107 protein-coding genes, 1 pseudogene and 1 riboswitch (1 of these 109 running past the window's edge) are annotated in these 115,343 nt (G+C 42.3%); of the genes and pseudogenes, 32 read left to right on the top strand and 76 right to left on the bottom strand.

Features of this window, described 5'->3' with window-relative positions; genetic code table 11:
• The 3 genes from aceE to nadC form a co-directional block, all read right to left on the bottom strand.
• On the bottom strand, nucleotides 1-502 hold the beginning of the coding sequence (gene aceE / locus PR795_RS08195; RefSeq protein ID WP_006660778.1) for a pyruvate dehydrogenase (acetyl-transferring), homodimeric type. 2,165 nt of this gene lie to the left of the window's left edge; only the first 502 of its 2,667 coding nucleotides appear in the window; the start codon lies at nucleotides 500-502; its stop codon lies beyond the left edge, outside the window.
• A gap of 193 nt (nucleotides 503-695) precedes the next feature.
• The gene (gene pdhR, locus PR795_RS08190; RefSeq protein ID WP_006661169.1) at nucleotides 696-1,472 is read right to left on the bottom strand and encodes a pyruvate dehydrogenase complex transcriptional repressor PdhR; all 777 of its coding nucleotides are present in this window, start codon (nucleotides 1,470-1,472) and stop codon (nucleotides 696-698) included.
• 595 nt (nucleotides 1,473-2,067) lie between these two features.
• Entirely contained in the window at nucleotides 2,068-2,973 is a 906-nt protein-coding gene (gene nadC, locus PR795_RS08185) for a carboxylating nicotinate-nucleotide diphosphorylase (RefSeq protein ID WP_006660776.1), read from the bottom strand.
• Between the two features lie 101 nt (nucleotides 2,974-3,074).
• Here nadC and ampD point away from each other — a divergent pair.
• The 7 genes and pseudogenes from ampD (at nucleotide 3,075) to yacG (ending at nucleotide 8,653) form a co-directional block, all read left to right on the top strand.
• A pseudogene (gene ampD, locus PR795_RS08180) lies at nucleotides 3,075-3,610 on the top strand (1,6-anhydro-N-acetylmuramyl-L-alanine amidase AmpD).
• 281 nt (nucleotides 3,611-3,891) lie between these two features.
• The gene (ppdD, locus tag PR795_RS08175; RefSeq protein ID WP_006661167.1) at nucleotides 3,892-4,317 is read left to right on the top strand and encodes a prepilin peptidase-dependent pilin; all 426 of its coding nucleotides are present in this window, start codon (nucleotides 3,892-3,894) and stop codon (nucleotides 4,315-4,317) included.
• A gap of 12 nt (nucleotides 4,318-4,329) precedes the next feature.
• The gene (locus PR795_RS08170) at nucleotides 4,330-5,724 is read left to right on the top strand and encodes a GspE/PulE family protein (RefSeq protein WP_181480116.1); all 1,395 of its coding nucleotides are present in this window, start codon (nucleotides 4,330-4,332) and stop codon (nucleotides 5,722-5,724) included.
• Nucleotides 5,725-5,729: 5 nt separating this feature from the next.
• Nucleotides 5,730-6,914 (top strand): type II secretion system F family protein, encoded by a 1,185-nt coding sequence (locus PR795_RS08165; RefSeq protein ID WP_181480117.1) that lies wholly within the window; start codon nucleotides 5,730-5,732, stop codon nucleotides 6,912-6,914.
• A gap of 153 nt (nucleotides 6,915-7,067) precedes the next feature.
• Nucleotides 7,068-7,673 carry a dephospho-CoA kinase gene (coaE, locus tag PR795_RS08160; protein WP_006660771.1) on the top strand — a complete coding sequence of 202 codons (606 nt, stop codon included), beginning with the start codon at nucleotides 7,068-7,070 and terminating at the stop codon, nucleotides 7,671-7,673.
• Between the two features lie 8 nt (nucleotides 7,674-7,681).
• The gene (gene zapD, locus PR795_RS08155; protein ID WP_006661164.1) at nucleotides 7,682-8,440 is read left to right on the top strand and encodes a cell division protein ZapD; all 759 of its coding nucleotides are present in this window, start codon (nucleotides 7,682-7,684) and stop codon (nucleotides 8,438-8,440) included.
• A gap of 15 nt (nucleotides 8,441-8,455) precedes the next feature.
• The gene (gene yacG, locus PR795_RS08150; RefSeq protein WP_006660769.1) at nucleotides 8,456-8,653 is read left to right on the top strand and encodes a DNA gyrase inhibitor YacG; all 198 of its coding nucleotides are present in this window, start codon (nucleotides 8,456-8,458) and stop codon (nucleotides 8,651-8,653) included.
• A gap of 96 nt (nucleotides 8,654-8,749) precedes the next feature.
• On the opposite strand, the gene mutT is transcribed toward yacG, so the two are convergent.
• The 3 genes from mutT to secM form a co-directional block, all read right to left on the bottom strand.
• Nucleotides 8,750-9,148 carry an 8-oxo-dGTP diphosphatase MutT gene (mutT, locus tag PR795_RS08145; protein ID WP_036968221.1) on the bottom strand — a complete coding sequence of 133 codons (399 nt, stop codon included), beginning with the start codon at nucleotides 9,146-9,148 and terminating at the stop codon, nucleotides 8,750-8,752.
• A 60-nt stretch (nucleotides 9,149-9,208) separates the two neighbouring features.
• A complete protein-coding gene (secA, locus tag PR795_RS08140) occupies nucleotides 9,209-11,920 on the bottom strand; it encodes a preprotein translocase subunit SecA (RefSeq protein ID WP_006660767.1) in 2,712 nt (903 codons plus the stop codon).
• Nucleotides 11,921-12,015: 95 nt separating this feature from the next.
• Complete coding sequence (gene secM / locus PR795_RS08135; protein WP_006660766.1) at nucleotides 12,016-12,543, bottom strand: secA translation cis-regulator SecM; 528 nt, start codon at nucleotides 12,541-12,543, stop codon at nucleotides 12,016-12,018.
• 86 nt (nucleotides 12,544-12,629) lie between these two features.
• On the opposite strand from secM, the gene PR795_RS08130 reads away from it, so the two are divergent.
• Entirely contained in the window at nucleotides 12,630-13,151 is a 522-nt protein-coding gene (locus PR795_RS08130; RefSeq protein WP_006661161.1) for a DUF721 domain-containing protein, read from the top strand.
• A 36-nt stretch (nucleotides 13,152-13,187) separates the two neighbouring features.
• Here PR795_RS08130 and lpxC read toward each other — a convergent pair whose 3' ends face one another.
• From lpxC to leuO, 21 genes are all read right to left on the bottom strand, one after another.
• Nucleotides 13,188-14,105 carry a UDP-3-O-acyl-N-acetylglucosamine deacetylase gene (gene lpxC, locus PR795_RS08125; protein WP_006660764.1) on the bottom strand — a complete coding sequence of 306 codons (918 nt, stop codon included), beginning with the start codon at nucleotides 14,103-14,105 and terminating at the stop codon, nucleotides 13,188-13,190.
• A gap of 99 nt (nucleotides 14,106-14,204) precedes the next feature.
• On the bottom strand, nucleotides 14,205-15,362 hold the full coding sequence (ftsZ, locus tag PR795_RS08120) for a cell division protein FtsZ (protein ID WP_006660763.1): 1,158 nt from the start codon (nucleotides 15,360-15,362) through the stop codon (nucleotides 14,205-14,207).
• Nucleotides 15,363-15,419: 57 nt separating this feature from the next.
• Complete coding sequence (ftsA, locus tag PR795_RS08115) at nucleotides 15,420-16,676, bottom strand: cell division protein FtsA (RefSeq protein WP_006660762.1); 1,257 nt, start codon at nucleotides 16,674-16,676, stop codon at nucleotides 15,420-15,422.
• Between the two features lie 44 nt (nucleotides 16,677-16,720).
• Nucleotides 16,721-17,536, bottom strand: a complete 816-nt coding sequence (gene ftsQ, locus PR795_RS08110; RefSeq protein WP_006660761.1) for a cell division protein FtsQ — start codon at nucleotides 17,534-17,536, stop codon at nucleotides 16,721-16,723.
• A gap of 1 nt (nucleotide 17,537) precedes the next feature.
• The gene (locus PR795_RS08105) at nucleotides 17,538-18,458 is read right to left on the bottom strand and encodes a D-alanine--D-alanine ligase (protein ID WP_036968218.1); all 921 of its coding nucleotides are present in this window, start codon (nucleotides 18,456-18,458) and stop codon (nucleotides 17,538-17,540) included.
• Nucleotides 18,459-18,460: 2 nt separating this feature from the next.
• Nucleotides 18,461-19,924: a UDP-N-acetylmuramate--L-alanine ligase gene (gene murC / locus PR795_RS08100; RefSeq protein WP_006661159.1), complete on the bottom strand. Its 1,464-nt coding sequence runs from the start codon at nucleotides 19,922-19,924 to the stop codon at nucleotides 18,461-18,463.
• A 73-nt stretch (nucleotides 19,925-19,997) separates the two neighbouring features.
• Nucleotides 19,998-21,074, bottom strand: coding sequence for an undecaprenyldiphospho-muramoylpentapeptide beta-N-acetylglucosaminyltransferase (gene murG / locus PR795_RS08095; RefSeq protein WP_006661158.1), 1,077 nt, complete (start codon nucleotides 21,072-21,074; stop codon nucleotides 19,998-20,000).
• Entirely contained in the window at nucleotides 21,071-22,264 is a 1,194-nt protein-coding gene (ftsW, locus tag PR795_RS08090; RefSeq protein WP_006661157.1) for a cell division protein FtsW, read from the bottom strand. Before ftsW ends, murG begins: the two co-directional genes overlap by 4 nt.
• Nucleotides 22,264-23,589, bottom strand: a complete 1,326-nt coding sequence (murD, locus tag PR795_RS08085; RefSeq protein ID WP_181480119.1) for a UDP-N-acetylmuramoyl-L-alanine--D-glutamate ligase — start codon at nucleotides 23,587-23,589, stop codon at nucleotides 22,264-22,266. The genes ftsW and murD overlap by 1 nt, the downstream gene beginning before the upstream one ends.
• 1 nt (nucleotide 23,590) lies before the next feature.
• Nucleotides 23,591-24,673: a phospho-N-acetylmuramoyl-pentapeptide-transferase gene (mraY, locus tag PR795_RS08080; RefSeq protein ID WP_006660755.1), complete on the bottom strand. Its 1,083-nt coding sequence runs from the start codon at nucleotides 24,671-24,673 to the stop codon at nucleotides 23,591-23,593.
• Nucleotides 24,667-26,025: a UDP-N-acetylmuramoyl-tripeptide--D-alanyl-D-alanine ligase gene (murF, locus tag PR795_RS08075; protein ID WP_181480120.1), complete on the bottom strand. Its 1,359-nt coding sequence runs from the start codon at nucleotides 26,023-26,025 to the stop codon at nucleotides 24,667-24,669. Before murF ends, mraY begins: the two co-directional genes overlap by 7 nt.
• Nucleotides 26,022-27,509, bottom strand: a complete 1,488-nt coding sequence (gene murE, locus PR795_RS08070) for a UDP-N-acetylmuramoyl-L-alanyl-D-glutamate--2,6-diaminopimelate ligase (RefSeq protein ID WP_006661154.1) — start codon at nucleotides 27,507-27,509, stop codon at nucleotides 26,022-26,024. Before murE ends, murF begins: the two co-directional genes overlap by 4 nt.
• Nucleotides 27,496-29,262 (bottom strand): peptidoglycan glycosyltransferase FtsI, encoded by a 1,767-nt coding sequence (gene ftsI, locus PR795_RS08065; protein ID WP_006660752.1) that lies wholly within the window; start codon nucleotides 29,260-29,262, stop codon nucleotides 27,496-27,498. Before ftsI ends, murE begins: the two co-directional genes overlap by 14 nt.
• A 12-nt stretch (nucleotides 29,263-29,274) precedes the next feature.
• Nucleotides 29,275-29,595: a cell division protein FtsL gene (ftsL, locus tag PR795_RS08060; RefSeq protein WP_006660751.1), complete on the bottom strand. Its 321-nt coding sequence runs from the start codon at nucleotides 29,593-29,595 to the stop codon at nucleotides 29,275-29,277.
• Nucleotides 29,596-30,549 (bottom strand): 16S rRNA (cytosine(1402)-N(4))-methyltransferase RsmH, encoded by a 954-nt coding sequence (gene rsmH / locus PR795_RS08055; RefSeq protein ID WP_036964135.1) that lies wholly within the window; start codon nucleotides 30,547-30,549, stop codon nucleotides 29,596-29,598.
• Between the two features lie 2 nt (nucleotides 30,550-30,551).
• The gene (gene mraZ, locus PR795_RS08050) at nucleotides 30,552-31,010 is read right to left on the bottom strand and encodes a division/cell wall cluster transcriptional repressor MraZ (protein WP_006661153.1); all 459 of its coding nucleotides are present in this window, start codon (nucleotides 31,008-31,010) and stop codon (nucleotides 30,552-30,554) included.
• Nucleotides 31,011-31,732: 722 nt separating this feature from the next.
• A complete protein-coding gene (gene cra, locus PR795_RS08045; RefSeq protein WP_006661152.1) occupies nucleotides 31,733-32,743 on the bottom strand; it encodes a catabolite repressor/activator in 1,011 nt (336 codons plus the stop codon).
• An 84-nt stretch (nucleotides 32,744-32,827) separates the two neighbouring features.
• Complete coding sequence (ilvN, locus tag PR795_RS08040) at nucleotides 32,828-33,319, bottom strand: acetolactate synthase small subunit (protein WP_006660747.1); 492 nt, start codon at nucleotides 33,317-33,319, stop codon at nucleotides 32,828-32,830.
• A 2-nt stretch (nucleotides 33,320-33,321) separates the two neighbouring features.
• The gene (gene ilvI / locus PR795_RS08035; protein WP_006661151.1) at nucleotides 33,322-35,049 is read right to left on the bottom strand and encodes an acetolactate synthase 3 large subunit; all 1,728 of its coding nucleotides are present in this window, start codon (nucleotides 35,047-35,049) and stop codon (nucleotides 33,322-33,324) included.
• Nucleotides 35,050-35,378: 329 nt separating this feature from the next.
• Nucleotides 35,379-37,136: an AMP-dependent synthetase/ligase gene (locus PR795_RS08030; RefSeq protein WP_080684824.1), complete on the bottom strand. Its 1,758-nt coding sequence runs from the start codon at nucleotides 37,134-37,136 to the stop codon at nucleotides 35,379-35,381.
• Between the two features lie 301 nt (nucleotides 37,137-37,437).
• The gene (gene leuO, locus PR795_RS08025) at nucleotides 37,438-38,385 is read right to left on the bottom strand and encodes a transcriptional regulator LeuO (protein ID WP_006661149.1); all 948 of its coding nucleotides are present in this window, start codon (nucleotides 38,383-38,385) and stop codon (nucleotides 37,438-37,440) included.
• 905 nt (nucleotides 38,386-39,290) lie between these two features.
• Here leuO and leuA point away from each other — a divergent pair.
• From leuA to PR795_RS07990, 7 genes are all read left to right on the top strand, one after another.
• Entirely contained in the window at nucleotides 39,291-40,871 is a 1,581-nt protein-coding gene (gene leuA, locus PR795_RS08020) for a 2-isopropylmalate synthase (protein WP_036978488.1), read from the top strand.
• Nucleotides 40,872-40,873: 2 nt separating this feature from the next.
• Nucleotides 40,874-41,965 (top strand): 3-isopropylmalate dehydrogenase, encoded by a 1,092-nt coding sequence (leuB, locus tag PR795_RS08015; protein ID WP_036978490.1) that lies wholly within the window; start codon nucleotides 40,874-40,876, stop codon nucleotides 41,963-41,965.
• A gap of 1 nt (nucleotide 41,966) precedes the next feature.
• Nucleotides 41,967-43,370, top strand: a complete 1,404-nt coding sequence (leuC, locus tag PR795_RS08010; RefSeq protein WP_006661148.1) for a 3-isopropylmalate dehydratase large subunit — start codon at nucleotides 41,967-41,969, stop codon at nucleotides 43,368-43,370.
• Between the two features lie 11 nt (nucleotides 43,371-43,381).
• Nucleotides 43,382-43,984: a 3-isopropylmalate dehydratase small subunit gene (leuD, locus tag PR795_RS08005; RefSeq protein ID WP_006660740.1), complete on the top strand. Its 603-nt coding sequence runs from the start codon at nucleotides 43,382-43,384 to the stop codon at nucleotides 43,982-43,984.
• A 610-nt stretch (nucleotides 43,985-44,594) separates the two neighbouring features.
• Nucleotides 44,595-46,271 carry an HTH-type transcriptional regulator SgrR gene (gene sgrR / locus PR795_RS08000; protein WP_181480123.1) on the top strand — a complete coding sequence of 559 codons (1,677 nt, stop codon included), beginning with the start codon at nucleotides 44,595-44,597 and terminating at the stop codon, nucleotides 46,269-46,271.
• 569 nt (nucleotides 46,272-46,840) lie between these two features.
• The gene (mutH, locus tag PR795_RS07995; RefSeq protein ID WP_006660737.1) at nucleotides 46,841-47,524 is read left to right on the top strand and encodes a DNA mismatch repair endonuclease MutH; all 684 of its coding nucleotides are present in this window, start codon (nucleotides 46,841-46,843) and stop codon (nucleotides 47,522-47,524) included.
• A 62-nt stretch (nucleotides 47,525-47,586) separates the two neighbouring features.
• Complete coding sequence (locus PR795_RS07990) at nucleotides 47,587-48,315, top strand: TerC family protein (protein ID WP_036961763.1); 729 nt, start codon at nucleotides 47,587-47,589, stop codon at nucleotides 48,313-48,315.
• An 8-nt stretch (nucleotides 48,316-48,323) separates the two neighbouring features.
• Here the strand turns inward: PR795_RS07990 and PR795_RS07985 are convergent, their stop codons facing one another.
• Entirely contained in the window at nucleotides 48,324-48,563 is a 240-nt protein-coding gene (locus PR795_RS07985; RefSeq protein ID WP_006661145.1) for a hypothetical protein, read from the bottom strand.
• 218 nt (nucleotides 48,564-48,781) lie between these two features.
• Here PR795_RS07985 and PR795_RS07980 point away from each other — a divergent pair, with 218 nt between their 5' ends.
• Nucleotides 48,782-49,657 (top strand): alpha/beta hydrolase, encoded by an 876-nt coding sequence (locus PR795_RS07980; protein ID WP_036961757.1) that lies wholly within the window; start codon nucleotides 48,782-48,784, stop codon nucleotides 49,655-49,657.
• Nucleotides 49,658-49,715: 58 nt separating this feature from the next.
• Here the strand turns inward: PR795_RS07980 and speB are convergent, their stop codons facing one another.
• Nucleotides 49,716-50,636 (bottom strand): agmatinase, encoded by a 921-nt coding sequence (speB, locus tag PR795_RS07975; protein WP_006661143.1) that lies wholly within the window; start codon nucleotides 50,634-50,636, stop codon nucleotides 49,716-49,718.
• A 13-nt stretch (nucleotides 50,637-50,649) separates the two neighbouring features.
• Entirely contained in the window at nucleotides 50,650-52,554 is a 1,905-nt protein-coding gene (gene speA, locus PR795_RS07970; RefSeq protein WP_006660732.1) for a biosynthetic arginine decarboxylase, read from the bottom strand.
• 675 nt (nucleotides 52,555-53,229) lie between these two features.
• Between speA and metK the strand changes: the two genes are divergently transcribed.
• Nucleotides 53,230-54,381, top strand: coding sequence for a methionine adenosyltransferase (gene metK / locus PR795_RS07965; RefSeq protein ID WP_006661136.1), 1,152 nt, complete (start codon nucleotides 53,230-53,232; stop codon nucleotides 54,379-54,381).
• Between the two features lie 155 nt (nucleotides 54,382-54,536).
• Here the strand turns inward: metK and PR795_RS07960 are convergent, their stop codons facing one another.
• Genes PR795_RS07960 through PR795_RS07950 form a run of 3 tightly spaced genes read right to left on the bottom strand, consistent with a single transcriptional unit; the run spans nucleotide 54,537 to nucleotide 55,732 of the window.
• Nucleotides 54,537-54,953, bottom strand: a complete 417-nt coding sequence (locus PR795_RS07960) for a DUF6691 family protein (protein ID WP_006661135.1) — start codon at nucleotides 54,951-54,953, stop codon at nucleotides 54,537-54,539.
• Between the two features lie 4 nt (nucleotides 54,954-54,957).
• Complete coding sequence (locus PR795_RS07955) at nucleotides 54,958-55,395, bottom strand: YeeE/YedE family protein (protein WP_036968197.1); 438 nt, start codon at nucleotides 55,393-55,395, stop codon at nucleotides 54,958-54,960.
• 1 nt (nucleotide 55,396) lies between these two features.
• Nucleotides 55,397-55,732 carry an ArsR/SmtB family transcription factor gene (locus PR795_RS07950; RefSeq protein ID WP_006660728.1) on the bottom strand — a complete coding sequence of 112 codons (336 nt, stop codon included), beginning with the start codon at nucleotides 55,730-55,732 and terminating at the stop codon, nucleotides 55,397-55,399.
• Between the two features lie 120 nt (nucleotides 55,733-55,852).
• Between PR795_RS07950 and PR795_RS07945 the strand changes: the two genes are divergently transcribed.
• Nucleotides 55,853-56,380, top strand: a complete 528-nt coding sequence (locus PR795_RS07945; RefSeq protein ID WP_154632655.1) for a SprT family zinc-dependent metalloprotease — start codon at nucleotides 55,853-55,855, stop codon at nucleotides 56,378-56,380.
• A 31-nt stretch (nucleotides 56,381-56,411) separates the two neighbouring features.
• Here PR795_RS07945 and PR795_RS07940 read toward each other — a convergent pair whose 3' ends face one another.
• The 3 genes from PR795_RS07940 to hcp all read right to left on the bottom strand — a co-directional run bounded on the left by PR795_RS07940 (nucleotide 56,412) and on the right by hcp (nucleotide 60,764).
• On the bottom strand, nucleotides 56,412-57,482 hold the full coding sequence (locus PR795_RS07940) for a magnesium transporter (protein WP_181480126.1): 1,071 nt from the start codon (nucleotides 57,480-57,482) through the stop codon (nucleotides 56,412-56,414).
• A gap of 73 nt (nucleotides 57,483-57,555) precedes the next feature.
• A riboswitch (M-box (ykoK) riboswitch) is annotated at nucleotides 57,556-57,728 on the bottom strand.
• A 327-nt stretch (nucleotides 57,729-58,055) separates the two neighbouring features.
• Nucleotides 58,056-59,060 (bottom strand): NADH oxidoreductase, encoded by a 1,005-nt coding sequence (gene hcr, locus PR795_RS07935; protein ID WP_154601959.1) that lies wholly within the window; start codon nucleotides 59,058-59,060, stop codon nucleotides 58,056-58,058.
• Between the two features lie 51 nt (nucleotides 59,061-59,111).
• On the bottom strand, nucleotides 59,112-60,764 hold the full coding sequence (gene hcp, locus PR795_RS07930; RefSeq protein ID WP_181480127.1) for a hydroxylamine reductase: 1,653 nt from the start codon (nucleotides 60,762-60,764) through the stop codon (nucleotides 59,112-59,114).
• A 285-nt stretch (nucleotides 60,765-61,049) separates the two neighbouring features.
• Here hcp and clcA point away from each other — a divergent pair, with 285 nt between their 5' ends.
• On the top strand, nucleotides 61,050-62,438 hold the full coding sequence (gene clcA, locus PR795_RS07925) for a H(+)/Cl(-) exchange transporter ClcA (protein ID WP_181480128.1): 1,389 nt from the start codon (nucleotides 61,050-61,052) through the stop codon (nucleotides 62,436-62,438).
• Nucleotides 62,439-62,491: 53 nt separating this feature from the next.
• On the opposite strand, the gene tehB is transcribed toward clcA, so the two are convergent.
• The 5 genes from tehB to PR795_RS07900 all read right to left on the bottom strand — a co-directional run bounded on the left by tehB (nucleotide 62,492) and on the right by PR795_RS07900 (nucleotide 66,998).
• Complete coding sequence (tehB, locus tag PR795_RS07920) at nucleotides 62,492-63,379, bottom strand: SAM-dependent methyltransferase TehB (RefSeq protein WP_036975179.1); 888 nt, start codon at nucleotides 63,377-63,379, stop codon at nucleotides 62,492-62,494.
• Nucleotides 63,380-63,491: 112 nt separating this feature from the next.
• Complete coding sequence (locus PR795_RS07915; protein WP_006661130.1) at nucleotides 63,492-64,571, bottom strand: linear amide C-N hydrolase; 1,080 nt, start codon at nucleotides 64,569-64,571, stop codon at nucleotides 63,492-63,494.
• Nucleotides 64,572-64,796: 225 nt separating this feature from the next.
• Nucleotides 64,797-65,570 carry a hypothetical protein gene (locus tag PR795_RS07910; RefSeq protein WP_036961790.1) on the bottom strand — a complete coding sequence of 258 codons (774 nt, stop codon included), beginning with the start codon at nucleotides 65,568-65,570 and terminating at the stop codon, nucleotides 64,797-64,799.
• 278 nt (nucleotides 65,571-65,848) lie between these two features.
• Complete coding sequence (locus PR795_RS07905) at nucleotides 65,849-66,427, bottom strand: YceI family protein (RefSeq protein ID WP_006660719.1); 579 nt, start codon at nucleotides 66,425-66,427, stop codon at nucleotides 65,849-65,851.
• 13 nt (nucleotides 66,428-66,440) lie between these two features.
• Entirely contained in the window at nucleotides 66,441-66,998 is a 558-nt protein-coding gene (locus PR795_RS07900) for a cytochrome b (protein ID WP_006661126.1), read from the bottom strand.
• A 432-nt stretch (nucleotides 66,999-67,430) separates the two neighbouring features.
• Here PR795_RS07900 and PR795_RS07895 point away from each other — a divergent pair, with 432 nt between their 5' ends.
• On the top strand, nucleotides 67,431-68,060 hold the full coding sequence (locus tag PR795_RS07895; protein ID WP_181480130.1) for a glutathione S-transferase family protein: 630 nt from the start codon (nucleotides 67,431-67,433) through the stop codon (nucleotides 68,058-68,060).
• A 155-nt stretch (nucleotides 68,061-68,215) separates the two neighbouring features.
• Here the strand turns inward: PR795_RS07895 and PR795_RS07890 are convergent, their stop codons facing one another.
• Nucleotides 68,216-68,836, bottom strand: coding sequence for a malonate decarboxylase holo-ACP synthase (locus tag PR795_RS07890; protein WP_006660716.1), 621 nt, complete (start codon nucleotides 68,834-68,836; stop codon nucleotides 68,216-68,218).
• A gap of 223 nt (nucleotides 68,837-69,059) precedes the next feature.
• Here PR795_RS07890 and PR795_RS07885 point away from each other — a divergent pair, with 223 nt between their 5' ends.
• Nucleotides 69,060-70,037 (top strand): FUSC family protein, encoded by a 978-nt coding sequence (locus tag PR795_RS07885; RefSeq protein WP_006660715.1) that lies wholly within the window; start codon nucleotides 69,060-69,062, stop codon nucleotides 70,035-70,037.
• 56 nt (nucleotides 70,038-70,093) lie between these two features.
• On the opposite strand, the gene PR795_RS07880 is transcribed toward PR795_RS07885, so the two are convergent.
• On the bottom strand, nucleotides 70,094-70,786 hold the full coding sequence (locus PR795_RS07880; RefSeq protein ID WP_272516792.1) for a DAPG hydrolase family protein: 693 nt from the start codon (nucleotides 70,784-70,786) through the stop codon (nucleotides 70,094-70,096).
• Between the two features lie 104 nt (nucleotides 70,787-70,890).
• On the opposite strand from PR795_RS07880, the gene PR795_RS07875 reads away from it, so the two are divergent.
• Complete coding sequence (locus tag PR795_RS07875; RefSeq protein WP_036975185.1) at nucleotides 70,891-71,526, top strand: TetR/AcrR family transcriptional regulator; 636 nt, start codon at nucleotides 70,891-70,893, stop codon at nucleotides 71,524-71,526.
• An 88-nt stretch (nucleotides 71,527-71,614) separates the two neighbouring features.
• A complete protein-coding gene (locus tag PR795_RS07870; protein WP_181480131.1) occupies nucleotides 71,615-72,256 on the top strand; it encodes an NAD(P)-dependent oxidoreductase in 642 nt (213 codons plus the stop codon).
• Between the two features lie 469 nt (nucleotides 72,257-72,725).
• On the opposite strand, the gene PR795_RS07865 is transcribed toward PR795_RS07870, so the two are convergent.
• Nucleotides 72,726-72,980 carry a helix-turn-helix domain-containing protein gene (locus tag PR795_RS07865; RefSeq protein ID WP_006660711.1) on the bottom strand — a complete coding sequence of 85 codons (255 nt, stop codon included), beginning with the start codon at nucleotides 72,978-72,980 and terminating at the stop codon, nucleotides 72,726-72,728.
• 961 nt (nucleotides 72,981-73,941) lie between these two features.
• On the opposite strand from PR795_RS07865, the gene PR795_RS07860 reads away from it, so the two are divergent.
• Nucleotides 73,942-74,826 carry a helix-turn-helix domain-containing protein gene (locus PR795_RS07860; RefSeq protein ID WP_006661122.1) on the top strand — a complete coding sequence of 295 codons (885 nt, stop codon included), beginning with the start codon at nucleotides 73,942-73,944 and terminating at the stop codon, nucleotides 74,824-74,826.
• 73 nt (nucleotides 74,827-74,899) lie between these two features.
• Here the strand turns inward: PR795_RS07860 and PR795_RS07855 are convergent, their stop codons facing one another.
• From PR795_RS07855 to napF, 15 genes are all read right to left on the bottom strand, one after another.
• A complete protein-coding gene (locus PR795_RS07855) occupies nucleotides 74,900-76,945 on the bottom strand; it encodes a TonB-dependent copper receptor (protein WP_181480132.1) in 2,046 nt (681 codons plus the stop codon).
• A 181-nt stretch (nucleotides 76,946-77,126) separates the two neighbouring features.
• The gene (locus tag PR795_RS07850) at nucleotides 77,127-77,555 is read right to left on the bottom strand and encodes a DUF2946 domain-containing protein (protein WP_036968177.1); all 429 of its coding nucleotides are present in this window, start codon (nucleotides 77,553-77,555) and stop codon (nucleotides 77,127-77,129) included.
• A gap of 399 nt (nucleotides 77,556-77,954) precedes the next feature.
• The gene (locus tag PR795_RS07845; protein WP_181480133.1) at nucleotides 77,955-79,031 is read right to left on the bottom strand and encodes a cytochrome c-type biogenesis protein CcmH; all 1,077 of its coding nucleotides are present in this window, start codon (nucleotides 79,029-79,031) and stop codon (nucleotides 77,955-77,957) included.
• Nucleotides 79,028-79,585, bottom strand: a complete 558-nt coding sequence (gene dsbE, locus PR795_RS07840) for a thiol:disulfide interchange protein DsbE (protein WP_006660706.1) — start codon at nucleotides 79,583-79,585, stop codon at nucleotides 79,028-79,030. The genes PR795_RS07845 and dsbE overlap by 4 nt, the downstream gene beginning before the upstream one ends.
• The gene (locus PR795_RS07835) at nucleotides 79,582-81,513 is read right to left on the bottom strand and encodes a heme lyase CcmF/NrfE family subunit (RefSeq protein ID WP_006660705.1); all 1,932 of its coding nucleotides are present in this window, start codon (nucleotides 81,511-81,513) and stop codon (nucleotides 79,582-79,584) included. Before PR795_RS07835 ends, dsbE begins: the two co-directional genes overlap by 4 nt.
• On the bottom strand, nucleotides 81,510-81,989 hold the full coding sequence (gene ccmE, locus PR795_RS07830) for a cytochrome c maturation protein CcmE (protein ID WP_006661119.1): 480 nt from the start codon (nucleotides 81,987-81,989) through the stop codon (nucleotides 81,510-81,512). The genes PR795_RS07835 and ccmE overlap by 4 nt, the downstream gene beginning before the upstream one ends.
• Complete coding sequence (gene ccmD, locus PR795_RS07825; RefSeq protein ID WP_006661118.1) at nucleotides 81,986-82,198, bottom strand: heme exporter protein CcmD; 213 nt, start codon at nucleotides 82,196-82,198, stop codon at nucleotides 81,986-81,988. The genes ccmE and ccmD overlap by 4 nt, the downstream gene beginning before the upstream one ends.
• The gene (locus tag PR795_RS07820) at nucleotides 82,191-82,934 is read right to left on the bottom strand and encodes a heme ABC transporter permease (RefSeq protein WP_006660701.1); all 744 of its coding nucleotides are present in this window, start codon (nucleotides 82,932-82,934) and stop codon (nucleotides 82,191-82,193) included. Before PR795_RS07820 ends, ccmD begins: the two co-directional genes overlap by 8 nt.
• A 137-nt stretch (nucleotides 82,935-83,071) precedes the next feature.
• A complete protein-coding gene (gene napC, locus PR795_RS07815; RefSeq protein ID WP_006660700.1) occupies nucleotides 83,072-83,674 on the bottom strand; it encodes a cytochrome c-type protein NapC in 603 nt (200 codons plus the stop codon).
• 9 nt (nucleotides 83,675-83,683) lie between these two features.
• Nucleotides 83,684-84,133: a nitrate reductase cytochrome c-type subunit gene (napB, locus tag PR795_RS07810; protein ID WP_006661117.1), complete on the bottom strand. Its 450-nt coding sequence runs from the start codon at nucleotides 84,131-84,133 to the stop codon at nucleotides 83,684-83,686.
• Nucleotides 84,130-84,993, bottom strand: a complete 864-nt coding sequence (napH, locus tag PR795_RS07805) for a quinol dehydrogenase ferredoxin subunit NapH (RefSeq protein WP_181480135.1) — start codon at nucleotides 84,991-84,993, stop codon at nucleotides 84,130-84,132. Before napH ends, napB begins: the two co-directional genes overlap by 4 nt.
• Entirely contained in the window at nucleotides 84,980-85,675 is a 696-nt protein-coding gene (gene napG / locus PR795_RS07800) for a ferredoxin-type protein NapG (RefSeq protein ID WP_006661116.1), read from the bottom strand. The genes napH and napG overlap by 14 nt, the downstream gene beginning before the upstream one ends.
• A 6-nt stretch (nucleotides 85,676-85,681) precedes the next feature.
• Entirely contained in the window at nucleotides 85,682-88,168 is a 2,487-nt protein-coding gene (napA, locus tag PR795_RS07795) for a nitrate reductase catalytic subunit NapA (RefSeq protein ID WP_272516791.1), read from the bottom strand.
• Complete coding sequence (napD, locus tag PR795_RS07790; RefSeq protein WP_036952105.1) at nucleotides 88,165-88,428, bottom strand: chaperone NapD; 264 nt, start codon at nucleotides 88,426-88,428, stop codon at nucleotides 88,165-88,167. Before napD ends, napA begins: the two co-directional genes overlap by 4 nt.
• The gene (gene napF / locus PR795_RS07785) at nucleotides 88,418-88,909 is read right to left on the bottom strand and encodes a ferredoxin-type protein NapF (protein WP_181480136.1); all 492 of its coding nucleotides are present in this window, start codon (nucleotides 88,907-88,909) and stop codon (nucleotides 88,418-88,420) included. The genes napD and napF overlap by 11 nt, the downstream gene beginning before the upstream one ends.
• 757 nt (nucleotides 88,910-89,666) lie before the next feature.
• Between napF and nrfA the strand changes: the two genes are divergently transcribed.
• The 7 genes from nrfA (at nucleotide 89,667) to PR795_RS07750 (ending at nucleotide 96,711) form a co-directional block, all read left to right on the top strand.
• Entirely contained in the window at nucleotides 89,667-91,100 is a 1,434-nt protein-coding gene (gene nrfA / locus PR795_RS07780) for an ammonia-forming nitrite reductase cytochrome c552 subunit (RefSeq protein ID WP_006661113.1), read from the top strand.
• A gap of 45 nt (nucleotides 91,101-91,145) precedes the next feature.
• A complete protein-coding gene (gene nrfB / locus PR795_RS07775; protein ID WP_006660692.1) occupies nucleotides 91,146-91,718 on the top strand; it encodes a cytochrome c nitrite reductase pentaheme subunit in 573 nt (190 codons plus the stop codon).
• On the top strand, nucleotides 91,715-92,386 hold the full coding sequence (gene nrfC / locus PR795_RS07770) for a cytochrome c nitrite reductase Fe-S protein (RefSeq protein ID WP_006660691.1): 672 nt from the start codon (nucleotides 91,715-91,717) through the stop codon (nucleotides 92,384-92,386). Before nrfB ends, nrfC begins: the two co-directional genes overlap by 4 nt.
• Nucleotides 92,383-93,339, top strand: a complete 957-nt coding sequence (nrfD, locus tag PR795_RS07765; RefSeq protein WP_181480137.1) for a cytochrome c nitrite reductase subunit NrfD — start codon at nucleotides 92,383-92,385, stop codon at nucleotides 93,337-93,339. The genes nrfC and nrfD overlap by 4 nt, the downstream gene beginning before the upstream one ends.
• Nucleotides 93,340-93,361: 22 nt before the next feature.
• A complete protein-coding gene (locus PR795_RS07760; protein ID WP_181480138.1) occupies nucleotides 93,362-95,143 on the top strand; it encodes a heme lyase CcmF/NrfE family subunit in 1,782 nt (593 codons plus the stop codon).
• A complete protein-coding gene (gene nrfF / locus PR795_RS07755; RefSeq protein WP_181480139.1) occupies nucleotides 95,136-96,209 on the top strand; it encodes a heme lyase NrfEFG subunit NrfF in 1,074 nt (357 codons plus the stop codon). The genes PR795_RS07760 and nrfF overlap by 8 nt, the downstream gene beginning before the upstream one ends.
• 100 nt (nucleotides 96,210-96,309) lie before the next feature.
• Nucleotides 96,310-96,711, top strand: coding sequence for a hypothetical protein (locus tag PR795_RS07750; protein ID WP_006661109.1), 402 nt, complete (start codon nucleotides 96,310-96,312; stop codon nucleotides 96,709-96,711).
• Between the two features lie 36 nt (nucleotides 96,712-96,747).
• Here the strand turns inward: PR795_RS07750 and PR795_RS07745 are convergent, their stop codons facing one another.
• The gene (locus PR795_RS07745) at nucleotides 96,748-97,005 is read right to left on the bottom strand and encodes a GDCCVxC domain-containing (seleno)protein (RefSeq protein ID WP_181480140.1); all 258 of its coding nucleotides are present in this window, start codon (nucleotides 97,003-97,005) and stop codon (nucleotides 96,748-96,750) included.
• A 193-nt stretch (nucleotides 97,006-97,198) separates the two neighbouring features.
• On the opposite strand from PR795_RS07745, the gene yegD reads away from it, so the two are divergent.
• Entirely contained in the window at nucleotides 97,199-98,551 is a 1,353-nt protein-coding gene (gene yegD, locus PR795_RS07740) for a molecular chaperone (RefSeq protein ID WP_272516790.1), read from the top strand.
• Between the two features lie 41 nt (nucleotides 98,552-98,592).
• Here yegD and PR795_RS07735 read toward each other — a convergent pair whose 3' ends face one another.
• The 16 genes from PR795_RS07735 to PR795_RS07660 form a co-directional block, all read right to left on the bottom strand.
• On the bottom strand, nucleotides 98,593-99,264 hold the full coding sequence (locus PR795_RS07735; protein ID WP_006660684.1) for an ABC transporter ATP-binding protein: 672 nt from the start codon (nucleotides 99,262-99,264) through the stop codon (nucleotides 98,593-98,595).
• 30 nt (nucleotides 99,265-99,294) lie between these two features.
• The gene (locus PR795_RS07730; protein WP_036961708.1) at nucleotides 99,295-100,998 is read right to left on the bottom strand and encodes an ABC transporter permease; all 1,704 of its coding nucleotides are present in this window, start codon (nucleotides 100,996-100,998) and stop codon (nucleotides 99,295-99,297) included.
• Complete coding sequence (locus PR795_RS07725; protein ID WP_036961787.1) at nucleotides 100,982-102,028, bottom strand: Fe(3+) ABC transporter substrate-binding protein; 1,047 nt, start codon at nucleotides 102,026-102,028, stop codon at nucleotides 100,982-100,984. Before PR795_RS07725 ends, PR795_RS07730 begins: the two co-directional genes overlap by 17 nt.
• A gap of 297 nt (nucleotides 102,029-102,325) precedes the next feature.
• Nucleotides 102,326-103,252: a fimbrial protein gene (locus tag PR795_RS07720; RefSeq protein ID WP_392397800.1), complete on the bottom strand. Its 927-nt coding sequence runs from the start codon at nucleotides 103,250-103,252 to the stop codon at nucleotides 102,326-102,328.
• A 23-nt stretch (nucleotides 103,253-103,275) separates the two neighbouring features.
• A complete protein-coding gene (locus tag PR795_RS07715; protein WP_006661103.1) occupies nucleotides 103,276-103,785 on the bottom strand; it encodes a fimbrial protein in 510 nt (169 codons plus the stop codon).
• Nucleotides 103,786-103,800: 15 nt separating this feature from the next.
• Nucleotides 103,801-104,385, bottom strand: coding sequence for a fimbrial protein (locus PR795_RS07710; RefSeq protein WP_226890306.1), 585 nt, complete (start codon nucleotides 104,383-104,385; stop codon nucleotides 103,801-103,803).
• On the bottom strand, nucleotides 104,348-106,984 hold the full coding sequence (locus PR795_RS07705; protein ID WP_181480142.1) for a fimbrial biogenesis usher protein: 2,637 nt from the start codon (nucleotides 106,982-106,984) through the stop codon (nucleotides 104,348-104,350). Before PR795_RS07705 ends, PR795_RS07710 begins: the two co-directional genes overlap by 38 nt.
• An 86-nt stretch (nucleotides 106,985-107,070) precedes the next feature.
• Complete coding sequence (locus PR795_RS07700) at nucleotides 107,071-107,769, bottom strand: fimbria/pilus periplasmic chaperone (RefSeq protein ID WP_006661101.1); 699 nt, start codon at nucleotides 107,767-107,769, stop codon at nucleotides 107,071-107,073.
• Nucleotides 107,770-107,833: 64 nt separating this feature from the next.
• Complete coding sequence (locus PR795_RS07695; protein WP_006661100.1) at nucleotides 107,834-108,370, bottom strand: fimbrial protein; 537 nt, start codon at nucleotides 108,368-108,370, stop codon at nucleotides 107,834-107,836.
• A gap of 77 nt (nucleotides 108,371-108,447) precedes the next feature.
• On the bottom strand, nucleotides 108,448-108,996 hold the full coding sequence (fimA, locus tag PR795_RS07690) for a type 1 fimbrial major subunit FimA (protein ID WP_006660675.1): 549 nt from the start codon (nucleotides 108,994-108,996) through the stop codon (nucleotides 108,448-108,450).
• Between the two features lie 145 nt (nucleotides 108,997-109,141).
• On the bottom strand, nucleotides 109,142-109,417 hold the full coding sequence (locus tag PR795_RS07685) for a helix-turn-helix domain-containing protein (RefSeq protein WP_006660674.1): 276 nt from the start codon (nucleotides 109,415-109,417) through the stop codon (nucleotides 109,142-109,144).
• Between the two features lie 1,076 nt (nucleotides 109,418-110,493).
• Nucleotides 110,494-112,782, bottom strand: coding sequence for an FdhF/YdeP family oxidoreductase (locus tag PR795_RS07680; RefSeq protein ID WP_181480920.1), 2,289 nt, complete (start codon nucleotides 112,780-112,782; stop codon nucleotides 110,494-110,496).
• 702 nt (nucleotides 112,783-113,484) lie between these two features.
• Nucleotides 113,485-113,931, bottom strand: coding sequence for an IrmA family protein (locus tag PR795_RS07675; protein WP_272516789.1), 447 nt, complete (start codon nucleotides 113,929-113,931; stop codon nucleotides 113,485-113,487).
• 76 nt (nucleotides 113,932-114,007) lie between these two features.
• Nucleotides 114,008-114,526: a hypothetical protein gene (locus PR795_RS07670; protein ID WP_154637660.1), complete on the bottom strand. Its 519-nt coding sequence runs from the start codon at nucleotides 114,524-114,526 to the stop codon at nucleotides 114,008-114,010.
• Nucleotides 114,527-114,630: 104 nt separating this feature from the next.
• On the bottom strand, nucleotides 114,631-114,837 hold the full coding sequence (locus PR795_RS07665) for a hypothetical protein (RefSeq protein WP_272516788.1): 207 nt from the start codon (nucleotides 114,835-114,837) through the stop codon (nucleotides 114,631-114,633).
• Nucleotides 114,834-115,343, bottom strand: a 510-nt coding sequence (locus PR795_RS07660) for a WYL domain-containing protein (protein ID WP_272516787.1), incomplete at its 5' end; no start/stop codon positions are given. The genes PR795_RS07660 and PR795_RS07665, both read right to left, overlap by 4 nt.

Here is a 115,343-nt window from a genome sequence, read left to right as displayed (position 1 = left end):
GGAAGTTATTCATCTGTTCTTCAGTTAAACGACCTTCTAAGAATGCACGCGCATAGATACCTGGGGAGATATGGCCTTGGAAAAAGACTAAGTCACCACCATCATTGTTGTTATGAGCGCGGAAGAAATGGTTGAAGCAAACTTCATATAAAGTTGCGGAGGACTGGAATGATGCCATGTGGCCACCCAGTTCTAAATCCTTTTTAGATGCACGCAGAACGGTCATTACAGCGTTCCAGCGAATTGCAGAACGGATACGGCGTTCTAAATCCATGTTACCAGGGTATGCAGGTTCATCTTCAACAGCAATAGTGTTGATGTAATCAGAACTACCAGATGCACCAGCGGCAATGTTAACACCGCCTTTACGTGCTTCGCTTAATACCTGCTCGATAATAAACTGTGCACGATCAACACCTTCTTCACGGATGACCGATTCAATCGCCTGTAGCCAGTCGCGAGTTTCAATCGGGTCCACGTCATTTTTTAACATATCTGACATGGTGTATTCCTTATCTGTTATCTATTTTATATGGTTATGTGGAGCCTATCTTCCCAGTGCTTTCTTCATACGATTGTCTTCATGACAGTGAAAACAACAGGAAGATAGGCCCTAATGTAGTTGCCGCTTTACTTCTAATTAAGAGTGCTCACAGTAATGCAGACGCAGCAGTCAGGATCCGCATTACTAATTTTTAAATCTGATCTAAGCCAGGATGTTGCTGTAATCGGCGTAGCGAACGTTCTCTGCGAGTTTGTTCACGACCAATATCCAGCAGCAAGTCCTCAATGAAAGCGAGGTGCCGATGTGATGCCTCTCGCGCTTTTTCTGGTTCTCTTGCAACAATAGCGGAGAAAATCTGTTCTCTATGTTCACTTACCGCGTTATACATCTCTTTGCGGGTATACAAGAACTCAAAATTCTGTCGAATATTTTGCTCTAGCATTGGGATCATGCAGCGTAGTAAATGAAGGAGCACTACATTATGCGCTGCTTCCGTTACAATCAGTTGATACTGTAATACAGCATCTGATTCTGCATTAAGATCGCCACTTTCTTGAGCCGATTTAATCAATTCATAGCTTTGACGGATACGCTCAAGATCTTCTTCTGTACCACGTAATGCAGCGTAATAGGCAGCAATGCCTTCTAATGCATGACGAGTTTCTAAAAGATCTAATTGAGATTCTGGGTTACCAGCGAGTAATTCGGTCAATGGGTCACTAAAACTTTGCCACATCTGCTTTTGTACAAATGTGCCACCACCTTGACGACGAGATAGAAGACCTTTTGCTTCTAAGGTTTGAATAGCTTCACGCACTGATGGTCTTGAGACATCAAATTGCTTCGCAAGTTCACGTTCAGGAGGCAGCTTTTCGCCGGGGCGTAAAGTCCCCTCGAATATAAGATGCTCAAGCCGCTGCTCGATTACATCAGATAACTTTGGTTGGCGAATTTTACCGTAAGTCATAATCTGCCATTTTCATAGTGAGTAATTATTGATTATCTAGTACCCAGTGTTAATTGGTCATACCAATTATTTTATGGCTTAATAAAGTAACAAAGTATTCACTATCTGTCCATAAAGACCTTGAGCTAAATCATAAAATCCTGCAAGTTTTAACGATTTTTTTTAAAAAAAGCATTAATTAATAACCAACCCTTGACTAAACAACACACAATATTAACAAAAATAATGATTTTTTATGCCGTAAAAAACAAAACTGAAGCGTTACAGCTTACCAATTAGTGAATACTTATATATACATAGTGAATTTTAAATCAAATTGTGAGTTATATGTTTATTCCTACTTATAAGTACAATTTTATTGGTTAAAAATTTGTTAAATCAATAGTGATTAAGAATGATATTAAATCATTCATTACATAATAACTTACCATCAATGGTAAACATTTATGTCCTAAATATGCGCTGCAATTCGATAAACACAAAATATATCTAAAAGAATAATTACTATGAGCATAACGATTAATCTAGGGCAAATCATTCAAACAATCGACTGCCCTTATCTCATTCAATACAGTCTATGCCCTTAGCTTTGTGCTTATTCACTTTTGACATTCGTAAAGCGCATTGAAAGATCTAACGCTTGAATGTGTTTCGTTAATGCGCCGACTGAAATAAAATCAATGCCCGTTTCTGCAAATTCTCTGATCGTTTTATCTGTGACATTCCCTGACACTTCTAAGGCAGCTTTGCCATTCGTAATAACCACTGCATCTTTCATCATGTCAGTCGTAAAATTATCAAGCATGATAATGTCTGCGCGGGCTTTGATTGCCTGTAACAGCTCTTCTAAATTTTCAACTTCAACTTCAATAGGAACATCTGGGTGAGCTTGACGAGCAAGAGAAACCGCTTGAGAAACTGATCCCGCAGAAATAATATGGTTTTCTTTGATGAGATAGGCATCTGACAAACCTAGTCGATGGTTATAACCGCCCCCCATGAGTACTGCATATTTTAATGCACTACGTAGACCGGGAATTGTTTTACGGGTATCTAATAATTTAGCCCGTGTACCTTCAAGAAAAGCCACATACTTTGCAGTTACTGTGGATACAGACGATAACGTTTGAATGAAATTCAATGCAGTTCTTTCGCCCGTAAGCAAGATTTGAGAAGGTCCCTGCATTTTGCATAGCACTTGATTAGGCGAAACTTTATCGCCATCCTGTACTTTCCAATCTACTTTAACTTTGTTACCTAGCTGGTAAAAAACCTCTTCTAGCCATTTTTGCCCACAAAAAACACCTTCTTCACGAGTAATAATCTGAGCATGTGCTTGTGTTTCTTTACTTAATAACTGCCCAGTGATATCCCTTTTATAATCAATAATCTGACCAAGATCTTCTTTTAAAGCCACGCTGACCATGAAAGGAATATCAGCGACTAATCTTGCCATGAGCATTTTGCGTCTTTCTTGTTCATCATAACGTCGTGTAGTCATCGTTCACTCCAAAATATGCACCCGCAGAGATCTCAATTATGTTAATCTTTTCTAATTACGGGCACTTACAAAAAAGAAAAGAGCATACTATGGATACTGATATGAAAATACATGATGGATGGCTAAATAATGTGACTCATATCCCTTCTCCACATCAGGATGACCGCCCAGAAGGAGAAACCCCTTCACTTTTGGTTATTCATAATATCAGCTTGCCTCCGGGGCAATTTGGTGGTCCTTATATTAACCAGCTATTTACTGGCACTTTAAACCCTGAAGAACATCTTTTTTTGAGGAAATTAAACATCTGCGTGTTTCGGCTCACTGCCTTATTCGCCGTGATGGTGAAATTATTCAATATGTCCCCTTTAATAAACGAGCATGGCATGCTGGTCAATCCAACTACCAAGGAAGAGAAAAGTGTAATGACTTTTCTATTGGCATTGAGTTAGAAGGTACTGACTATGAAGCATTCACTGAAGCTCAATACTTAGCGTTAGCCAAGCTAAGCCAATTACTGATAATCGAGTACCCAAAAATTAAACAGAATATTACAGGTCATAGCGATATAGCCCCTACTCGAAAAACCGATCCTGGCCCTCACTTTGATTGGCTATATTATAAAAATTTACTCTAATGTTTATTCATTTTCTGCTCTCTCCTTTTTAGCTAATGTGGATAAAACTCCCCATTAGCTCATTTCTATCTCTGTATCTATTTATATCAGCTCAGAACATTCGTTTTTATTACAAAAATTGCCCTTAATACATTTTTGCGAGAACGCTCGAAATAAAATGAGACAGACCACCATTTGCAGTATCTATTTACAAATCCACTCGTAATCTGCGTTTTCATCCTGTGTTTTCGCTAAAAATAGTCTCTAAAATGGAATCTCAAACTACCAAGGAGATTTTATTTATGGATCAAAAAGGATTTTCACTCGTTGAAATCATGGTTGTTATCGCAATTATTTCAATACTGAGTGCCGTTGCTATACCTGGCTACCAAAGCTATATGCAAAAAGCAGCTATGACTGACGTTCTACGGACCATATTGCCTTATAAAAATAGTGTCGAACTATGTAATTTTAACCAAGGTATTTTGGCTAAATGTAATTCTGGAAAAGAGGATATTCCGAGCAATATCAAAGGAAAGTATCTGAAACAGATCGATGCGAAAGCCGGCGTTATTACTTTTGTCGGTGATAAGACATTAACGGGCTTGTCAGGGGTTTTGACTCCAATCAATTCAACAGCTAATACCCCATTTTCTTGGGGAGTTAGTTGCCTAGCTGATAATGATGCTGAACTAAAAAAATTGTGTGAAAAAACACTGAACTTTTAATAAGGGATTAATATGCGCTCATCTAGGGAAAGCCATTACATTTTCAAAGAGCTAAAAGTGCTTTGTGATAAAAACTACATTGTCATTATTGATTACAATGAAAAAAGACTATCCATCGCTACAATAGAAAAACCAAATGATAATTTACTGTCTACTTTACGTTTCATTGCCAGCGTACCCGTCTGTTATGAAATCTGGGCAAAAGAAAAAATTGACCATTATTTCAATCGCCATATTTTAGAAATTAATGAAGATGAAAATGCATATCAGACCAATTCCACTGAATCTGTCAATGTGGTATCGCCTGCGGTTGATTTTGTCGAAGATTTATTAAAAATGGCGGTGAGAAAACGCGCTTCCGATATTCATCTTGAACCGACAAAACATAATTTAAAAATCCGCCTTAGGGTTGATGGTAAGCTCTATATCTTTCCTTCCCCACCTCATGAAATAAACAATGAAGTTATTGCTAGAATAAAAATTTTATCAAAAATGAATATTGCGGAAAAAAGAATTCCACAGGATGGTCAAATGAATTGGAATTTTGAACGGAAAAACTTTAGTATTCGCCTCTATAGTATGCCAACTATCCACGGTGAAAAATTAGTTCTTAGATTACTCAACACTCAATTGAAATACTCTATTGAACAGATTGGAATGTGTTCATCCTTATTATCTGACCTCAAAAACACACTACAGAAACCGCAGGGGTTAATTTTAGTCACCGGTCCCACAGGTAGTGGCAAAACTGTCACACTCTACAGCGCGCTTGAGTATCTAAATAAAACGTCAAGAAATATATCAACGATTGAAGATCCTATTGAGATCCCTCTTGGGGGAATAAACCAAACACAAGTAAACGAAAAATATTCACTTACTTTTGCGTTTATCCTGCGAGCACTACTACGACAAGACCCTGATGTTATTATGATTGGGGAAATTCGTGATGAGGAAACCGCCCAGATAGCAACTCGAGCGGCGCAAACTGGTCACCTTGTACTATCAACACTTCACACCAACTGCACCATGAGTGCCATTACTCGTATGGCGCAGCTTGGTGTCGACAAGAATCAGCTCCAATCTTGTTTAAAAATGGTTATCGCTCAACGCCTAGTAAGGAAACTTTGCACCTATTGCAAACAAGAAACACCGACAACCGCTCAAATAAATCAGTCCAAGAGTATTAATGAATATCACTCAACTGGTTGTGAACACTGCTTTTCTGGGTTCATGGGACGTACTGCAATCTATGAATATCTCGAGCAAACACAGCTCGATTTCATCTTTAAAGAAGGCAATAAAGTTCCAGATAATTTCAAAAGCTTATTTCAAACAAGCCTTGAGCGCGTTGATTTAGGAGAAACAACATTACAAGAAATCTACTCTACTATCGGGCAAGGGAGATAAATTCAATGTTCATTTATAGTTACACATCATTAAACAATAATTATTATGTAGCTGACAGCTTAATTGCAAAAAGTAAAAAGCAAGCATTTTTAGAAATCATTAATCGAGGGCAAACACCCATATCAATAAAATTAAAATCTATTTTTATTTTTGATGCGGAAAATTTGAATTATAGAATTCACTTTTTTCATCAACTTAACATTCTATCCTCATCAGGAATTAGTTTACTAAAGTGCTTTCAATTGCTTCAACTCAATTGCCACCTACCTTTTTGGCGAGACATTATTAATCATACGATTAGCGACCTAGAAAAAGGAAATAATTTTATTATAAATTTTAAAAAACATCCTCATATTTTCAATCCAACCATTATTAGCTTAATTAGGATTGCTGAAAAAACCGGAAAATATGATGAAAGCTTTTTAATCATTAAAAATATGCTTGAAAATAATCAAAAAACATCAATTTTAATCAAAAAAGCCTTACGTTATCCAATTACCTTGATAGGTTTTTCCAGCTTGTTACTGATTATTATGTTGGTTTTTGTCATTCCTCAATTTGCTGAGATTTATGAGAACTTTCAACAAGAACTGCCTGCTATAACAAAAGCCGTTCTCTTAATATCCAACTCTATTATTGATAATACGAGAGAAATCTTAGCAATTCTATTTCCTACTATATTCATAGGTATAAGATATAAATCTTCTATATCGAATAGGTTGGGGTTTTTAATGGATTTTTTACCCTATGTTAAGAACATCATCCGAATGAAGAGCTTGAACCTGTATTTTCTGACTCTTTCCTCAACCTTAAAATCAGGACTGTCCCTATTTGAATGTCTTGATTGCTCAGCAAGAATTATTAAACATAGTCAGTATAATAAAGAATGTAATGAAATATGTTACTCTGTTCTTAAAGGTAGCTCATTATCAGATGCAATGAAAAATACACATTTATTCCCTGACTTAGCCATTCAACTCATTTCTCTTGCTGAAGAGTCAGGAAAACTAGAATACTTTACATTATATTTATTTAAGTATTACACACAGCAATATGAAACTATTACAGAACAGCAACTCAAAAACCTTGAGCCTATTTTACTTTTATTTATAGCAATAGTTGTCTGCTTAATTATGTTTGCAATGTACTTACCCATATTTAATTTAGGCTCGGTAATTTCGGGTGCTTAACTATGCATCCAAAGAAAACAGTTAAATTTAGATAGTAAAAACTGTTTGAAGTCACAGTTATATCCATAACATCATAGCTTGCTTAAATTGTATAAAGACAAATTAAAACTTTCAGTGTAATCTGACTTATTTCCAGTGAATTAAAGAATTTTTATGTCTTATATTGTTGCCCTCACAGGGGGAATAGGAAGTGGTAAAACAACGGTTGCCAACGAGTTTGCTAAGCTAGGAGTTCCACTAGTTGATGCTGATGTTATTGCCCGCCAAGTTGTTGAACCGAATACCCCTGCGATCATGAGTATTGCACAGCATTTTGGTCAAAATGTAATAAATCATGATGGCTCTTTAAATAGGGGTTATTTGCGAACCGTCGTGTTTTCAAAGCCAGAAGAAAAAATGTGGTTAAATGCTCTTCTTCACCCTTTGATACAACAAGAAACGCAAAAACAACTTCAGCAGGCTAACTATCCTTATGTTTTATGGGTTGTTCCCTTACTTGTTGAAAATAAGATTACGCATTTAGCGGATCGTGTTCTTGTCGTTGACGTCACTCGAGAAGAGCAGATAGAAAGAACAATTCAACGCGATAACGCAGACCGTGAGCATGTTATTCACATATTAGATGCACAGGCATCTAGAGAAGAAAGACTCTCATATGCTGATGATATTATCACCAATCATACTAATGATGCCGATATACCAAATAAAGTTGTTGAACTACACAAACAATACCTAGCACTTGCAGCACAAAAAGAATAGGAATGAGTATGAGCGAACACATCGAGACAACTTTGGTTACTTATGAATATCCAATGAATGAAAAAATTCGTTCTTGGTTGCGCCTTGAAACGTTATTAATGCAAATCTATGAGCAGAGCAACATTACCTCATACTCTTCAGGAATTGCTTTTTTTCGCTCAGTATCTGAATTAATTGAAATTCTAGATAGAGGTGAGGTTCGCTCTGACCTTATCAAAGAGCTAGAAAAACAAAAAAATCGACTACTTAACTGGATAGACTCACCAAATGTTGATAAAACATTAATCACTTCATTTCTGAATGAATTAACTCCGAAAATAAGTAGTTTGATGTCTGCTCCTAGATTTGGTCATCAACTGCGTAATGATAAAATCATTAGTATGGTTCGTCAGCGCCTCAGTATTCCTGGTGGTTGCTGTAGCTTTGATTTACCTACCCTACAACTATGGCTCAATATGCCTCAAGCAGATAGAGATAACGAAATCAAAAGCTGGCTAAATAGTTTAGACCCTTTACAAGAGGCCTTAGAAACTGTCCTACTGCTTATTCGCCAAAACGGAAGCTTTGAAGCCGCTGAATCTCATAATGGCTTTTACCAAGGTAGTGTTGAAGGAAAAGAACTTTTACGTATTCGGCTAGCTCCAGATAATTTGATATATCCACAAATTTCAGGGCATAAAACTCGTTTTGCCTTACGTTTTCTTCATATCGATAGCGAGAATGGTATACTGCCAGACGTCATTCGTTTTCAGTTAGCCTGTTGTTAGTTTGAGAGTCGATGTATGAGTGAAATTATTGAAGTCAATTGCCCTACCTGCCAAAAAATTGTTGTGTGGAATGAATCGAGTCCCTTCCGTCCATTTTGCAGTAAACGCTGCCAACTTATTGATTTAGGTGAATGGGCAACCGAAGATAAACGCATTGAAAGCCAAGGTGATATTTCAGACAGTGAAAGCTGGAGCGAACCGCCAGAGTACTAACTTTATTTTCTAGATTAACAGTGAAAATAGCCATCATTAGGCTATTTTCATCTCTATTCTTAGTACTCCCTTAACAGAATAGCATTAAAGATTGTGTTAAACCTTTTTTGTCAGCATATCTACAATCACGCGGTTAGCGAGTGGAAAATCTTCCGCTATTAAGTCGTGTTGTTTAATCCAACGTGATTTTTGCCCCTCTTTTCCATACGGTTCATTTTCCCAGTCTGAAACCATAAAAAAGTAAAGGGTGATAAATCTATCTTCAAATTCATGATCAACTTGATGGAATAAATGACAGTCAGTGACTGCAATACCAACTTCTTCCTCTAGTTCACGAATTAATGCATCCTTTGGATGCTCTCCTTTTTCTAGCTTTCCGCCAGGGAATTCCCAGAACCCCGCCATATGAGTACCCTCAGGGCGCTGAGTAATAAAAATATGTTGCTGAGAATTACGAATGATCCCAGCGGCAATATGCAGATGTTTTTTTTCCATAATTTCGTCATTAAAAAGGCGGGTTTCCCCGCCTTTATTTATTAGTTATCAAACTTTACATTAATTCAAACGGCCATGGCACTGTTTGTATTTTTTACCAGAACCACAAGGGCATGGATCATTACGACCAATTTTATGACCTTGAGTTGCAATTTTCGCTTCTGTTTCAGTCATTAACGATTCAGCTTCCGCTTCATGGCTTAAATGCTGCTTCTTAGCCAAGCGCTCTGCTTCTTCACGACGTTGTTGTTCTAATGCTTCAACTTCTTCAGGTAAGCGCACCTGAACTTTTGACAGAGTACTGATCACTTCATATTTCAGTGCTTCCAACATGTTTGCAAACATACTGAAAGATTCACGCTTGTATTCTTGTTTTGGATCTTTTTGCGCATATCCACGTAAGTGAATACCTTGACGTAAATAATCCATAGAAGCTAAGTGCTCTTTCCACAGTGTATCCAGCGTCTGTAACATAACGCCTTTTTCAAAATTACGCATCGCCTCAGCACCAACAATCTCTTCTTTACGTTGGTAAATTTCCACTGCTTTTTCCATGATACGTTCACGTAACGTTTCCTCATGAAGTTCAGGTTCTTTATCCAACCACTCTTGAATTGGTAAGTCGAGGTCAAAGTCATTAACTAAACGTTTCTGTAAACCGTCAATATCCCACATCTCTTCCAGAGATTGAGGTGGAATATATGCATCGATAATGGTGGTAAACACATCTTCACGAATGCTATCTACGGTTTCTTTGATATCGCCACCATCCAGCAGCTCATTACGCTGAGCATAAATAGCGCGGCGTTGGTCACTTGCTACATCATCATACTCAAGTAACTGTTTACGAATATCAAAGTTACGGCTTTCAACTTTACGTTGTGCATTCGCGATCGCTTTAGTAACCCATGGATGTTCAATGGCTTCACCAGGTTTCATACCCAGTTTTTTCATCATGCCCGTTACACGGTCTGATGCGAAGATACGCATTAAAGCATCTTCCATTGACAGATAGAAACGTGATGAACCAGCATCACCTTGGCGTCCCGCACGACCACGTAACTGGTTATCGATACGGCGAGATTCATGACGCTCAGTACCGATGATATGTAAACCGCCAGCCGCTAAAACTTCATCGTGACGAATTTTCCAGTTCGCTTTGATTTCATCAATTTGTTCTTGCGTTGGGTTCTCTAACGCAGCCACTTCTGACTGCCAGCTTCCCCCTAACATAATATCGGTACCACGCCCCGCCATGTTAGTTGCGATGGTTACGGCGCTTTTTTGCCCCGCATTAGCGATAATATCAGCTTCCATTGCGTGGAATTTCGCATTCAATACGTTATGAGCAATTTTCGCTTTATTCAGCGCATGTGAAATTAATTCAGATTTTTCAATCGAAATGGTACCGACCAGAACTGGCTGACCTTTGGACGTTTTATCACGAATATCTTCAATAATGGCTTCAAATTTGTCTGCTTCAGTCATATAGACTAAATCAGGCATATCTTTACGTACCATTGGACGGTTAGTTGGGATAACAATCGTATCCAGTTTATAGATAGAACTAAATTCGAATGCTTCGGTATCTGCTGTACCTGTCATACCCGCTAATTTTTCGTATAAGCGGAAATAGTTCTGGAAAGTGATAGATGCCAATGTTTGGTTTTCATTATGAATTTCAACACCTTCTTTTGCTTCAACAGCTTGGTGCAGACCATCAGACCAACGGCGCCCTTCCATTGTACGACCTGTATGTTCGTCGACAATAATGACTTGGTTATCTTTAACAATATAGTCAACATCACGAGTAAACAGTGCGTGTGCACGTAAACCTGCCATGACGTGGTGCATCAGCATAATGTTTGATGGTGAATAAAGCGACTCGCCTTCATCCATTAAACCAGCTTTTGCCAGTAATTCTTCAACCAGAACCAGACCGCGCTCTGTAATTGTTACCTGACGAGATTTTTCATCAACCGAGAAGTGACCTTCACCTTGGAATGTGTCTGAGTCTTCTTTTTCTTGGCGAACGAGTTTCGGGATCAGTTTGTCCACTTTGATGTACAGATCAGAGCTATCTTCCGCTGGGCCTGAAATGATCAGTGGCGTACGCGCTTCATCGATAAGGATAGAGTCCACCTCATCCACTAATGCGTAATGCAGTTTACGTTGAACGCGATCTTCTGGGCTAAATGCCATGTTGTCACGTAAATAGTCAAAACCAAATTCGTTGTTAGTACCGTAAGTAATGTCTTCCGCATAAGCTTGACGCTTTGCAGGTGGAGCCATACCCGATAAGTTAATACCAACCGTTAAACCTAAAAATTCGAATAATGGACGGTTATTTTCCGCATCACGTTTTGCTAAGTAGTCGTTCACGGTAACAACGTGAACCCCTTTGCCTGATAATGCGTTAATGTATGCTGGCAGCGTTGCAGTCAGTGTTTTACCTTCACCTGTACGCATTTCTGCGATGCAACGTTCGTTCAGAACCATACCACCGATTAACTGAACGTCGAAATGACGCATACCGAATACACGTTTACTTGCTTCACGCACTGTCGCAAACGCTTCAGGAATCATATTTTCAATGCTTTCGCCTTGCTTTAAACGCTCACGAAATTCTGCGGTTTTGGCTTTCAGCTCGTCATCCGATAATTTCTCAAACTCAGGCTCTAGCTGGTTAATTTTTTCCACCTCTTTACGCAGACGGCGCAGAGTACGGTCATTACGGCTACCAAATACTTTGGTTAATAGTTTAGTTAACATATTTTTTCTCAGGTAAATCAATTAATTATTCAAATCAGTGATTTTTGGCACGATAAAAACTCTCTCCGTAATGGAGTAAGTATCGTTAAATAGATTTAGGCAAAAAATGGTCCTGCCCGAATGCCATGCACCTGAGCAACCCAAATTGCAGGCTGATAAACGGAAAAGAGAGGGTAGATGTATTCACTCGCTTGAGTGGTTGCCACATCCCATTGAAGTGACCGTTGAGCCAGCATGGCATACAACGTATCCAGCATTAACTGAGGGGCAAATAAAGGTTCTTTTTGTAACTTGCTTTTATCGGTACCTTCATCTTCAGTTGCAGAAAAAGCAAAAGTCAGCTGGCGGATAACATTACGTACCGCATGCTGCTGCCAGTAATTAACAGAATAAGAGGATGAGGATGAAGAACGCTGAGAATTCTGCTGAGCGAATAAATTATCGAATGCATTGACAGCTTGGCTTTGTCGATTTGCTGGCGCAGAATTGATTAAAGTTTGCTGGGATTCCGATAAGGCATTTAAAATTGTAGGCAAGCCAACACCCGTAGCCACAACACCTAATAAAAGGTGGGACCAAAAGTATCGTCTACCTAAATGTCGCCAAAAATTTAAAATACCCATCAAACTCTTATATAATTTATAGATTAAAGTATTATTCCCAATTATGTCCTAACATCGTTGGCGAAAGCGCAAAATGAGAGTTCACAATGAGAGATAGTCATCCACAAGCACTTTTCGATGTTCTCGAAGAGTCTCTGGCTAAAACATCAAACACTTTACAAACCATTCAGCGAAATGCAAAAGCTATTCTAAAATTGAATCGAGTTGTAAAAAGCTTGCTGCCAGCGGAAATTAAACCGATGTGTCGAGTAGCAAACTATCGAAATAACATTATGGTTATCGAAGTAGCTAATGCCAGCTGGATGACCCGCCTTAATTATGAAAGAACAAATCTTCTTTCTGCGTTAAGGTCATCTATTCTACCATCTTTATCTTCCATCGACATCAGAATCAATCCTGATCTTATACGAAAATCTAAGCAAAATAGCTCATTGAATAAGCAATCAGTGAATCAAAAGGAAAATCGTAATCAAAGACAGATTAGTACACAAACTGCTGAGCAGTTATTAAGATTAGCAGAAAAGAGTCCGAAAGGATTAAAAGAGAGATTTGAGCGGCTGGCTGCATTAGCCGGAGAGAGTACTAATGCAACCAACAGAAAAGGCTAGCTCTGACTAGCAGAGATAGCCGCATAATAGAAACTATTATGCGAATACAGTCGAAGGCGCTTTGAATGCCAGAGGTAATTCAGCTTCGTCTTCAAAGGTCACTAAATCCCAAGCAGACTCTTTAGCAAGAACCGCTTGCAATAGTTTATTATTCAATGCGTGACCCGATTTAAATGCAGTGAATGCACCAATAATGTTATGTCCACACATGAATAAGTCACCAATTGCATCAAGCATTTTGTGACGAACGAATTCATCTTCAAAGCGTAAACCATCTTCGTTGAGAACTTTGTAGTCATCAACGACGATAGCACAGTCAAAACTACCGCCTAAGCATAGGCCTTTCGATTGCAGATATTCAATGTCACGCATGAAACCGAATGTACGCGCGCGGCTAATTTGGTTTACAAAAGATTCCGCTGAGAAATCCATTGCATAGCGTTGCGTGCTGCTATCAATTGCAGGGTGTTGAAAATCAATAGTGAAATCAAGGCTAAAGCCATTGTATGGGGACATTTCCGCCCACTTATCACCATCTTCAACACGTACAGTTTCTTTAATGCGTAAGAATTTCTTCGCACAATTTAATTCTTCAATACCGCCATCGAGCAGTAAGAAAACAAACGGTGCAGCACTGCCATCCATAATCGGGATTTCAGGCGCATTGACTTCAATAACAATGTTATCGATACCTAATCCTGCTAAAGCAGCATTCAAATGCTCAACAGTTGAAATACGTACGTTATCTTCGTTGACTAAGCAAGTACATAACATAGTATCGCGAACTGATTTCGCATCTGCCGGAAAATCTACCGGTGGATTAAGGTCAGTACGACGGTAGATGACCCCGGTATTGGCCGGTGCCGGACGTAAAGTAAGCGTAACTTTCTTGCCGGTATGTAAACCAACACCAGTCGCTTTAATAATACGTTTAAGTGTCCGTTGTTTGATCATCGTATTTTCTCGCAATGTTATAAGTCCTACTGGCTATCTTAATTGATAACCAGTAGAAAATTTTAGCACAAAAAGCGGAAAAACCAATATAATTAAAAATTAATCGGCCTGTTTACGCAAGAAAGCTGGGATATCTAAATAATCCGGCTCTTTATTTGCTTGCGTATTTTGGTCGTTAACGGCTTTTGCAGCTGGTTTTTCATCATTTAATGAAGACATGCTATTTTGCATTTGCTGATAGCGCTGCTCCATAGAAGTTTGCTGAGACATTTTATTGCTCACTAAAGTAATTTCTGGACGTTTGTCCATGCCAATACCTGTAGCAACAACAGTCACACGCAATTCTTCGTGCATTTCTGGGTCTAAAGAAGTACCGATTACGACAGTCGCATTATCAGATGCGAATGCACGAATGGTGTTACCCACTGTTTCAAACTCATCCAAGCGTAGGTCGAAACCAGCAGTAATGTTGACCAGAACACCACGCGCACCTGACAGGTCGATGTCTTCCAGAAGAGGACTAGAAATAGCCATTTCAGCTGCTTCTTCCGCTCTATCTTCGCCACGAGCCACACCTGAACCCATCATCGCATAACCCATTTCTGACATTACTGTACGCACGTCAGCAAAGTCCACGTTCATTAAACCTGGACGAGTGATCAGTTCAGCGATACCTTGAACTGCACCTTTTAATACGTCATTTGCCGCACCAAAAGCATCCAGCAAAGAGATACCACGACCAAGTACTTTCAGTAGTTTGTCGTTAGGGATAGTGATCAGCGAGTCAACATGTTTAGACAGCTCAGTGATACCCGCTTCCGCGAATGCCATGCGCTTTTTGCCTTCAAAGTTGAATGGCTTAGTCACAACAGCAACAGTCAGGATACCTAATTCTTTAGCAACTTCAGCAACAACTGGAGCCGCACCAGTACCGGTACCACCGCCCATACCCGCTGCGATAAACACCATATCTGCGCCATCAAGAGCATTGCGCAGTGCTTCACGGTCTTCTTCCGCCGCGTTACGACCAACTTCAGGGTTTGCACCCGCACCCAGACCTTTCGTAATACCTGTACCGATCTGAATGGTTTGTCCGACTGCGGTTTTACGCAAAGCTTGTGCATCAGTGTTGACAGCAAAGAACTCAACACCTTCGATGCGCTCGCGTACCATGTGTTCAACGGCATTTCCGCCGCCGCCGCCAACGCCGATGACTTTAATCACCGCATCGTTGGTTAGCTCCATTGGTTCAAACATAATGTCTCTCCGTTTTGTGCTTACTATTGAAGCTAATAATATGCTTCTAAATAAAAATTAAAATTCTTTTCTCAACCAGCTGGTGAGCTTACTAAACCACCCGCTAACTGAAGCACGTTTTTCCGTTTCGGTATCATCGCCAAGATGGCTTTCTTTACCGTAATGCAGAAGCCCTACCGCTGTGGAATAGTATGGCTCCTGAGCATAATCCGTTAATCCTGTTATATTAAGTGGGGTTCCAATTCTGACTTGCGTATGAAACACTTTTTGAGCGCATTCAACTAGCCCATCAATCTGTGCTGCACCACCCGTCAAAACTATCCCAGCCGCTAAGTGGTGTTTGACACCTTGCAGGCGTAACTGTTCCTGTAAATTTAAAATTTCTTCATTGACTAAATTTAACAGCTCAGTATACCGTGGCTCAATCACTTCTGCTAAGGTTTGACGCTGTAAACTTCTTGGAGGACGACCGCCTACACTCGGCACTTCCACCGTTTCATCTTTACTCACAATCGAACCGACTGCACAGCCGTGACGTACTTTAATCGCTTCTGCATCCGTTGGAGGTGTTCCAAAAGCGTAAGCGATATCGCTTGTAACCACATTTCCTGCGTATGGGATCACTTTGGTATGACGCAAAGCACCACCCGTATAAACCGCCATGTCCATTGTGCCACCGCCGACATCAACAACACAGACACCTAATTCGCGTTCATCTTCTGTGAGGACACTGTAGCTTGCTGCTAGACCGGCAAAAATAAGCTGGTCAACTTTTAATCCGCAACGCTCAACCGCTTTCACGATATTCTTCGCCATATCGTTATGGCAAGTGATTAGATGAACTTTAGCTTGCATACGAACACCCGAAAGACCGACTGGGTTTTTAATACCTTCTTGGTAGTCAATTGCAAATTCTTGCGGGATAACATGCAGAATTCGGTGTTCGTCTTTAACTCGGACAGATTTTGCCGTATGAACCACACTATCAACATCTTCTTGGGTCACTTCTTCTTCTGAAATTGGCACCATACCAATTTCATTTTGGCAACTCACATGTTTACCTGATAATGCAAGGTAAACAGAAGAGATTTGGCAATCTGCCATTAATTCAGCTTGGTCAATCGCTCTTTGGACGCATTTAACAACCGACTCAAGGTCGTTAACGCCACCTTTGTCCATTCCGCGAGATGGACAGCTTCCCACCCCAATAATATTAACCATACCATCGGGCAGAATTTCACCTACAAGGGCCGACACCTTGGAAGTTCCAATTTCAAGGCCTACCACTAATTTTCTGTCCGTTGCTTTAATCATTTGCTTCTGCCTATTTGCCTAATTTGAGTTTTTAGCAATTTGTCTTATTGGAAGCCTTGCGGTGCGTCAACTAATAGAGGCGCCCACCCCACCGCTGCTCCACTGGTATAACGCAAGTCGACATAATCGACGCGCTTATCAGTCGTTTGCTGTAAAAGCGGATAAAGCTCGAGAAAACGGTTTAACCGCTCTAACACATCTTTTTTCCCAAGTTCGACTCTTACATCATTATCTAAAATAATCTGCCATGCATGGCGCGCTGTCATAGAAACGGATTTTAGTTTCAAGTTATTTTTAGCCAAAATACCACTTAACACAGCAAATTCTTTCAAAACTTCTGTTTGGCTACCTTGCGGACCATACAGCATCACATAATCACCTTTACCATTTTGGCTAGGTGGAAGGGTAAAAACGCGCCCTTCTTGATCGACCATATTTTGGTCATTCCATCTTGCGTAAGGCTTATATTCCGCAATATGGATTTTTAATTCATCTGGCCACTGTTTGCGCACAGTAACTTGTCGGATCCAAGGCATCATGCTGATTTGATTCTGAATTGCATTAACATCCACCGTCATAAATGTTCCTGGCTGACCTAATGATAAAATCGCCTTTCGAACATCGTCGTTTGTGGTGTAATTGCGTTCTCCAGTCAATATCAGTTTGGACATAGGCAGCCTATCGGCATCCTTCATCCAGTTCATCACAGTCCAGCCGCTCCATACAATGGTGCCGACAACCATGAGGAAGAAAATCAATCCGCTCAAAAACGCCCCATTGCTGGGTCTTGAGCGCGGGTCTTCATCTTGCTGACCGCTATTATGATTATGGTGCCTTACGTTTAACGCTGCCTGTGACATATTAACTAGCCAATTCCAAAATTCGTACCACTAACTGCGAAAAATCCATACCCGCTTGACGCGCAGCCATTGGGACTAAACTGTGACTGGTCATTCCCGGTGAAGTATTAACTTCAAGTAAATAGAATTCGCCATCACTATCTTGCATCACATCAACGCGCCCCCAACCACGGCAACCCACTGCCTGATAAGCTTTCATCGCCATATCCGCAAGTTTTGCCTCGAGGTCATTCGTTAATCCACTTGGGCAGAAATATTGAGTCTCATCGGACAGATATTTTGCTTCATAATCATAAAAAATACCCGGTGGTTGAATACGGATAGAAGGTAGAACTTCATCACCTAATACTGCCACCGTATACTCTGGACCACTTAACCACTTTTCAATCAATAACGTATCGTCAAATTGGAAGGCTAACTCAATGGCTTCTGGTAATGCATCCAGAGAATCCACTTTACTCATTCCAACACTGGAACCTTCCAAACTCGGCTTAACGATTAACGGCAATCCTAAGTGCTTAACTTGCTGAGCTAGTTGCTCTTTTTTAATATTAGTATATTTCTGCCTGTTAAGTGAAATATATGGAGAAACACTTAGACCCGCACCTTGCCAGAGTTGTTTGGTGCGCAGCTTATCCATACTCAGCGCAGATGCCATAACGCCACTACCTGTGTATGGAAGCCCCATAAACTCAAGCATGCCTTGTATCGTTCCGTCTTCTCCGCCACGACCATGCAAGGCAATAAACGCTTTATCAAAACCAGCTTCTTTTAATGTCACAACAGGAAAATCTTGGGTGTCAATTGGATGTGCATCAATGCCTGCTTGACGTAATCCCGCCAAGACCGCATTACCTGACTGAAGTGAAACTTCACGTTCAGCGGATGTGCCTCCAAATAGAACCGCAATTTTTTCTGTCATGCTTATTCCTCAACCATTGGTGGTTGTAACTTCGTTTCTGCTAGGTTTTTGGCTATTTTACCAATATTTCCTGCGCCTTGAACTAAAATTAAGTCGTTATCATCAAGAACTTGAGCCAGCATATGTGAAACTTGCTCTGGTTCTGCAACAAAAATTGGGTCAACCTGCCCACGACTGCGAATTGTACGGCACAATGAACGGCTATCAGCTCCCGGTACAGGCTTCTCACCCGCAGAATAAACTTCCAGCATCAGTAGGACATCAACCTGTCCCAAGACATTCGCAAAGTCATCATATAGGTCACGAGTTCGTGTATAACGGTGTGGCTGGAATACCATGACGATACGCTTATCTGGCCAGCCAGCTCGCGCTGCTTTAATGGTGGCATCGACTTCAGTTGGGTGATGACCATAGTCATCAACTAGCATCACGTCGCCTTCTTTCCCATTCACATTACGCAACGCATAATTACCTAAGAAATCAAAGCGGCGACCTGTGCCTTGGAATTCAACCAGTGCAGACAGAATGTGTAGATCATCGATACCCTCTTCGGTTGCCACCGCAACCGCGGCAGTAGCATTGAGCGCATTGTGACGTCCCGGTGCATTCAGAACAACAGTCAGCTCAGGCATTCCTTCACGCGCAATGGTGAAGAAACCTTGATTCCCTTTTTGCTCGTATTTAGTGATTCGTACATCAGCGTCTTCACTAAAGCCATAAGTCGTAATGTAACGACCAATTTTAGGTAATAATGAGCGAATAACAGGATCATCGATACACATGACTGCACGACCATAAAATGGCAAGTTATGCAGGAAGTTAATGAATGTATCTGTCAGGTTTTCAAAATTACCCTGATAGGTATCCATATGATCAGCTTCAATATTTGTCACAACAGCGACTAATGGCTGTAAATGCAAGAAAGAAGCATCACTTTCATCCGCTTCCGCAATTAAGTAACGACTGCTACCTAAACGTGCATGAGTCCCCGCTGATTTAACGAGTCCACCATTAACAAATGTTGGGTCTAAACCAGCTTGTGCATAGATTCCAGAAATCATCGCCGTTGTGGTCGTTTTACCGTGAGTGCCTGCGACTGCAATACCGTGACGGTAACGCATTAATTCAGCGAGCATCTCTGCACGACGGATGACCGGAATACGTAATTCTTTAGCAGCTTGAATTTCTGGGTTCTCAGCAGAAATCGCCGTGGAAACCACAACCACACTCGCATTTTCAACATTTTCAGGGCGATGATTAAAATAAATCGTTGCACCCAATTCAGTTAATTGCTGAGTGACTGCGTTCGGGGCAAGATCTGAACCACTAATTTCATAACCTTCGTTAGCCAACACTTCAGCGATACCACCCATGCCAGCACCGCCGATGCCGACAAAATGAATGTGCCGTACTCTACGCATTTCTGGCACTGATGTTCTTAATTTCGCTAACTGTTGTGTATTCACTGTATTTCCGCTTCTCTGTAAATTCTGTCTACATTCTATTTTGTAAGATGCACGCTATTTTGCGAGGCTTATGCTATTTCTTCGCTACATCGCAAATAACCGCAGCAACACGCTCGGTTGCATCAGTGATGGCACAGCTATAGGCTTTCTCTGCCATCGATAATAATTCGGTTCTATCCCACTTATTGAGTAACTCAGCAACGGCTTCCGCCGTAAATTGTGGCTGTTCAATAATTTTAGCTGCACCTGCTTGTTCCAGAGGCAGCGCATTCCAATACTGTTGACGGTCTTTGTGCTGGAAAGGAACAAAAATCGCAGGTAAACCTGCCGCCGCAATTTCGCTGACAGTTAATGCACCTGAACGACACACCACAATATCAGCCCATGCGTAAGCTTGTGCCATATCATCAATAAATTCAGTCACTTTAAACTCAGAATCGCCTGAATTTTGCAAAAAATCATTATACAATGCTTCTGTCGATTCCTTACTGCCTTTTCCAGCCTGATGCCAGATATTTAACTGTTTGCTTACTTTTCCAGCAACTAATGGCATGACTTGATTTAAAATTCGAGCTCCTTGACTTCCACCCACAACTAATACGCGTACCGCGCCATCGCGCCCTGTTAAACGCTCTTGTGGTGCTGGTAATGCCAATACATCCTCACGTACAGGGTTACCCACAACAGGCGCATTAGGAAAGGCACCAGGGAAGGCTTGCAAAACACGTTTAGCGATTTTTGATAACCATTTATTGGTTAATCCAGCAATGCCATTTTGCTCATGCAAGACAACAGGGACACCACATTGCCAAGCAGCAATACCACCAGGACCAGAGACATATCCGCCCATCCCCAAAACCGCATCGGGTTGGTAGCGCTGAATAATGCTTTTCGCTTGACGAATCGCTTTGTAAATCCGCCAAGGTGCTCCCAGTAACGCACCAATGCCTTTGCCTCTTAAACCTGAAATTTGGATAAACTCAATATCAATACCATGTTTAGGCACCAAGGTTGCTTCCATACGATCAGCAGTACCTAACCAGCGGATTTCCCAACCTTGAGCCTGCAAATAATGCGCCACAGCTAAGCCGGGAAAAACGTGTCCCCCAGTTCCGCCTGCCATAACGAGTAATTTTTTTGCCTGACTCATTTGGAACTCCTTACAAACGCCTGAGCTTTCTCAAGTCGTGTTTCATAATCAATTCTAAGTAACACAGCGATCGCCGCTGACATCACTAATAAACTCGATCCCCCGTAACTAATCAGTGGGAGAGTTAGACCTTTTGTTGGCAACATACCCGCAGCAGCACCAACGTTAACTAATGCTTGGAAGGTAAACCAAATACCGATAGCACATGCGAGATAACCACCAAATAATTGTTTGGTCAGTAGCGCTCTACGCCCCACCATCATCGCTCTAAATGCCAACATAAAGACCATCAGTAAAACCAGTACGACGCCCACATAACCAAGCTCTTCGGCGAGTACGGAGAAAATAAAGTCGGTATGCGCTTCAGGTAAGTATTCTAGTTTTTGTACTGAGTTACCCAAACCTTGTCCTAAGAGCTCCCCTCGACCAAATGCCATCAGTGACTGTGTTAGCTGATATCCACTACCAAACGGGTCATCCCATGGATTTAAGAATGACGTTACGCGGCGCAAACGATAAGGCTCGAAAACAATTAAAGCCAGTACCCCTACGCCACAAGCTGCGATACCAATAATAAATGGTGCTAAACGAGCTCCCGCTAAAAACAGTAATCCCAGCGTTGTCACAACCAGTACAACCACCGTTCCTAAATCCGGCTGTAACAGTAGCAGCAACGCCATCATGATCAAAATACACATCGGTTTTACAAAACCAAAAAACTTGGTGCGTACCTCGTCTGACTTACGGACTAAATAACTGGATACATAGCAAAACAAGGCAAATTTTGAAATTTCGGCGGGCTGAATTTTCACAATACCAATGTCAATCCAGCGCGATGCCCCGTTAACTGAGCTTCCCGCAACTAATACCACCGCCAACATGGCTAACGCGCCCATCAGCAAGATAAAACTGTATTTTTCCCATGTTGCCATTGAGACACGCATCACTCCTAAAGCAAGGAGGAATGCGACAACTAAATACACCACATCACGTTTTGCAAAATAAAATGGGTCATCGGTTAATCGCTGCCCGACTGGCATTGATGCGGATGTCACCATAATGAAACCAACTGCTGCCAAACCGAATGCTAACCAAACCAATGTACGATCGTAGAGTGTCGAGCCTGAAATCACGCCATTCTTTTCACCGATGATCCAGTTTTTTAAACGTAAAGCACCCGGTATGGTCATTAACCTAACTCCTTAGCGAGCTGAGCAAACACATCACCACGTTGCTCAAAGCTTTTAAACTGATCTAAGCTGGCACATGCAGGGGATAACAGCACCATATCGCCCGATTTCAAGAGCGGCGCAATTTGGCGCATACTCTGTTCCATCGTCTCAGTCAGCACTGATTTTTCAGGCGCTAACTGCGCGAGTTGCTGACCATCACGACCGAAGCAGTACAAGCGGTAGTTATCCGCCGCAATATACTTTTTCAATGATGAAAAATCGGCTGATTTACCATCACCACCCAGCAATAGATAGACAGTCCCATCCACGTGTAACCCATTGAGTGCGGCTTCGGTACTGCCCACATTGGTCGCTTTTGAGTCATTAATCCAACGTACACCACGATTGAATAAGACCAACTGGAAACGGTGCACTAAACCGGCATACTCTTTTAAAACTTGAATGCTCGCTTCACGAGGAATTGCAACGGTATCTGCTAATGCTAATGCCGCCAACGCATTCATATAGTTATGCTGCCCCGTCAAATGCATTTTTGTTACATCCAGCACCACTTCACCTTGAGCCACTAAAACACGTTTTTGAGTATCAAAGTAATAATCGCCACTGTTTAAGCCAAAACTTGTGCATTGACTTAACTCTTGGTGATGAGGAAGCGTTAACGGATCCTGCGCATTCACAATGCAATGCTTTGCATTATCATAAATACGTAGTTTTGCCGCACGATATTGCTCAAGCCCCAATGGGTAGCGATCCATATGATCTTCAGTCACATTCAACACGGTCGCAGCCGCTGCTCGTAGGCTAGACGTAGTTTCTAATTGGAAGCTAGACAGTTCCAACACAAACAGGCTATGCCCTTGATTGAGCAAAGAAACTGCAGGAATACCGATATTTCCGCCCACACCAACGGAAATTCCAGCTGATTTCGCCATTTCTCCCACAAGGGAAGTTACCGTGCTTTTACCATTAGAACCTGTGATTGCGACGATTGGTGCATCCGCTTCACGACAAAACAGCTCAATATCACCAACAATTTCAATACCATTTTTTGCAGCTTCTTGTAGCTGTGGTGTTGCTAGCGCAATACCTGGGCTCGCTACAATCAAATCAGCATGTTGCAACCATTCATTGTTCAGGCTGCCACGATGGCAGGCAACCTGTTCAGGGAGTTTATCAACACCAGGTGGCACAGCACGGGTATCCATCACGCGAGGTACAACCCCACGAGCAAGGAAAAAGTCAACGCAGGAAAGCCCGGTTAAACCTAAGCCAATTATCACGACGTTTTTACCCTGATACTGCTGAGCCTGTGAATGTACCATCTTAACGCACCTTCAATGTTGCCAGTCCAATCAGAACTAACATAAGAGAGATAATCCAGAAGCGCACAATAACGCGTGGTTCTGGCCAACCTTTCAATTCATAGTGATGGTGAATTGGTGCCATACGGAAAATGCGTTGCCCACGTAATTTGAATGAGCCCACTTGTAAAATCACCGACAATGTTTCAACGACAAACACACCGCCCATGATCACTAATAAGAATTCTTGGCGTAGCAGAACAGCAATAGTTCCTAGCGCACCACCTAAAGCTAATGAGCCAACATCACCCATGAAAACTTGCGCTGGGTAGGTGTTAAACCATAAGAACCCTAAACCTGCCCCAACAATCGCGGTACACACAATCACTAACTCACCCGCATGTGGTAAGAATGGAATGTGCAGATAGTTAGCAAAGTTAACGTTACCTGTTGCCCATGCTACTAAGGCAAAACCCGCAGCAACAAACACGGTTGGCATGATCGCTAAACCATCTAAGCCGTCTGTTAAGTTAACGGCGTTACTGGTTCCAACGATAACGAAGTAAGCCAGTAAAATGTACAACACACCTAATTGCGGCATCACATCTTTAAAGAACGGAACAACCAGCTGAGTCGCTGGCGTGTCTTTACCAATGGCATACATAGAAAAGGCAACAACTAATGCAAGCACGGATTGCCAGAAATATTTCCAACGAGCAATCAAACCACGGGTGTCTTTTCTCACCACTTTGCGATAATCATCAACAAAGCCGACAATACCGTAACCCACTAACACCAGCAGCACACACCAAACATAAGGATTGTCTAAACGCGCCCATAACAGCACAGACATACAAATAGAAAACAGGATCAAAATCCCGCCCATGGTTGGCGTACCACGTTTACTGAAGTGAGACTCAGGACCTTCATTACGGACAACTTGACCAATCTGCATTTTTTGCAGGTAAGCAATGAGATGTGGTCCCATCCACAAAGCAATAATTAATGCTGTCAGCAAACCGACAATGGCTCTGAACGTCAAATAGGAAAAGACGTTAAAAGCAGAAAATTTATGGACTAATAATTCGGCTAACCAGACTAACATTCGAAGCACTCCTTCAATGCATTCACAACATCTTCCATCGCGGAGCTGCGTGAACCTTTAACTAAAATAGAAACAACATCATTCTGCTGTGCTAGCGGAATTAGTCGGGTTAATAAATCTTGTTTCACTGTGAAGTGCTCACCGCGCTCGCTAGATTGGCTAATGATTTCGCTTAGCTGTCCAACACTCAGCACTTTATCTAAACCTGCTTGTTTCGCTGCTAAACCAACGCGCTCATGACACTCATGGGCGTAATCACCAAGCTCCCCCATATCGCCAGCGACTAAAATGCGATAACCGGGCATTTTTGCCAGTACATTAATCGCGGCAATCATTGAACCGTCATTTGCGTTATAGGTATCATCCAGCACCACTTTGGTATCGCTCAAGCGTACTGGGAATAAGCGCCCCGGTACTGCCTTTGTCGTCGCTATACCTTGCTTGATATCTTCTAAGGTTGCCCCTACAGAGATAGCTAATGCACTCGCTGCTAAAACATTCGCGATATTATGTACACCGGGTAATGGCAACGTAATTTCAACCTGCCCTACTGGAGTATGTAGTGTGAAATCCGTTGTGAGCTGTTTAATTTGAATATTGGACGGGTAAAAATCCGCTTTCTCAGTCAGTGAGTAATACCAAACTGTTTGGCGTGAACCAAACTGCCACTTATCTGAATAACTGTCTAAGTTCACAATCGCCGTGCCTTCTTCAGGCAAACCTTGGTAAATTTCACCTTTGGCTTTTGCGACACCTTCTGGAGAGCCAAAGCCAGCAAGATGAGCACCAAATAAATTATTGACGAGTGCAGTTTCTGGCTTAACGATATTGGTTGTGTATTCAATTTCATGTGGGTGATTCGCCCCCATTTCGATGACCGCAAATTGATACTCATCGGTTAAACGAAATAGCGTTAGCGGAACACCAATATCATTATTCAGATTACCTGCGGTATATAACGTGTTACCACGTTGCCCCAAAATTGAGGCTGTCATTTCTTTGACTGATGTTTTACCGGAAGAACCTGTCAGCCCTACCACTCTGGCTTTAGATTGTTGGCGAACCCATCCTGCAACTTGCCCCATGGCAATACGGGTATCTTCCACAATCACTTGCGGGCAATTAACGTCCAATTGGTGGTCAACTAACAGTGCTGTCGCGCCTGCCTCAACCACTTGACCGGCGAACTCATGAGCATCAAAACGCTCACCTTTTAAAGCAATAAACAGGCTGCTAGCTTCAATTTTACGGCTATCAGTGCTGACATTTAACAGAATCAGGTCATGATTAATCGCATTAATAATGCGCCCTTGAGTCACTTGTGCCAGTTGGTTTAAGGTGATTGGGATCATGCCATCACCCCCAATAATCTCGCGACGGTTAAGCGGTCTGAATAATCTAAACGACGTGAACCAATGATTTGATAATCTTCATGACCTTTACCTGCCACTAAAATCACATCATCAGGCTGTGCTTGTAAAATCGTGTTAGTCACTGCTTCTGGGCGACCAGGGATGGCTAGAACTCGGCTAGAATCTAAAATACCTGCCATGATGTCATTAATAATATCCAACGGATCTTCGCTACGTGGATTATCGTCAGTGATCACAACTTTATCCGCATACTGCTCAGCAGAAGCCCCCATTAAAGGACGTTTCCCTTTATCTCTGTCCCCACCGCAACCGAATACACACCACAGTTTGCCTTTACAGTGTAAACGGGCTGCTGCTAGCGCTTTTTCTAAGGCATCCGGTGTATGAGCATAATCAACAACTACCGTCGGTTTACCTGTTACACTGAACACTTCCATACGCCCACAAACTGGCATTAACGCATTGGTCGTGGCGAGAAGTTTTTCTAATGGGTAATCCATCATCAGTAGGGTTGCCATCGCCAGCAATAAGTTGCTTACGTTAAACGCGCCCATTAATGGGCTTTCAAATGAACCATTACCCCAAGTCGACGCAAAATGAATCGTTGCACCTTTATCGTGGTAATCGACATCCGTTGTTTTTAACCATGGACCTTGCCAGTTGGCAGGGATGCTATCTTCCATGGTCACTGCACAAGCTTGCGGTAAACGCTGTAACCATTTCAGTCCTACTTCATCATCGGCATTAATAATTTGAGTTTTTGTGTGATGAGTAGAGAACAGCAGCCATTTTGCGGCTTCGTAGTTTGCCATATCGCCATGGTAATCAAGGTGATCACGACTTAAATTAGTGAAAACAGCCGCATCGAATTGTAATGCAGCAACGCGCCCTTGAACTAAGCCATGGGAAGACACTTCCATCGCGGTCAACGTGGCTTTTTTATTTAGTAATTGGGTCAGTTCCAGTTGAATATCAACCGCTGAGCCTGTGGTATTCTCGCTTGGAGAAACATGCCCCAGAATCCCATTCCCCACAGTCCCCATGACCGCAGAGGTTTCGCCTAACCCTTTTGCCCATTGAGCAATTAATTGCGTCGTCGTTGTTTTACCGTTAGTCCCTGTCACACCCACTAGTTTCATTTGGGAGGAAGGTTGATGGTAGAACTCACCCGCTAATGCAGATAAACGATTATTTAGGTCGTTAAGATAAATGACAGGCACACCATGAACAAAGCGAATTTCGCCTTCTTCAGCTTCGCCGTGTGCTTCTGCGATCACCGCAGAAACCCCTTGAGCGATAGCTTGAGGAATATAGTGTCTACCATCTGACTGATGGCCTTTTACTGCAATAAACAGATCACCCGCGGCAGCCTTACGACTGTCTAGCGTCATCTCTCGTAAAGAGATATTTGTTGTACTCACACCAAATGGGGCGAGGAGTTCACAAAGATTACGATCTGCCACTTTTAACCTCTTTTTGACTGTTCACGATTTCACTTTTATCGTCTGTTTGCAATGCATCTGGCTCCACATTCATGAGACGTAAAACCCCACCCATGATAGAACCAAAGATAGGTGCGGATACCGCACCTCCGTAGTACTTACCGGCTTTTGGATCGTTGATTAACACAACGAGCGCATAGCGCGGATTGCTGGCTGGTGCAACCCCGGCGGTATAAGCGATATATTCATTGATATAACGCCCTTCAGGTCCGACTTTCTTCGCGGTACCTGTTTTAATTGCAATACGATAGCCTTTAATTGCGGCACGCGTTCCCCCGCCACCAGGCAGAGCAACGCTTTCCATCATGTGCACGACAGTGCGCATTATTGGCTCTGGAAATACTCGGGTCCCCGGAACAGGCGGGTCGACTTTCGTAATCGATAATGGGCGATATACCCCAAAGCTACCGATCGTTGCATAGGCACGCGCAAGTTGTAATGGTGTTACCATTTGCCCGTACCCGAAAGAAAAGGTGGCCCTTTCTAAATCAGACCACCGTGTTTTTTTACTTGGAAAGATGCCACTACTTTCCCCGACTAACCCCAGATTAGTCGGCTTACCAAACCCAAAGCGGCTATACACGTCCACCAGCTCTGTGGCAGGCATCGCTAACGCTAATTTTGAAACACCAACGTTACTCGACTTCTGTAAAATACCGGTAATTGATAACTCTGCGTAACGCGCAACGTCTTTAATTTCATGTCCATTAACGCGGTACGGATAGGTATTCAAGACCGTATTTTCTTTAATAATTTTATTGTTCAACGCACTCATCACAACGAGTGGCTTCACAGTAGAACCTGGTTCAAAAATATCGGTGATAGCCCGGTTACGCATGGAGTCCATCGGCGTACCCGCAAGGTTATTTGGGTTATAGGATGGACTGTTTGCCATCGCTAAAATTTCCCCTGTATTCACGTCCACAAGGATAGCAACACCCGATTCTGCTTTGTTCTCTTGAACCCCTTTTGTTAGCTCACGATACACAATAGATTGAATACGCTCATCAATACTGAGCATCAAGTTATGCGCCGCTTGGCTATCAACGGAGGAAACTGTTTCAATAACACGTCCATTACGGTCTTTACGTACCGTACGCTCACCTGGAGAGCCTTTTAACCAACGATTAAAGCTTTTTTCTACACCCTCAATACCTTCACCATCAATATTGGTAACCCCTAATAAGTGGGCAGTGACTGGACCTGATGGATAATATCGGCGAGATTCTTTACGTAAATAGATCCCCGGAACTTTTAATTTGCGGACGTATTCACCAATGGAGGGGTTAACTTGACGAGCGAGGTAAACAAAGCGCCCTTTCGGGTTAGCTGAAATTTTAGTGGTAATTTGTTCAAGTGGGATTTCTAGTGCATCTGCGAGGGCTTTCCAATGTTCATCATTCGTGATCCCGCCTTTTTCAAAGACTTCTTTAGGATCTGCCCAGATAGCATTCACAGGAACACTCACCGCTAACTGACGCCCTTCTCGGTCACTGATCATACCGCGAGCTATCGAAACTTCTTGAACTCGAAGGGAGCGCATGTCCCCTTCTTTTACCAGTTTTTCTGGTGCAATAATTTGTAGGTACGCAACACGAGTCAGTAATCCTGCTAATGCCAACCCAATACATCCACACAACAAAACAAAACGCCAGCGAACAAAGCTGGTGACTTCTTCTGTTTTCTTGTTCTTAGCGGGTTTGGTTGCTTTCATTCTTAACCTTCGTTATTGCTTGGAAACAATAATGTTTTCTTGGGATGGCTCCACATGAACCATACGTAATTTTTCAACAGATAAACGCTCAACACGACTGTGGCTCGCCAACGCATTCTCTTCGAGGATCAAGTTGCGCCATTCAATATCAAGAAAGTCTTTCTCTTCATAAAGCTTATCTTTCGCGGCTGTCAGCAGTCGTGTTTCATGAGCGGTGGTGACCACAAACACAGCGCTAATGATTATCGCGGCTAACAAGATCATTGGAATAATCCCGTAGCGAAATAAATCGCGCCCAATAACCCTTGCTAGACTGTGTCTTTCTGGTGTCATTTACTCTACCGCTCTCTCTGCAAAACGTAACACCGAGCTACGTGCTCGTGGGTTTTCATCAATTTCTAACTCAGACGGTTTCATCTTGCCTAATGCACGTAATTTCGCCGCACCCAGCTCTTTGATTTGTGCCTCTGTTAACGGAATCCCCGCAGGAACAGAAGGTCCGGTACTATTTTGACGAATAAAGCGTTTTACTAATCTGTCTTCCAATGAATGGAAGCTAATCACCGATAAACGCCCTTCTGGTGCTAATACAGACATCGCGCCATTTAATGCTTTCTCAATCTCTTCCAACTCGCTATTAATATAGATTCGAATAGCTTGGAAGCTTCGAGTTGCTGGGTGCTTATGTCGGTCTTTAATCGGACTGACTTTTGCAATCAATTCAGCCAAATGGCGTGTGCGCGTTAAGGGCTCTTCTTCTGGATTATGATTACGCTCTACAATCGCTCTTGCGATGCGCTTTGAAAAACGTTCTTCACCAAATGTTTTCAATACCCATGCGATGTCATCCGCTTCAGCTGTCATCAGCCATTGCTGCGCTGATTGACCGCGGGTTGGGTCCATTCGCATATCCAAAGGTCCGTCACGCATGAATGAGAATCCACGCTCTGGATCATCTAACTGCGGTGAAGACACACCAAGATCCAGTAACACACCATCAATCTTGCCGGCTAAGCCTTCTTCCTCTACATAGTCTGCAATCGCTGAAAACGGACCATGCTTAATCATGAAACGCGGGTCATTAATCTCTTGAGCGGCTTTAATCGCTTCTGGGTCACGGTCAATCGCAATTAAGCGGCCTTGTTCTCCCAGTTGGCTTAAAATCAGGCGAGAGTGCCCACCGCGACCAAATGTGCCATCAATGTAGATACCATTTGGTTTGATATTTAAGCCATTTACTGCTTCATCAAGCAGTACTGTTACGTGTTTAAATTGCTGCTGTGTCATTGTTATAGTGACAAATCCTGTAGACGGGCGGATAGTGGTTCGTCGGCTTGACGTTCAGCAGCGATGTCATTTTCCACTTGCTGATACCACATTTGTTCATCCCAAATTTCAAATTTATTTATTTGGCCTACCAACATGACCTCTTTTGTTAGCCCTGCGTGTTGACGCAGCGTGCTAGCTAGCAAAAGACGTCCTGCATTGTCTATCTGACACTCACTGGCATGACCAAGTAAAAGGCGCTGTACTCGACGTTCTGCGGGATTCATGGTGGATAGCTTAGAAAGCTTTTCCTCAATGATTTCCCATTCAGGTAAGGTATAAAGCAATAGGCATGGCTGGTGAAGGTCAATGGTACATACCATTTGCCCTTTGGATTCCTCGCTCAGCATTCCTCGATAACGAGTCGGCACGGTTAGCCGCCCTTTGCTGTCGAGATTAACCAGTGTTGCCCCACGAAACATACCTGATTTATCCCCTTTATTTCCAACTGCCCCACTTTACCCCACAATTCTCCACTTATAAAGTTTACGAATGGTATGAAAACGTTGTCAAGCCAGCCGCACGTAGCTTTAGCTTTATTTACAGAACGTTTTAGAAAAGAAAAAGTTGGAAAAATTCTTACTTGGAAAGAAAAAGAGAAATAACGAGTTGATATAATTCACTTATTTTATAAAACGCAGGTAAAACATATTTAAATCTATTTCATTGCTGCAAAATCATACAAATTTGAGTAAATGATATATACGTCTCATTTTTAATCAGTTTATTTCGTGTCTATTCTTTACCTTTTGATCATCATTTATTGATGATTATTTAATCAAAACTACCAAATAATACGTATTTGCATATAAAACCATTGTATTTCAACAAATTAAACAACTGTTTTAATTCACAGTGTTATTTTATTTACAATAATTCCTTCAACATATGCATCGGTTTTTTTATGGGTTAAAAAAATTTAATTCATCAAAAACCCGCTTAATGCAAAATAACCAAAAAAAGTATTAAGAAAATTCCTAAAGTGAAATATTTACAGGGTATCTTAATAAATAAATCGTAATTGCCCCTAAATCTTCACCAAAAAAAAGCCCCTAATAGATAGGGGCGGATATATTACTAAGAATTGTGGTTAACATCACTAACTATTAAACTGGTTTTTGCATCAGTGGATAAGGTTTATTCACTACTGTTTGCGACCTAAACTACCACGGCGACATAAGTCCCTGCGAATTCGACGAATTCCAGTTTCTGGCTTCTGTTTTTCATCTAGGCTAGCTAATACCAATTCTAAGATACGTTCTGCTATGTCACGGTGGCGCTGCGCAAGTGATAGCACTGGGCAACCCAGAAAATCCAGTAATTCATTATCACCAAAGGTGCTAATAACCATATTTTCAGGTAAGCGCCCATTACGCTTCAGCGCTACGTCCAACACACCTTGCAGTAAAGAGAATGACGTAGTGAATAGCGCATCTGGCATCGAGTTGCCGCTATCTAGCCAGTTCGAAAAAACATCAGCGGCAGCATCGCGCTCGTAGCTGTTTGCGTATAAATAATTGACTTCGCGAGTATCGCCTTCCCACGCTTTACGAAAACCTTGTTCACGTAAATAGCTGACAGAGAGCTCAGGTAATGCCCCAAGATACAGAACCGATTCCGCAGGAAATTTTCGTAATTCTTTGGAGATCATCAGCGCATCTTCTTGGTCATCACCCACGACACTAATGAAATGCTCTTTTTCTAATGCTCTATCCAGTGCAATGATAGGTAACGAGCGATTCGCCCATCGTTGATAGAATGGGTGCTCTGGGGGTAATGCAGTAGAAACGATAATCGCATCGACTTGACGCTGAAGTAAGTGCTCCACACAACGAATTTCGTTATCAGGCTGGTCTTCTGAGCAAGCAATTAAAAGCTGGTATCCGCGCTGACGAGCCTGTCTCTCAAGATAATTGGCTATACGGGTATAGCTGGTATTCTCAAGATCAGGGATCACAAGCCCGATTGACCGAGTACGACCAGCACGTAAGCCTGCTGCTACTGCGTTTGGATGGTAATTGTGCTCTCTGACGACTGCCATCACTTTTTCTACAGTTTTATCGCTGACTCGATACTGCTTGGCCTTGCCGTTGATCACATAACTAGCCGTTGTGCGGGAAACACCCGCTAGACGGGCTATTTCATCCAGTTTCACATTAACCTCTTTGCTATTTGGGAAACAGCCCCGAGTCATTCGGGGCTTTAATTCGCTCTATTCTACCTGTGGCTGACAAATTTTTCATCGCATAATTTTATCGCCACGAGAAACTCCGACGATCCCAGAACGGGCAACTTCAACAATTTCAGCAACGCTACGTACCGCCTCAAGAAATGCATCTAGTTTATCGCTTGTTCCTGCTAGCTGAACGGTGTACAGCGTTGGCGTCACGTCGACGATTTGTCCGCGGAAAATATCGGCACTTCGCTTAATTTCATCACGTCCATAACCGGAGGCTTGTAGCTTCACTAACATGATTTCACGCTCGATATGAGCTGATGCGGTGAGTTCACTCACTCTCAGTACATCCACTAACTTATGAAGCTGTTTTTCTATCTGCTCAAGTACTTTCGCATCCCCTTTCGTCTGGATAGTCATCCGCGATAATGTCGGATCGTCAGTCGGAGCGACAGTTAAACTTTCAATGTTATAACCGCGCTGGGAAAAAAGCCCAATAACGCGAGATAAAGCACCTGATTCATTCTCTAATAATACCGATAAAATACGACGCATGATCAGGTCCTCTCCGTTTTACTTAGCCACATTTCATCCATTGCTCCACCACGGATCTGCATTGGGTAGACATGTTCGGTTTCATCAATATTAATATCCACAAACACTAATCGTTGATTCTCATTCACTTCGACTAACGCTTGTTTGAGTTTATCTTCTAGCTCATCAGGAGAAGCGATTGAAATACCCACATGCCCATACGCCTCAGCAAGTTTGGTAAAATTCGGCAATGACTGCATATAGGATTGCGAATGGCGACCTTGGTAAATCATATCCTGCCACTGTTTTACCATGCCTAAGAAACCATTATTCAAGTTCAGAACTAGCACCGGTAAACCATATTGCAGCGCGGTTGAAAGTTCTTGGATATTCATTTGAATACTGCCATCCCCCGTCACACAGACAACTGTGGATTTAGGATGCGCTAGCTTCACGCCCAATGCCGCTGGTAGACCAAAGCCCATGGTGCCCAAGCCACCTGAGTTAATCCAATGGCGAGGTTTATCAAAGGGATAATAAAGGGCGGCGAACATTTGGTGCTGTCCAACATCTGAAGTTACGTAAGCTTCCCCATTAGTTAAACGGTAGATCGTTTCAATGGCCTGTTGGGGCTTCACTTTATTCGGATTTAAGGTGTATTTGAGGCACTGTTTTTCCCGCCAAACGCTAATTTCTTTCCACCAAGTTTGCAACGCCGTCGCATCCTGATCAGCAGCCACATGATCCAACTGTGCGATCATCTGCTCCAACGTTAATTTGGCGTCGCCAACGATAGGAATATCCGCTTTTACTGTCTTAGATATCGAGGTTGGGTCCACATCAATTTGAATCACTGTCGCATTAGGGCAATATTTTTCTAAATTGTTCGTTGTTCTGTCGTCAAAACGCACCCCAACCGCAAAAATAACATCCGAATGATGCATCACTTTATTGGCTTCATACGTGCCATGCATCCCAAGCATACCGACTGATTGCGCATGCGTTTCAGGGAATGCACCAAGTCCCATCAATGTTGATACGACTGGCAGTTGGAGCTTTTCCGCTAACGTCATTAATTCAGCCGAACAATTCGCATTAATCGCCCCGCCACCGACATACAGCACCGGTTTTTTGGCCGCAACTAATTTGCTCAATGCTTTCTTAATCTGCCCTTTATGACCTTGTAATGTTGGGTTATATGAGCGCAATGAAACCGATTCAGGGTAGCGATACGGGTACTTTGCAGCGGGATTTACGGTATCTTTCGGAAAATCGATCACTACGGGACCTGGACGTCCACTTGCGGCAATATAAAAAGCTTTCTTGATGGTTTCGGGGATCTCTTTGGCGTGTTTAATTAAAAAACTGTGTTTCACAATCGGGCGTGAAATACCCACCATATCGCATTCTTGGAATGCATCATTCCCGATCAAAGAACTCGCTACCTGCCCCGATAAAACAACCATTGGCACAGAGTCCATATATGCTGTTGCGATCCCTGTAATCGCATTCGTGGCACCCGGACCCGAAGTCACTAAAACAACGCCGACATCCCCCGTTGAGCGGGCATAACCATCAGCCATGTGCACCGCAGCTTGTTCGTGACGAACGAGAATATGTTCAACACCCCCAACCGTATGCAGTGCATCGTAAATATCCAGAACAGCACCGCCTGGATATCCAAATACATGTTTAACACCTTGGTCAATCAATGATTTGACGACCATTTCTGCTCCCGACAACATCTCCATGAGTTTGCCCTCAGACTATTTGCAAGTTAACAGAGAGCCTAACGACCCTCTTTAATTTTTATTAAGTTAGTCATAAATTCAGCTATTAACATATCCCTCCCACATAAGGGACGCAAATTTGATTTCACACAGAAATTAAAGAAGATTTCGTTTTGTCTTGAACATGAAATTTCAGCAGATGCATTGACTAGTTTTCAATCGAAATAGAGCTGAAATAACTAAAAGGTCAGCAAAAATAGTCGCAACACGGATTTCACGAAATTGTGGATAAAACAAAGCCCCCCAGGAATAACCACTGAAGGGCTTAGAAATAACAATGAACGACTGAATTACTCTTGATACATAGACTCAATTTCGAGTCGATAACGTTCAGAAATAATTTTCCGGCGTAATTTAAGCGTTGGGGTTAACTCACCTTTCTCCATAGAAAAATTCGTCGGCAACAATGTAAAACGCTTCACTTGATGGAAATGCTCTAGATTCTTTTGCAAATCCTTTAAGCGACTTTCAAACAACGCTACTATTTTTGAATCTTTGAGTAATTCCAAACGGTCACGGTATTTTAAGTTAATCGAGTTTGCGTACTCTTCAAGGCTATCATAACAAGGCACAATTAATGCGGAGACGAATTTGCGCGCATCCGCAATCACCGCAATATGCTCAATAAATCGATCTTGACCAAGAACACCCTCAATCACTTGCGGCGCAATATATTTACCATTAGACGTTTTCATTAAATCTTTTAGTCTATCCGTAATATATAAATTTCCTTGGGCATCAATTTTACCTGCATCGCCTGTACGCAACCAACCATCCGCAGTAAACGTATCAATCGTTTCTTGTGGGCGATTGTAGTAGCCCTTCATGACCACAGGACCTTTGACTTGAATTTCGTCATTTTCTCCAATACGCACAGAAATAGCAGAAAGTGGCGTACCAATAGAGCCTAATGGATATTTATTGTCTTCCCAACATGAAACCGTTGCACAGGTTTCACTCATTCCATAACCATATTTAATATCCACACCCGCAGAGAGGAAAAAGGCAATCACATCATCATCGAGACGCGCACCTGCGGCTGGCATAAAGCGAATACGCCCACCAAGTCCTTGACGAATTTTGCTCAAAACCAGTTTGTCCGCTAATGCGTACAATGGCTTATTCAGGAATGACAGCGACTGACCTTTCGCCATCCTCTTGACTTTCTGTTTCCCAATCGCAATCGCCCATTTAAAAATCATGCGGCGCATTAATGGTGCTTGGGATACCTTGCTTTGTATTGCGCTATAGACTTTTTCATAGAAGCGCGGCACGGCACACATGACGGTCGGTTTAACCTCAGCAAGCGCCTCTTTCACCATGTTGGTGTCGGTTAAATAGACATTACGTGCACCACTGTGCATCACATAAAAACTCCATGCGCGTTCAAAAACATGAGAAAGTGGCAGGAAGCATAAAGAAACATCCTCTTCTGACAACTCTAAGCGGTTGTCATGAAGGTAAAGCTGGGATGCCATATTGTAATAATCCAGCATCACCCCTTTCGGCTCGCCCGTCGTGCCCGAAGTATAGATAATCGTAAATAGATCGCTTAAGTTTTGTGCTGCAATACGTGCATCCAACTCTGCTTGATAATCCGGTTGAGCTAGGGACATGAATGTGGACAAGTGCATGCTGTTTGCCACTTGGCTGTCGAGCTCAACACTTTCATCTAATGCAATAATAGCGGTTAACTGAGGGCAATGAGTTAATAACTGGCAAGCAACGTGATATTGCTCTTGAGAGCCAACAAAGAGGATTCTAATGTTGGCATCATTAATGATATAGGCGGCTTGGTCAACACTGCTCGTTGCATATAGCGGAACAGTCACAGCTTTAATGTGCAGTACTGCAATATCAACCAAAGACCAATTCATACTGTTTTGAGCAAAAAGCCCAATATTCTCTTGTGGAGCAACATTCATTGCCAAGAGCTGGCGAGCAATATCGGTGGTTTTTGTATCCACTTCTGCCCAAGTTAGCTCAGACTGGTGTCCGTTGTCCCATTGACTGAAAGCTATCCGATCCGCTGACTCGCTCGCGTCCATTCTGGAACGTATGCGGTTAACTATATGATATGGATATAGATTCTCAGTTATCAATGTGTATTCCCTATAGGTCATTTAAATTTTAAGTCATTCGGTACACTCACAAATAACTTAATCTAATACTTTTTATTATTTTCAGCTTACAACTGTTAGCTGAATGACTGGAGTGTATAGCGGAAAGATTAGTGAGGAAAGGAATAAAATGTAAATTTTTCGCAAATGCTACAGACGCTACAAAACTCGCCATTGTTTTCACTCTGGCGAGTTAAAATTACCGCTAAATAAATGAGACTGAGTTAGCTTACAGCTGTTCGATCATTTGACAAAATTGCGCTTTCATCCATTGATGACCTTTATCACGCGCGGTAGATTCATGCCACGTTAAATAGCATGGGCGCGTCTTCTCTTCCCACGGTAATGACAGCATACGTAACTGTAGTTGATTCGCATGATGTTCAACTAACCATTTAGGGGCAATCGCCACCAAATCTGTTTGCGCGACAATATTCAAAACGCTGCTTAAGTCAGTTCCTTGGTAACTGACCGTATGTGAGAGATCGGTATTATGGTAATAAAGCTTACTGAATGACCCAATATTATCCATCGCCATGATAGCGTGTCTTTCATTACTCAGCATCTCTTGATTTATAATATTTTCGATTCTTGGATGGTGATTTGCAACGACTAACACTAATTCATCATTAAATAAAACCTGATGTTGATATTCGGGTTTTTCGAATTGATTATATCCCAAGAAAAAATCTATCTCTTGATATTTTAATTGGTGAGCTATGTTATTACCTAAAAATGAATGAATGAAAACTTGAATATTTGGCGACGTAGTTTTAAATTTATCAACAATCATTGCAGCTAAGCGAATATCTAATGGTGAGCAAATCGATAAGTTGAATTCTCTTTCACTCTGTCTTGGATCAAATCCGGCACCCGGTAATTCATTATGAACCAATTGAAGCGCTTGTCTTACTGGACCAAATAATTGTTTAGCGCGAGAGGTTGGTTGAATACCACGCCCATAACGCACAAATAACTCATCATTAAACATCGATTTTAATCGAGATACTGCGTTACTCACAGCTGGCTGAGACATACCTAGCACTTGTGCCGCACGAGTGACATTTTGCATTTGCATCACAACATCAAAAACGGTCAATAAGTTCAGATCAACATTACGTAGATGAATATCGCTACTTTCTTTTTTTGCTGTTGAGATCGTATCAAAATCAGTCATTTTTAACTCCACTAAATATATTTATCATTTTTAATTAATGAACATGATCCATCAAAGCAATATTGACGAAAAATATAAAATCATTAAATATTATTTTTAAAACAACTTATACATGATAAGTTATTTCGCTTTCCCTGCATTTATTAAAACGACGTTTCTATTCTTTTTAACCATAAATTAGAATCGAGATATAGATATCATCATAAAATGCAAATATTCATCAGCGTAATGAGTGTGTGTAACTTATTAAAACCACCTTCATTCCAATAAAAATAATAAAACAATTTCAAGAATAAATCATAATAAATATCTTCAGGAAATGCGCTTGCATCTCATTATCAGATTAATTTTTTATTATTCATTTATTACATAATTAACCTTATTTGAAGTATATCCGCTATCAATGATAATGACGGTTTTCATCTAACCTCTGCATACCTCTAAGGTAGAAACATACTCAAAACAACTTTTGCATAAAAATACTCTCATGCCATGAATTTTTAGGCGGAATTTTAAACTAACAACCACCTGCAAATATAGGTAAAAACATCATAGAAATTATAAATATTAGACGTAACATCCAATTACGCCCTAAAACTCCCGATCGTAGAATATGCGCTTCAGAAAATTAAGTTTGACAACATTATTGAAATCACGTATCAATAAAAACAGATTAGTTGAAATTATATGAGAGACAGTTATCCATGACATTTTCTATCCGCCTACTAAGCCTACTACTACTCGCAGACAAATTGCGCGGTATGCTTATGGATAGAAAATAACAAACACTGTCCACAAACATGAAAAAGCCCGCGCAACCAGCGGGTTTTTTTATGCCTGCGGCTAGATGGGAACCAAGCAAACAGAATCAATAACAACAAAATTTAGTCTATGAGGAACACATTATGAGCAACCAAGTTATCATCTTCGATACGACCTTACGTGACGGCGAACAAGCATTACAAGCCAGCTTATCCGTGAAGGAAAAGCTGCAAATTGCATTCGCTTTAGAGCGCTTAGGTGTCGATGTTATTGAAGCTGGGTTCCCTGTCTCATCGCCTGGTGATTTCGAATCTGTCCAAACTATTGCGCGTGAAATCAAAAATAGCCGCATCTGCGCATTAGCACGTTGTGTTGAAAATGATATTGATGTTGCTGCGGAATCCTTGAAAGTCGCCGAAGCATTCCGTATCCATGTGTTCTTAGCCACCTCCAACTTGCACATGCAAAAGAAATTAAATAAAACGTTCGATGGGGTGATGGATATGGCTATCAACTCAATTAAACGTGCTCGACGCTATACCGATGATGTCGAGTTTTCTTGCGAAGATGCTGGTCGTACTGATATCGACAACTTATGCCGTATTGTAGAAGCAGCGATCGGCGCAGGGGCGACCACCATTAATATTCCTGACACCGTGGGTTACACCACGCCATATCAGTTCGGCGGCATTATCTCTTCTTTATATGAACGCGTACCTAACATTGATAAAGCGGTTATTTCGGTACACTGCCACGATGACTTGGGCATGTCAGTCGCGAATTCCATCAGCGCAGTTCAAGCAGGCGCTCGCCAAGTAGAGGGTACAATTAATGGATTAGGCGAACGTGCCGGTAATACTGCGTTAGAAGAAGTGATTATGGCGATTAAATTACGCGAACAGATGTTAGGTGTGCACACCAATATCAATCACAAAGAAATCTACCGCACCAGCCAATTAGTGAGCCAATTATGTAATACCCCAATTCCGGCTAATAAAGCCGTTGTGGGGAATAATGCTTTCGCACACTCATCAGGTATCCACCAAGATGGCGTATTAAAAAATCGCGAAACCTACGAGATTATGACGCCAGAATCCATTGGATTAAAAGCGCAGCAATTAAACTTAACTTCGCGTTCTGGTCGCGCTGCGGTGAAACATCGCATGGAAGAAATGGGGTATCACGAAGGTAAAGATTTTAATTTGGATGAACTGTACACCGCATTTTTGAGTTTAGCGGATAAAAAAGGTCAAGTGTTTGATTATGATTTAGAAGCATTAGCCTTCTTTGCTAAACAACAAGATGAAACTGACCACTTTGTGATGGATTACTTCAGTACACAATCCGGCTCTAGTATCGTGGCAACCGCCACGGTCAAAATGCAGTGCGGTGAAACAGAAAAATCGGAGGCTGCCACAGGGAATGGTCCTGTCGATGCCATCTACCAAGCCATTAGCAAAATCACAAATTACCCAATGAAATTGGTTTCTTACCAATTATCTGCTAAAGGTCAGGGAGAAAATGCATTAGGGCAAGTGGATATCGTCGCCGAATGCTTCGGTCGTCGTTTCCATGGAATGGGATTAGCAACGGATATCGTTGAATCATCAGCAAAAGCCATGGTTCATGTATTAAATAGTATCTGGCGTGCAGAACAAGTTGAAAAAGAAAAGCATAAAATTTCTCACCAAGCATCACAATTCAACACAAAGGAAGCGGTGTAAACATGTCTAAGAATTTTAATATTGCAGTATTGTCAGGAGATGGAATTGGTCCTGAAGTGATGGCTCAAGCTCATAAGGTATTGAATGCAATCAGTAAGCGTTTTGCTATTACGATTTCAACCAGAGAATACGATGTAGGCGGTGCTGCCATTGATAACCATGGTGAGCCATTGCCACAAGCCACTGTGAAAGGGTGTGAGGAAGCCGACGCCGTATTATTTGGCTCAGTGGGCGGTCCTAAATGGGAGCATTTGCCTCCAGATAGTCAACCTGAACGTGGTGCATTGTTACCATTACGCAAGCATTTTAAATTATTCAGCAATTTACGCCCTGCTCGCTTATATCAAGCATTGGAAGCATTCTGCCCATTACGCGCGGATATTGCTGCTCAAGGGTTTGATATTTTATGCGTCCGTGAATTAACGGGGGGAATTTATTTCGGTCAACCGAAAGGTCGTCAAGGTGAAGGCGCGGAAGAGTTTGCCTTCGATACCGAAGTTTATCACCGCTATGAAATTGAACGTATTGCACGTATTGCCTTTGAGTCTGCTCGCAAGCGTAGTCATAAAGTGACATCGATTGATAAGGCTAACGTTTTACAAAGCTCCGTATTATGGCGCGAAGTGGTTAACCAAATTGCAAAAGAATACCCAGACGTTGAAGTCAATCATATGTATATCGACAATGCCGCGATGCAGATGATCAAAGCGCCTTCTCAGTTTGATGTGGTGCTGTGCTCGAATTTATTTGGTGACATCATCTCCGATGAATGCGCAATGATCACTGGTTCCATGGGCATGTTACCTTCCGCTAGCTTAAACGCAGATGGCTTTGGTTTATATGAGCCGGCAGGCGGTTCAGCACCGGATATTGCTGGCAAAAATATCGCTAACCCGATCGCACAAATTTTGTCAGCATCGATGTTATTGCGTTTCAGTTTAAACCAAGCCGATGCGGCTGATGCCATCGAGAGATCTGTCAATAAGGCATTAGAAAATGGCTATCGCACTGCGGATTTAGCCGGTGATGGTCAATCAATAAGTACCAGTGAAATGGGTGACATCATCGCCCGTTATATTGAAGAAGGGGTTTAATATGTCGAAGACTTTATATCAAAAATTATATGATGCTCACGTCGTACGTGAAGTCGAAAATGAAATCCCTTTAATTTATATCGACCGTCATCTGGTACATGAAGTGACTTCACCACAAGCATTTGATGGCTTAAGGACCAAAAACCGCCCATTACATCAGCCAAGCAAAACATTTGCCACTATGGATCACAACGTATCAACCCAGACAAAAGACATTAATGCCTGTGGCGATATGGCGCGCATTCAAATGCAAGAGTTGATGAAAAACTGTGAAGAATTCGGCGTAACCTTATATGACTTAAACCATCCATACCAAGGAATTGTCCATGTGATGGGACCAGAGCAAGGTATTACATTGCCAGGCACCACCATTGTTTGTGGTGACTCTCACACCGCAACCCACGGCGCATTTGGTGCATTAGCCTTTGGAATCGGTACGTCCGAGGTTGAGCATGTAATGGCAACACAAACCTTAAAACAAGCCCGTGCCAAGACAATGAAAATTGAAGTGGTTGGTCAAGCACCTGCGGGGATCACCGCCAAAGATATCGTATTAGCGATTATTGGTACAACTGGCAGCGCAGGTGGAACGGGTTACATCGTTGAATTCTGTGGTGAAGCAATTGAAAACTTAAGTATGGAAGGTCGTATGACCGTCTGTAATATGGCGATTGAATTAGGGGCTAAAGCGGGCATCATTGCCCCTGATGAAACTACTTTTAATTATATGAAAGGACGCCAATTTGCACCGAAAGGTCAGGACTGGGATGATGCTGTCGCTTACTGGAAAACCTTGAAAACGGATGATGATGCAAAATTCGATAAGGTTATTACTATCCAAGCGAGCACCATTGCCCCTCAAGTTACTTGGGGAACCAACCCTGGACAAGTAATAGCAATCAATCAGCCGATCCCTGCTCCAGCGTCCTTCTCCGATCCTGTTGAACGAGCTTCCGCAGAAAAAGCATTAGCCTATATGGGATTAGAGTCTGGTATTAAATTATCCGATGTGAAAATTGATAAAGTCTTTATCGGTTCTTGCACTAACTCACGTATTGAAGATTTACGCGCTGCGGCAGCCATTGCGAAAGGTAAAAAAGTGGCGTCTGGTGTGCAAGCTATTGTGGTTCCAGGTTCCGGCCCTGTTAAAGCTCAAGCAGAACAAGAAGGCTTGGATAAAATCTTTATTGAAGCAGGTTTTGAATGGCGCTTACCCGGCTGCTCCATGTGTTTAGCCATGAATAATGACCGTTTAAATCCGGGTGAACGTTGCGCATCCACCAGCAACCGTAACTTTGAAGGTCGCCAAGGTCGTGCGGGACGTACCCATTTAGTTAGCCCAGCAATGGCAGCCGCCGCAGCTATCAACGGTCATTTTGCTGATGTTCGTGATATTCAAATCTAAAGGAGAAAACCATGGATAAGTTTATTAAGCATGTTGGAATTGTCGCCCCTTTAGATGCCGCGAACGTGGACACTGATGCGATTATTCCCAAACAATTTTTGCAGAAAGTCACGCGTACCGGATTTGGTCAGCACTTATTTAATGACTGGCGTTTTTTAGATGATAAAGGGCAGCAACCTAACCCTGACTTTGTCTTGAACAAAGCGGTATTTAAAGGTGCCAGCATTCTGTTAGCTCGCGAGAATTTTGGGTGTGGTTCATCCCGTGAACACGCGCCGTGGGCATTAACTGATTTTGGTATCCAAGTCGTTATTGCACCAAGCTTCGCCGATATCTTTTACGGTAACTCATTTAACAACCAATTGTTGCCCATCAAATTAAGCGAGCAACAAGTTGATGAGATGTTTAACTATGTTAAAAACCACGAAGGTTGCCAATTTACGGTTGATTTAGAAGCACAAACCGTTACCGCAGGAGATAAAGTTTATACCTTTGAAATTGACAGCTTCCGCCGCCATTGCATGATGAATGGTTTAGATAGTATTGGTTTGACATTACAGCACGTCGACCAAATTAAAGATTATGAACAAAAACTCCCCGCCTTTATGAATTAATCTCCAGCCCACTTCGGTGGGCTTAGGTTGATGACAAAGAGGGATAAAAGCGTGGTTTTTCCCTCTTTGTGTTATCAGGCGAAAATCAATAAATTGATTTTCCTTGTTAATTTTACAACCTAAAAGAGCCATTCCCAAACCTGATGGGTTTGTCCATGGTCTGAGCCCACTTCGGTGGGCTTTTTCTTACCTATTTGTCTTCATAAAAGTAGAACTCAACTCCAACAAACCGCGCCCACCAATAAATCCTTCCCCATTAATTCTGAATATGCCATGATTTCAAATAATCATGATTCTGGGTTTAATCAAACCGTTTTCTCAAAATAGTTCATGTTGTGGCAAGGCGACAAAATGAGGATATCTCGGGAAGCATACATAAGTATATGACCTGAGTAGTCGAATGAAGCCAACACAGCCACAACGTGAAATATGAAGAAAAAAGAAAAAAAGCCGATATGCATTCACATACCGGCTGGTAAATATACCATTACTCAATAAATGGGGGAGTAAACCTGCAACAGACAGGTCAATAGAGCTACTTACTGCCTCTTATTATCTACGGAATATAGGATATTAAAATTGATGCAATTTTTTCCGGAGTTCCTCTTTTATGTCTAGTTCTCGATTACAAACCCAATTTGTTCGCTTGTGGCAACATTTTCAGGGAAAAAACAGCGAAACCACTTTGCAAGATATTGCGGAGATCCTGTTTTGTTCTCGTCGCCATGTACGTACTCTACTCAATAATATGCAAGCTCATGGTTGGCTCAGTTGGCAAGCCGAAGCGGGACGAGGAAAGCGTTCCGCATTAATTTTTCATATCAATGGATTAGAGCTTCAGCAAGCACAAGCAGAACAGTTATTAAAAGAAGAAAGCATTGAAAAATTAGTCGCCCTCGTGGGTGATAAAGAAACGATTCGCCAGATGGTCTTATCAGAGCTGGAGCGCAGTTATCGGCAAGGGAAAAACCTGCTACGTATCATTTATTATCGCGATTTCCCGAATTTATTACCTGGCACACCAATGCGTCGCTCTGAAATCCATTTAATGAGCCAAATATTTAATGGATTAACCCACTTAAATGAGGAAAAAGGGGAAGTAGAAGATGGTATTGCCCATCACTGGCAAGCTATCAATGACCAACAGTGGCGTTTCTATTTACGCCCTGCTATCTACTTTCATCATGGGCGTGAAATGCAAGTGGATGATATCATTCATTCGTTACTCAGATTAAAACGCTGCTGGCCACTATTTTCCCATATTCAGACCGTCACCTCACCGCAACCGTATGTTATCGATGTCCATCTCAGTCATCCTGATACGCAATTTCCTTGGCTACTCGGAAGCCCTCACGCCGCGATACTTCCTAAAGAGTGGGAAACCATTGAGCACTTTAGCCAACGCCCCATTGGTACGGGTCCTTATGTAGTCGAAACCAATATTCCGCAGAAGCTAACCATCAGCGCATTTGATCGCTACTTTGGCTATCGAGCCTTACTGGATGAAGTCACAATTTGGGTGGTTCCTGAGCTTTCTGAGCAAATGGTGTGTACCACATTAAAAATGGATGGTGACAAACGTCACAATGACTCGCTAGAGAGCCGTATGGAAGAAGGATGCTACTTTCTGTTATTCGACCAGCGTTCCGCCATATCTCAACGTGAAGATGTCCGTAAATGGCTGTGCAGCTTTTTAACACCGGTTAATTTACTGGCACACTGTGAATCTTTTTATCAACGTCATTGGGCGCCCGCCTATGGATTATTGCTTCACTGGCACCACAGTAAGATGTTATCTCAGCGTACAAAACCTGAAGATTTAACAGAGCTAACCGTGACTTTTTATCGCCATCATCATGAATTCTATGCGATAAGCCAAATTATGAAGCGGGTATTGGAGACCCAAGGTGTTGAGTTAAAAATTAATATTGTCGACTACGATGATTGGTTTAATGGTAACGCTGAAAGTGATATTTGGCTCTCTACAGCCAATTTTTACAAGCCGCTCGAATTTTCTATCTTTGCCACTTTGTATGAAATGCCGTTATTACGCCAATGTTTAGGAAAAAGCCTCGATGGAGAGTTACAACTGTGGCGCCAGAAAAAATTGGATGTTGAATCGTGGTGTGAAAGTTTAATTGACTCCCAAGTTTTCCATCCTATTTTTCACCATTGGTTAGAACTTCAAGGGCAAAGAACAATGCGAGGTGTACGCATGAATACCTTCGGTTGGTTTGACTTTAAATCGGCTTGGTTTAAGCCAACTGAGGATAATACACAGAATTGATGATAGTTATAAACAGTTAACGTGAGTAAAATGGATTTTATTCACTTTTTCTGTGGATATCTATGTTAACAACCAGATAGTAATCAGGGTATATCCTAATCGTTCATTTCTAACAAAAAACCATACAAAAAAATAAAGCATTATAAATCATGATGATGAATAAATTCCCCATGAGATATCCACTGTCTACTTTTTGATGTTTTTTTCTTAGGAGTCTAACTGAGCAAATATCAATCAATGCATGTTTTATCCACAAGGAATGTACTTAACTTACTCGCTTTTTGTGACGAGCTTCAATAAATGACATTAGTCAAGGCTGTAAATGCACACAGTAATCACTGTTTTTCACAGTTATCCAGAAATCCTGTGGATAACCTAGTGCATGATCCTGTGGTTATCTTGGGATGAAGTTGAATAACCCTAAATATTCATAATTTCGTCAGTGATTATTATTCAATATACATATATATATCATGCAGTTAAATACAGTGACTAAAAAGTGTTATACTCTTCCTATCCTGTGACCATTTTTCTGGTTATTTTTTAAACACAATTACATTCTACTGGCTATGTCATTTACACCACCTTCTCCTCCTGAAAATGAAACAGTCTTACTCGCTCGTGCTCAAGCCCTTGCGGGCTATACACTTGGTGAGCTAGCCACCGCAGCGGGGATCCCCATTCCTCCCGATCTTAAACGAGATAAAGGTTGGGTCGGTACCTTGTTAGAGTATTTTTTAGGTGCAACCGCAGGCAGTAAAGCCGAACAAGATTTTGCGAACATAGGTATCGAGCTTAAAACGATTCCCATTGATCGCCATGGTGCCCCTTTAGAAACCACATTTGTTTCTATTGCCCCACTGACTGGCAATAGTGGACTCACATGGGAAAATAGCCACGTACGTCGCAAACTTTCACGTATCCTATGGTTTCCCATTGAGGGAGAACGTCAAATTCCGCTTGCTGAACGACGTGTTGCAAATCCACTGATTTGGAGCCCTTCCCCTCTTGAGGAGCAACTTTTACGTCAGGATTGGGAAGAGTTGATGGACTTAATCGTGCTTGGAAAAGTCGAAACGATTACAGCTCGTCATGGGCAAGTCCTACAGATTCGCCCCAAAGCCGCAAACAATAGAGCGCTAACCGAAGGTATTGGTGAGCTGGGTCAGCCCATTATGACGTTGCCGAGAGGTTTCTATTTAAAAAAAGATTTTACAGGTCCATTATTAGCACGGCACTTTAATCTCGGTTAATTGTTCAAGGCATCGCCTGTGCCAAAACAGACGATTCGTTATTCCATTTTTAAGGCAATAAGATGTTTGAGTGGTTCTTAGATCCCCATGCTTGGATGGCATTGGCAACATTAACAATTTTGGAAGTCGTATTGGGTATCGATAATATTATTTTCTTAAGTATTGTCGTCAGTAAATTGCCCGCTCATCAACAAAACAGCGCCAGACGCATTGGGTTAATCGCCGCAATGGGAATGCGCTTAGCGTTACTGGCTTCTATTGCGTGGCTTGCACGGCTTACCACGCCGCTATTTACATTGGCTGAACATACCGTTTCTGCTCGTGACCTTATCTTGTGTGCGGGAGGACTATTCCTGATTTGGAAATCCAGTCAGGAGATTTTCGATACCATCGAAGGGGAAGATGATGATGGGATCGCTCAGAAAAAAGTGACCTCTTTTTGGGGGGCAATTGTACAGATAGCCATCTTGGATATTATCTTTAGCTTAGATTCCGTGATCACCGCAGTCGGGTTATCTGACCATCTTTTTATTATGATGGCAGCCGTGATTATCGCCGTGATGATTATGATGTTCGCCGCGAAGCCGATTGGTGATTTTGTCGAACGATACCCTTCAATCAAAATTCTCGCCTTATCCTTTTTAATTCTGGTGGGCTTTACCTTATTACTTGAAAGCGTTCAAGTTCACGTATCGAAAGGCTATATCTACTTTGCGATGTTTTTCTCAATGTCAGTTCAGATGCTCAATATTCTGCGCAGTAAAAAGTGGAAAATGAAAAACAAACAATAATAGAGACCTTAGCGTAAGGCGTCCTTAGCTGCGGCAATGGCGCCTTCCACCGCTTTTTTAGCCTGAGGGCTATTTTTCCAACAACTCGACCCCGTTAATGCCGCACCAGAAATAAGAATCTCTTCATAAGAGGCTTCACTCAATTGCGCTAATGATGAAAACCCCATTTGTTCTAATCGGCTGATCACCATCGGTCCCACACCTTTTACTGATAATAAAATTTGCTTTTCTGAGTCTGAAAATGCCATAAATTGTCCTTTTGACTGTAAAATAGCCTTAATTGAGCGTATATTTTGTAATTAGCTTATTTCTTAATTTAAAATTCTAAGCTGATCTAAAGCAGGCCCCATTTATTTGCCCTACAAACCTGCTTTAGCAAATAGGAAATAACAATTGTAAAGTCATTGATGACTCGCGATAGAAATCAACATGTCGCACTAAAAATTCTATCTTGTAGGTATTTATTATGTATAGCAACAAAATATCCAATACTCGCCACATGTCGATGAAATTGTCCGATGGGCGACTTCTGTGTTGGTATGAATCAGGACCTGAACAAGGTTTTCCCGTTATTTTTTGTACCGGTGCTGGCATGAGCGGTACGCTTGGCTTTGGGATTGATCGTCTTGATGAGCTCAATATTCGATTAATCACCCCTGAGCGTGCAGGATTAGGTCAATCCGCCTTTGATGAGCATAAATCCCTACAACGTTTTGCGCGAGATATTCAGCAACTCCTCGATGCTCAGGAAATCCCGTCTTTTTCCGTCGTCGGCTTCTCCCAAGGTGCTGTTTTTGCGATGGCACTAGCCTACTACTGTTCCCCTGTTTCCCTATCACTGGTTTCTGGGCAAGATCAATTCGAGTTTCCTGAAACGAGAAATCATTTAAAACAAGATGTCATTAATATGCAGGAACAAGCCATTCATACGCCAGAGGCACTATCTGAATGGCTAATGAGAAATGTGACATCACAATGGCTACTGGCATTTATTCTGAATTGCAGTGCGGAAATTGATCAACAAATTTACAGTGAAGAGAGTTTTTTAGCTGCTTACAGTGATTGTATGGAACGCGCATTTATGCAGGGAAATCAAGGTTATGTGCAGGATTTATTACTAGCATTACAACCGTGGCAATTTAATCCTGAAGATATTCACTGCCCAGTTGCACTCTGGTATGGCGAGCAAGATGTCAGCGCTGTTCATTCACCGGATTTTGGTAAAACACTCGCTCAGCGTTTTCCCCACAATGAACATTTTCTATTTTCTCATGAAGCAGGGTCCGTGCTATGGACACAAGCATATTCAATCCTTGCCCAACTGAAAGAGCACAGCCTTTAAACAATAAAAAAGGTGCCCCAATGAACACATTGAGGCACCCTATATTATCAATGGCGTTTTACTTCTTAGACGCTTGGATGTACAGCATTTCTAACGCGATAGTCGCGGCAGCTAATGCAGTAATTTCAGATTGGTCATACGCTGGAGCAACCTCGACCACATCCATTCCAACAATATTCAGGGATTGAATACCACGTAACAGTTTTAACGCTTTATCTGATGTTAACCCACCAATGACTGGGGTTCCGGTTCCTGGCGCAAAAGCCGGATCCAGACAGTCAATATCAAATGTCAGATACACCGGCATATCACCGACGACCTGTTTGATCTGAGCAACCATATCCTCGACACCACGATCGTTGGCTTGAGCGGCATCTAACACTGTAAAGCCGTTGTCCGAATCATGTTCAGTACGAATACCAATCTGGACTGAATGATTAGGGTCAATCAAACCTTCTTTCGGCGCATGATAGAACATCGTGCCATGGTCATATAAGCTACCATTACCGTACGTATCGGTATGTGCGTCAAAATGCACTAATGCCATTTTACCGAAGTGTTTTGCATGAGCGCGCAGTAACGGCAGAGTCACAAAGTGGTCACCACCAAATGTTAAACAGCGCTTACCTGATTCCAGTAGTTTTTCGGTGTGTGCTTGCAGCTTATCGCACATATCTTGCGCATCACCGAATGCAAAAACCACATCACCACAGTCAACCACATTGAGCTTATTTTTTAATTTAAAATCCCATGGCCAGCGGTGGCTTTCCCACGCGAGGTTAGTTGAGACTTGGCGAATAGCAGCAGGTCCATGACGGCTACCCGCCCGTCCTGAGGTTGCCATATCAAACGGCACTCCCGTGATCACCCAATCCGCATCAGAGCTATAAGGTTGGAAATTCAACGGAAAACGTAAAAAACCAAATGCGTTTGAAACCAGTGAGTTATCAACCTGATTTCCTAATGTGCTATTAATCATCACTGTTCCTTAATCATTCATCTTCTAAGTAAGTGTAGCCGTACAACCCACTTTCAAATTCGTTTACAAAATCTTTTTGTAGCTCATCGCTAAGTCCGGTGCCTTTAACTTGCTCAATAAAGCTTTCTAGCAACACTTCAGGGACCAACTTCACGTATTGCAGCATATCAGCCACAGAGTCGCCTTCTTCGCTTTGCAAGTAACGCATACTACCTTGGCTATCGACCCATACATCAATGGCAGCGGTATCGCCAAACAAGTTGTGCATGTTGCCTAAAATCTCTTGGTACGCCCCAATCATGAAAAAGCCAATCATCGGCGGATTTTCTGGATCATATGCTGGCATTGGCATGGTGGTTTCGACCCCATCGCCGTCAACATAATGATCAATAATCCCGTCGGAGTCACAGGTAATATCCAGTAATACAGCGCGTCTATCTAGTGGCTTGTCTAAGCCTTCAATCGGCAAAACAGGGAAAACTTGGTCAATTCCCCAAGCATCAGGAAGCGATTGGAATAGCGAGAAGTTCACATAGAATTTATCCGCCATACGCTCTTGCAGCTCATCGATAATTGGACGGTGAGCGCGATTACTTGGGTCTAAATCTTGCTGAATACGGCGACAGATATTCAAGTATAGCTCTTCTGCCCATGCGCGCTGTGTTAAGTCCAATACACCATGTGCATACTGAGTATGTGCTTCTTGCAGGTCAAACTGGCTATCATGCAGCCATTCACGTAAAGAGCGGCTGTTACCTTGATGCTGCATGGATTCCCACGTTTCCCATAACGAGACCAGTGAACGCGGAGCATCCTCACTAGGTGGTGTGGTTTTCGTAAATTCGTTACGCTCAACACCAATGACGTTAGAGACTAAAACCGTATGGTGAGCCGTTAACGCACGACCAGATTCGGTGATTACGGTTGGATGAGGCAAGTTAAACTCTTCACACGCATCACCAATCGCCCAAATGACATTATTCGCGTATTCGTTCAGACCATAGTTAACCGAGCAATCAGACTGGGAGCGGGTTCCTTCATAATCAACGCCTAAGCCACCACCCACGTCAAAACATTGAATGTTGACACCCAATTGGTGCAACTCGACGTAAAAACGTGCTGACTCACGAACACCTGTTGCGATATCACGAATATTCGCCATCTGTGAACCTAAATGGAAGTGCAGTAATTGCAGGCTATCCAAACGGTTCGCATTACGTAAAATCTCCACTAGTTGCAAAACTTGGGTCGCTGCCAATCCAAATTTGGATTTCTCACCACCACTGGCTTGCCACTTGCCTGAGCCTTGGGACGCCAAACGGGCGCGCACGCCTAAACGAGGCGTCACTTCCAGCTTTTTCGCTTCCTCTAGCACCATCTCGATCTCAGACATTTTTTCGATAACCAGATACACTTTGTGACCCAGTTTTTCGCCAATTAAGGCGAGACGAATATATTCGCGATCTTTATAGCCATTACACACAATCACGGTGCGAGTACGACCCGCGTTGGCTAACACGGCCATTAACTCTGCTTTTGAACCTGCTTCTAACCCTAAAGGCTCACCCGAATTCACTAATGATTCAATGACTCGGCGCTGTTGGTTAACTTTAATGGGGTAGACTAAGAAATAGTCACCTTTATAACCATAAGATTCCCGCGCACGTTTAAATGCTGCGTTAATAGAGCGCAAACGGTGCTGCAAAATTTGAGGGAAACAGAACAGCGCAGGTAAGCGTAAGTGCTCCTGCTCTTCTTTAACTTGGTAAACTAATTCAGCTAAATCAACAAAAGTGTCAGGGTTTTCAGGATTTGGGCAAACACAGACATTTCCGCGCTCATTCACCTGATAGTAACCACCGCCCCAATACGCAACATTATAAGTTTGGCGCATCTTGCGAGCGATATTATCATTCATAATAAACTCCTAGTATGGAGGGGTGAGTGATGCGTTCTCCTTCCAGACAAGCTCCCACCAAAGGCATGGTGCGACTGGGCAGTAATGTCAGGGAAACAGCGATACTCAGATTGTAATTAAAAGTGCTTAGAACGTCTAAACGGTGACAATATACATCCACAAACCTAGCAGATTACTGACTAAGTATTAAGGATCTATGATAGGTATGACGGTAACTTCGTGACGAAGTAAACAAAGACAGGAAAGTAAAAGCCAATGTCACACGGCGATCCGCGTACGACGGTTGGATACTGTTATTCAGTAGATTATGGATCATCGCCCATTAACCCCCAATATAACTGTTTTCCCCTTGGGAATTTTAATCATCTATTAAAATTCAATCGGTTATAAACATTCCTGATAGAAAGCAGACTCATGGCTGACCTGCTGGCATATAGCGAGAAATAACAACCATCCGCTACGGTCGCAGTTTATACCTCGAATAGCCCTAAAATGCAAAAGCAAATTATCTAAAATTTCACATTCACGATAAAACTAACTGAATTAGCCATTTATGCGCTTATCATTTTAGGCTGAAAAACAGGTAGAAATTCTTCATTGAAAAGTCTAGAATAGCCGTCTAGATGTTAAAACATCCAACTATAATGTTCTTTGAATTCTTAAGGTATTAATCTCATGTCTACACACCTCTTTACTTCTGAGTCCGTATCAGAAGGGCATCCTGATAAAATTGCTGACCAAATTTCTGATGCGGTCCTTGATGCTATTCTTGAACAAGACCCAAAAGCGCGCGTAGCTTGCGAAACCTATGTCAAAACCGGCATGGTCATGGTTGGTGGTGAAATCACGACCAGTGCATGGGTCGATATTGAAGAAATTACGCGTAAAACCGTTCGTGAAATCGGTTATACCAGTTCAGACATGGGCTTTGATGCCAACTCTTGCGCAGTATTAAGCGCAATTGGTAAACAATCACCAGACATCAACCAAGGTGTTGACCGTGCAGATCCTTTAGAACAAGGCGCTGGCGACCAAGGTCTAATGTTTGGCTATGCAACTAACGAAACTGACGTATTGATGCCTGCACCGGTGACTTATGCACACCGTTTAGTGCAGCGCCAAGCTGAAGTTCGTAAAAATGGCACACTGCCATGGTTACGCCCAGATGCGAAAAGCCAAGTCACCTTCCAATACGATGACAACAAAATTGTCGGTATTGACGCGGTAGTTCTGTCCACACAGCACTCAGAAGATATTGACCAAAAAGCTTTACACGAAGCGGTTATGGAAGAGATCATCAAGCCAGTTCTACCTGCGGAATGGTTATCTCCAGCGACTAAATACTTCATCAACCCAACAGGCCGTTTCGTTATCGGCGGGCCAATGGGTGACTGTGGTTTAACTGGTCGTAAAATTATCGTCGATACATACGGCGGTATGGCACGTCACGGTGGTGGGGCATTCTCTGGTAAGGATCCATCAAAAGTTGACCGTTCTGCTGCTTATGCTGCGCGTTATGTTGCAAAAAATATCGTTGCTGCAGGTTTAGCTGACCGTTGTGAAATCCAAGTTTCTTACGCTATCGGTGTCGCAGAGCCTACCTCTATCATGGTAGAAACGTTCGGTACGGGTAAAGTTGACGAAGCATTGCTTGTAAAATTAGTCCGCGAATTCTTTGACTTACGTCCTTACGGTCTAATTCAAATGCTGGATCTGTTACACCCAATGTACCAACAAACGGCTTCTTACGGTCACTTTGGTCGTCCACAATTCCCATGGGAAAAAACCGACAAAGCGGCACAACTGCGCGAAGCTGCAGGTCTGTAATCTCCGCTAACGTCTCTGACGATTAGCAAAAAACCCATCATTATGATGGGTTTTTTTATATCTGTAATGTATAACCACCTCGATGAATCAAATAACCTTTCCACTTGCTTCATATTTTGTGTTGGATAAACAGGTTAGTTGCCCCAGAGCCATGATTATTTTTCAGTACGCTGAAATAGTTGGAAAATGGCCATTCCCGCTATCATCGCCAGCGTAAACAAAATACCTTGAGTCAGTCCCATACCCGTTAATAAAATGGCAGGTCCTGGGCAAATCCCCCCAAGTCCCCAACCTAAGCCAAACAATGCACTACCAATAAGTAACTTCTTATCAATAAGCTTGCTGGTTGGGATCTGCAATGGACAATTTAACACACTGGATTTGCGCTTTTTCACGAACTGGTACCCAATAGCACTGATGACCATGGCAACGACCATCGTCACTAATAGCGATGGATCCCAATTGCCAGTGATATCCAAGAAAGCCAAAATCTTAGCGGGATTACCCATACCAGCCAGCAGCAACCCCAATCCAAATAAAATTCCAGAGACTAACGCAACGATGATTGGCATTGAATTACCCTCTTAAACCAAAATGATTAATGACGGCAACCGTGATAAATGCCACCAGCATGAAAATAACGACCGCAATAATGGAGCGGCGGGAAAACCTTGCCATACCGCAAATACCGTGGCCGCTAGTACATCCACCGCCGAGTCGAGTACCAAATCCTACTAACAGCCCAGCGGCAATGAGTAACGGCGTGCTGGTGGTAATCGTAACTTCAGGTGCATACACAAAGGCAGTAAACAGTAGCGGTGCCACTAAGATACCGACAATAAAAGCGAGCTTCCAAGCCGTATCCCCTTTCACGGGCTTAAGAACCCCCGCTAATATCCCGCTGATCCCTGCAATCCGACCATTTAAAATCAGTAATATTGCTGCCGCTAAACCAATTAAAATACCGCCAATCGCCGCTGACCATGGCGTGAAATTGACCCAATCAATCGTCATATTAATTCCCCTTCACAGGACAATAAAGTTGGTACAAAGTATTGAGTAAGATAAACAATTTCTCATCTGCAATAGAATAATAAATGCGTTTACCTTCGCGACGAGTCGCTACCAATTCCTCGTTTCTTAACACGGTTAACTGCTGTGACAATGTGGGCTGTTGAATACCGAGTGACGCTTCTAAATCACTCACACACGCTTCACCTTGGGTTAATTGGCATAGCAATAACAGTCTATCTGGATTCCCCAGTGTTTTTAATAATGACGCCGTTTGCGTTGCCGCTTGAGTCATTGCTAAAAGCAGCTGTTCTGAGTTGGGTTGTTCACTCTTTTGCATCTTCGTGTCCTAGCTACTTACTTACAGATATCATTATACTTAATAATAATATATTAACTTATATATTTATTGTCAATTATCACTTGTGAGAACTATATGGCTTCACGTATTCTTGACCACATGAAAACGATCAGAGTCCCCATCATGCTCCAGCAGCGAGTGATGAAAACCTTGCGTGAAAAACTCACGTTAGCAGAGCAAAAACTGGAGCAAACATTTCCAGAGCCCGTCATCAACTATAAGCAACGTGGTACCACTGCTGGCAGTGCCTATCTCAAAGATTGGGAAATTCGCGTTAATCCAACGCTGTTAATTGAAAATCCAGATAATTTCGTGGATGAAGTCATCCCCCATGAACTCGCTCACTTACTGGTTTACCGGGTTTTTGGTCGAAAAGGGGTAGCTCCCCATGGCAATGAATGGAAATGGATGATGCAAAATGTTTTAGGCGTAACCCCGAAACGGACTCATAACTTTGCGGTCACTAGCGTCAAAAGCCGAACATTCCGTTATCTTTGTGGCTGCGACACCATTCACGAGTTGACCATCAGAAGGCATAACAAAGTTGAGCGTGGGGAAAATCAATATTTATGTCGAAAGTGCGGGGAAATTCTTAAGCGAGAGATTGCGTCAGCGGCAGAGAGCTAATTCCCTGCCGCATCAAGAGGTTGGTCCGAACTTAGGCGAACTCCGTCATCACCAATTTAGCGATTTCAAAGTAAATAATTAAGCCAGTCCCATCAATAAATGTTGCAATAAACGGCGCAGAAACTACCGCTGGGTCAACTTTTAATTTTTTCAGAACCATTGGAATAATGGAAGAAACAATCGCACTCCACACGGTGATTGCCACAATCGTTAAACTGACCACGATAGTCACTTCATGACCCACACCTAAAATCCAAGCACGAATTAACGCAGCTGCCCCTATAGTAATGGCTACTAAGAACGACGTTGAAACTTCTTTTTTCAGTACCGCGCCGAGGTTACGTAAACTCACTTCGCCCAATGCCATCGCTCTGACAAGGGTCGAGGTGATCTGTGTTCCACTGTTACCACCGGTTCCAATCAATAATGGAATAAAGAATGCCAATGAAATAGCCGCCTCAAGCTGCTCTTCAAATGCTTTAAGTACCGTTCCAGTGTACGCTTCCGCGACAAACAGCATCAGTAACCACACAACACGCTTACGCCACAGAGTGACTGGGCTAGTGGTTAAGTAAGGCTCTTCTAATGGTGTAGTCGCACCCTGCAATTGTGCATCGAGGGTATTTTCATCTTCAATTAATTCAGCGATATCTTGAGGACGTAATACCCCCATCAACTTACCAAACTGAACAACGGGGATCATATCCAAACCACTATGATTAATTAAATCATAAACATCGTGACGTGATTGTTCAGGAAAAACAGAGAAATAATTGTGGCGCATAATGTCCGACACTAATAAATCTTCTGATGCGGCAAGTAATGATTTAACGGACAAAATTCCATTTAAATAGTTTTCACTATCTACGACAAATAAATACGTTGGAATTTGTTCGCCATCGAGGTGTTCAATAAGGCTTTTCTTCACACATGCCACAGAGTCTGCAACCGAAACAGGCAAATAAGATTGGCTCATATATGCGTGAACAGTTGAATCATCAATTTTAGTGGGTTGTGTTTGATTAGACTTTTGACGTGCGTCTTTCATTGCGGACTGTGCAATTGCTACTGCACCCGCTTTGTTCTGGGTAGAGAATGTCATTTTTTTGGTCCCTATTACTGTTGTTTACTCAAACAGTACTCACATAGGGGCGAAACCAGATGAGAGAATGCGTTTGCTATCTCTTCGTCTCGGTTTTAGCACTATACAACGTATCCTGCATAAAGCAGGAAGTTACATGGGGATATACCTTCGGTCGATATATCCTGTCCTAATCTTGGGCGTCTCTCGACGTCGTCAGATCAGTAACCTATGTTTGTATAGGAGCCTCGCCTAACGAGATACTGCACTTTGGATGCGGCGCGAATTATACCCACTGAATGCTTAATTTCCACCCTTTTACTGTGCCCTTTTTTTAATAGCCTCCCCTTGTTTAAGTTTCGTTTAAGTTAATGTGTATCAAGAATTCAGCGTGTAACCATTTGTAACTTTAATGGGAAATTATATTATTCATAATATATAAAGTGATAATAACGTAATGAATTATCGGCTTATTTTTAATTATATTTCGAAACGCAAACAAGCCGATTAATAAACAAAAAAGCCACCTTATTTATATTTAAAATAAGGTGGCAATGAATGAGGCATTCTCAAAATGATATTATCGAAAACTCATTAAGCGATTTCTGTGTCGCCCTGTAATTGACAACTGCACGCTAAAACATATCCATTAGCAATTTCGTCTGCCGTTAATGTCATCGTACTGCTGGTTGTATAATTACCTGAGAGTACTTTGGTTTTACAGCTACCGCATACACCAGCACGGCATGCTGCGATCACCGGCTGTTTGTTTTGCTCTAGTGCCGACAATAATGACGTTCCGACTGGGACGCTAAAATTGACTAAACGATGACGAATTTTTAAGTTAAGCACCTCTTCACTTACCGCTTCATCACCGCCAGTGGTAAAACGTTCCATAAAGAAATGTTCCACTGGCACACCTAATGCTTTGGAAAACTGCTGAACATTTTTCATATAAGGAACGGGTCCACAGGTCATCACCACTCGCTTATTAATATCCGGCACTAACTCCAGCAATTTCTCTTGGCTTAAGCGACCTTGTGCAACTCCCCCGTTATCCGGTGTTTCCGGCATGATGCAAAGCTGTAAACGCTGAGGATATTGTTGAACCAATTTTTGCCATTCATTCGCAAAGATAACCTGCTTTTCATCACGAACATTAAACAGCACTTTGACATTTGTTTCTGGTCGATTCGCCATCAACCAGCGGGTCATCGACATAATCGGAGTGACACCGCAACCTGCCGCCAGCATTAAGTATTGGTTGCTTTGCACATTTGCACAGGTAAATTCACCTTGCGCCTCAGATAACCACAGGTAATCCCCTGGTTTCACTTCCCCCGTCAGCCAGCAAGAGCCTGCACCCTCGTCTAATCGCCTCACGGTAATGGAGATAAAACGGCTTTGTCCCGGAGATGAAGACAAGGTATAAGCGCGCATGACTTCATCACTGTTTTTGATACTCACGAGCGCATATTGCCCCGGTTCGTATTGGTAAAAATCATGATTAATTAAGTTAATAGTCCAAACATCAGAGGTTTCTTGCACAATTGAGTGAATTTGCATTCTGTTTGGACATAAGCTTGTTGGCATGGTCATGAGTGACTCCTTGCAAGGAGGAAGCCCCTTCCTCCTTGGTTTCCTTCCGTTTTATGCAGGCAGAATTTCCGCCAAATCTTGTTCAACCGTGGTAATGCTGCGCATACCAAATTTTTCATTCAGAATATTCAGCAAGTTTTCAGTTAAGAAGCCTGGCGCGGTTGGTCCGGTATAAATATTTTTCACCCCCAAAGCCAGCAAGGTTAACAAAATAACAATCGCTTTTTGCTCGAACCAAGAAAGGATCAGGCTTAGAGGTAAATCATTCACACCACAACCTAATTTCTCTGCTAGGTTCACCGCTAACATAATGGCGGAATAAGCATCGTTACATTGACCCACATCCAGCAAGCGTGGTAAGCCTTCTAAGGTACCGAAATCCAGTTTATTGAAGCGGTATTTACCACATGCCAATGTCAAGATGAGGCAGTCTTTTGGTACGCTACGTGCGAAATCTGTGTAGTAACTGCGCTCACCACGGCTACCATCACAGCCGCCGACTAAGAATACATGACGCAGTTTTTTCTGAGCCACTAAGTCAATCACTGCATCTGCGGCGCCAAGTAATGTCTGACGACCAAAACCAACAGTAATTTTGTGTTCAATTTCTGTGTATGGGAAACCTGACATTTGCTGAGCTTGAGCAATCATGTCAGCAAAACTGTCTCCTGTGATGTGTTTGACACCCGGCCAGCCCACAATACTGCGAGTCCAAATACGGTCTTTATATTCACCAACACCAGGGTCGATAATACAGTTAGAGGTCATTAATACAGGACCTGGGAATTTGGCAAATTCCACTTGTTGATTTTGCCAACCGCTGCCGTAGTTACCGACTAAGTGTGAATATTTTTTCAGCTCAGGATAACCGTGAGCAGGTAACATTTCACCATGGGTGTAAATGTTGACGCCGGTTCCTTCAGTTTGTTCTAACAGCATTTTTAAATCTTTCAGGTCATGACCTGAAATCAAAATACATTTACCTGCTACAGGGCGTACATTCACTTCAGTTGGCACCGGATGACCAAACTCGCTAGTCTCACCTGCATCCAAAATTTCCATGATTTTGAAGTTCATCATGCCGATAGCCATCGCATTATCAAGCAGCTCATTCATGTCTGCGGGTAACGTTCCTAACCACGCCATTATTTCATGGTATTGGGCATAAATTTGATTATCAAATTGCCCCAGAACGTGAGCATGTTCCATATATGCCGCTGCCCCTTTTAGACCATACAGGCACAGCATACGTAAACCATGAATATCATCACCAATTTGGGCTTTATCAATATCTAATGCAAATTGTGCCGCTTGTTGTTGCAGTGATTGAATATCTTGCCCTGCTAGTTGCAGGTTAATCAGTGGGTGATTAAATGCCACTGCGCTATTCACAGATAGGCAGTGTTTGATTAATTTATCGCGCAGATAAATCGCTTCACGGGCATAACCGATAATACGTTCAGAATCGAAATTCACGTTAGTTAAGGTCGAGAAAAAGGCACGCGGAGCAAAACTGTCCACATCATGATCGATAATGCCCAATTCACGCGCTACCACTGCACTTGCAGATAGGCTTTGCAGTACCGCGACTAATAAATCTTGCAAGTCTGAAGTTTCAGCGGTTTTTCCGCACATACCTTGCGAATAAGCGCAACCATTGGTTGCTGGAGTTCTAATTGTTTGTTCACATTGCACACAATACATGGAGAAAACCTCTTAAGTTGCATTTCATATACAACATTAAGATTACCCCTTTTATTTAAATAAAAAAGTGCCTTGAGATCCTATCTAACGGTTTGTTGATCTACATTAAGCTTTACTGTAAATAAGAATTATTCAATAGCGTACAATTATCCGTTCTACCTACCCAACTGCATTTTTCACTGGGGTTTCAAAACAGTATTGCTATACTATGAACAATTGTTTTTGTGTATAAGTTACTATTCATAAGTTATTGTTGTTAAATCATTTTAAGAGAATCAAAAAGCGATGACGCAGGCTAATTCGACTCCAAAATCAGACAACAAAACCCATTTTAGTTTTTTACGCCACCTAAAAGAATCTGATAAAACACCACTCAAAGTGCTTGTTTTAGCAGCTATTATTGGTGCTGTCGTTGGACTGATTGGTTCCCTATTTATGCTGGGTACGGAGTGGGTCAGTCATATTCGAGTCTCTTCCGTCAATCAGTATGTCACCAATAAATGGTTGATAATCCCCGCCATGTTCGTTGCCTCCGCGCTGTTAGCTATGCTCGGCTATTATTTGGTCAAGCGCTTTTCCCCAGAATCGGGTGGCTCAGGGATCCCTGAAATCGAAGGGGCATTGCAAGATTTACGTCCGGTACGATGGTGGCGAGTAATCCCCGTTAAATTTATCGGGGGATTGGGTACACTGGGTTCAGGCATGGTCCTTGGACGTGAAGGTCCTACCGTGCAACTCGGGGCGAACATTAGCCAAATGTTTTATGATTTATTTCGCCTTAAAGATAATGAATCTCGTCATACATTATTGGCGGCTGGTGCCGCTGCGGGTCTTTCCACCGCATTTAATGCGCCATTAGCTGGAATATTATTTATCATTGAAGAGATGCGCCCGCAGTTTAAATACAGCTTAATTTCCATCAAAGCGGTGTTTATTGGTGCAGTGACTGCCACCATCGTTTATCGGTTGATTAATGGCGAAGCCGCCGTACTGAATATTGGTCAATTCTCAGCAGCCCCAATGGAAACACTGTGGTTATATCTAATTTTGGGCATGCTATTTGGTGTCGTAGGAATTGCCTTTAACCGATTCTTGCTCTATCTACAAAGCCGGTTTTTAGCGTTTTATCAAAACAAAATCTCACGATTTGTCCTGATGGGTGGACTGATTGGTGGCAGCTGTGGTGCTATCGGTGTATTTGCACCTGAAGTTGTGGGTGGTGGTTATAGCGTTATCCATCAAATGGTGGCTAATAGCTTCACAATCACTCTACTAATGGTGTTTTTTGCGCTGAGATTTTTAACCTCAACAATCAGCTTTAGCTCTGGCGCGCCGGGAGGGATTTTCTCACCATTATTAGCGCTTGGTACACTATTTGGTGGAATTTATGGTTACGCGGCACTTGAACTATTCCCTAACTATTCTATCGAAGTGGGTACTTTTGCGATTGCTGGGATGGGCGCGCTATTTGCCGCCACCGTACGTGCGCCATTGACGGGCATTGTATTAGTCTTAGAAATGACCAGTAACTATCAACTTATCTTACCCATGATTATCACCTGTATTGGTGCCACGATGGTAGCGCAATTCCTTGGCGGTCGCCCTCTTTATTCTGTCCTACTGGAAAAGACATTAGAGCGCAGTGAAAAACAAGCTACCGCCTCAAATGCCTAAAACAGATGTCAAAATGGGTTGCCTAAGCAACCCATTTTATCTTCAATCAATGACTATTTTTTCTTGGCAATCAGCGTTGCAAAGTTCAGTTTGATTCGGTTACCTTGCGCATCCGTTCTATGCAGATGACCTGGGTTTTCATTGTATTTTAAAATTTCCCAGTCTTGGTAATACTGCTGCAATTCACCCGGTTTTAAGAAGCACGTGAATGGCACCCTATCCAGTGGCGCATCCGGCGTTTCTACCGCACATACCACGATGTTAATTCCGCCAGATAGCGTGTGTGATTGCATATCAGCCACAATATCAGCGATTTTGTCCCGTTGCAGGAACATCAACACCACCGTCGAAATAATCAGGTCATAATCACCTTGGATTTGGTGAGTATTAATGTCATATAAGGCGGTATGGATATTTTCAATACCCGATTGCTGTTTAACCGTTTCAATAGCTTGAATATGATTTTGGTTAATATCAACGGCGGTAACATCATAGCCTTGCTGAGCAAGGTAGAAACTATTGCGACCACGACCAGAGCCTAAATCCAAAACCTTACAAGGTTTAGCCAAGTTATTCTCACAAAGATAACGAACTTCTGAATGCGGGATACTGAGGTCATACTGCTTATAAAACGCGATTTCAGGTCGGCATAAAAAAGAGAGCTGGCAACGTAAATCATCACTACAATCGGCAATACGATGCCAGACTTGCGGCTGGATCACTGGAGGCTGATTTTGTGTATCGAATGTAAATTTCTGCTCACTACCATCGTCACCAAAAATAATGAAATCGAGGGAACCTTGTAACACCTTCAATTGAGCGAACGTGTCTTCTTTGGTGTTATGGCGGTCTTGAAACATTAATGGAATAGAAGCCTTGTCCCAAACAGGCATCGTTTTGTAGCACACTAAATCAGTCATGGAATCACCTTTAAGTTGCATTTTAAATACATCTTATGACGTTGAATTGAATAGTGCAACGTTTTCATGAATTGAAAAATGATGAATTGATATGTATCAACCCCCTGACATTCAGGAGGTTGATACCAAGATGTTAATAACCCAACTGTGCTGCACTCAACCCTAAAAATTCAAACGGTTTAGCATCAACATATTGCGCCGTCGCATCTCCTGAATAGATATGGCTTTGCTCTTCACCTAACTCTAATTTTTTCACTTTTCCAGTATCGCTGGAAAAATCAATTTTCTTTAAATCTGTCCAAAAGATATTCGGTGTTAATGCAGATTCGAAGAAGTAAAGTTGGCGCTTATGGTCAACCAAAGTACGCCAACGAGTTGAAGAGATCTCTGGGGATTGCTCTGAACTTAGACCATAAGGAACTGAAACATTGCGGATCACCCCAAACACACTCGCAACCGCTTTATTCGGTGTGGTTTTTTGTGGAATCGCATTGATATAGAACTGTGCTCGAGCAAAACGATCCGCTGAGCGGTTCGTTCCAGGTAACATCACCGTTCCACCAATCCCTTGCCAGTATTCTTGCATCGCTAGCTGTTTATCATAGGTTGGTGAGTTTGTCATAACTTGGTATTTACGACTATGGTGAATAACTTGTTTGCCATCAATGTATTCGATGATCGCACTGTCGCCACTGGCATCCGAAAGGGATAAATGCAGTGTTGCTAAGCGATTTTGTCCCGGCACTTTATCCGTGGCGACAATCAATGGTGTTTTTTCTAATGCGGCAACGGCTTCCTCGACAGTGGCATAATTATCCAACATATATTGTGCCCACAGTGAAATAGAGAGTGCAGGCTTTTTATTGTCGAGCTCTGGATATTTAGATTCAGCCAACCACAACAAGTTAGCGACTAACCCTTTCTCGTTGATGCCATCTGTTGTCGAAATATCATAACCTGAGGCAATCACGCTGCCATATTTGGATTTCCATTTGAGTGATTGAGGTCCTGCCACGCCATTCCGTTCCATGCCACGTGGGAAAATCCATAAATTGGTACCGATATCGTATTTCCAATCCATGGTTCTGCCAGTCATGATCTGCTGGTCTTCCCCGAGATAAACAACTCGAGTACAAGCCTGAGAAACCATGGCTGGAACATAGATTGCGGCGATGGTTAAGAGCGTAACAATGCTTTTCTTCACAAATCGCATCTTGCCTCCAAATGGTATTAAATTGATAGCGTAGCTAAGCCACACAAATGATAGACCACGCGAATAAAAATCCGACATTGATTTATGCAGTATATCGCTTTAGGGGTGTTATTTGAGCATAGATATTGCAACAAAATGCAACAAGGATTAACACCCTATACCAAACTCGATGAGTTTTACAGTGTGTTAATCCTATCAGTAATTCATTGCAGAGGTAGTCAGTGACTATTTTTTCGCAGGAGAGAACCAAGAACGCAATAATGCCGCTTTTGTCTGAGTGTCTGGAATGCTCAATGCCGAGTCATATAGACTGATCGAGATTTGGCATACTGTGGCTGGCGATTTTTTCCCTGCATTCACATCAACCAACATCGAAACATCATTTCCATACTTGGCGGTTAACTCAGCCCTGAGAGCCCCCATCATTTGTTGGTATTTTTCTGGGGATAACGGTGCATGCTCCTTGCCTGCTTCACTGGAAATCAGTAATGCATTAATCGCACTGACTTGTTTTAGCAATACATCTTGGCTTTTCTGAGGAGGGATAATGTCTGCAGAATCTCTTAATTGCGGAAATAATGCGTCGTAACACATTTTCCCTGATGGATCTTGTTCTAACAATGACTTGATATTATCGTTTACTTTCGCAGTGAAGTTAATGACAGTTTCATCGGACGCATAAGGCATACGCTCCACCACTAATTTCATTGATTGGCTGACAACTTGATCAAGCAGCTGACGACGCAAATCTTCATTCGCAGGATCGTATTGAGACATTAAATGCTCAAAATTCTGATAAGTCATCGGACTCAATTTTTTGATCGTCACTAAAATGGGCAGTTCTTTTTCAACTTGAGCAATTGCTTCGGAGTGAATTTCGCTATTACTTTCCGTCGATAGCACGTTATTGTCTTTACTTAACCAGTAAAAACCCAGCGCAAAAATAATAAAAATAATGCTAACGACTAGTGCGGTTTTGCGTGAACTATTTGTATTCAAAGTGACTCTGCCTTTTAACAATAAAACCAATACTCAACCTAAGCCTACCTGACATTGCTAACCACTATTAACTTTAGTCAGTGTAATAAGGCTCAGCAATAAACTCATTACGATTATTTTAGACGTGGACGAGATAATATCGCTATAGGAATAGGCGCAAATATAGAGTAAAAGGTAGATGTTTAGCACTACGAATCAAGTTAAAAACAAAAAACCGCAGATGCCTATTTAAACATCTACGGTTTAAGAAGTTGATAACAGTGACTCAAAAAAATGAATTACTTAACTTGAACACCTTCAACAGACAGCATTAATTCAACTTCTTGAGATTTTGGACCTAAGTCAGATTTGATATTAAACTCTTTCAGTTTAATGTTTCCTTTCGCTTCAAAACCTGCACGGTAACCCCCCCAAGGGTCTTTACCTTCACCCGTTAATTTTGCATCCAATGTGATGGGTTTTGTCACACCATTTAATGTGAAATCCCCTGTCACGAGGTATTTATCACCCTCTTTTTTCACTGCAGTCGAAACAAACTTCGCTTCTGGGAATTTAGCGGCGTTCAAGAAATCAGGGCTACGTAAGTGCTTATCACGCTCTGCGTGGTTGGTATCAATGCTACCAGTTTTGATGGTCACTTCTACTTTATCTTTCGCTGGATCTTTGGCGTCATAGGTAAAGTTACCATCGAAATCTTTAAAGCTACCGTATAACCAGCTGTAACCTAAGTGTTGGATACGGAACTCAATAAACCCGTGCTGCCCTTGTTTATCAAATTGGTAATTTTCTGCCAATGCAGATCCTGCTGATAATAGTAAAGTACCCGCAGCAAGACCTAAAATAGATTTCTTCAACATAACTCTCTCCACGTTATTTATCGGGATTAAAACCCAACATTCTTTTTAAAGTAATATCACCATCTAAGAAATGGTGTTTTAAAGCTGCAAATGCATGCAGAATAGATAACAAAACAACAGCCCAAGCTAAATAAAGGTGAATTTCACCCGCGGTATCAGCCTGTTCTGCTGCACCTGTAAATAATGCAGGCACATCAAACCAGCCAAATACACTTATTGCTTGTCCATCTGCGGTTGAAATTAAATAACCGCTGATCAAAATTGAGAATAAAATAATATAAATTAAAAGCTGAACCGTAATTGAAGCAAATTTAGTTAATTTACTATAACTTGCTAACGGTTTAGGTGGCGGAGAAATGAATCGCCAAACCACACGAAAAAGCATAATAAAGAATAGCAACATTCCTATGCTTTTATGTATTTCAGGGGCTTGATGGTACCAGGTATCATAGTAACCGAGAGACACCATCCATAAGCCTAATGCAAACATTCCATATACGACAATTGCGACCAACCAATGAATGAGCAGCGACAGATGCCCATAACGCGTGGTGTTATTCTTCCATTGCATAATTTAAAAACCATATAGTTTTAAAGGTAATTACTTGTTTTACCAAGTAGGAATAATCATAAGGTTAATCAGGCTTTATTCCTATCCCAAAGTTAAACAAATATTTTGTCGAAGATATTCAAATAGTATCACCATCATTATGAAATAATAGATGAATTCTATTTTTCTTATTACAAGCGTAAAGCTTTAATAAAGAATCTTCTATTTATGTAAATACATGCTCATAATAAATTTTTTACTTTTTTAATCTGTTGATTCTTTATAGCGCATCTTAATATGATAGATGAATTTGTTATAAATATAGTCCAGCCTTTCTAAAATAAGTAGGCGATTTTTTCTTTTTATGAATAAATCACATTAATCCTTCCCAATCATGATTAAATTGATAATCTATTTACCGGTTACTTATCCATCACTTTAAGAGGCTGACGTATGTATACACTCTGGATTGCTAACAAAAATTACTCTTCATGGTCCTTAAGACCGTGGATCTTATTAAAAGCATTGCAGATCCCTTTTGAAGAAAATCTCTGTTTCTTCGAAAACGGCAAAAGTAGCCACGAAAAATTTCGTCGTTTCTCCCCTTCTGGATTAGTTCCTTGCCTCATCGATGGCGACAAAACTGTTTGGGATTCTCTTGCTATTTGTGAATATGTTGCTGAAGATTTTCCCCAAGTTTGGCCAACAGAAAAATCAGCAAGAGCATGGGCTCGCTGTGCTAGTGCAGAGATGCATTCAGGGTTTACAGCGTTACGCCAACAATGTCCTATGGACGTCATTCGAAATGAACCACTTCCTGAAATTTCCCATGACTTACAAGGAAATCTCAATCGTCTTCAGCAATTATGGAAAGAAGGATTTGATACATTTGGTGGACCGTGGTTAGCAGGAAAGAATTTTACCGCGGTTGATGCATTTTTCGCCCCTATCGCTTTTCGAATCCAGAGTTACCAACTCCCTGTGAATTCACAGGCTCAGCAATGGGTCGAACGTATTCTTGCATTACCCGCGATGCAAGCGTGGAAACAATCTGCAGAATTAGAGCCTCACATCCAGCACTAACGTTTTTAATAGGGTTATCACTAACCCTATTAAACCACTGGTTTTACTTGTGTCTTTTTGATTACTAAAAAAACACCTGCACGAGCATCAAAATTAATTTTCGAACAAATAGAACAAAAACAAACCTATAATGTACTATTTTCTCCACAACTTGACTATAAATTGTCATCCCATGGATCTGCGGTCATCACATCCCCTGTCGGAGTATGGAGTGTCACCTGATCATTTTTAAACCATTCGGCTAAAGAGAATCCGCCTTTAGGCGTTTCTACATGAATATCAATAGGACAATAAGGTGTATTCGCTTTGATGGCAAACTGCGCAAAGTCTTCTTTTTGCTGCCGTGTTGGGCAGCGGATCACCACATCAAGGTCACAATCCGCCAGCATGCTTTGAATGTCCGTCGCCAACGTGTAAGCACAGCTACCCGTCACTCCCCATTTCCAAGGCCAATTATGCTGTGAAATAAGGAGTAAAACTTGAATAGGGGGCAAAGCAATAAACATCGAACGCTGTAGTTCAATTGAATTTGAAACGAGAGATTCCACATTCATAATGTGAGTAATCGCAGATTTTGAGATTTGAGTAGTAACCCGTTGATGAGGTTTAATACCTCGGATAGCAACCGTGAGTTGGTTATTATCTGCTTTTTCTCGGTACACAATAAGGGGTAGCTTACTATTCCATTGTGTTTTAACCCATTCAGGTAAAGTATCAAGAGGGACATCGCTATTACTACCGACCCAAACAAAATCATGGGGATTAATTATTTGCATTTATTCTTCCTTATCATGACGACAATTGCTCTAGCACCCCGCTATTATGCATTTTTTCTGTTCGATGAATACAATCACTCACATTCAACAGGAATAATTGCACCATAAAGCAGGAAAAAAGATACGTTATTGACGGCTAATATTTGTCTTCACATAACGGTATGTTATCATCGAATACTCTTAATAATTAAAGAGTTAGACAACGAATTTTGAGCATCATAATATGAAGAAAATCCCTGCTATCCATGACGGTATTCTGTTCAGTAGCTGCTTAGTTTTAAGTGCCCTTACTGCACTCGCTCTGATCGATGTTCAAGCCGCAATGTGGGCCGCCTTTTCGACGCTCTATTCATTCAACTTATTTAATGCAGCCAAAGAGTATAAAAATTATCTTTATACTGCATTTTGGTTATGCATGATTTTAGTTGCTATCTATATTGGTGATACCTTGCGCTTGGGAACGGGCTTTTACATTTATCTGGCTATTTTCTCATTCATTTATTATCAGCTTTATGGCACAGACCCCATCATGGATTTAACGATGAAATTCATGATTATTATGTCCACAATTGGTACTATTCTGCCTGAAATATCGAAAAGCCTAACCCTGGGCTTTTTAATTGGCAGTGGCGTAACCCTGATTACTTACTATGTACTCAGCCATAAAATGACTCGTCACTCCATTATTACGCCACTGGTTGTAGAAAAAAATCTATTCACACTACGCAAAAATATTATTCCGCGATCAATGACCTATGCAATCGGCTTGCTATTATCTTTAGCTCTCCCTCGTATGATTGACTTAGGACATTTCTATTGGACATTGCTAACCTTTGTTTTTGTATTACACCCTAAGTCTGAAAGTATCGTGCGTATCACATTCCAACGTGTGGCTGGCAGCTTAATTTCCGTGTTGTTCCTATTTCTCTTATTTAATACGCCGTTGATGCCGTATATCGGACTCGTTGCTATTTTAGTCTTCGCATTTTTACTCCCAATGAGTTTCCATCACGGCTATACCTTTATGACTTTTGTTGTCACCAGCTTAATTCTTTCTGTACTTGAGCAAGTGGTTTATTGGCGTCATCCCGCCTACACCTTATTATTTGATCGCGTTCTAGAAACCGCTCTTGGTGGTGCTATCGCTATTATCACCAGTATTATTTTGAAATTATTTAGAGAAAAAAGCCCAGAAAGCTAGCGCTACTCGGAGTTATAACGCTCACTCTCTAGGCTTTATTTATACCTAGCCCTACCTCACCATGGTAATGGTACATTCTCCCCATTTGCGTGCTCACCGTAATACAAAGACGGTAAAAAGCGAGACAAGTAGGTAAATTCGTTATAGCAATGGCGCATCAGCTCTAGCCCTATGTCGTCGGATAACTGTGTTCGAGGGTCGCTAAGAGATGCCCCCAATAAGAAACGACTGCGTAATACACAACCAAATTCAGTGTCGCGGACTAAGTGCATCATTTTTCCATCAATAGGATAACCTTGCGAGTCCATTTCAACATGCTCACCAAAGCCAATGGAAGAACACACTGCGCCAGAAATATGTCCATCCTTGATTGCTTTTTCAAAAGCTGAAGCATCAAAAAAGTCGGTCGGCTCTCTAAATTTCAGTTTTGCTGCTACCGGTGGAATAGCGCCGAGAGATTCAACGGCGTGAATGGAAGCACCAATAAAGCTTTCCCCTTTTTTCCATTTTTCATCCCACCCATAATGGGCAACATGGTCATGAGGGTGCCACCATCGAATATGTTGTGTCGTCTCAAAAAAGGTAAACCACCATGCCAACATTCTTCCTTTGCAACCATGCAAATCTGTACGTACTGCCACGGTTAGTAAGCCATTTTCATCTCGTTCAATGCCCATTTCCATGCGTAAAGGATTAGGTAACAATAGCTGGTTAACATCACTTACTGCCCATGTTTGATTTGTCTTCATGATGATCTACCTATATTAATTTATTAGGAAACTTATTTTGTTTCCTAATTAGTTTTAAGCTAAAATGAAACAATGTCAAGCTAGATAGATAAGGTCAGCCATTTATGCCAAATAACACCGAGAGCAAACAAACGCGTGGTCGCCCAAGTGTTCCTGAGGCCATTCTTAAAGAAAAAATCATGAATGCGGCGCTAGATTCGCTACTCGAAGATGGATACCAACTAACCAGTATTGATAACGTGGCTAAGCGAGCAGGCGTCGCCAAAAAAACCATCTATCGATTTATTGAAAATCGCGAAGCGCTCGTAGAAAGAGTGGTTCTTAGCTGGACGGATAGCTTTGTCCCTCTCTTTGAACAAACCGCTACCACTCGGGATGAATTATTTCACTTGTTGCAAAATAACTTAGAACTCATTGGCAAAACCGTCCTTTCCCAAAAAGCCGTTGGGCTATATCGCTTGTTGCAAACTGAATTCTTACATAAAGACGTGTTACTCGAAAAATATCAACAAAATGGAATTGAACGTAGTCGTCAATTACTGACTCAATGGTTAGCTCACCACGCTCAAGAAAAAATCATCGCACACCATGATTTTACGATTATCAGTGACCTTATCCTATCCATGGCTATTGCTGAACCATTGAGACAAATTTCGTTGGGGCTTTCCTCCGCAGGGTTAACTTCACCATTGAAGCAACGAATCCAGCATGTCATCGATTTTTGCCGCTCGATAACTTAGAGAAAAACAACCAAATAAATTTTCATGCTCTATACTTTCATTAACATTCATCAAGCCTGTTCAATGAAAAAGGCAGCTGGAGCGAAAAATGAAAATATCTATTCTTGGCGCTACGGGTTTTGTTGGTAAAGCATTGGTCTCGGAAGCATTAATGCGCCAACATCAAGTCACTGCGATTTCTCGCCACAGTAATCAGCTTCCACAACATGCTCATTTAATTGCTGAATCTGGCGATATCTTAGATGTGCCATGGCTAACATCTCGACTTAAAGGTCAAGATGCGGTGATCAGCGCATTTAATGGTGGTTGGAGTAATCCTAATCTGTACAGTGATACTGTTGCAGGCAATAATGCCATTTTAGAGGCTGTTAAAAAGGCAGGCGTAAAACGGTTTGTCGTGGTAGGTGGCGCGGGAAGCCTAGAAATTGCTCCTGATGTCTTACTATTAGATTCACCTGATTTTCCTGCTAACATCCGACCTGGCGCTCAAGCCGTGAAAGAGTTTAAAACCACATTGGAATCTATTGATACGTTAGATTGGACCTTTGTCTCGCCTGCTGCAATGCTTGAAGCAGGTGCAAGAACAGAAACCTTTCGTCTCGGTGGTAAACAATTATTAATGAATGGCAATACACCGGCAAAAATATCAGTGCAAGATTTAGCCGTTGCTATATTAGATGAAGTGGAGCATCCACAGTTTATACGCCAGCAATTTACAGCAGCATATTAGCGGTCAAAAGGTGGATAGCGAATAAATCATGACAAAATGTATCAATTTATTTGGTAAGCATTAAAACCAATTAAATTATTAATCCCAATAAAATGGGTATATTCGCGTAAGGATAAATATAGTGACTTACTCGTAATAGAACAATTTAAGATTATTATTATTTAAATAAAGTAAAATTTGGTAACCATTATAAATGAGACTTAAGTATTACTCATTCACAGTGAGACAAGCGTTTTATTTAACCTTGAATGTTATAATGCGACACTCACGTTATGATAATTAAAAGCCATTCATTAAGCCGGAAGAAACCATCTATATTAGTAAAATAGATAGATAACCTCTTCCGGTTAGATGATTAGAGTCATGGTGTCTCTTTTAAAAATTGTATTGAAATAAAAAATTCATTCATTCCTAAGTTTTATTTTACTTTTATATAAACGATTTAAAAAACTCTAACTCACTGAGATAGTTAGTGAATTGTACTACGGACTCCACTATTTACATTCACGACACCGTATAAAAATGATGCAGGTTCTAGGTTAAATAAATACGCGAACTGAAAAAGAGAATCAACATCAATGCAGCTTTCACCACTTTCGAAACGATTCATCTCATCCTCAGAAATACCTATTAGATCGGCCGCTTGCTGAAGGCTCATTTTATGGCTTTCTCTTTGCATGCGGATTTTGATCCCTAGTTTTTTTGCAATTTCACTTTCATTCATAAATGCTCCTTTTACTATAGATTGAATATCAATTATGAGGGCAAGTAAATTATCATTACGTCAATTTTAATTAATTGACCTGAATTAATAAAATATGACATACATCACGTCACTTAATGACACTCATAAATAGATATGTTTCATTTAAACCTGTAATTGGTTGATTTAAAATACAAATAAAACCAATAATCCTTGTAATATAAAAATAAAATCGTGATATTAATCACATCAAATTCAGATTAATACCTGTGTATATTTACTTATTTAACTCATCAAATAATGAGCTTCATCTTTAATTACTCATTTAATGATAGTCAATTACATTGCTTATATTACAAAATCACAAAAACAATGATCAAGGATTATCTTCACTTTTTTCCAATAATGACAGATTACGTTTATACACTTAAATGTACTCTTATATTTAAATCATCAAGTAATGACATATTTACTTAAACCAGAAGTAATAGAATAATAATAACCGACTAAACCCTCTATCACTATCAGAATAAAATTTTATCATTTACTTAACCTTTCAACATTAATCAAAGAATTCTTAAAAAAATGCATATTGATGAATAATAATTGAATTTCTTACTCACATCCTGAATCGAGTAACCTTTTGAATATTTAGTTTAATTTTATTTATAATTTAACCACTTTTGTTCTCTGTATGTGAATATTCTTTTCTTTGCATAACAGCTGATTTAACAAAAAATGCGTTATGTGCAATCAAAAATTCAGCATAGTCTTAAGTCTGCTGTCAGTTTAATAAGCCAACTTTCCCTGCATTTAGTGGGCTCTTCTGTAATTAAAACTTACCTAACTTCACATTGCTTATAAAAAAGTTGTCAGTAGACATGCTATCCTACATTCCATTACGATGATTTTTATCTAAATTTAATGCTCAGATTTGGCGCTTAAAATAACGCCTGTTGCAAAAGTGACTGGAAAGGTAACCATGCTACAAGAAAGTGTTATCAGGGAAATCATTCTCTGGATCGAACAAAATTTAGAGTCGCGACTCTCTCTCGATACTGTTGCTGATAAATCTGGGTACACTAAATGGCACTTTCAACGATTATTTAAAACCCAAACAGGTCTCGCATTAGGTGCCTACATTCGTGCCCGTCGTTTATCTTGCTCCGCAGTAGCTCTACGTTTAACTAACGATAGCATCATGGATATTTCACTTCGCTATCGCTTTGACTCACAACAAACCTTTTGCCGCGCATTTAAAAAGCAGTTTGGCGTAACTCCCTCAGAGTACCGAAAACGAACAGGCTGGCATATCGAAGGTTTTCGGCTGCCATTACGTGAAAGTAAAGAACTTGAAGCCCATGTGCAATTGGTTGAGTTAAAAGACATTCATTTAGTTGGTATGACTCATCGTTATACTCAAGGTATTAATGAATGGAATTTAAAAACTGAGGAATTACGACGTCAGTATTGGAAAAACTTTTTAGATAAAAATAAGCTTGTAGCCCAAAATTTGTATGCTATCCATGGCGTTGACACAACTTCTGATGAAGAAGGTCGCTTTCTCTATTCCACGGCATTTGAAGAAAATGCTCTTGAAGTCATACCGCCATTGACTAAAAAACTCATGGTTCCCGCAGGGAATTACTTGCAGATTAAATTTAAAGGCAGCCTTCAAGGTACTGACTATAATGACATTATCTATACTGTTTATGGAAAAGTGCTGGCAGAAATGGACATCGCCCGAGGTTTAGGGGCTGATATTGAACACTATGCGTTAAAATCAGCGCCGACTTATGAGGATTTTGTTAGCTACCCTCATGATTACATCCAAGAACTTAATTACTATATTCCTGTTATCGTATAGAAAATCATAATCTATTTGACTAACAACCCGTTTTTACACGGGTTGTTAATTTAATGATGCATCACTAAGTCGATTAGAACGTCACGTTTAATTTCCCCCAGAACGTTCTACCTGGCTCATTAACAGGGCTATTGGATGAGTACCCAAACCCACTATTTCCCGCCAAGTTCAAATGCTCGCTGTAGGTTTTATCAAAGAGATTATCGACACCTGTGCTTAATTTCATATTTTCATTGATACGATACGCTGCATTCATCGAAAAGACGGTGAACCCAGCACTTTCACTAAAGTCTTTACCGACGACGTTACCTTCATTGATTGCAACTCGATCCTGACGGCTAACCATACGAACTAACCCAGTCGTCGTCCAATCCCCCTTTTCCCATGTTAAACCTAACCGGCTTTCCAAAGGTGGCATTTGAGGCAACGCACGCCCATCCGTTCTATTTCTCCCCCATGAGTATGCAAGGCTAGCATCCGCTTTCCATTCATCACTCAATTGGTAAGCCACGCCCATCTCACCGCCCATGATCATGGCATTAACGTTCTCGACTTGGCTCATTCTGGCGTTTGTTGGACTATAACGGAATAAAATAAAGTCATCCACACGACCTATATAAGCAGAGACCCATGCATTAGCTTTCTCATCGCTGTATTTAGCGCCGATATCTAGCTGAGTTGTTTTTTCTGTTTTGACGTTATCAAAAACATTTTTGTCACCATTGGGTCCCATTTTAGGTGAGAAGAGCTCCCAATAATCAGGGAATCTTTCCGTATATCCCACGCCGGCATACAACATCACCGGGGTCTTCGGTAAGGCATGCTCATAACGAACAAAACCTGCTGGCATAACGGTATTACGACCTGAAGAGCCCACTCCAGTATAATTATCAACCAGCACTCGGTCTAAACGCCCACCCCCGATCACTTTACCTTGCTCACTCGCGACCCAAGTCACTTCACTAAAGAGACCATAGTCTTGGAATTCAGCGTCTTTTTTCCAGCGATTATTGTTATTTTTTCGGTGCTTATTGGTTTGCATGTCAGCGCCAGCGCGCAGTTCATAGTCGCTCCACAACCACGTCCCCATCACGCGGCCTCCCATGGTTTCACGATCAACACGCATTTTCATTGGCATGTTCATCATCATTCCATGACCGCCATGCCCACCTCCCATGTGTCCACCACCTGAACCCATACCACTTGTTGGGCTACGTAATGAATAGTTATCCATAATATGGTCTGCGTAGTTGTAATAGACATTCCCTTCGACTTTATCGAGCACATCACCAATGTTGCTCTTTTCAAAACGCAGCCCTAAGCTTTCGCGTTTAAATTGGGAGCCATCCATTCCACGCCCTGCATAGCGTGCTTCACCATCGCCTTTCCCTGCAGAAAGTTCGAGTAGCGTATACTCATCAGGAGTCCAACCCACGGCGACATCTGCGTTCCATTTATCCCATTTCGATGGCACTTTATCCCCATTTCCATCCTTATAGTCATCAGAACGAGATTTATTGCCAATCAGACGCACATAACCCTTTTCATTTCCTAAGCTAATATCCGCGTTGCCATCCCAACGGTGGTTTGATGCGGTTAACGCACTGGCATTGCCTTGAATCCCCGCCGCTGTAAAAATAGGTTTTTCACGTTCAAAGCGCACCGTACCTGCAGAGTTTCCAGGTCCCCATAAAACTGTTTGTGGTCCTTTCACCATGGTTAGCAAATCGAAGTTTTCTGGAGAAATATAGGATGTAGGTGCATCCATACGAGAAGGACACGCACCCAACATTTCACTGTCATTTGTCATAATTTTAAGGCGAGAGCCAAACATACCTCGGAAAACAGGGTCACCATTCGTGCCACCATTACGAATTTGAGAAAAGCCGGGGATAGTTTTCAAATAGTCAGAACCATCACTCGCAGGTACGGGCTGTCTTGGTGTTTTTGGCGAGGTTGAAATCATTAAGGGTGAATCCACAGGCGCAGTCACAATCATCACAGAACTATTACTGATAGACGATTGTTTCTCTTCTTCTTTTGCAAAAGTCGATGTGGAAGTGATAGCCGTGACCACCAATACTGCGACAGGTGAAAATTTATAATTCATTGAGTTCATTTTTTGCCTATTTTTATCTGTTTCTGGCCGCTTTTAATTCAATGTACACGTCATCATTAGCTATTTTTTGGCAATAGCTTAACCTCCTGAAAATGAAGCTCAAATTTCAGGATCGGTAACGTGACTTTATGCATTGAAAGCAAAAGCAGTTTTAAATTACGTTAAATAAAGAAATGAAAAATTAATAAGCAGTAGGTGGAGCACGAGCTAAATGTAATGACCACGGACGAAAAAGTCGTAATTGGATACAACGTTCGAAAGGAATAAAGATGGTGAGTGTCGCTAATTGGCGAATTATCGCAGCAACAAATAGAACTAAAAATGGGAAGTGAACTAATAACTGGCAATAACCACAAGCAATATCTTCCATAGGTGATTGCCCGACCCCCGTCATCAGCATGTGATTCATTGCACCACTGTCTTCACAACCTTCAGCCAACGGCATTTCATGATGCTGATGCATCGAATGCTCGGCCATTTCCCCCTGCCTCACCGTGCAACTGTTCATCTGTGACATTGATTTTGAAATCAATGGTGCAACAAATAACATCGCAATAGCGAGTAAAGCAAGATAAGCGGCAAATTGTCGAATAACGTGACGTAAATGCAACGGTTTTCCGGTATTTCACAACCAATAGATGGGCGCAGATTGTATCTTAATTGGAGGTCTATTGTTATTATTTTTTGCCATTATTGTTAAGGCGAAACAGAGCTCTCAATTCATATGAAAAAACTAACTTCACCGAGTTAAGAACTGCCCTCTAAGCATCCGTTAGTTTTTATCTATATGTCATCCAACTCGTTATTTACTTACCGACACACCACCGTCCACATACAATGCCCACCCTGTCATGAAGCATGCTGCCCCACAGATCGCAGCCATATCCGTATTAAGTGGCATAATCCGCAGTACAACCCTAAAGAAAAATGCCAACCCGTATCACTGATTGGCATTTCTCGATCTGACCAAACATTGAACATCGTTAATCATCGATGCCCAAGTGCTTCATTACTTTCCTTCTGGCGCATCTTTCTTCTCATGCAACATCATTAAAGATTGCTCGATACTTTTCTCAATAATGCCTCGGCGCTGATCATTTTCAGGCAGTAGCTTTAACATCATTTGCCAAGCGGAAATCGCTTCAGGGTAACGTGCTTGCTCAAATGCATTGAAAGCAAACAAGCTCAACGCTTTGACGTTAGTCCGGTTTTTAGTAATCAGCTTTTTGAGCAATTCATTGCCTTCTTGGTTATCACTTTGATCAGAAGAACGGGTTAATACCTCAGCATAACCAAGCGCTACGGCATCATCGTCTGGTGATAAACGATAAGCACGACCATAAGCATCGGTTGCCATGGTGGCATTACCTAGCACCATCCCGATACGCCCTAACATCACCCACCCTTCAATATTTTGCGGGTCTTCCTGTAAACGCGTACGCAGCCCAAGAGCCAAACGCTCCATTTCTTCATTATTCAGGGGAAGCTCATTGGCATTTAACGCTCTATCTAACAGCGCTGGTGCTTGCTGGTAAGCGATATTCCAATCTTTAACCTTACTGTAGTTGCCGACTTGGTAATATGCGGCTCCTGCCACACCCAGCGCAATCACGATACCCGGAAGGTATACCCAAGCGCTCGCACGGCTAGCTTCCGGTAATAATGCATCATCGTCATCAGACTGAGCAACTTGACTGGCTCTCACGCGTTTTTTAGAGCGCGCATAAATCAGCCATCCCCCCACCCCGATAGCAACGAAAGGTAATCCCCATAACATCACAGTCAGCGGTGTTAAGGGTGGGTTATATGTCACAAAATAGCCATAACGAGCCACCATATAATCGATGATTTCATCACGACTTTTCCCCTCTTGCATCAGCTCATACACTTTCTGACGCAAGTCGAGTGCTATCATTGAATTCGAGTCTGCAATACTGTTGTTTTGGCATTTTGGACAACGCAACTCTTCCGTCAATTTACGAAATTGTTGCTCTTGCTGCTCATTCTCGAAAGTGAACACTTCCGTAGACGCGAAACTGACGCCAGCACTCAATGCCCACATCATCAAGGCAATCACGTATTTCATTGAGTTGCCTCCTTGCTATAACGGTCCCACAATGGCTTCAATTCGTTTTGCCAAACGCGCTCATCAACCGCGCCAGCATGGCGATAACGAATAATGCCTTGCCCATCAATTAAAAAGGTCTCTGGCGCACCGTACACACCCAAATCAAGCCCAAGCATACCTTGCCCATCGAATAAACTTAGCGCGTAAGGGTTACCCAATTCACGCAGCCAAACAATGGCCTTTTGGCGATCATCTTTGTAATTTAATCCCACAACACGAATACCCTGTGATGCTAGTTGGTTCAAATACTGGTGCTCAGCACGGCACGTTGGGCACCATGTTGCCCAAACGTTCAATAAAATTGGCTGTCCTTGAATAAGGGCTTTTGTGTCATATTCTTGTCCCGGATTCTCCAAAGACTCCAAACGGAACACTGGCACGGGTTTGCCAATTAAAGCCGATTCTAGCAAACGAGGGTCATCCCCTTCTGCATTACGCACCAATTGCCACAACAGCACGGCTGCAATCGCCGCAAAAATAACAAAAGGAATTAAAAATACTTTGCGATTCATACAGATTCCCCTTGTAACTTGCGACGACGATAACGCGGATCAAACAGGCAACACAATGCGCCCACTGCCATTAGAACGCCACCAGACCAAATCCAACGAACAAATGGTTTATAGTACAAGCGTAATGTCCACACATTCGGAGAAATCTCTTCCCCCAGCGCTGCATACAGGTCACGAGTAAAGCCACCATCGATAGCCGCTTCCGTCATCACTGCACGGCTAGTGCTGTAAAAACGTTTCTCTGGGTGTAATGTCGTCAGCACTTTGTCATTTTCTTTTACGGTGATGGTACCAATCACGCCTTGGTAGTTTGGACCATCCGCTTCATGTACCCCGTTGAATACGAAGGTATATGCACGAATAGCAATGCTATCGTCCGGCTTCATTTTCACATCACGTTCAATACTGTAATTTTGACTAAAGGCGATACCCACGATGGTCACTGCCAAACCAAGGTGTGCCAGAACCATTCCCCAATAACTGGAAGTCAATTTGATTTTTTTACTGATGCGCACTTTCATTTCGGCAAAAGCCAAAATCACAATCCAGCATGCCATCATCAAGCCCAATACTGTCAGCGCTTCCACTCTGTCTTGCATTAACCAAGGCAGCAGGAAAGAGAGAATTAGCGTAAGCACTAATGCAATTATCAACAATTTACGGATAGCCGCTGGGCGGTCACGACCCCAACGTACTAGTGGTCCAATACCTAATAACAAGGCAAATGGCACCATTAACGCGATAAACATAGTGTTGAAGAACGGCTCACCAATCGAAATCGTCCCCAAGCCAATTTGCTTATGGACCAACGGCAGTAACGTCCCTAACAACACCACCAGCATTGCTGCTGTTAGAATCACGTTATTTCCCAGTAACAGGGACTCCCGAGACCATAATGCGTTATTGACCTTAGAACGCACTTTATGACCCCGTATCGCGAATACTAATAGCGAACCGCCAATCACTAGCACCATAAAGGCGAGAATAAACAACCCACGAGCAGGATCGGAAGCGAAGGCATGCACCGAGACCAAGACGCCTGAGCGGACTAAGAACGTGCCGAGTAAACAGAGGGAGAAGGCAAAGATTGACAGTAACAATGACCACGCTTTAAAAGTGGCTCTCTGCTCTGTCACTGACAATGAGTGAATCAAAGCCGTACCGACTAACCATGGCATGAATGAGGCGTTCTCTACCGGATCCCAGAACCACCAGCCCCCCCAGCCTAATTCGTAATAGGCCCATGCGGAGCCCAACATAATACCCAGCGTTAAGAAGAACCATGCGGCTAATGTCCAAGGGCGAGCAAAACGCGTAAAAGAGCTATCTAAACGCCCGCTGAGTAACGCTGCTATCGCAAAGGCAAAGGCCACTGAGAAGCCGACATATCCCATATACAGTAGCGGAGGATGGAAAATTAACCCAGGATCTTGCAACAGAGGATTTAAGTCACGCCCTTCTATTGGGAATGCGGGTAACGTCCGCGAAAATGGGTTTGAGGTAAAAATAATGAATAGCAAGAAACCGACACTGACCATCCCCATAATGGCCAGCACTCGCGCCACAATATCGAGAGGCATACGGTAACTGCACAGCGCCACCGCGAATGTCCAGCCGCTCATTAATAATACCCATAGCAGCAGAGATCCTTCATGGGCACCCCATGTGGCAGCGACTCGATACCAAATTGGCAATTGCGTGTTGGAGTTATTAGCCACATAAGTGACAGAGAAGTCATTCACCACAAAGGCATTAACCAGAACTAAAAATGCCCCTGCGAGACAAAGAAATAGCAACCATGCTAATGGTCTAGATGCTGCCATTAAGCGGGTATCATTACGTGACACCCCCCATAATGGATAAAAAGAAAGTAATACGGCGATCCCTAATGATAAACACAGCAGGATATTACCAATCTCTGGGATCATGATGCATTGTCCTTATACATTGCAGCAGGACGTTTATGGTTTTCTTGCATAGCTTGCTCAACCTCTGGCGGCGTATAGTTTTCATCGTGTTTCGCTAACACTTCTTTCGCCATCACATGGTTATTCGGCTCTAACTCGCCTTGAACAACGACGCCTTGTCCTTCCTTAAATAAGTCAGGCAAGATACCGTCATAGCTCACATCAATTTCAGCTTCTGCATCATACACAGTAAAAGTCACTTTCAGGGAATCAGGGTCACGCACAACAGAGCCTGGCATCACCATGCCACCAACCCGCAAACGCTGCCCAACTTCAGGTACCTTATGGGTTTCCCGTTTACCATAAATCACTTCGCCTGGAGTATAAAACAGGTCAATACTGGAACTTAAAGCGTATAACACCAATGAAAATGTAAGCCCAACACCTAAAATAATCGATGATACTAACCACAATCGGTTACGGCGACGAATATTCACATCCCCTCCCTGCGCGCTCTGGCGGCTTTTTGTCTTGCTTCACGCGCTTGTTGCTGAACAATTGCGTTAAAAATCATTTTTCGTTGAATGTAGGTATGGATACACAGCGCCACTAACGGCAAAAGGGTTAGCGCAACGGCTAACCAGACATAAAATCCATAACCACCCATGGCGATGAAATCTCCCCAAGAGGCAAAAGCACTATTCATGGTGGTTTCCTCGCTTCATGACTAATTCCAGTACCCAAGGTCGATTTCGTTCTAATATTAACAGTTGGCTACGCAAACGAATTAGCGTTAATGAAATAAACAGGAATAAATATCCTAAAATAGCTAAACGCAATGGTGTACGCATCGCAGGATTAATGCTTTCTTGCATACGCGTAGAAGGTTGATGCAACGTTTGCCACCATTCCACGGAGTAGTGAATAATCGGTAAATTAATCACGCCAATTAACACTAAAATTGCCGCCGCTTTCCCCGCGGTACGGCGATCATCAAAGGCATGCCATAAGGCAATCACCCCGACATAGAGAAATAATAAGATCAATTCAGACGTCAAGCGTGCATCCCATACCCACCAAGCCCCCCACATCGGTTTTCCCCATGTGGCTCCCGTGACTAATGCGATAAAGGTAAATACAGCACCAACAGGTGCCATGGCGGCAATCGCTAACTCCGAAATTTTCATCTGCCACACAAGCCCCACAAAGGCGGTAATCGCCATTGTGGCATAAATGCCCATTGACCACATTGCAGCAGGGACGTGAATATACATGATCCGGTAGCTATCACTCTGTGTTTTGTCGGTTGGTGCAAAACCAAAGCCCCAAACCCAGCCGACAGCCAGAAAGATCACACTTAACACAATAAACCATGGAGCAAGCCGCCCACATAATCGATATAGGTTCATTGGAATCGCTAATTGGTGAAGCTTTTTCCACATAGTTTAATAGCCCCGATTTGTCTCGCAAAAATGCTGTGCTCTAATATTAGCTACAATACACAAAAACCACGTAATTTTATTGATTTATCACAAATACAACTTAGGCTAGTTAGCCAAATGACCAACTAGCCTATTTTCTAGAAGCCAGGTTCGACTTCTCGCATATCCGGTAGTTTATGCGCAATACCCTTATGGCAATCAATACAGGTTTTTCCGTCTTTTAAAGCTTGGTCATGCATTTTTGCTGCCACGCTTTTTTGAGCGGTGAAGTCCATATAATCGAAGTTATGGCAATTACGACATTCTTGGGAATTATTATCCTTCATCCGTCGCCATTCGTTCTGTGCCATCTCTAAACGGTGAGCCTCAAATTTTTGAGGCGTATCAATCACGCCAAAAATCTTACCGTATAACTCTTTACTGGCTTTGATTTTTCTTACCATTTTAGGCACAAACTCGTGCGGTACGTGGCAATCAGGACATGTTGCTCTCACACCACTACGGTTCGTATAGTGGATGGTATCCATATACTCTTCATAGACGTTCTCACGCATTTCATGGCAGCTAATACAGAACTCTTCTGTGTTGGCTTTTTCCATTCCGGTGTTAAAACCGCCCCAGAAAATAACCCCACCGACGAAACCGATAATCAACAACGTTCCCAATGCTAAGCGGCTTGGGCGCCACCACCATTGCCAAATCCGGCGGATGAATCCCGGTTTATCACTTTTATTTGTCATGTCTGCCCCTTATTTCCCAAAGCCTTTAGATGGGGTAAAGGTATTATCGATAATCGGCGCAGTATCAGATTGAGGAACATGACACTGTAAGCAGAAATAACGATTCGGAGCCACTTCGCCTAACACTTTACCAGATGCATCCATAAAGTGAGTTGGGCTAATACGTGGTGCACCTGTAGTGCGATAGTTTTCAACACCGTGGCATTGTAAACAACGGTTAGTGTTAGTGGTAATTTGATACCCTTCAACACTATGAGGGATCATAGGTGGCTGGTTAACGTAGTTCAGCGCCATCTTTTCCTGCTCTTTAGGAATATGAATGCCGCTTTCTGGTGTACCTGATACTTCTGGTGATTGAGACAGATCGACTCCATTAGCCGACCAAGCAAAACTGCTCACGACAACGGCCATGCCTGCTATCCAACGGCTTAAAGTTCTTTTCAGGACAGGGTTTTTCATGATTTAGCTCCCGAACTCCATTTTAGTGTTATTTTAAAAACGTCCTCAGAACAAACATCAATACAGCGACCACAAGTCGTGCAGTCTTTCGCTGTGATCTGCGCTGGGGCTTGTTTATCAAGAACCGGAACGCGCAAAACTTGCGGTTCAGGGCAAACGTGGAAACAGTCCATGCAGCGATTACACTGCTCTTTTTTGTGGGCGGTCACCACTAAAGCCCCTTTACAGCCAGCCACACCATACAGCGCGCCTAGCGGGCATAAATGACCACACCAACCGTGTTCCACGACCAATAAATCAAATAGAAACAGTGCAATTAAAACTAAAGTGCCACTGCCAAAACCAAAAATCAGGCTGCGACCCATCAAAGAAACGGGGTTAATCCATTCCCATAGTAACGTTCCAGTTAATGCTGAACCCAGTAAAATAACACCCAGCAAAACATAGCGAATGTAACGAGGAATAGTAGCGGATTGGTTGAATTCGAATTTCCGGCGTAACCATGCCGCTGCATCCGTCACCGGATTAACAGGACATACCCAACTACAGAAAACACGTTTTCCTAACAGGGCATACACCCCGAAAACAATCCCAGCACCGATTAATGCAGAAATTCCCGGTAAGTAACCACTTGCTAAGCTTTCAAGAGTAATTAGCGGATCCGTTAGCGGGATCGTGTCGAGCAATAAACTGCTACTGTAATTACCATGCAAGATCCACACGCCAAACCATGGACCACTTAAAAACATGGCTAATACTAACAGTTGGCTTGTGCGTCTTAGCACCAACCATTTATGGCTTCCCCACCACCCTTTTTTCGCCAGAGCCTCACGTCCGGCATCGTGCTTACGATTTGCCATTGCTTCCCTCCAGCCAACCAAAACGGTAATGGTGACCTAATTCCCCTTTTGCTAGCGATCGCGGTAATACCTTGATTGCCGACTCTTCGAGCACACACGCTTGCTCACACTTACCACATCCAGTGCAGTAATTACTGTTCACAGTAGGTAAGAAACGTGCATGTTTACCCGTTCGATGGTTTTGCTCAAGTTCCAGTGTGATAGCTTCGTCAATGACAGGGCAAACTCGATAACACACATCACATCGTAACCCTTGAAAATTTAAGCAGTTTTCTTGATCGAGTAATACTGCCAACCCCATGCGTGCATCATTAATAGATGCAATATCCTTATCCAAGGCACCACTTGGGCACACTTTGGCACAAGGAATGTCTTCACACATTTCACAAGGATTTTCACGAGCAACAAAATACGGTGTTCCAGCTGCCATGCCTGACGCCAATGTCGCGAGTTTCAACATGTCATAAGGACAAGCCTGCACACATTGACCACAGCGCACACAAGCACTTGCAAAGGCACTTTCATCTAAAGCTCCCGGCGGGCGAAGATGGACTCCACTCGCTCGGGAGGTTTGTTGCTGCAGCCCCAGTACCACACCAACAGCCGCCAGTCCACCCGCTGCGCGAGCAACATCACGCAAAAAACGGCGGCGACTATTCTGGGAACCCGGTTTCTGGGACATACGCAATTACACCTTTTCCAGTTTAACGGCACATTTCTTATAATCCGTCTCTTTCGATAACGGATCCGTTGCATCCAAAGTGAGGTTATTCACTAACTGAGATGCATCGAAGAATGCCATATAAATCAAACCTTTTGGTGGACGGTTACGACCACGGGTTTCCACCGTTGAAAGCACTTCACCACGGCGAGAAAGCACTTTGACTTTATCCCCACGACGCAAGTCTTTCGCTTTTGCATCCAATGGATTCATAAACACCACGGACTCAGGGAAAGCACGGTGCAACTCAGGGACACGGCGAGTCAGACTTCCGGTATGCCAATGCTCAAGAACACGCCCAGTCGATAACCATAAATCGTACTCTTCATCTGGCGCTTCTGCCGCTGGCTCAAATGGCAGCGCAAAGATCACCGCTTTACCATCTGGTTTACCGTAGAATTGGAAACCTTGTCCGGCTTTAACGTAAGGGTCATTACCTTCGCTATAACGCCACTGAGTTTCTTTACCGTCCACAACTGGCCAACGAATACCGCGTGCTTTGTGGTATGCATCAAAGTCAGCTAAGTCATGACCATGACCACGACCAAAGCTCGCATATTCTTCAAACAGCCCTTTTTGCAGGTAGAAACCTAATTCACGAGACTCATCATTCAGTTGGTCTGCTGCCAATTCCGTAATTGGGAATTTAGCCACTGACTCGTTAGCAAACAGAATGTCGTACAGGGTTTTACCGCGGTATTCTGGTTTCTTCGCCAATAACTCTTCCGGCCAGACATCTTCTGCTTTAAAACGGCGAGAGAACAATACCATCTGCATTAAGTCAGATTTAGCCTCACCCGGTGCAGGAACTTGTTGACGCCAGAATTGAGTACGGCGTTCTGCGTTACCGTAAGCGCCTTCTTTTTCTACCCACATTGCTGTTGGTAAAATTAAGTCTGCAGACAGTGCGCTGACTGTTGGGTATGGGTCAGAGACCACAATAAAGTTACGAGGGTCACGCCAACCAGGCATGCGCTCTTCATTAATATTTGGACCCGCCTGCATATTGTTGTTACACATCACCCAATAGAAATTGAGTTTGCCATCTTTTAAGGCACGGTCTTGAGCAACCGCATGTAATCCCACTTTTTCAGGAATAGTTCCCGCTGGTAATTTCCAAACGTTTTCGACTTTTTCACGGTGTTTTTCGTTAGTGACCACCATGTCAGCAGGCAGACGGTGAGAGAACGTTCCCACTTCACGCGCAGTACCGCAAGCTGATGGTTGACCGGTTAAGGAGAACGGTCCACAGCCTGGTTGAGAAATTTTACCTGTCAGCAGGTGCAGGTTATACGCTAAGTTATTCGCCCAAACACCACGAGTATGCTGGTTGAAGCCCATCGTCCAGTAAGAAACCACTTTCACGTTTGGATCTGCGTACAGTTTCGCTAACGCTTCTAACTGGTCTTTTGGTACACCGGTCATTTCTGCCGTTTTATCGAGAGTATATTCCGCAACAAACGCTTTATACTCTTCAAACGTCATTGGATCAGACGCATCCGAACCAGGGTTTTTGGCTTGTTTCTCTAATGGGTGCGTTGGACGTAAGCCATAACCAATGTCAGTCACGCCACGGCGTAAGTTAACGTGTTTATCAAGGAAGTCCTGATTCACCGCATTATTTTGAATAATGTAGTTCGCGATGTAGTTGAGGATCACTAAGTCAGATTGTGGCGTAAAGACGATACCGTTATCTGCGAGCTCAAAACTACGGTGTTTAAATGTAGATAACACCGCAACGCGTACATCTGGGTTGGATAAACGACGGTTGGTAATGCGTGACCATAAAATTGGGTGCATTTCCGCCATGTTCGAACCCCACAGCACAAAAGCATCGGCATGTTCGATATCATCGTAACAGCCCATTGGTTCATCCATACCAAAAGTACGCATAAAGCCAACAACCGCAGATGCCATACAGTGACGCGCATTCGGGTCTAAGTTATTTGAACGGAAGCCACCTTTGAACAGTTTGGAAGCGGCGTAACCTTCCCATACAGTCCATTGCCCTGAACCAAACATCCCGATAGCTTCAGGACCTTTCTCTTTCAGGGTCGTTTTAACCTTCTCCTCCATCACATCGAAGGCTTTTTCCCATGTAATTGGCGTAAATTCACCGTTTTTATCGTACTCACCGTCTTTCATACGCAGAAGCGGTTGAGTTAAACGGTCTTTTCCGTACATGATTTTTGGTAAGAAGTAACCTTTAATACAGTTCAAACCACGGTTAACTGGCGCTTCAGGATCACCTTGGCTCGCCACAATACGACCGTTTTGTGTTCCAACTAAGACCCCACAGCCTGTACCGCAGAAGCGACAAGGTGCTTTGTCCCATTTGATGCTTTCTTGCTGACCAACCACTGCTTTCGCAATACTTGGTACGCCAACACCTGCCGCCGCAGCAGCGGCCGCTATCGCATTGGCTTTCATAAAGCTACGACGACTAAGTTTCATACTTTTTCCTCACATTGCTCATCCTGCTGGTGATAAACCAGTGAAACATCCAATACACCATCGATATCACGGATAAAATCGATAGTATCTAAAAGCGTTTTGCTGTCTTCCCCTTCTACAACCACAATTAACTTGCCATTTTCAGGCGAGGAAATAGCCACTTCGCAGTTGGGTTCTTGGTGTAATTCATCTGTCACAGCTGGAATGCGTTCACTTTTGACTTGAACAATCAAACTGCAAACTTGCCAGTTATTGTGCATCTTCATGCTCCATGGTAATGGCTGATACAGGACATCCCGCGACACAAGCGCCACAACCTGTACAGCCCTGCATATCTATTTTTGGCTGGTAAATACCGGTCAGTGATGGACGAAAGGCAATCACTTGAGGCTCACAGCTGTCTTCACAGCGACGACATTCAATGGATTTGTACGCCAGACAGTGCTGCCCAATGGAAATCTTGATGCTCCAAGGCTGGGTATCTTGAGGAAGGAATATGGGTTCAGGACAGGCTTCTGCACATGCATAACAAAACGTGCATTCGCCACGCTGAAAATCGACCATGGGATAGCCACCAGGACCTGGTTGCAAAATCGCGGTTTCACAACTCTCGATACACTGGTTACAGCGAGTACACAGTTCAATAAAACGTGCCTCACTACCACTCCATGGTGGTCGAATTACGGGTGCGGCATTACGCCAAGCCCCCGTTAAAACTCCCCGACGGGTGATATCAACCATGTTTGTTTCCTTTACATTGCCCAACCAAAAACTGCTAAAAGAATCTGATAAACCGTACTTTTTATATGATTATTATCGTAAATATTAATTAGCTAACTATCAAAAATACATACTACCTAGTAGGTAATCTAATTTTCTGCATTATTATAGAAAAAGCAGTCATTCTTTGAGGTTTTACATCATCCGTGAAATGCAAATATCAAGAAATAAGGATTCAGGGCTGTTTTATAATTATTCATTAACATTTCATAAATATGATTTGCTAAATTAAACCTTATTTTTAATAGTCGATTTTATAATTAATGAAAATTAATACCACTAAAGTGGTATATGATGAGCACTTTTGCAAAAAACTATATTTACTTTTTTTGATTTTACGCACGTTTTAATTCAAAAATTGACCAGACTATTTACGAATTATATTGAATTTAGATTAATTTATTATAGATTTCAGTCAGATAAAAAACAACCTCAGGCAAATGACAATCATTCCCATTTAAAATGGTAAATTTACATAATTCTTTTAAAAAACCAAATTAGATATTTTTTTATTTATTAAATTCCCGCCATTTTAATTATTTCTCTTCGATTAAAAAGTAAACTCATTTTAATTATTGATCAAAGACAATATTTTTTGTGTGGTTTTTTGCTAATTATATAAGTTGGCGATTGTCTGATAGCAACAGTGCGATTGCTATCAATTATAAAAATAAATACAGCTAATGGGATGGCTGGCTTAAAAACACTCGAGGCCCTTATGGCAAAGATAAGAAATAATGCACTGTACCTACTTAGTGTGCTTGCAGGAATATTTCTGTTTACCTCTGTACAGGCACAAACTGAAACTAAAGATTCCGTAACAACCATTAACGCTCGAAACGAAACTTTCGAGGCAGCTCACCCAGATCAGTACCATTCATGGCGAGCCACCTCTGAGCAGTCACAACGGGAAGATGCGCTGGCTGAAGATCCCCGCTTAGTCATTCTATGGGCTGGGTATCCTTTCTCTCGTGACTATAATAAACCGCGTGGTCACGCTTATGCCATCATCGACGTGCGCGAAACACTTCGTACTGGCGCCCCGAAAAATGCGGAAGATGGTCCCCTTCCTATGGCATGTTGGAGCTGTAAAAGCCCTGACGTCGCAAGGCTCATTCAAGAACATGGCGAAGATGGCTATTTTAAAGGGAAATGGGCGAAAGGTGGCCCTGAAGTTGTTAACGTACTCGGTTGTGCAGATTGCCATAAGACAGACTCACCAGAGTTTGCAAAAGGCAAACCAGAACTCACACTTTCCCGTCCGTACGCTGAGCGCGCAATGGAAGCCATTGGAAAACCATTCGACAAAGCAAGTCGCTTCGACCAACAATCCATGGTATGCGGTCAATGCCACGTAGAATACTACTTCTCAGGTGAAACCAAAGCGGTGAAATTCCCTTGGGATAACGGAACCAAAGTCGAAGACATGGAGGTGTACTACGATAATATTGCCTTCTCTGACTGGACAAACTCCCTTTCTAAAGCCCCAATGCTCAAAGCACAACACCCTGAATATGAAACTTGGAGCGCGGGTATTCACGGCAAGAACAATGTCACTTGTATTGACTGTCACATGCCGAAATTACAAAACGAAAAAGGTGAACTGTACACCAGCCATAAAATTGGCAATCCATTCGATAACTTTGATCAAACCTGTAGTAGCTGCCATACACAAAGCAAGGAACAACTCCAAAGTATCGTTGCTGAGCGTAAAAAAGCGATTCAGGAGATGAAAATCAAAGTGGAAGATCAGTTAGTACGCGCTCACTTTGAAGCGAAAGCCGCTTGGGATGCCGGTGCAACAGATGCAGAAATGAAAGATATCCTAGCTGATATCCGTCATGCGCAGTGGCGCTGGGATTTGGCTATTGCATCTCATGGTATTCACATGCATGCCCCTGATGAAGGGTTACGTATGTTAGGTGGGGCGATGGACAAAGCCGCAGATGCTCGAACTAAGCTCGCGCGCTTACTGGGTTCAAAAGGCATTACTCATGAAATTGCGATCCCTGATATCTCCACTAAAGAGAAAGCGCAACAAGCCATTGGCTTGGATATGCAAAAAATTAACGCCGACAAACAAGAGTTTTTAAAGACTGTGGTGCCTGAATGGGATGCACAGGCTCGTAAAAACGACCTGTTAGCCAAATAACCACCCCCCCCAGTTCGCTGGGGTGCGACAACCAATGGAGTGAATATGGGCGTACTACGTTCGTTATTAACTGCTGGGGTGCTGGCGTCAGGCTTGTTATGGGCAATATCAGCGTCTGCAACACCACAAATGGCTGAAGAAGCCAGCAAGGATGGTCGCTGGCAGGTCACGCAACAGCGTAACCCAGATAATGCCTGCCTAGATTGCCATAAACCTGATAAAGAAGGCATGCATGGCACACATGCCGAGGTCATCAACCCGAATAATAATTTGCCGGTTACCTGTACCAATTGCCATGGCAAACCAGGTCCTAATCACCGTGAAGGCGTCAAGGATGTCATGCGGTTTAATGAGCCAATGTACAGCGTGGAACAGCAAAATAGCGTTTGTTTATCTTGCCACCTACCGGAACAGCTGCAAAAAGCGTTTTGGCCACATGATGTTCACGTTACCAAAGTCGCCTGTGCTAGCTGCCATGACTTGCACCCAAAACAAGACATGATGAAAGAGTTAAACGATAAAGGTAAGGTCAAAATCTGTGTAGATTGCCATTCAGATCAGCGAGATAACCCGAACTTTAATCCCGCTGCGGTCAATGTCCTTAAGGAGCAGCCATGAGTTGTTCTCGTCGTCAATTCATAATCTATTCAGGCGCACTGGCGGCGGTAGGCGGTGTGGCGGGGCATTCCCTCGCCAATACCATGAAGGTTGACGGGGTGCGTTATGGCATGATCCACGATGAAACACTGTGTATCGGCTGTACTGCTTGCATGGATGCATGTCGGGAAGTCAACCAAGTTCCAGAAGGCGTATCACGATTGACGATTATTCGCAGTGAACCAATCGGTCAATTTCCCGATATCAAATATCGTTTCTTCCGCCACTCTTGCCAGCACTGTGAACACGCCCCTTGTGTCGATGTTTGCCCAACCGGTGCCTCATTTATCGATAAAACAACGGGGATCGTGGATGTTAACCCTGACCTCTGTGTCGGCTGCCAATACTGTATCGCAGCCTGCCCTTATCGCGTCAGATTTATTCACCCTATTAGCAAAACCGCCGACAAGTGTGATTTTTGCCGTAAAACCAATCTCAAAAATGGAAAACAGCCCGCTTGTGTGGAAGCGTGCCCAACCAAAGCACTGGTATTCGGCAATTTAGATGACCCAAACAGCGCGGTTTCGTTAATGCTCAATGAAAAACCGACTTATCGATTCAAAATTGCGCTAGGGACTAAACCGAAAATGTACCGTGTTCCCTTTAAATACGGGGAGGTAAGCCAATGACAACCGCTTCCGCTTTCCATTTTGAATCCTTAGTTTGGGACTGGCCAATCGCCGTTTACCTCTTTCTGATTGGTATCTCTGCGGGCCTCGTCGTGCTGGCGGTTTTGATGCGCCAATATGTGCCTAACTCAGCCACCAGCACGAGCACAATCATGCGTACTACGCTGGTTTTAGCACCAACAACCATTATTCTTGGTTTATTGATCCTCATTTTTCACCTAACCCGTCCATGGACGTTCTGGAAATTGATGTTTCATTACAGCCCAACCTCCGTAATGTCTATGGGGGTCATGCTATTCCAAGTGTACATGGCGGTACTCGTCGTTTGGCTCGCTAAAATTTATGAGCAAGAGTTAATCGGATTACAACAAAAATGGCTACCTAAACTGACCATTTTGCCTCGGGTCTTAGGTTGGTTAAGCCGAGTCATGCGTGGGTTAGATATCGCTATGCTGGTTTTGGCGGTTTTATTGGGTGCTTATACCGGGTTCTTGCTATCTGCACTCAAATCCTATCCGTTCTTAAACAACCCGATACTACCGGCACTCTTCTTATTTTCGGGAATTTCGTCGGGGCTTGCCGTCAGCTTATTGGCTATCGCCCTGTGCTACCGTCAAAATATCCATAACCCAGAAACGGCCTTTTTGCATCGCGTAGAAAGTTTTGTAGTATGGTTAGAAATATTTTTACTAGCGGCATTCTTCGTCGGGCTGGCATTAGGCGATGACGGTAAACTACGCTCATTAGTCGCCGCGTTAGGTGGCGGTTTTTGGACGTGGTGGTTCTGGCTGGGTGTTGTGGGAATTGGCTTTATAATTCCTCTAGCCTTAAAGAAATGGCAACAAAAAGGCAGCCAAGCCTTTCGGGTTTTCGTGGTCAGTGGCGCTAGCTTAATTGGCGTATTTTTCCTGCGTTTCTTTGTGCTATACGCAGGGCAATTGACCGTCGCATAACCAAGCTAAATAAAGGTGATACTTGGAACTTTTCCTCCCCGAAATCGGGTTTATCAGTTTGCTACTGGCGCTGTGTATCACCAGTTATCACACCCTGCTGGGGTTTATTGGCGTTTTCCAGCACGTCCCGAGGCAAATATCTCAGGGCGTGCTGTGGATCTCTTTGCAGTTCGCCTGTTTGCTCGTCGCATTTTTATGTTTAACTGCCAGCTTTGTTCTCAGTGATTTTTCTGTTGTTTATGTAGCACAGCATAGCCATAGTTTATCGCCACTGATGATCAAAATTGCTGCCGTCTGGGGTGGGCACGAAGGCTCATTATTGCTTTGGGTGCTATTTTTCTCAGGTTGGAGTACCTTATTTGCATGGCGCTACCGCCGCCAAAACAGTGCATTTTTTCCTTTAACCCTCTGCCTTTTAGCCGCCATATGCACCGCTTTATTGCTGTTTGTCGTGTTCTATTCCAATCCATTTGAACGCTTATTTCCTCCTGCGATCGAAGGACGCGACCTCAACCCCATGTTGCAACATTGGGGACTAATTTTACATCCTCCCCTACTTTATCTTGGTTACAGCGGATTCATGTTGGTTGCCGCGTTAGTATTAGCCGCATTAATCGCCCCCCCAATGAAACAACCTGATGACGCAAGTCAGACCATTGCTCAACTGTGCTGGCGCTTTGCTGTTCCTAGTTGGTGTATACTCACTAGCGGTATCATCCTTGGTTCATGGTGGGCATACAGTGAATTAGGCTGGGGAGGATGGTGGTTTTGGGATCCTGTCGAGAATGCCTCTTTACTCCCTTGGCTTTCTGCCACGGCACTCTTGCATAGTTTATCGCTCACTCGACGGACGGGACGCTATCGCCACTGGAGTATGCTACTGGCGATAATGACCTTGATTTTGGCACTGCTTGGTACGCTCATTGTCCGTTCAGGGATCTTAATCTCCGTTCACGCCTTTGCCCTCGATAATGTGCGTGCCGCTCCGCTGTTTTTGCTCTTTAGTTTCTTAAGCCTTGGGGCGCTTTTTATTTATGGCTGGAAAGCCAAATTTCCCCCTCGTGACACCCAACGTAAAATATCGCGAGAAATCTATTTATTACTCACGCTCATCGTGTTTACTGCCGTTTTAGGCATTGTGCTCACTGGCACACTGTATCCAATGATTTATGGGCTACTGGGACTGGGTAAAATTTCAGTGGGTGCGCCTTATTTTAATCAGGCTTTACTGCCTTTTGGCTTAATCATGCTCGTGCTTATCGTGATATCGACATTCGGATATCGCCATATCACACACCAAGGCCACCATACATTACGTCAACGCTCCCTTCTTATTTTGAATCAAAAACTCCCCGCAATTGTCTCGCACACTGGCGTTATTCTGTTCGCTATTGGTCTCGCCCTTTCAGCCACACAAAAAACAGAAACCAGCCAAAATATTGCCGTTGGGCAATCTATCTTTGTCGGTGGTTATCAGTTTCAATTTAAAGAATTACAATTGTCTGCCGAATCTAACTACACCACGGAAAAAGCCATTATCCATGTCAGCCAAAATTCAAAAAGTGGCTTTGATATTATAACGGAACGCCGGCTGTATATGGCTCGCCAGCAACTGATGATTGAGCCTGGGATTAGCTGGGGCTGGTTACGTTCTTGGTATGTGGTTCTGGGGGAAAAAACCGGTGATGACCGCTATGCCATGCGCTTTTATGTACAAGAAGGAATTCAGTGGATTTGGGGTGGTGGATTTATCATGTGTATTGGGGTACTGATAGGCTGGTTTAGGGAGCGTAAACATGCTTAAAATCATAGTCACGTTGCTCCTTTTGCTCAGTTCAATGAGCGTGCATGCACAAATTGTAGATACATGGGCATTTAACTCCAGCGAAGAACAGGAAAAATCCTTACACATAGCCTCACAATTACGCTGCCCACAATGTCAAAATCAAAACTTATTAGAATCTAATGCGCCAACCGCCGTCAGTATGCGTCATCAAGTATTTAAAATGGTTGCAGAAGGAAAAAACGAATCACAAATAAAACACTATATGACTGAACGCTATGGTGACTTTGTTTTATATAACCCACCGTTAAAATCCAGCACGCTTTTATTATGGTTACTGCCTTTATTCGCTGGCTTAGTTATTATTTTTATTCTGTGGAAAGCAGTAAAAAATAACAAAAAGACAAATAATACTGTTCCTACATTTATAACAGGATACAATCAGACTCACTCTGATACACAGTTATTAACAGACATAAATAATAAAAAATTATCTCAATATCCCTGTTGGAATAGGATGAGTAATGTCGGTCTTGTCATGTTAATCTTCTTTATGATAGCGGGATATTTTTTATTTCCACGATTCAATTCAACACTTGATCTGTATCAACGACAAAATGACCCTATTCAGCAATTTACGCCTCTAAAACAAGAGAGTCAGGCGCTAATACGCTTACAAGACGATATCCGCCAATCTCCTGAAAACAGTGAACTTTGGGCCGTTTTAGGTGAGTATTACCTCTACCAAAATAGCTATGATAATGCTTTAACCGCTTATGGCTATGCACTCAAATATCGGGGAGAAAATGCGCAACTCTATGCAGCAATGGCAACCGTGATGTATTACCAAGCGGGGCAAGTGGTTACAAATGACACACAAAAAATGATAGACAAAGCATTAAGTCTAGATAAAAATGAAGTGACCGCATTGATGTTATTAGCCTCAGATGCTTTTATCAATGCCAACTACACAACGGCGATTAGTATCTGGCAAAACTTACTTGATAGTAATAATCCTAGACTCAATCGTGCTCAAATTATTGAAGCCATTCACATGGCTAAATTAATGGAAAAAAGTGGAAAGTAATGAATAAAAAATAAAGCTTACTGAGCTTTATTATCTTTCTACATCCTTGATTGATAAAAAATAATAATAAGTTTAAATATTATAATTTAGAAAAAATATCATGACGAATAAGATGCTTGCTATCTCAGTGATTATTCTTATTGCAGGAGGATCGTTTCTTGCAGGAGTAATGACTAACTATACACCTGATTTAGATGTAATTAAGAAGTCAGAGAAGGCTGTCGAAGACCTTTTAAACTTCCCTAAAACAGTCGAATTTAAAGATGTTAAATACCATATAATAAGGGAAACATTAGATCACGGTACGCTTGGCTATGTTTGTGGTCAAGTTCTCGTTTTTGATGCAAAAAACAGCTATACCTATAAACGTTTTATGGTAAAAACCTACCTGAATAAAGACGGCAGAAATATAGTTTCTATTCCGCTATTAGACAGAGACGAAATGGAGTTTCCGCTCAAAGAATTTAATTATTTATGGCGTAAAAATTGCCAAAGTCGATAATTATACTTAATTGAATATTATCTATTACTGATGAAATTAATTATTCTTATCATTATCCTGTTTGTAGCAACATGAAAGTTTTCCTTTCATATTCGCCTCTTGGATAGGTGGACATTTTACCGTGCCATAAGAACAGAAAACACAGCAGTCTCCCTCTAATGGCTTCAATAATACGCCACAGTGAGTACATTCATAAAACCATTGGCAAGCATCCGTTGGCATTTCTTCTACTTTAGAAAATCCGCATTTTGGGCACGTAATTTCGGACATTAATTCAATATTCACTTGGCTCATGTTACATCCTAAAAGAATATCCGTTTCTACTGTTCAAATATTTTATCTCATCTCATTAACCTTATTTTTGCGCTAAGTTAGCTTTGCAGTCGCTTCTATCGCCAAAAATAAAATGCGGTTCCAATAGCATTTCCTGCAAGGTTGATATAAAGTTTTCCACTTTTTTTAAAGCACCCTAAATTTTGGAGGCGAGATGTTTATTGGCTTTGACTACGGAACGTCCAACTGTTCCGTCGCAATCATGAAAGATGGCACCCCACAATTGCTCCCCCTTGAAGGTAGCCACTTTTATATTCCATCGACCCTGTGCGCACCGACAAGAGAATCGGTTTCAGAGCATTTATTTCGCCATTTGAATATCACCCCTTCAGATTCTGTAGGGCAGCAGATCCTACGACGCTCTATCGCGTTTAACCAAGATGAAGGCATTGAATTAGAACCCGAAGATATTGTCTTTGGGCAAGCTGCATTGGACCTATACCTTAGCGATCCCCGCGATGTTTACTATGTTAAATCGCCAAAATCTTTTTTAGGGGCATCGGGTTTACACGAAACACAGGTCAGCTTCTTTGAAGATTTAGTGTGTGCCATGATGGCAAATATTAAACACACTGCTGAAGCCTCAACTCAACAAACAATAACTGACACCGTGATTGGTCGCCCGATCAACTTCCATGGTCGTGGTGGCGAGCTTGCCAACCAGCAAGCAGAAACTATCTTATTAAAAGCCGCCAAACGTGCTGGATTTAAAAATATTGCATTTCAATTTGAGCCTGTTGCTGCGGGTTTGGAATATGAAGCGACTCTCACTCAAGACCAAACCATACTCGTTGTGGATATTGGTGGGGGAACTACCGACTGCTCACTGATCCAGATGGGACCGAGTTATCAGGGTAGCCAAGACCGAACCCAATCGTTGTTGGCGCACAGCGGTCAGCGGGTTGGCGGAAACGATCTGGATATTTTCATTGCCTTAAAACAGCTAATGCAGCTATTTGGTATGGAAAGCCAGTATCAGTCAGGGATCAAAATGCCACTGTTGCAATTTTGGAACCCGATTGCGATTAACAATGTTGAAGCACAAAAAGAGTTTTATTCCCGAGCGAACCTCAATGCTTTAATTCGCTTGCAGCAAGAGGCTCAAGAACCCGCACTACTCGCACGCTTACTTGAGGTTTATCATCAAACGTTAGGTTACAGCATTGTACGTAAAGCAGAAGAAGCCAAGATTGCTTTATCCGATGAACCGAATTACTTAGCCAGAATTGCACTGTCGAAAGAGCTGCTCGAAGTGAATATTGGGCGTGACCAACTCATTGATGCGATTGAATCACCAAAAGCCAAAATGATTGAATTAGTGAAAGAAGCGGTCACACAAGGCGGTGTACAGCCCGATGCCATTTTTGTCACAGGGGGGAGTGCTCGTTCACCTATCTTACATCAGGCAATTCAAGAACAACTCCCAAATATTCCAATTGTGCGTGGAGATGACTTTGGTTCCGTAACTGCGGGTCTAGCTCGCTGGGCACAAACCTGTTTTAAATAAGTTTATTCGCCAATGCCGCCTTCGCGGCATTGGATTCTTCGTTACTCTTCGAGCAATCGCCCTTCTTTTAAGTAACAAATTTTATTCGCCATCAGCTGAGCTTCATCTTCGCTATGAGTCACCAGTAATGCCGTTTGCCCTGCCGCACGTAAAATATCTCGGACTTCTTGTCCTAAACGTTTCCGGCTATCAGGGTCAAGGCTAGAAAGCGGTTCATCCAGTAACAATACCGCCGGCTGTGGGGCTAATGCTCTCGCTAACGCGATACGCTGTTGTTGCCCGCCAGACATTTCATGCGGGTAGCGCTCAGCGAGTGTACTCAGTTCCACCAGATTTAAAAGCTGCTGGACCCGAGCTTGCTGCTGATCTTTAGGTTGTTTTCTTAAGCCAAACGCCACATTCTGCGCCGCCGTTAAATGTGGAAACAATGCGTAATCTTGAAAGACCATCCCGACATTGCGCTGTTCAGGGGGTAAGTGAATATGTGGACCCGCAACACATCGTCCGCCCACATGGATAGTCCCTTTTTCAACGGGTTCAAACCCAGCAATAGCACGCAACGCCGTGGTTTTACCACACCCTGAAGCCCCTAATAAACAACCGATCTCACCCGCTGCAATATGCAAAGAGAAACCATTAAGTACATGGTTACGTTGATGTTTATTGCCGTAAGAGACATACACATTATCAAGAACTAAGGTTGAATCTGACACCGAATACGTTCCTTAACATAATGATTTTTATTAAGAAGACTGCTTTGACTGAGACGATGTGAGTTGGCTACGCGCCAATAAAATCACAGGTAATGTTCCCGCCAATACGATCAATAATGCTGCAATTGCCCCTTCCTCATAAGTGCCACGAGCCGCTTCCGCATACAATGAAGTTGCCAATGTTTCAAAATTCACAGGGCGTAAAAGTAATGTGGTCGGCAGCTCTTTCATTGCATCCGCAAATACCAATAGCGCACTGGTAACAAGCGCCGGACGTAATAGCGGAAGGTGCACACGAAAGAATGTTCGCAGCTCGCTTTCCCCTAGCAGCCGTGAGGCTTGTTCCATACTTGGCGGAATTCGGGTTAAACCCGCATCAATCGCACCAATGGAAATTGCCATAAATCGAATTGAGCAGCAGATAACCAATAAAATTCCCGTAGATAACAGCGGTAATCCTCGAAAATCCAATAGTTCCGCAAGAAAATTATCTAGCGCCATACCCGGAGTTAATAAGCCAATCGCCAACACGGTCCCGGGCACCGCATAGCCCAGCGAAGCAACTTTCATTAAGGTTCGACGCCATTCTTGAGACGAACCAGAAATCGCGCTCGCTCTGGCATACCACGCCACAACAATACTCACCAACGTCACAACAACGGTGACACCCACCGCCAGCAATAATGAATTTTGTAATGACTGCAACAGGCTGCTTGAAATTGTCATGCTGTCACTGATGCGTTTAATACTTTCCCATCCCAAGAAAAGAGCTGGCGCTAAAAAGCCTAATACGACGGGTAGCGCGGTGACGCACGTGGCTAATATGGCTCGCCATCCCGTCAATCGTGATGGCAAGATCCCACGCATTTGCCGTCCAGTACTGTAACGCTGATTTTTTCGACCGTAATATTCTAATGCTAACAACAAGATAATCACGGTTAACATCGAGCAGGCGATTTGCGCCGCAGCGGGTAGATCTGAGCGAGTCACCCACGTGGTGTACACCGTCACGGTGAGCGTATTCACACCCAAAAATTCCGATGCACCGATGTCATTAAGCGTTTCAAGCAAAGCAAGACTCGTTCCCACTACTAACGCGGGGCGCGCCATGGGCAATGCCACGCGAAAAAAGGTCCCTGTAGAACTGAGCCCAAGCGTTCGCGCCGCTTCCAATAAATGGGCGGGCTGGCTCATAAACATCGCCCGCATGGTCAGGTAAACATACGGATAAAGCACCAAACCCAGCAGCAAAATGGCGCCCGTCATCGAACGGAGATCAGGCAGGCGGAATTGGCGTGGAGAGTCATAGCCTAATACGCTACGGATAAACTCTTGAATAGGTCCAATAGGGTGTAGCAGGTCTAGCCATGCAAACGCCACAATATAGGTTGGCATTGCAAGAGGTAACAACAGAGCCCAGCTAAACAACTTACGACCGGGAAAATCAAATGCCGTCACCAGCCATGCACAACCGGCACCAATGGTCATGACCATCGCGCCGACACCCAGCAACAAAACTACCGTATTCAAAGTTGCATCGGGTAACACATAACGCATCAAGTGTTCCCAATGATCTAACCCTGAGCTTGCTGCAAGACCCAATAAAAACAATAAAGGGGTCAGAACGCCAAGCGTAATGACCACCACAGAAAGTGTTAATGGCGAAAAACCAACGCGCGACAACCTGAAGGTGCCGCGCGCAGAGGTTGAGCCAGTATTATTGATCGAATCCAACTTTATCTACCAACTGGCTCGCTTGTTTACGGTATTTCACAATTTCGGTCAGTGGGAGAGTATCCACATTGATTTCACCGATCGCGTTATTGATGGTGGCATCTAATGGAACCCCTTTACGAATTGGGTATTCATAGTTTGCTTGGGCATACAGCTGTTGAGCTGGAACAGAAACCAGGTATTCCATCAGTTTAACGGCTTGCTCTTTATGTGGAGCATTACGCGCGACTGCTGCACCAGTGATGTTGACGTGTGTTCCACCATTGGTAAAGGTAGGCTGAACCACTTTGATAGCATCTCCCCATTTACGTGCGTCAGTGCCCTCTTTGGCATTTTTCATGTGACCCACATAATAAGAGTTAGCTAAACCGACATCACAGATACCGCCAAGAATATCACGCGCAACATCGCGGTCACCGCCTGTCGCTTTGCGTGCTAAGTTAGCTTTCACACCGCGTAACCAAGCTTCCGTTTTTGCTTCGCCATCGTGGGCAATCATTGCAGCCACTAACGCCGTATTATAAGGATGCTGACCTGCGCGGATACAAATTTTGTCTTTCCATTTTGGATCGGCTAAATCTTCATAGGTGATGCTCTTTAGCGGTAAATCTTTCTCTGCATACAGCACACGAGCACGCATCGATAAGCCAAACCATTGGTTATCTTTGTCACGTAATGAGGCAGGAATTGCATCAGTCAATGTTTTTGATTCAACAGGCTGAGTCACACCTGCTTCAACTAAATCGATAAGGTTCCCAGCGTCCACCGTCATTAATAAGTCAGCTGGCGAATTTTTACCTTCCGCTTTAACGCGCTCTAACATACCGTCTTTGACATAGACAGTGTTGACGTCAATAGCTGTTTCTTTGGTAAAGGCATCCAAAAGTGGCTGGATCAAACCCGGCTCACGCGTGGTGTATAACGTTAGGGAATCTTTTGCCATGGCAGGCAGTGCGCAGGTAACAATAAGCGATGAGGCCAGCGTAACTAAACGAGTTTTATTACGCAAAAAATACAGTTTTTTCAACATTTTGCTATCTTCTCCGAGGTGAAGTGATGCTTGAATTAGTTTATTGAGTATTTTTAACTGGTCGAAAAAAAGTATATTGATAATAAATCTCGTTTGCAAACTATTTTCATCCATTAATAATTATCGTTAATAACTATTGAAATTTATTTATATTTTATTGTTTAAGATTCATTTTTAATGAATCGTTTTCCTGCGGGCATAAAAAAAGCATCTTAACGATGCCTAATCAACAAATATAATAATGAAAAGGCTCACGATATTCCATCATGAGCCTTTTCATCTCTCTAGATTAAGTTACTAATCATACATAAACGTCACACCAATCACGGACTGCACTTTCCCTGCGGTGACCTGACCTTGAGTTCTAGAATATCGCGCGCTTAGCCCTAAGTTCACCGCTGAACTTCCTACTCGACCTAACTGCACGTTTTGGTTTGCAGGGATAGCATTACCATTGCGAACCATTTGAATTCCTACCCCTTTTGCAGCATTAGCGCCAGACAGTGTATTAGCAAAAATATTGCTGCTCGTATCCGTTGTACCAGTTAAATAATAGGAAATATTTTGGCTCGAAGCGCAATAGATAGATAACGGTACTGGCTGAGCACTTCCCGGATATTCCGGTAAATTGACGACCACATTACGCGAAGAAACATCACAACCACCAATTGGTACGACAACATCATTGTTAGCATACAAATTCCATGTAAAGGTTGATGTATTGACGTTCCCTCCCCCCACTATGTTGGAGCCAACTTGATACATCACCAATGTCGCAAAGTGGGTTCCTCGGTTAACCACGACACCACCCGCCGCAGAAATGGGGGTTAAATATAATTGGGTATTCCATGCAGTGTAATTGCCTGATTGAAAATCCTGCTGGTGAGTTGGGCTAGTCAAAGGGAACGTATAGCTTGAGCCATAATATCGTAATGAGCCTCGAAAGTTATTTAATACCCCACCATAAGCGGAACCACGGATCATATTCACTTGGTCACGTCGCGCTGATGGGTCATCGTTCTTACAAAATATTGAATTCGACAAATCGACCACTAAGTTTTGACCAGCTTGAACACTTGGCTGCAAGTTAACATACGCATTGGCGGTCACTGGGCTTTGTGTGTAGCTTAAAACGTTTCCTGTTGAGTCATAACAGGTAAACGCATATGCCGATGAAGCCCCGACAAAATAGATAAATAAGTTAAGAAAAATTAATCTAATCATATATTTTATATTCATAAAATGACTCACAGATAAGTGTAAGTGACATCAATCGCCGCTTGGATAGTGCCTTGTGTCGCACCACCTTTCACCGATATCGCCCTCACCTGTAAAGGAAAGCTAGTTGAAAGCGTTGCATCGCTCACCGATACGCGCTTTTGCGCACCGTTATTTAAATTATTGCCCGATGTATCTTGAAGTTGCAGCTGAATATTTCCTGCCGTGCCCTGATTTTTGTAGTATCCCACCGTGTCGGCAACACCTTTGAATGTCGCCATTACCACCGATGTTCCTACCGGACAATTGACCAAATCTAATGACACCGAATGCCATTCAGATGCAGAACCTGGGGAAACCAAATTGAATGTGTACAGATCGCCCAGTTCCACATTGGCAGTCGATGTTGAGACCGTGCAAGGTTTTGCCACGACACTGCCATTAACAGTTACAGTCACATCAGCCGCTTGCGTGGAAGTGATTGAAGCAGACAGCAACCCCAATAGTAGTGCCGTCGTCACCGTTGATTTATACGTCATCATCGCATCCTTTATTTACTGGAATTCGAGCGTAAACGTTGCCGTTGCTCGAATATGTCCTGCAGTGACTGGTAATTTTGACGCCATTAAACGTGCATTAAAATTGAGTGTATTGGCTTTTCCTGCGACTAATGGCGTCCATACAATGTTATTGGAGTCCGCATTGAGGACTAATGGGTTCTTGGCACTGTCCAAAATTTGAATCCCAGCTCCTGTTGCATTCGAGCTACCCGGTTCTATAGCAAGTAAGCTTTTATTATTTAAATCAGCGATACCAACAAACCCAACTTTTACCGCAGTCACCGCCGAACCACATGGCGTCAGTTCAATACGAAAAGGCACAGTAGGCGTCACTTCCCCTACGGAGTGCAGCTGTTTCACCGCATTGAGCAGTAAATCCACCACTTGATTTTGCGATCCAGGTGCTACCGCACAGGTATTATCCTTCACATTACCTTTAATAATAATGGTGCTATCCGCCGCAAAGGCACTGGTGCACAGGAGCAAAGAGGTCAGTATTGAGCTAAAAAATACTTTCGATTTATCAAACACAATTGGCTCCTTATTGGCACTCGGCACGATACTTACTGAGGATTTCATATTGGCTTTCTTCTGGCAGTGTGTAATTAACCGTACACTGAGCATCAGCCCCTTCCCCCCAACGTGCGATTAATCGACCCGTTAGCGGTAACCCCGTTAAATAAACTTGCCCATCTTCCGCCACAATACTGCCACCACCACTTTCATCAGAAGAGACGACGGAACCAAACGGCACTGGTTTTCCATGTCTCATCAACGTCATAAGAACTTTTATCCCAACTTTAGGTTGGAAATCAGCGCGAACCACAGCACCACGGGTTGGCACCACATTCATGACCGGATCATCAAGATCCACGTTATTCGCCAGTGTATTCGTATTCAGTGCAATACGGTTTTCACGGTACTCGGTGGCATAAGGCAATACAGCATAACCACGCCAGTCTGTCTCAACGCCCGTCTGGTTTTCAACTTTGACATGTCCCGCGCCCGGCGCTTTAACTAGCACGACGGTATCGTTCATCGGTTGACTCAATGTCAGCCCGTTTTCATGCGCTAAAATCCCGCCACTTACGCCGTAATAAACTTGGCGGATATTATCGGCATAGCTATAACCGACGTTGGCATTTCCATAAGCTCCACGATAGTTCAAAGAGGTATACCCTGTTCCCGAAGACTTACCATCGCCGCCCCCTGCATATCCTGCTTGAACGCTATAACTTAAGTTATTATCTTCCAGCAATGTGCCGTAAATACCTGCCGTATTGTTCACTCGTCCTTTTAGATCGTGTGAGACGTTATAACTTGCGCTCGCATTACGCCAAATTGATTGGCTATCTGAACGTAACCAATGGCTAAACGGAATATTCACGTTCAATGCCAACATTTGGTCGTTACCTTCCTGCCATGAGCTTTTAGATAAGCTATAACTTAGGCCCCAACTAATACCTTGAATTAGGGTGTTGATACCAACCTGTAACTGTTTATCTGCCTTGTTCGTATTCCAATACGTCTCATGGCTTCCCGTCACATACATGGTGGATTGCTCACCCAATTGTTGCGTTAAGGTCAGCTGAATTTTTTCACGCTTGTTATACGCCAAGTTGTAATAGTCACTGAACTTAGGTGTAACGTAGATAACCCCATCTTGAGTCGCAAGATTGTACCCTGACATGCGCTTATACGTGGTATCAGCAAATGAGTAATACCCTTTCGTTGAATACCGATAACCTGCTAACTGGATAATCGTTCCGGTTTCACTCATTGACTTGTTATACAAGAAACGGATTGACTGACCTTGATGGTTACTGTCATCCGGTAACTTGGCATTCGCATGAGTAATATCGATAGACAATGCCCCAAAAACACCAATATTTTTCCCGATACCTGCGTTAAATGACTGGTAACGATTGGCTAACTGAGTTCCACCATACAGCGTCCAGCCATAGGACAAACCATGCAACAGTGTGGTTTGTAAAAAGGTTGGTTTCTCCTGATTACCACTCCCTGAACGGTAATCACCCACGGTCACGGCATATTGGGTATGCCCTTCACGTTGTAATAACGGCACCGAAGCGTAAGGTACGGTATAGCTTTGTACCGAGCCATCAGCCTCAGTGATCGTCACGTGTAAGTCGCCGCTATTCCCTGCGGCATAGAGATCATTAATCACAAACGGTCCAGGCGGAAACGTATTGCGATAGATCTCATAACCATTTTGCTTAATGGAGACATCCGCTGTACCACGGGCGATCCCACGGATCACTGGCGCAAATCCTTTTTGGCTTTCGGGCAACATATTGTCGTCCGAAGCGAGTTGAATACCACGGAAGTTAACGCTATCGAAAATTTCGCCAGGCGTGTAGCTATCACCAATCGTTAGACGGGAACGAATCACATTGATACCACGCTCAAGATAGGTATTGATATGTTCCCAGCGAGTTTCACTATTTGCTGTGCCTGAGCTGTGGCTCCATGTGGAGTTATCCCGTAATCGCCATGCGCCAAAGTTTAAACCACTTTGTAGATTCAAATAGTTATAGCTACTGTTCTTTCCGTCTTGGTTACGAGCACTGCTTCCCGTCAGGCTATAGTTTAAAATTCCTGCCGTGATCCCTGAATCCCAAAGCTCCGGAGGAATAAAACCTCGTGCTTTGTCTTTCATAAACAGTTGTGGAACAGTGATATATAATCGTTGCAAACCGACATCAAATCTCGCCGTTGAATCCTTCACGGTGGGTGATAATGGTTCACAGGTATCTTTCGGTTTTGTTGTTAATTCTGGAATCGATAGCGTATTGATCCCCATTTTTGCCAGCTCATCAGGGGTAAAACAAGGGGATAATTGTTTATCATTTTTATCCAGAACAAAACGCACATCTCGCGTCAGTAAATACCCGTCATTAAGATAGACATCGACACGGTAAGTACCTTCAGGCACTTCTTGCCCTTGTTCAAATGCAGATAAATCTGCGACTGCCGAAGGGTCATCCGCTAAGAAACGAGGGTTAAAATACAACTCTGCCGTCGCCCATGTTGGATAAAGGCATGCGCCTATCAAGAATGCCAGCGGAACCAAAGGAAAACGGCGCTCGAATCTGCATCCCAAAAATGATCCTTTTTTTGAAATTAATTGCCCTTTTACAGATGCCAGATGTGACATGCTCCCTCCGCTCAACAATGTTGCTCAGCAAATTTTCCAATTTGGAATGATGTTTAATTATTTTCGAGAAATAAAAACGTACGTTTTTACTGCATTTTTCCTGTCATTTTCGGCGTTAGTGCGCCGTAATCATTAATGGTTTGGTAGCTAATGGCACCATTTCCATTGGAAGGAACATTTACTGACGCATCACCAAATGGCGGAACAAGTACGTTATCCAATTTCGCTGATCCGATTTTTAAATCGGTGACAGTCGCAAAATAAGGCGTTGGGTTAACCACAACCAATGAGCTACCTTGGCGCTTAAAACGTAATTCTTCAGCCACTTTATCTGGTGCAATAGAGAGACCTGTAGGACGGTAATACAATTTAATGCGGCTAATAATCGCTAACTGTAACGTGTTTTCGCTCATGTTCGCTTTGTCCATTGCTGGAATCGCTTTCACATTCAGCCAAAACAGTGTTTCTCTATCTTTCGGCAGTTGGTTATTGGTCGCATCAATAATGCGCAGTGTATTTTCTTTAACACCTTTCATCGTGAAAAGAGGCGGTGTAATTGCAAATTGGCTATCTTTTTGACCATTGGCATTTTCGACCCATGACTGGATAAGAAAAACGCCTTTTTCATCATTGTTGGTCACGGCAAGTTGAACCTGCTTTTGATCCGCAGGATAAATCACTCGCGTTGCACCTAATGCAACACCCGCATAAACCTGAGTGGACACGGTCGAACAGAGTAAAAGTAATAAGGCGGTAATGAACTTATATGTTTTTCTGGTTTTCATGTTTACATCTGTCCTTTTTTTACTAAAAAATTAAATAAATATGTCACTGTCTTTTTCGATATTTTTATTCATAAGTCAGTGAGAAGAGTGCTTGTGTATTCGCTTTTCCGCCCATGATGTTCTCGCTTGTCGAGCGATACTTCGCAACAAAATGCAATGTCATATCCCCATCACGCAGATTTGCCACTTTACGTGGAGCACTATTCACCGGAATTAAGGTATTTTTTGAATCAAAAATGGCTACTCCCACACCTCTCGCGGTGTTAGGTCCATCACCGATGGAAAAAATATCTGGGTTCCTTTCATTAGCCACACCGTTGAAGGTTATGGATACATACTCGCTAACTGCATTGCTACACTCTCGGAGGTGAAGATCAAACGCAGTCGGTGCTGAATCTTGACCTGGAGCCTTGAATGCATTAGTGCGCACTTGCCCCATATTCACGACTAAATTACGGTCTGAAGTTTCAACAGTGCAGCCTTCCGCAATTAACTCCCCTTGAAAGCGCATCCCGCCACCAGGAAGTTGGACTTTCCATTTATTTCCAGCTTGCAAAAATGGAGAAAACAGAAGGAGTGAAACTGCCAGCAGCTCTCTCATAAACTTCCACCTTTTGGTTCGTAAATAAAAGCCATCCTTGGCTTATCAAATGGGATATCCCTAATCCTTTTTAATGATTACTCGTATTGAACTGCGAAGGTTGCATCTGCGTTAGCAACACCAGCAGTTGTTGCACCCAGTGCAAAGTAACGTGCTTGGAATGGTAGTACGTTTGCACCATCATTCAGCGTGATAGGGCTGCTGAATGTTGCGCCATCCAGACCCAGAGGTGCGCTTTGACCATCTAAAATTTGGATACCAACGTTAGTTGCCGCACCTGAAGCTGAAGAAGCAACAGATAAAACAGTTGGGTTAGCTGCATTTGCTGCAACACCGGTAAATGCTACTTTTGCAGAAGTTGCAACAGTGGTGTCACAGTCGTTTAATTGAATGTTGAAACCTACAGAACCACTGGTATCACCTAATTTAGCTAATTTAGCAGTACGAACTTGGCCCAGACGAACAGTTTGCTCTACAGAACCAGCATCAACAGCACACGCTGCATTCACTAGCTCACCTTTAAAGTGTACCTGACCGCCGTTAACGGTTGTGGTTGCAGCCATTGCAGCAACTGAACCTAAAGATAAAGCTGAAATAACAACAAGTGCTAGTGATTTAACTTTCATAATATTTCCTTATGTTTATTTATTAAGTACATCTTGATAGAAAAAAATACAGACTTCATGACACCATAATTGAAACGATCGAATTTAATTAAATTACAAAGAGTAATTTAATTAAATTTGAATTGTTTTTAAGATTAAGACGCTATCACTCTATTTTCGAGTTTTTATAGACGCTAGAATCAAATAAATACTTCATTTTCTCAAAAAAAACATCGATATCTCGACTACTCATTTCAAGTGCGTTAAATAATATAATAAGCTTATCAAATGATATATTATTCACGCCGTTTTCATAACGAGATATTTGTTGTTGGCTAACATTAATACGTTTCGCCAATTCACTTCCTGTTAATCCTGTACGCCTACGGTAGTCTTTTAACATCCTGCCAATATTATTTGATAGCTGTTCAGATTCTCGCATTTCAAACCTCTTAGATCATATTTCGCTGATTATTTTTATATATTATCGATAAAGGCAAATACTCTTCAGCTGTTATTAAGTTATAGAATTAGATGAGCGGTTAAAAATTGTTTTTTTCGATCGAAAAGGTAGGGTTTGATATACACAGGCTATCAATCAAGATTTTTAATTCATTTAAATCAATAAATAACCAAATATGAGTAAATATTTAACCATTCAAAATCAGATAGTTATAAAAAAACTAAATTATCGAAATAAAATATTAAAGATATTTGTTTAAATAAAATAAGCCCCATATAACACGGGAAACATGTGAAATAGAAACAATAATTTACAATAAGAACCAATATATAAAAACAAGGATACTAACTATTTAAAAATAAGAATCTCTTGTATCACAATTAATTCGCGTAGCTAAAAATAAAAACCAATCAAAAAAAGATAATCGGTATAAGATTACAAAAAAAACATAAAATAAGCACATTAACAGAAACAAATCGGTATATTTCACAAACCCAGGAAGCTAAAGCTAAATAATCTCGAAGAAAAACATAAAACTGAATTCATTATAGCTGAATATAGGAATATTCCTAGCAACAGAAAAATAAATATGTAAATAATTATTACCACGGGCTTCCTACCTTTAATTCGAGTTTTTCATCATAAGATTTAATTAAAATTTAAACATTTTATAACTTAAATAATTAAACTTTCCTAAAAAACATCAGTGAGCGTATTCATGAATTATCATATCTTTATTTAATCGTTTATTTACCTCGAATCGTTAAGCTAATCACTCACGATAAACATTAAAAATAGTTTAGATATCGTAATGTATTTGTTCAGCATAAATACTAAGTAATATTGAATAGATTATTTATAAAGTGCCTAGGAAAGCCGGCTCGTCAATGCCGTATGCATTTAGCCGCTAACATTAGAGGATGACTGGATAAGAAAAGCAGTAAAGATGTTCGGCTTAGCAGAAGGGAAATCGACATCATTTAGACAAAATCGTTGATGTGCCTTTAGAGGGAAAAATAAACCACCCCTATAGGGGTGGTTAAAATGTAAAATCATTAGGATGCAACACTTGCCTTCTCTAAAATGACTGGAATATTTTTATACGCCGGAATACCACATTGAGGATCAAAGTTATCGAGCGCTATCAAGTTATTTGCTTCTGGAAAATAAGTGGCAACACAACGATCAGCCATATCATAGATAACCACTTTTAGATTATCTAAACGACGTTTAGTCCTCTTTTGCTGTTTATCCAAGGCAATAACATTGACCCTATCACCCGCAGATAATTTTTGTTTTTTTGCCTGAGCTTCACTGATAAAGATGACGTCTCTCTGACCAAAAACGCCACGATAGCGGTCATTCATTCCATAAATTGTCGTATTGTACTGGTCATGGCTACGTATAGTTGCCAACACTAATTCGCTATGTGTCGCAGACTCCGGATCCTCAATAACACCTTCTGTTGTTATAAAGTTTGCCTTACCTGATTGCGTTAACCACCTACGTTGAGCCGCTGCATTTGTTAAATGAAAACCGCCAGGAATTCGGATTCTTTTATTGTAATCTTCAAAACCTGGTAACACGGCTTCCATTGCATCACGAATTTTATCGTAATCATCAATGAAATCATCCCACTCGACTTTTGAGTTAGGGATTGTTGCTTTGGCAAGACCAGCAACAATTGCACATTCTGATTTTAAATATGGGCTAGCCGGTTTTAGTTTGCCATGTGAAGCATGTACCATTGACATAGAATCCTCAACTGTAATGCTTTGTGGACCTGACTTTTGAATATCAACTTCTGTACGACCTAATACCGGAAATAAAAATGTATGCTTTGCCGTCAACAAATGTGACCGATTAAGTTTGGTTCCAATATGAACAGCCATATCAAGTTTTTTCATTCCACTGTAGCACGCATCTTTATCCGGCATAGCAACAGCAAGGTTTCCCCCCATACAGATCAATGCATTTACTTTTCCTTCAGAGATTGCTTGCATGCTAGCCACGGCAGCGTGACCAAAAGCGATAGGAGGTTTAAAACCAAAGCGTTGCTCAATTTTATCGATAAAAGATTGGCTTGGTTTTTCGGTTATTCCGACGGTACGGTCGCCTTGCACATTAGAATGCCCCCTTAATGGACAAATTCCCGCACCATCCCGACCAATATTACCTTTCAATAATAAAAGATTGATGAGTTGCTGAATATTTTGAGTGCCATGCTGATGCTGCGTAATTCCCATGCCATAACAAATAATGGTGTTTTTTGCTTCAATATAAAGTTGAGCAATTTGCTCTATTTCATCGCGAGTCATGCCACTCACAGATAAAATATCATCCCAAGAAGTAGACAACACATCTTGCTTAAGTTTATCGAAACCAACGGTATGGGTACTTATAAATTCATTATCTAATATAGGCGATTGACCTTTTGCTACCGCCGCATCGTGATACTCAATAATAGTGCGAATGACACCTTTAATTAATGCAGTATCTCCACCGATCCTAACTTTATAGTAATATCCTGCTAGAGGTGTGGACTCTAGCGTCAACATTTCAATTGGATCTTGCGGATAAGTAAATCGTTCTAATCCTCTTTCTTTCAAAGGATTAATTGCGATAATTTTGGCACCCCGTTTTGATACCTCACGAAGTGAACTGAGCATACGAGGATGATTAGTCCCTGGGTTGTGCCCAATACAAATCACTAAATCAGCCTTGTCAAAATCTTCAAGTAATACCGTCCCTTTACCCACACCTATTGAAGCTGCGAGACCAACACTTGTCGGCTCATGGCACATATTTGAGCAATCCGGAAAATTGTTAGTTCCATATTCTCTGGCAAAAAGCTGATATAAAAACGCCGCTTCATTTGACGTTCGACCTGAAGTATAAAACTCAACAGAATTAGGATCTGAGTAACTTGATAAACGCTGACCTATTTGAGCAAAAGCATCGTTCCATTCAATTTTTTCATAGCAATCTGTTTGCGCATTATATTTCATTGGATGAGTTAGACGACCTTCATTTTCCAAGTCGTAATCATCCCACGTTAACAGTTCACTCACTGTGTGTTTCGCAAAAAACTCAAGTGTCGTTCTCTTTGCTGTGGCTTCCCATGCCATCGCTTTTGCACCATTCTCACAAACATCAAATGATGCACTATGTTTAGGATCTGGCCACGCACAACCAGGACAGTCAAAACCTTGAGGCTTATTCATTTCAAACATAGTAATAATGTCGGGTACAACATCCATCTGCTCGCGTATAGCTTCAGCGACAGCTTTAACTGCCCCCCAACCTGCTGCAGGTCCAGTGTAATCTTCGATTTTTTCTTTCATTTTCATTACTCTTTTAAATTTAAATGTAACAAGAAATAAACTTTATTTTATTGCAGTGTCATTATGATTAATATTGAGCGACTAATTCCGACTTATCTTTTTATGAATATAATTCAAAAATAAAATCTTATTTCATAGATAACATATCAAATAGGATTAGTAATAATAAGGAATTATCATCCATTAATACTTTTTAATTTACTTGCTGCAGATGAAAATTCTAAAAAAATCATTAAAATTATTAAATATCAATTAATTAAAGATAATTATTGCACCCACATTCTTACTTTATTAAAAAAACAGGACACTTTAATAATAAAATATAATCCAATTAATGAAGTGTTAAATAACAAAATGAACAGTTAGAAATTATATGGTTGAGTTTAAGCAGAAACCGCCGTATTCGTCATCGAACAAAGATATCGATAGCCAATTTTAGGTAACACGGGCGAATTACCTTATAGTTGAATAGGTAGACATTAATTGAACGAAGAAGGGTTAAAATCAGTTGATTCACTGAATTTTAGGCATAAAAAAAGACATCTTTTGATGTCTATTGATTGCGCCATCTTGAGAATGGTCCCTACAGGATTCGAACACGAGTAAACTCATATTGTTTTATAATGAAAATATCGTGTTCGATAAATTTTATACCAACAAATATACCAACAATTATTTTTCTATCATAATACCGAAGCTTTTCTACTTCCCTGCAACCGACATCTTTGCTAGCTCTGGATTATTCGCCTGAAAGATCGATAGCGGCAATTCAACCTTACGTCCATTTTGATCTTCTACCGCTTTAACCACTTGAAACTCCGCAATATCCTCGCAAGGGATTTCTAACCCAGTAAATGTGGCTCGAGATGCACTGGTATCACCAAACGGATCAACTACCAACACTGCATCACCTAGTACCTTTCCTTGCCTATCTTTCATTCGTAGCGTTAGCTCAAGGGCACCAAATTCAGCGTGGTCTAACACCATATGGCTACCGCCATTATCAAGGGTAAATGAGTAACCACAATAACCTTGATTAATAAAGTTTGAGCTCGTATGTGTAATACTTGCGTAGCGCTGTTCTTCTGCCATTGCGAACGTACTCAATGTCAACATACTTGCTGTAACCAATAAATTGATTTTATTCATAAATAATTCCTATCAAACGTGATGACATCCTAACTATGAATGGTATTAAAGGGCACATGACGGTGCCCAAGCAAACTTAATATTTTTTATTTTGGATAGCTTCATAGGCTTTCATATCGGTTTGTAACCCGCCTTGCGTTCTATCTTTTTCTTTCCAACGAGGACGATTTTTACCCGAAAACTCTTTCTTCTGGCTCCAATAACCGATAGGGTACTGAGCCACAATCGTTCCTCCAACACCAATATCGACGGTAGAGTATTGACCATTATTAATGGTTCCTTTTTGGATGTAGGCGTTAGGGCTACACGTGCCAGTATCTCGCTGCTGCCAAAAACCGTCAGTTCTTGCCACGATATAAAAATCACCGAACGCGCAACCCGAAGCGGATTTACGGTTCAGCACGGCAACATAATGTTTGGTTGAACCCACTATTTTACAGGTGCTGTTTTGGCTGCCACAAACTTGCCATAAAGTTTTACCGCCGTCACCTTTGTATTCCCAAATTGTATCTTTAGGCGGCTTGCTGGCGGCAAAGGCTTGTGAAGCGATAAGACATAATGATGCAGATGTAATAAGAGCTAAATATTTTTTCATTTAAAATTCCTTTCAATATTATTAGATACGTCAATATTGACGCAAGACAAGCACAGCTTAATGGCTGCTCAGTTTTCTCTGGTGTGGCGTAATAAGTGGCCAGTTCATGAATGATTGAATGTTTCTTTACCGTGAAATTGCAGCCACTCCTTAATCTCACCGGAGATAGGCTTTTGATTTTGAATCGGTGTTACCCATTCAAAATTGCAATCGCGGCACATCCAGCCCGTACCCCATGCAATGATGTCTTGCTCAGAAGAACAGTGAGGGCAATGTGTGGGATACGATGTTAGTGGGGTTAATAACCTCATGCTCGGCTCCTTTCTTTGTGTGATGGAAGAGAGGTAATTACTTGTGATATCAATCTAAAATGCGGTAAGGCCGCGATAAAACTGTTCTGTTGTGACAGTTGCATCACTGCGTGTTTCGGTGTGAAGTGGCTATTAAGTAGTTGAACTTGCTGGATATCATCTAACAACAAGACATGTACTTGCTGGTGGTATTCCGCCAATAAATACCACTGGCCTTCACGGTAAATAAGTTGATAGGGTTGTAGCGGATTAAAACGACGTTCAGGCGTAAGTAGGCTAATAGATTGCTTACTGGTAATGGCATACACCAATTGATAGAAATGTTCAGCATGCAAAGCCGAAATCTTATGGGCATGATGCCAAATCAAACAAGGCGCATGGGGCTGCTGGGTTAACAGTAACCCTAGTAAGCGGCTATCTAGCCCCGGAAACAACCGAGTCATCCCAATCTGTTTCACAAAGGTAAGAACATCTTTGTCTCGATAAGCTTTTAGTGTATTGATGGG

The sequence above is a fragment of the Providencia sp. PROV209 genome (genome assembly GCF_028479485.1).
Taxonomy (GTDB): Bacteria; Pseudomonadota; Gammaproteobacteria; order Enterobacterales; family Enterobacteriaceae; genus Providencia; species Providencia alcalifaciens.
This window is presented reverse-complemented; position numbering and strand designations above follow the sequence as displayed.

Bases quoted from the DNA above. Each gene is read 5' to 3' on its own strand.
- pdhR (WP_006661169.1), bottom strand. From the start codon at position 1,472: ATGACTTACGGTAAAATTCGCCAACCAAAGTTATCTGATGTAATCGAG.
- nadC (WP_006660776.1), bottom strand. From the start codon at position 2,973: ATGACTACACGACGTTATGATGAACAAGAAAGACGCAAAATGCTCATG.
- ppdD (WP_006661167.1), top strand. From the start codon at position 3,892: ATGGATCAAAAAGGATTTTCACTCGTTGAAATCATGGTTGTTATCGCA.
- PR795_RS08170 (WP_181480116.1), top strand. From the start codon at position 4,330: ATGCGCTCATCTAGGGAAAGCCATTACATTTTCAAAGAGCTAAAAGTG.
- PR795_RS08165 (WP_181480117.1), top strand. From the start codon at position 5,730: ATGTTCATTTATAGTTACACATCATTAAACAATAATTATTATGTAGCT.
- coaE (WP_006660771.1), top strand. From the start codon at position 7,068: ATGTCTTATATTGTTGCCCTCACAGGGGGAATAGGAAGTGGTAAAACA.
- zapD (WP_006661164.1), top strand. From the start codon at position 7,682: ATGAGCGAACACATCGAGACAACTTTGGTTACTTATGAATATCCAATG.
- yacG (WP_006660769.1), top strand. From the start codon at position 8,456: ATGAGTGAAATTATTGAAGTCAATTGCCCTACCTGCCAAAAAATTGTT.
- mutT (WP_036968221.1), bottom strand. From the start codon at position 9,148: ATGGAAAAAAAACATCTGCATATTGCCGCTGGGATCATTCGTAATTCT.
- secA (WP_006660767.1), bottom strand. From the start codon at position 11,920: ATGTTAACTAAACTATTAACCAAAGTATTTGGTAGCCGTAATGACCGT.
- secM (WP_006660766.1), bottom strand. From the start codon at position 12,543: ATGGGTATTTTAAATTTTTGGCGACATTTAGGTAGACGATACTTTTGG.
- PR795_RS08130 (WP_006661161.1), top strand. From the start codon at position 12,630: ATGAGAGATAGTCATCCACAAGCACTTTTCGATGTTCTCGAAGAGTCT.
- lpxC (WP_006660764.1), bottom strand. From the start codon at position 14,105: ATGATCAAACAACGGACACTTAAACGTATTATTAAAGCGACTGGTGTT.
- ftsZ (WP_006660763.1), bottom strand. From the start codon at position 15,362: ATGTTTGAACCAATGGAGCTAACCAACGATGCGGTGATTAAAGTCATC.
- ftsA (WP_006660762.1), bottom strand. From the start codon at position 16,676: ATGATTAAAGCAACGGACAGAAAATTAGTGGTAGGCCTTGAAATTGGA.
- ftsQ (WP_006660761.1), bottom strand. From the start codon at position 17,536: ATGTCACAGGCAGCGTTAAACGTAAGGCACCATAATCATAATAGCGGT.
- PR795_RS08105 (WP_036968218.1), bottom strand. From the start codon at position 18,458: ATGACAGAAAAAATTGCGGTTCTATTTGGAGGCACATCCGCTGAACGT.
- murG (WP_006661158.1), bottom strand. From the start codon at position 21,074: ATGAGTCAGGCAAAAAAATTACTCGTTATGGCAGGCGGAACTGGGGGA.
- ftsW (WP_006661157.1), bottom strand. From the start codon at position 22,264: ATGACCATACCGGGTGCTTTACGTTTAAAAAACTGGATCATCGGTGAA.
- murD (WP_181480119.1), bottom strand. From the start codon at position 23,589: ATGGTACATTCACAGGCTCAGCAGTATCAGGGTAAAAACGTCGTGATA.
- mraY (WP_006660755.1), bottom strand. From the start codon at position 24,673: ATGTTAGTCTGGTTAGCCGAATTATTAGTCCATAAATTTTCTGCTTTT.
- murF (WP_181480120.1), bottom strand. From the start codon at position 26,025: ATGATCCCAATCACCTTAAACCAACTGGCACAAGTGACTCAAGGGCGC.
- ftsI (WP_006660752.1), bottom strand. From the start codon at position 29,262: ATGAAAGCAACCAAACCCGCTAAGAACAAGAAAACAGAAGAAGTCACC.
- ftsL (WP_006660751.1), bottom strand. From the start codon at position 29,595: ATGACACCAGAAAGACACAGTCTAGCAAGGGTTATTGGGCGCGATTTA.
- rsmH (WP_036964135.1), bottom strand. From the start codon at position 30,549: ATGACACAGCAGCAATTTAAACACGTAACAGTACTGCTTGATGAAGCA.
- mraZ (WP_006661153.1), bottom strand. From the start codon at position 31,010: ATGTTTCGTGGGGCAACACTGGTTAATCTCGACAGCAAAGGGCGGCTA.
- ilvN (WP_006660747.1), bottom strand. From the start codon at position 33,319: ATGCGTCGTATTTTATCGGTATTATTAGAGAATGAATCAGGTGCTTTA.
- ilvI (WP_006661151.1), bottom strand. From the start codon at position 35,049: ATGGAGATGTTGTCGGGAGCAGAAATGGTCGTCAAATCATTGATTGAC.
- PR795_RS08030 (WP_080684824.1), bottom strand. From the start codon at position 37,136: ATGGACGCGAGCGAGTCAGCGGATCGGATAGCTTTCAGTCAATGGGAC.
- leuO (WP_006661149.1), bottom strand. From the start codon at position 38,385: ATGACTGATTTTGATACGATCTCAACAGCAAAAAAAGAAAGTAGCGAT.
- leuA (WP_036978488.1), top strand. From the start codon at position 39,291: ATGAGCAACCAAGTTATCATCTTCGATACGACCTTACGTGACGGCGAA.
- leuB (WP_036978490.1), top strand. From the start codon at position 40,874: ATGTCTAAGAATTTTAATATTGCAGTATTGTCAGGAGATGGAATTGGT.
- leuC (WP_006661148.1), top strand. From the start codon at position 41,967: ATGTCGAAGACTTTATATCAAAAATTATATGATGCTCACGTCGTACGT.
- leuD (WP_006660740.1), top strand. From the start codon at position 43,382: ATGGATAAGTTTATTAAGCATGTTGGAATTGTCGCCCCTTTAGATGCC.
- sgrR (WP_181480123.1), top strand. From the start codon at position 44,595: ATGTCTAGTTCTCGATTACAAACCCAATTTGTTCGCTTGTGGCAACAT.
- mutH (WP_006660737.1), top strand. From the start codon at position 46,841: ATGTCATTTACACCACCTTCTCCTCCTGAAAATGAAACAGTCTTACTC.
- PR795_RS07990 (WP_036961763.1), top strand. From the start codon at position 47,587: ATGTTTGAGTGGTTCTTAGATCCCCATGCTTGGATGGCATTGGCAACA.
- PR795_RS07985 (WP_006661145.1), bottom strand. From the start codon at position 48,563: ATGGCATTTTCAGACTCAGAAAAGCAAATTTTATTATCAGTAAAAGGT.
- PR795_RS07980 (WP_036961757.1), top strand. From the start codon at position 48,782: ATGTATAGCAACAAAATATCCAATACTCGCCACATGTCGATGAAATTG.
- speB (WP_006661143.1), bottom strand. From the start codon at position 50,636: ATGATTAATAGCACATTAGGAAATCAGGTTGATAACTCACTGGTTTCA.
- speA (WP_006660732.1), bottom strand. From the start codon at position 52,554: ATGAATGATAATATCGCTCGCAAGATGCGCCAAACTTATAATGTTGCG.
- metK (WP_006661136.1), top strand. From the start codon at position 53,230: ATGTCTACACACCTCTTTACTTCTGAGTCCGTATCAGAAGGGCATCCT.
- PR795_RS07960 (WP_006661135.1), bottom strand. From the start codon at position 54,953: ATGCCAATCATCGTTGCGTTAGTCTCTGGAATTTTATTTGGATTGGGG.
- PR795_RS07955 (WP_036968197.1), bottom strand. From the start codon at position 55,395: ATGACGATTGATTGGGTCAATTTCACGCCATGGTCAGCGGCGATTGGC.
- PR795_RS07950 (WP_006660728.1), bottom strand. From the start codon at position 55,732: ATGCAAAAGAGTGAACAACCCAACTCAGAACAGCTGCTTTTAGCAATG.
- PR795_RS07945 (WP_154632655.1), top strand. From the start codon at position 55,853: ATGAAAACGATCAGAGTCCCCATCATGCTCCAGCAGCGAGTGATGAAA.
- PR795_RS07940 (WP_181480126.1), bottom strand. From the start codon at position 57,482: ATGACATTCTCTACCCAGAACAAAGCGGGTGCAGTAGCAATTGCACAG.
- hcr (WP_154601959.1), bottom strand. From the start codon at position 59,060: ATGACCATGCCAACAAGCTTATGTCCAAACAGAATGCAAATTCACTCA.
- hcp (WP_181480127.1), bottom strand. From the start codon at position 60,764: ATGTATTGTGTGCAATGTGAACAAACAATTAGAACTCCAGCAACCAAT.
- clcA (WP_181480128.1), top strand. From the start codon at position 61,050: ATGACGCAGGCTAATTCGACTCCAAAATCAGACAACAAAACCCATTTT.
- tehB (WP_036975179.1), bottom strand. From the start codon at position 63,379: ATGCAACTTAAAGGTGATTCCATGACTGATTTAGTGTGCTACAAAACG.
- PR795_RS07915 (WP_006661130.1), bottom strand. From the start codon at position 64,571: ATGCGATTTGTGAAGAAAAGCATTGTTACGCTCTTAACCATCGCCGCA.
- PR795_RS07905 (WP_006660719.1), bottom strand. From the start codon at position 66,427: ATGTTGAAGAAATCTATTTTAGGTCTTGCTGCGGGTACTTTACTATTA.
- PR795_RS07900 (WP_006661126.1), bottom strand. From the start codon at position 66,998: ATGCAATGGAAGAATAACACCACGCGTTATGGGCATCTGTCGCTGCTC.
- PR795_RS07895 (WP_181480130.1), top strand. From the start codon at position 67,431: ATGTATACACTCTGGATTGCTAACAAAAATTACTCTTCATGGTCCTTA.
- PR795_RS07890 (WP_006660716.1), bottom strand. From the start codon at position 68,836: ATGCAAATAATTAATCCCCATGATTTTGTTTGGGTCGGTAGTAATAGC.
- PR795_RS07885 (WP_006660715.1), top strand. From the start codon at position 69,060: ATGAAGAAAATCCCTGCTATCCATGACGGTATTCTGTTCAGTAGCTGC.
- PR795_RS07880 (WP_272516792.1), bottom strand. From the start codon at position 70,786: ATGAAGACAAATCAAACATGGGCAGTAAGTGATGTTAACCAGCTATTG.
- PR795_RS07875 (WP_036975185.1), top strand. From the start codon at position 70,891: ATGCCAAATAACACCGAGAGCAAACAAACGCGTGGTCGCCCAAGTGTT.
- PR795_RS07870 (WP_181480131.1), top strand. From the start codon at position 71,615: ATGAAAATATCTATTCTTGGCGCTACGGGTTTTGTTGGTAAAGCATTG.
- PR795_RS07865 (WP_006660711.1), bottom strand. From the start codon at position 72,980: ATGAATGAAAGTGAAATTGCAAAAAAACTAGGGATCAAAATCCGCATG.
- PR795_RS07860 (WP_006661122.1), top strand. From the start codon at position 73,942: ATGCTACAAGAAAGTGTTATCAGGGAAATCATTCTCTGGATCGAACAA.
- PR795_RS07855 (WP_181480132.1), bottom strand. From the start codon at position 76,945: ATGAACTCAATGAATTATAAATTTTCACCTGTCGCAGTATTGGTGGTC.
- PR795_RS07845 (WP_181480133.1), bottom strand. From the start codon at position 79,031: ATGAAATACGTGATTGCCTTGATGATGTGGGCATTGAGTGCTGGCGTC.
- dsbE (WP_006660706.1), bottom strand. From the start codon at position 79,585: ATGAATCGCAAAGTATTTTTAATTCCTTTTGTTATTTTTGCGGCGATT.
- PR795_RS07835 (WP_006660705.1), bottom strand. From the start codon at position 81,513: ATGATCCCAGAGATTGGTAATATCCTGCTGTGTTTATCATTAGGGATC.
- ccmD (WP_006661118.1), bottom strand. From the start codon at position 82,198: ATGAATAGTGCTTTTGCCTCTTGGGGAGATTTCATCGCCATGGGTGGT.
- PR795_RS07820 (WP_006660701.1), bottom strand. From the start codon at position 82,934: ATGTGGAAAAAGCTTCACCAATTAGCGATTCCAATGAACCTATATCGA.
- napC (WP_006660700.1), bottom strand. From the start codon at position 83,674: ATGACAAATAAAAGTGATAAACCGGGATTCATCCGCCGGATTTGGCAA.
- napB (WP_006661117.1), bottom strand. From the start codon at position 84,133: ATGAAAAACCCTGTCCTGAAAAGAACTTTAAGCCGTTGGATAGCAGGC.
- napH (WP_181480135.1), bottom strand. From the start codon at position 84,993: ATGGCAAATCGTAAGCACGATGCCGGACGTGAGGCTCTGGCGAAAAAA.
- napG (WP_006661116.1), bottom strand. From the start codon at position 85,675: ATGTCCCAGAAACCGGGTTCCCAGAATAGTCGCCGCCGTTTTTTGCGT.
- napA (WP_272516791.1), bottom strand. From the start codon at position 88,168: ATGAAACTTAGTCGTCGTAGCTTTATGAAAGCCAATGCGATAGCGGCC.
- napD (WP_036952105.1), bottom strand. From the start codon at position 88,428: ATGCACAATAACTGGCAAGTTTGCAGTTTGATTGTTCAAGTCAAAAGT.
- napF (WP_181480136.1), bottom strand. From the start codon at position 88,909: ATGGTTGATATCACCCGTCGGGGAGTTTTAACGGGGGCTTGGCGTAAT.
- nrfA (WP_006661113.1), top strand. From the start codon at position 89,667: ATGGCAAAGATAAGAAATAATGCACTGTACCTACTTAGTGTGCTTGCA.
- nrfB (WP_006660692.1), top strand. From the start codon at position 91,146: ATGGGCGTACTACGTTCGTTATTAACTGCTGGGGTGCTGGCGTCAGGC.
- nrfC (WP_006660691.1), top strand. From the start codon at position 91,715: ATGAGTTGTTCTCGTCGTCAATTCATAATCTATTCAGGCGCACTGGCG.
- nrfD (WP_181480137.1), top strand. From the start codon at position 92,383: ATGACAACCGCTTCCGCTTTCCATTTTGAATCCTTAGTTTGGGACTGG.
- nrfF (WP_181480139.1), top strand. From the start codon at position 95,136: ATGCTTAAAATCATAGTCACGTTGCTCCTTTTGCTCAGTTCAATGAGC.
- PR795_RS07750 (WP_006661109.1), top strand. From the start codon at position 96,310: ATGACGAATAAGATGCTTGCTATCTCAGTGATTATTCTTATTGCAGGA.
- PR795_RS07745 (WP_181480140.1), bottom strand. From the start codon at position 97,005: ATGAGCCAAGTGAATATTGAATTAATGTCCGAAATTACGTGCCCAAAA.
- yegD (WP_272516790.1), top strand. From the start codon at position 97,199: ATGTTTATTGGCTTTGACTACGGAACGTCCAACTGTTCCGTCGCAATC.
- PR795_RS07725 (WP_036961787.1), bottom strand. From the start codon at position 102,028: ATGTTGAAAAAACTGTATTTTTTGCGTAATAAAACTCGTTTAGTTACG.
- PR795_RS07720 (WP_392397800.1), bottom strand. From the start codon at position 103,252: ATGATTAGATTAATTTTTCTTAACTTATTTATCTATTTTGTCGGGGCT.
- PR795_RS07715 (WP_006661103.1), bottom strand. From the start codon at position 103,785: ATGACGTATAAATCAACGGTGACGACGGCACTACTATTGGGGTTGCTG.
- PR795_RS07710 (WP_226890306.1), bottom strand. From the start codon at position 104,385: ATGAAATCCTCAGTAAGTATCGTGCCGAGTGCCAATAAGGAGCCAATT.
- PR795_RS07705 (WP_181480142.1), bottom strand. From the start codon at position 106,984: ATGTCACATCTGGCATCTGTAAAAGGGCAATTAATTTCAAAAAAAGGA.
- PR795_RS07700 (WP_006661101.1), bottom strand. From the start codon at position 107,769: ATGAAAACCAGAAAAACATATAAGTTCATTACCGCCTTATTACTTTTA.
- PR795_RS07695 (WP_006661100.1), bottom strand. From the start codon at position 108,370: ATGAGAGAGCTGCTGGCAGTTTCACTCCTTCTGTTTTCTCCATTTTTG.
- fimA (WP_006660675.1), bottom strand. From the start codon at position 108,996: ATGAAAGTTAAATCACTAGCACTTGTTGTTATTTCAGCTTTATCTTTA.
- PR795_RS07685 (WP_006660674.1), bottom strand. From the start codon at position 109,417: ATGCGAGAATCTGAACAGCTATCAAATAATATTGGCAGGATGTTAAAA.
- PR795_RS07680 (WP_181480920.1), bottom strand. From the start codon at position 112,782: ATGAAAGAAAAAATCGAAGATTACACTGGACCTGCAGCAGGTTGGGGG.
- PR795_RS07675 (WP_272516789.1), bottom strand. From the start codon at position 113,931: ATGAATAAAATCAATTTATTGGTTACAGCAAGTATGTTGACATTGAGT.
- PR795_RS07670 (WP_154637660.1), bottom strand. From the start codon at position 114,526: ATGAAAAAATATTTAGCTCTTATTACATCTGCATCATTATGTCTTATC.
- PR795_RS07665 (WP_272516788.1), bottom strand. From the start codon at position 114,837: ATGAGGTTATTAACCCCACTAACATCGTATCCCACACATTGCCCTCAC.